84 protein-coding genes, 1 tRNA gene, 2 rRNA genes and 1 other RNA gene (1 of these 88 running past the window's edge) are annotated in these 115,343 nt (G+C 73.0%); 33 read left to right on the top strand and 55 right to left on the bottom strand.

The window, feature by feature from the left end; genetic code table 11:
• Positions 1 to 67, bottom strand: the 5' end (the start) of a protein-coding gene (hppD, locus tag FGW31_RS21435) for a 4-hydroxyphenylpyruvate dioxygenase (protein ID WP_142195084.1). It extends 1,082 nt beyond the left edge of the window; only the first 67 of its 1,149 coding nucleotides appear in the window; the start codon lies at positions 65 to 67; its stop codon lies off the left edge, out of view.
• A 122-nt stretch (positions 68 to 189) separates the two neighbouring features.
• On the opposite strand from hppD, the gene FGW31_RS21430 reads away from it, so the two are divergent.
• Genes FGW31_RS21430 through FGW31_RS21410 form a run of 5 tightly spaced genes read left to right on the top strand, consistent with a single transcriptional unit; the run spans position 190 to position 4,502 of the window.
• A complete protein-coding gene (locus tag FGW31_RS21430) occupies positions 190 to 660 on the top strand; it encodes an Lrp/AsnC family transcriptional regulator (protein WP_006134418.1) in 471 nt (156 codons plus the stop codon).
• A 30-nt stretch (positions 661 to 690) separates the two neighbouring features.
• Positions 691 to 1,338, top strand: a complete 648-nt coding sequence (locus tag FGW31_RS21425) for an ABC transporter permease (RefSeq protein ID WP_142195083.1) — start codon at positions 691 to 693, stop codon at positions 1,336 to 1,338.
• Positions 1,331 to 2,644 (top strand): ABC transporter ATP-binding protein, encoded by a 1,314-nt coding sequence (locus FGW31_RS21420; protein WP_142195082.1) that lies wholly within the window; start codon positions 1,331 to 1,333, stop codon positions 2,642 to 2,644. The genes FGW31_RS21425 and FGW31_RS21420 overlap by 8 nt, the downstream gene beginning before the upstream one ends.
• Positions 2,641 to 3,501 (top strand): ABC transporter permease, encoded by an 861-nt coding sequence (locus FGW31_RS21415; protein ID WP_142195081.1) that lies wholly within the window; start codon positions 2,641 to 2,643, stop codon positions 3,499 to 3,501. The genes FGW31_RS21420 and FGW31_RS21415 overlap by 4 nt, the downstream gene beginning before the upstream one ends.
• On the top strand, positions 3,498 to 4,502 hold the full coding sequence (locus tag FGW31_RS21410) for a glycine betaine ABC transporter substrate-binding protein (RefSeq protein WP_142195080.1): 1,005 nt from the start codon (positions 3,498 to 3,500) through the stop codon (positions 4,500 to 4,502). The genes FGW31_RS21415 and FGW31_RS21410 overlap by 4 nt, the downstream gene beginning before the upstream one ends.
• A 9-nt stretch (positions 4,503 to 4,511) precedes the next feature.
• Here the strand turns inward: FGW31_RS21410 and FGW31_RS21405 are convergent, their stop codons facing one another.
• The 4 genes from FGW31_RS21405 to FGW31_RS21390 all read right to left on the bottom strand — a co-directional run bounded on the left by FGW31_RS21405 (position 4,512) and on the right by FGW31_RS21390 (position 9,865).
• Entirely contained in the window at positions 4,512 to 5,303 is a 792-nt protein-coding gene (locus tag FGW31_RS21405; protein ID WP_142195079.1) for a hypothetical protein, read from the bottom strand.
• A 97-nt stretch (positions 5,304 to 5,400) separates the two neighbouring features.
• Positions 5,401 to 6,042 carry an IclR family transcriptional regulator gene (locus FGW31_RS21400; protein WP_142195078.1) on the bottom strand — a complete coding sequence of 214 codons (642 nt, stop codon included), beginning with the start codon at positions 6,040 to 6,042 and terminating at the stop codon, positions 5,401 to 5,403.
• Positions 6,043 to 6,432: 390 nt separating this feature from the next.
• Positions 6,433 to 8,226 carry a DEAD/DEAH box helicase gene (locus FGW31_RS21395; protein WP_142195077.1) on the bottom strand — a complete coding sequence of 598 codons (1,794 nt, stop codon included), beginning with the start codon at positions 8,224 to 8,226 and terminating at the stop codon, positions 6,433 to 6,435.
• A 181-nt stretch (positions 8,227 to 8,407) separates the two neighbouring features.
• Positions 8,408 to 9,865, bottom strand: a complete 1,458-nt coding sequence (locus FGW31_RS21390) for an MFS transporter (RefSeq protein ID WP_142195076.1) — start codon at positions 9,863 to 9,865, stop codon at positions 8,408 to 8,410.
• 231 nt (positions 9,866 to 10,096) lie between these two features.
• Between FGW31_RS21390 and FGW31_RS21385 the strand changes: the two genes are divergently transcribed.
• Positions 10,097 to 10,172: transfer RNA gene (locus FGW31_RS21385), tRNA-Cys, on the top strand.
• Positions 10,173 to 10,258: 86 nt separating this feature from the next.
• On the opposite strand, the gene FGW31_RS21380 is transcribed toward FGW31_RS21385, so the two are convergent.
• From FGW31_RS21380 to FGW31_RS21330, 11 genes are all read right to left on the bottom strand, one after another.
• Positions 10,259 to 10,666: a hypothetical protein gene (locus FGW31_RS21380; protein ID WP_142195075.1), complete on the bottom strand. Its 408-nt coding sequence runs from the start codon at positions 10,664 to 10,666 to the stop codon at positions 10,259 to 10,261.
• A 116-nt stretch (positions 10,667 to 10,782) separates the two neighbouring features.
• The gene (locus FGW31_RS21375) at positions 10,783 to 11,964 is read right to left on the bottom strand and encodes an SUKH-4 family immunity protein (RefSeq protein ID WP_142195074.1); all 1,182 of its coding nucleotides are present in this window, start codon (positions 11,962 to 11,964) and stop codon (positions 10,783 to 10,785) included.
• Positions 11,965 to 12,506: 542 nt separating this feature from the next.
• Complete coding sequence (locus FGW31_RS21370) at positions 12,507 to 14,822, bottom strand: xanthine dehydrogenase family protein molybdopterin-binding subunit (protein ID WP_142195073.1); 2,316 nt, start codon at positions 14,820 to 14,822, stop codon at positions 12,507 to 12,509.
• Positions 14,819 to 17,137 (bottom strand): 2Fe-2S iron-sulfur cluster-binding protein, encoded by a 2,319-nt coding sequence (locus FGW31_RS21365; protein ID WP_142195072.1) that lies wholly within the window; start codon positions 17,135 to 17,137, stop codon positions 14,819 to 14,821. Before FGW31_RS21365 ends, FGW31_RS21370 begins: the two co-directional genes overlap by 4 nt.
• Entirely contained in the window at positions 17,134 to 18,027 is an 894-nt protein-coding gene (locus FGW31_RS21360) for an FAD binding domain-containing protein (RefSeq protein WP_142195071.1), read from the bottom strand. Before FGW31_RS21360 ends, FGW31_RS21365 begins: the two co-directional genes overlap by 4 nt.
• Positions 18,028 to 18,337: 310 nt before the next feature.
• Positions 18,338 to 20,011, bottom strand: coding sequence for a beta-N-acetylhexosaminidase (locus tag FGW31_RS21355; RefSeq protein ID WP_142195070.1), 1,674 nt, complete (start codon positions 20,009 to 20,011; stop codon positions 18,338 to 18,340).
• 1 nt (position 20,012) lies between these two features.
• Entirely contained in the window at positions 20,013 to 20,858 is an 846-nt protein-coding gene (locus tag FGW31_RS21350; protein ID WP_142195178.1) for a carbohydrate ABC transporter permease, read from the bottom strand.
• Positions 20,859 to 20,887: 29 nt separating this feature from the next.
• Entirely contained in the window at positions 20,888 to 21,865 is a 978-nt protein-coding gene (locus FGW31_RS21345) for a carbohydrate ABC transporter permease (protein WP_142195069.1), read from the bottom strand.
• Positions 21,862 to 23,154, bottom strand: a complete 1,293-nt coding sequence (locus FGW31_RS21340) for an extracellular solute-binding protein (protein WP_142195068.1) — start codon at positions 23,152 to 23,154, stop codon at positions 21,862 to 21,864. Before FGW31_RS21340 ends, FGW31_RS21345 begins: the two co-directional genes overlap by 4 nt.
• A gap of 233 nt (positions 23,155 to 23,387) precedes the next feature.
• On the bottom strand, positions 23,388 to 23,678 hold the full coding sequence (locus FGW31_RS21335) for a DUF3039 domain-containing protein (protein ID WP_142195067.1): 291 nt from the start codon (positions 23,676 to 23,678) through the stop codon (positions 23,388 to 23,390).
• A gap of 30 nt (positions 23,679 to 23,708) precedes the next feature.
• The gene (locus FGW31_RS21330) at positions 23,709 to 24,281 is read right to left on the bottom strand and encodes a YqgE/AlgH family protein (protein ID WP_161175538.1); all 573 of its coding nucleotides are present in this window, start codon (positions 24,279 to 24,281) and stop codon (positions 23,709 to 23,711) included.
• A gap of 312 nt (positions 24,282 to 24,593) precedes the next feature.
• Between FGW31_RS21330 and murA the strand changes: the two genes are divergently transcribed.
• Positions 24,594 to 25,940, top strand: a complete 1,347-nt coding sequence (gene murA / locus FGW31_RS21325) for a UDP-N-acetylglucosamine 1-carboxyvinyltransferase (RefSeq protein WP_142195065.1) — start codon at positions 24,594 to 24,596, stop codon at positions 25,938 to 25,940.
• 106 nt (positions 25,941 to 26,046) lie between these two features.
• Here the strand turns inward: murA and FGW31_RS21320 are convergent, their stop codons facing one another.
• The 13 genes from FGW31_RS21320 to FGW31_RS21255 all read right to left on the bottom strand — a co-directional run bounded on the left by FGW31_RS21320 (position 26,047) and on the right by FGW31_RS21255 (position 43,207).
• On the bottom strand, positions 26,047 to 26,328 hold the full coding sequence (locus FGW31_RS21320; RefSeq protein WP_003990598.1) for an HU family DNA-binding protein: 282 nt from the start codon (positions 26,326 to 26,328) through the stop codon (positions 26,047 to 26,049).
• 394 nt (positions 26,329 to 26,722) lie between these two features.
• Positions 26,723 to 28,141 carry an NAD-dependent malic enzyme gene (locus FGW31_RS21315; RefSeq protein ID WP_142195064.1) on the bottom strand — a complete coding sequence of 473 codons (1,419 nt, stop codon included), beginning with the start codon at positions 28,139 to 28,141 and terminating at the stop codon, positions 26,723 to 26,725.
• 454 nt (positions 28,142 to 28,595) lie between these two features.
• A complete protein-coding gene (locus FGW31_RS21310) occupies positions 28,596 to 30,893 on the bottom strand; it encodes a HelD family protein (protein WP_142195063.1) in 2,298 nt (765 codons plus the stop codon).
• A gap of 60 nt (positions 30,894 to 30,953) precedes the next feature.
• Positions 30,954 to 31,715 carry an anti-sigma factor family protein gene (locus FGW31_RS21305; protein ID WP_310740017.1) on the bottom strand — a complete coding sequence of 254 codons (762 nt, stop codon included), beginning with the start codon at positions 31,713 to 31,715 and terminating at the stop codon, positions 30,954 to 30,956.
• A gap of 65 nt (positions 31,716 to 31,780) precedes the next feature.
• Positions 31,781 to 32,365 (bottom strand): sigma-70 family RNA polymerase sigma factor, encoded by a 585-nt coding sequence (locus tag FGW31_RS21300; RefSeq protein WP_030834383.1) that lies wholly within the window; start codon positions 32,363 to 32,365, stop codon positions 31,781 to 31,783.
• Positions 32,366 to 32,582: 217 nt separating this feature from the next.
• Positions 32,583 to 33,176, bottom strand: a complete 594-nt coding sequence (locus FGW31_RS21295) for a CGNR zinc finger domain-containing protein (protein ID WP_142195062.1) — start codon at positions 33,174 to 33,176, stop codon at positions 32,583 to 32,585.
• A 113-nt stretch (positions 33,177 to 33,289) separates the two neighbouring features.
• Positions 33,290 to 34,441 carry a uroporphyrinogen-III synthase gene (locus FGW31_RS21290; protein WP_142195061.1) on the bottom strand — a complete coding sequence of 384 codons (1,152 nt, stop codon included), beginning with the start codon at positions 34,439 to 34,441 and terminating at the stop codon, positions 33,290 to 33,292.
• A gap of 120 nt (positions 34,442 to 34,561) precedes the next feature.
• On the bottom strand, positions 34,562 to 35,947 hold the full coding sequence (locus tag FGW31_RS21285) for a nitrate/nitrite transporter (protein ID WP_142195060.1): 1,386 nt from the start codon (positions 35,945 to 35,947) through the stop codon (positions 34,562 to 34,564).
• A 267-nt stretch (positions 35,948 to 36,214) separates the two neighbouring features.
• The gene (locus FGW31_RS21280) at positions 36,215 to 37,141 is read right to left on the bottom strand and encodes a hypothetical protein (RefSeq protein WP_142195059.1); all 927 of its coding nucleotides are present in this window, start codon (positions 37,139 to 37,141) and stop codon (positions 36,215 to 36,217) included.
• A gap of 75 nt (positions 37,142 to 37,216) precedes the next feature.
• Positions 37,217 to 38,461 carry an acyltransferase family protein gene (locus FGW31_RS21275; protein ID WP_233452542.1) on the bottom strand — a complete coding sequence of 415 codons (1,245 nt, stop codon included), beginning with the start codon at positions 38,459 to 38,461 and terminating at the stop codon, positions 37,217 to 37,219.
• A 47-nt stretch (positions 38,462 to 38,508) separates the two neighbouring features.
• Complete coding sequence (locus tag FGW31_RS21270) at positions 38,509 to 40,710, bottom strand: polysaccharide deacetylase family protein (protein ID WP_142195058.1); 2,202 nt, start codon at positions 40,708 to 40,710, stop codon at positions 38,509 to 38,511.
• Complete coding sequence (locus FGW31_RS35730; RefSeq protein WP_142195057.1) at positions 40,710 to 41,468, bottom strand: hypothetical protein; 759 nt, start codon at positions 41,466 to 41,468, stop codon at positions 40,710 to 40,712. Before FGW31_RS35730 ends, FGW31_RS21270 begins: the two co-directional genes overlap by 1 nt.
• A 776-nt stretch (positions 41,469 to 42,244) precedes the next feature.
• Complete coding sequence (locus FGW31_RS21255) at positions 42,245 to 43,207, bottom strand: LysR family transcriptional regulator (protein WP_142195056.1); 963 nt, start codon at positions 43,205 to 43,207, stop codon at positions 42,245 to 42,247.
• A gap of 83 nt (positions 43,208 to 43,290) precedes the next feature.
• Between FGW31_RS21255 and FGW31_RS21250 the strand changes: the two genes are divergently transcribed.
• Both FGW31_RS21250 and FGW31_RS21245 read left to right on the top strand, forming a co-directional pair.
• Positions 43,291 to 44,607 carry an MFS transporter gene (locus tag FGW31_RS21250; protein ID WP_142195055.1) on the top strand — a complete coding sequence of 439 codons (1,317 nt, stop codon included), beginning with the start codon at positions 43,291 to 43,293 and terminating at the stop codon, positions 44,605 to 44,607.
• 89 nt (positions 44,608 to 44,696) lie between these two features.
• Positions 44,697 to 45,704, top strand: a complete 1,008-nt coding sequence (locus FGW31_RS21245; protein WP_142195054.1) for a LacI family DNA-binding transcriptional regulator — start codon at positions 44,697 to 44,699, stop codon at positions 45,702 to 45,704.
• Between the two features lie 26 nt (positions 45,705 to 45,730).
• Here FGW31_RS21245 and FGW31_RS21240 read toward each other — a convergent pair whose 3' ends face one another.
• The 6 genes from FGW31_RS21240 to ftsE form a co-directional block, all read right to left on the bottom strand.
• Positions 45,731 to 46,699 carry an extracellular catalytic domain type 1 short-chain-length polyhydroxyalkanoate depolymerase gene (locus FGW31_RS21240; RefSeq protein WP_142195053.1) on the bottom strand — a complete coding sequence of 323 codons (969 nt, stop codon included), beginning with the start codon at positions 46,697 to 46,699 and terminating at the stop codon, positions 45,731 to 45,733.
• A gap of 333 nt (positions 46,700 to 47,032) precedes the next feature.
• Positions 47,033 to 47,436: a transfer-messenger RNA gene (gene ssrA / locus FGW31_RS21235) on the bottom strand.
• A 188-nt stretch (positions 47,437 to 47,624) separates the two neighbouring features.
• Positions 47,625 to 48,104 (bottom strand): SsrA-binding protein SmpB, encoded by a 480-nt coding sequence (gene smpB, locus FGW31_RS21230; RefSeq protein WP_142195052.1) that lies wholly within the window; start codon positions 48,102 to 48,104, stop codon positions 47,625 to 47,627.
• 45 nt (positions 48,105 to 48,149) lie between these two features.
• On the bottom strand, positions 48,150 to 49,334 hold the full coding sequence (locus FGW31_RS21225) for a S41 family peptidase (protein WP_182674770.1): 1,185 nt from the start codon (positions 49,332 to 49,334) through the stop codon (positions 48,150 to 48,152).
• 68 nt (positions 49,335 to 49,402) lie between these two features.
• Complete coding sequence (gene ftsX / locus FGW31_RS21220; RefSeq protein WP_142195051.1) at positions 49,403 to 50,320, bottom strand: permease-like cell division protein FtsX; 918 nt, start codon at positions 50,318 to 50,320, stop codon at positions 49,403 to 49,405.
• 29 nt (positions 50,321 to 50,349) lie between these two features.
• Entirely contained in the window at positions 50,350 to 51,039 is a 690-nt protein-coding gene (gene ftsE, locus FGW31_RS21215; RefSeq protein WP_030224873.1) for a cell division ATP-binding protein FtsE, read from the bottom strand.
• A gap of 307 nt (positions 51,040 to 51,346) precedes the next feature.
• Between ftsE and FGW31_RS21210 the strand changes: the two genes are divergently transcribed.
• Positions 51,347 to 51,538, top strand: coding sequence for a hypothetical protein (locus FGW31_RS21210; RefSeq protein WP_142195050.1), 192 nt, complete (start codon positions 51,347 to 51,349; stop codon positions 51,536 to 51,538).
• A gap of 101 nt (positions 51,539 to 51,639) precedes the next feature.
• On the opposite strand, the gene FGW31_RS21205 is transcribed toward FGW31_RS21210, so the two are convergent.
• From FGW31_RS21205 to FGW31_RS21190, 4 genes are all read right to left on the bottom strand, one after another.
• A complete protein-coding gene (locus FGW31_RS21205; protein WP_142195049.1) occupies positions 51,640 to 52,296 on the bottom strand; it encodes a hypothetical protein in 657 nt (218 codons plus the stop codon).
• 333 nt (positions 52,297 to 52,629) lie between these two features.
• Positions 52,630 to 53,736, bottom strand: a complete 1,107-nt coding sequence (gene prfB, locus FGW31_RS21200) for a peptide chain release factor 2 (protein ID WP_142195048.1) — start codon at positions 53,734 to 53,736, stop codon at positions 52,630 to 52,632.
• A 139-nt stretch (positions 53,737 to 53,875) separates the two neighbouring features.
• On the bottom strand, positions 53,876 to 55,120 hold the full coding sequence (locus tag FGW31_RS21195) for a serine/threonine-protein kinase (RefSeq protein ID WP_142195047.1): 1,245 nt from the start codon (positions 55,118 to 55,120) through the stop codon (positions 53,876 to 53,878).
• Positions 55,121 to 55,229: 109 nt separating this feature from the next.
• Positions 55,230 to 56,900, bottom strand: a complete 1,671-nt coding sequence (locus FGW31_RS21190; protein ID WP_142195046.1) for a serine/threonine-protein kinase — start codon at positions 56,898 to 56,900, stop codon at positions 55,230 to 55,232.
• Positions 56,901 to 57,320: 420 nt separating this feature from the next.
• On the opposite strand from FGW31_RS21190, the gene FGW31_RS21185 reads away from it, so the two are divergent.
• The 9 genes from FGW31_RS21185 to FGW31_RS21145 all read left to right on the top strand — a co-directional run bounded on the left by FGW31_RS21185 (position 57,321) and on the right by FGW31_RS21145 (position 74,672).
• Positions 57,321 to 60,944, top strand: a complete 3,624-nt coding sequence (locus FGW31_RS21185; protein ID WP_142195174.1) for an FHA domain-containing protein — start codon at positions 57,321 to 57,323, stop codon at positions 60,942 to 60,944.
• A gap of 175 nt (positions 60,945 to 61,119) precedes the next feature.
• Positions 61,120 to 62,535 (top strand): ABC transporter substrate-binding protein, encoded by a 1,416-nt coding sequence (locus FGW31_RS21180; protein ID WP_142195045.1) that lies wholly within the window; start codon positions 61,120 to 61,122, stop codon positions 62,533 to 62,535.
• Between the two features lie 36 nt (positions 62,536 to 62,571).
• Positions 62,572 to 63,891 carry a carbohydrate ABC transporter permease gene (locus tag FGW31_RS21175; protein ID WP_142195044.1) on the top strand — a complete coding sequence of 440 codons (1,320 nt, stop codon included), beginning with the start codon at positions 62,572 to 62,574 and terminating at the stop codon, positions 63,889 to 63,891.
• On the top strand, positions 63,888 to 64,802 hold the full coding sequence (locus FGW31_RS21170; RefSeq protein ID WP_142195043.1) for a carbohydrate ABC transporter permease: 915 nt from the start codon (positions 63,888 to 63,890) through the stop codon (positions 64,800 to 64,802). Before FGW31_RS21175 ends, FGW31_RS21170 begins: the two co-directional genes overlap by 4 nt.
• A gap of 147 nt (positions 64,803 to 64,949) precedes the next feature.
• Entirely contained in the window at positions 64,950 to 67,196 is a 2,247-nt protein-coding gene (locus FGW31_RS21165) for a bifunctional glycosyltransferase/CDP-glycerol:glycerophosphate glycerophosphotransferase (RefSeq protein WP_142195042.1), read from the top strand.
• A gap of 152 nt (positions 67,197 to 67,348) precedes the next feature.
• Positions 67,349 to 69,556, top strand: a complete 2,208-nt coding sequence (locus tag FGW31_RS21160) for a bifunctional glycosyltransferase/CDP-glycerol:glycerophosphate glycerophosphotransferase (RefSeq protein WP_142195041.1) — start codon at positions 67,349 to 67,351, stop codon at positions 69,554 to 69,556.
• A 6-nt stretch (positions 69,557 to 69,562) separates the two neighbouring features.
• Entirely contained in the window at positions 69,563 to 71,764 is a 2,202-nt protein-coding gene (locus FGW31_RS21155; protein ID WP_142195040.1) for a bifunctional glycosyltransferase/CDP-glycerol:glycerophosphate glycerophosphotransferase, read from the top strand.
• Positions 71,761 to 73,026 carry a hypothetical protein gene (locus FGW31_RS21150; RefSeq protein WP_142195039.1) on the top strand — a complete coding sequence of 422 codons (1,266 nt, stop codon included), beginning with the start codon at positions 71,761 to 71,763 and terminating at the stop codon, positions 73,024 to 73,026. The genes FGW31_RS21155 and FGW31_RS21150 overlap by 4 nt, the downstream gene beginning before the upstream one ends.
• Positions 73,027 to 73,139: 113 nt before the next feature.
• Positions 73,140 to 74,672 (top strand): hypothetical protein, encoded by a 1,533-nt coding sequence (locus FGW31_RS21145; protein ID WP_142195038.1) that lies wholly within the window; start codon positions 73,140 to 73,142, stop codon positions 74,670 to 74,672.
• Between the two features lie 63 nt (positions 74,673 to 74,735).
• Here the strand turns inward: FGW31_RS21145 and FGW31_RS21140 are convergent, their stop codons facing one another.
• Positions 74,736 to 75,149: an organic hydroperoxide resistance protein gene (locus FGW31_RS21140; protein WP_142195037.1), complete on the bottom strand. Its 414-nt coding sequence runs from the start codon at positions 75,147 to 75,149 to the stop codon at positions 74,736 to 74,738.
• Between the two features lie 129 nt (positions 75,150 to 75,278).
• On the opposite strand from FGW31_RS21140, the gene FGW31_RS21135 reads away from it, so the two are divergent.
• Positions 75,279 to 75,785: a MarR family winged helix-turn-helix transcriptional regulator gene (locus tag FGW31_RS21135; protein WP_142195036.1), complete on the top strand. Its 507-nt coding sequence runs from the start codon at positions 75,279 to 75,281 to the stop codon at positions 75,783 to 75,785.
• 102 nt (positions 75,786 to 75,887) lie between these two features.
• A complete protein-coding gene (locus FGW31_RS21130; protein ID WP_233452541.1) occupies positions 75,888 to 77,489 on the top strand; it encodes a glycosyltransferase family 2 protein in 1,602 nt (533 codons plus the stop codon).
• 97 nt (positions 77,490 to 77,586) lie between these two features.
• On the opposite strand, the gene FGW31_RS21125 is transcribed toward FGW31_RS21130, so the two are convergent.
• Positions 77,587 to 78,213, bottom strand: a complete 627-nt coding sequence (locus tag FGW31_RS21125; RefSeq protein ID WP_142195034.1) for a TetR/AcrR family transcriptional regulator — start codon at positions 78,211 to 78,213, stop codon at positions 77,587 to 77,589.
• Between the two features lie 146 nt (positions 78,214 to 78,359).
• On the opposite strand from FGW31_RS21125, the gene FGW31_RS21120 reads away from it, so the two are divergent.
• The 4 genes from FGW31_RS21120 to FGW31_RS21105 all read left to right on the top strand — a co-directional run bounded on the left by FGW31_RS21120 (position 78,360) and on the right by FGW31_RS21105 (position 84,125).
• Positions 78,360 to 79,283 carry an ABC transporter permease gene (locus FGW31_RS21120; RefSeq protein WP_142195033.1) on the top strand — a complete coding sequence of 308 codons (924 nt, stop codon included), beginning with the start codon at positions 78,360 to 78,362 and terminating at the stop codon, positions 79,281 to 79,283.
• Complete coding sequence (locus tag FGW31_RS21115) at positions 79,276 to 80,124, top strand: ABC transporter ATP-binding protein (protein ID WP_142195032.1); 849 nt, start codon at positions 79,276 to 79,278, stop codon at positions 80,122 to 80,124. Before FGW31_RS21120 ends, FGW31_RS21115 begins: the two co-directional genes overlap by 8 nt.
• 135 nt (positions 80,125 to 80,259) lie before the next feature.
• Complete coding sequence (locus tag FGW31_RS21110) at positions 80,260 to 82,455, top strand: CDP-glycerol glycerophosphotransferase family protein (RefSeq protein WP_142195031.1); 2,196 nt, start codon at positions 80,260 to 80,262, stop codon at positions 82,453 to 82,455.
• Entirely contained in the window at positions 82,452 to 84,125 is a 1,674-nt protein-coding gene (locus FGW31_RS21105; RefSeq protein WP_142195030.1) for a glycosyltransferase family 2 protein, read from the top strand. Before FGW31_RS21110 ends, FGW31_RS21105 begins: the two co-directional genes overlap by 4 nt.
• Before the next feature lie 13 nt (positions 84,126 to 84,138).
• On the opposite strand, the gene FGW31_RS21100 is transcribed toward FGW31_RS21105, so the two are convergent.
• The 4 genes from FGW31_RS21100 to FGW31_RS21085 form a co-directional block, all read right to left on the bottom strand.
• A complete protein-coding gene (locus FGW31_RS21100) occupies positions 84,139 to 85,656 on the bottom strand; it encodes a hypothetical protein (protein WP_142195029.1) in 1,518 nt (505 codons plus the stop codon).
• Between the two features lie 139 nt (positions 85,657 to 85,795).
• Entirely contained in the window at positions 85,796 to 90,724 is a 4,929-nt protein-coding gene (locus tag FGW31_RS21095) for an NAD-glutamate dehydrogenase (RefSeq protein ID WP_142195028.1), read from the bottom strand.
• A gap of 460 nt (positions 90,725 to 91,184) precedes the next feature.
• Positions 91,185 to 91,853 carry an HAD family hydrolase gene (locus FGW31_RS21090; RefSeq protein WP_142195027.1) on the bottom strand — a complete coding sequence of 223 codons (669 nt, stop codon included), beginning with the start codon at positions 91,851 to 91,853 and terminating at the stop codon, positions 91,185 to 91,187.
• A 46-nt stretch (positions 91,854 to 91,899) separates the two neighbouring features.
• A complete protein-coding gene (locus tag FGW31_RS21085; protein WP_142195026.1) occupies positions 91,900 to 92,406 on the bottom strand; it encodes a DUF6912 family protein in 507 nt (168 codons plus the stop codon).
• Positions 92,407 to 92,730: 324 nt separating this feature from the next.
• On the opposite strand from FGW31_RS21085, the gene FGW31_RS21080 reads away from it, so the two are divergent.
• A complete protein-coding gene (locus tag FGW31_RS21080; protein WP_142195025.1) occupies positions 92,731 to 93,459 on the top strand; it encodes an Rv3235 family protein in 729 nt (242 codons plus the stop codon).
• Positions 93,460 to 93,538: 79 nt separating this feature from the next.
• On the opposite strand, the gene secA is transcribed toward FGW31_RS21080, so the two are convergent.
• Positions 93,539 to 96,385, bottom strand: a complete 2,847-nt coding sequence (gene secA, locus FGW31_RS21075; protein ID WP_142195024.1) for a preprotein translocase subunit SecA — start codon at positions 96,383 to 96,385, stop codon at positions 93,539 to 93,541.
• A gap of 279 nt (positions 96,386 to 96,664) precedes the next feature.
• Here secA and FGW31_RS21070 point away from each other — a divergent pair, with 279 nt between their 5' ends.
• The gene (locus tag FGW31_RS21070; protein ID WP_142195023.1) at positions 96,665 to 97,234 is read left to right on the top strand and encodes a GNAT family N-acetyltransferase; all 570 of its coding nucleotides are present in this window, start codon (positions 96,665 to 96,667) and stop codon (positions 97,232 to 97,234) included.
• Between the two features lie 49 nt (positions 97,235 to 97,283).
• The gene (locus FGW31_RS21065; RefSeq protein ID WP_142195022.1) at positions 97,284 to 98,471 is read left to right on the top strand and encodes a winged helix-turn-helix domain-containing protein; all 1,188 of its coding nucleotides are present in this window, start codon (positions 97,284 to 97,286) and stop codon (positions 98,469 to 98,471) included.
• A gap of 238 nt (positions 98,472 to 98,709) precedes the next feature.
• On the opposite strand, the gene FGW31_RS21060 is transcribed toward FGW31_RS21065, so the two are convergent.
• The 7 genes from FGW31_RS21060 to mtnA all read right to left on the bottom strand — a co-directional run bounded on the left by FGW31_RS21060 (position 98,710) and on the right by mtnA (position 108,649).
• On the bottom strand, positions 98,710 to 99,456 hold the full coding sequence (locus FGW31_RS21060; protein ID WP_142195021.1) for a response regulator: 747 nt from the start codon (positions 99,454 to 99,456) through the stop codon (positions 98,710 to 98,712).
• Positions 99,457 to 99,655: 199 nt separating this feature from the next.
• Positions 99,656 to 100,348 (bottom strand): ribosome hibernation-promoting factor, HPF/YfiA family, encoded by a 693-nt coding sequence (hpf, locus tag FGW31_RS21055; protein ID WP_142195020.1) that lies wholly within the window; start codon positions 100,346 to 100,348, stop codon positions 99,656 to 99,658.
• 311 nt (positions 100,349 to 100,659) lie between these two features.
• Positions 100,660 to 101,613, bottom strand: coding sequence for a ComF family protein (locus FGW31_RS21050; RefSeq protein ID WP_142195019.1), 954 nt, complete (start codon positions 101,611 to 101,613; stop codon positions 100,660 to 100,662).
• A gap of 300 nt (positions 101,614 to 101,913) precedes the next feature.
• Positions 101,914 to 103,749, bottom strand: coding sequence for an LpqB family beta-propeller domain-containing protein (locus FGW31_RS21045; RefSeq protein ID WP_142195018.1), 1,836 nt, complete (start codon positions 103,747 to 103,749; stop codon positions 101,914 to 101,916).
• The gene (gene mtrB / locus FGW31_RS21040) at positions 103,739 to 106,294 is read right to left on the bottom strand and encodes an MtrAB system histidine kinase MtrB (RefSeq protein ID WP_233452540.1); all 2,556 of its coding nucleotides are present in this window, start codon (positions 106,292 to 106,294) and stop codon (positions 103,739 to 103,741) included. Before mtrB ends, FGW31_RS21045 begins: the two co-directional genes overlap by 11 nt.
• Before the next feature lies 1 nt (position 106,295).
• A complete protein-coding gene (mtrA, locus tag FGW31_RS21035; RefSeq protein WP_004987303.1) occupies positions 106,296 to 106,985 on the bottom strand; it encodes a two-component system response regulator MtrA in 690 nt (229 codons plus the stop codon).
• A 515-nt stretch (positions 106,986 to 107,500) separates the two neighbouring features.
• Complete coding sequence (mtnA, locus tag FGW31_RS21030) at positions 107,501 to 108,649, bottom strand: S-methyl-5-thioribose-1-phosphate isomerase (protein ID WP_142195017.1); 1,149 nt, start codon at positions 108,647 to 108,649, stop codon at positions 107,501 to 107,503.
• A gap of 140 nt (positions 108,650 to 108,789) precedes the next feature.
• Here mtnA and FGW31_RS21025 point away from each other — a divergent pair, with 140 nt between their 5' ends.
• The 5 genes from FGW31_RS21025 to FGW31_RS21005 are packed head-to-tail and all read left to right on the top strand — an operon-like array spanning position 108,790 to position 114,424.
• The gene (locus tag FGW31_RS21025; protein ID WP_142195016.1) at positions 108,790 to 110,178 is read left to right on the top strand and encodes a DUF7544 domain-containing protein; all 1,389 of its coding nucleotides are present in this window, start codon (positions 108,790 to 108,792) and stop codon (positions 110,176 to 110,178) included.
• Between the two features lie 4 nt (positions 110,179 to 110,182).
• On the top strand, positions 110,183 to 110,932 hold the full coding sequence (locus tag FGW31_RS21020) for a DUF4129 domain-containing protein (RefSeq protein WP_142195015.1): 750 nt from the start codon (positions 110,183 to 110,185) through the stop codon (positions 110,930 to 110,932).
• The gene (locus FGW31_RS21015; RefSeq protein WP_142195014.1) at positions 110,929 to 112,125 is read left to right on the top strand and encodes a DUF4350 domain-containing protein; all 1,197 of its coding nucleotides are present in this window, start codon (positions 110,929 to 110,931) and stop codon (positions 112,123 to 112,125) included. The genes FGW31_RS21020 and FGW31_RS21015 overlap by 4 nt, the downstream gene beginning before the upstream one ends.
• Complete coding sequence (locus tag FGW31_RS21010; protein ID WP_142195013.1) at positions 112,125 to 113,114, top strand: AAA family ATPase; 990 nt, start codon at positions 112,125 to 112,127, stop codon at positions 113,112 to 113,114. The genes FGW31_RS21015 and FGW31_RS21010 overlap by 1 nt, the downstream gene beginning before the upstream one ends.
• Positions 113,114 to 114,424, top strand: coding sequence for a DUF58 domain-containing protein (locus tag FGW31_RS21005; RefSeq protein WP_142195012.1), 1,311 nt, complete (start codon positions 113,114 to 113,116; stop codon positions 114,422 to 114,424). The genes FGW31_RS21010 and FGW31_RS21005 overlap by 1 nt, the downstream gene beginning before the upstream one ends.
• A gap of 99 nt (positions 114,425 to 114,523) precedes the next feature.
• On the opposite strand, the gene rrf is transcribed toward FGW31_RS21005, so the two are convergent.
• Both rrf and FGW31_RS20995 read right to left on the bottom strand, forming a co-directional pair.
• Positions 114,524 to 114,640: ribosomal RNA gene (gene rrf / locus FGW31_RS21000) — 5S ribosomal RNA — on the bottom strand.
• A gap of 84 nt (positions 114,641 to 114,724) precedes the next feature.
• A 23S ribosomal RNA gene (locus tag FGW31_RS20995) occupies positions 114,725 to 115,343 on the bottom strand; the annotation flags it as partial.

Raw genomic sequence — 115,343 nt, 5'->3', positions numbered from 1 at the left:
CCTTGACCGGGAAGGGGTCGGCCTGCCGGGCGGTCGATGCGGGAGTGTGGTGTGTGGTCTGCGTCATAGGTGCAGGGTGGGGCAGCCCTGCAAGGTGCGCAATAGTTTGCCTGTTCACTGGGCAATGTGTTCAGTCGGATGCCCGCTTCGGCGAGCTTTCTGTACAGGATGACCACAGGGGAGGCCGACATGGCGATCGATCATCTGGACGGGCGGATCATCCTGCTGCTGGCGCGGGAGCCACGGATCGGCGTGCTGGAGATGTCCCGGCGGCTCGGCGTGGCGCGCGGCACCGTGCAGGCCCGCCTCGACCGGCTTCAGTCGAACGGAGTCATCCGCGGATTCGGTCCCCAGGTGGATCCCGCGGCCCTCGGCTACCCCGTCACGGCCTTCGCCACGCTGCAGATCCGGCAGGGTCAAGGAGCCGACGTACGGGCCCACTTGGCGACCGTGCCGGAGGTGCTGGAGCTGCACACCACGACCGGCACCGGGGACATGCTGTGCCGGCTGGTGGCGCGTTCCAACGCCGATCTCCAGCGGGTGATCGACCGCGTCGTCGGTTTTGATGGCATCGTCCGGGCCTCCACGGCGATCGTCATGGAGAATCCCGTTCCGCTGCGGATCATCCCGCTGGTGGAGCAGGCAGCGCTCGGCGAGTGATGCGACCTGGCCGAGCTGGGGTGAGCCGATGTGAACTTCTGGGAGTACCTGGGCAACCGCCATCAGCAGCTGCTCGCCGACGCGTTCCAGCACGCCAGCGCCGTCTTCCAGTGCATGGTGGTGGCGACCGTGCTCGGCGTGCTGATCGGGGTCGCCACCTACCGCAGCGAGTGGGCGGGCAACCTCGCCACGACCGCCACCGCGACCCTGCTGACCATTCCCGCGCTGGCCATGATCGGTCTGCTGATCCCGGTCGTGGGCCTCGGGGTGCCGCCGACGGTGATCGCGCTGACCCTGTACGGGCTGCTGCCGATCGTGCGGAACTCGATCGTGGGGCTGCGCGGGGTCGATCCGTCGCTGGTGGACGCGGCCAAGGGGATCGGGATGTCGCGCGTGACCCGGCTGGCGCGGGTCGAGCTGCCGCTGGCCTGGCCGCCGATCCTGACCGGCATCCGGGTCTCCACGCAGATGCTGATGGGCATCGCCGCCATCGCCGCCTACGCCTCCGGGCCTGGCCTGGGCAACCTGATCTTCCGCGGGATCGCCTCGCTGGGCAGCAAGAACGCGCTCAACCAGGTGCTCGCGGGCACGCTCGGGATCATCGTCCTGGCCCTGTTGTTCGACGCCGCGTACGTGCTGATCGGGCGGCTGACCATTCCCAGGGGGATCCGTGGCTGAGACACCCGCGACACCCGGCCCCGGCGCCTTCGGCGCCACCGAGGCGTCCGCCGCGACCGGGACCACCGCGCCGGCGTCCCGGTCGGTCGGCGCGACCATCGAGCTGGAGGGCCTGACCAAGCGCTATCCGGGCAGCGCGCTGCCGGCCGTGGACAACGTCACCATGGACATCAGGGCGGGCGAGACGGTGGTCCTCGTCGGCCCGTCCGGCTGCGGCAAGTCCACCACGCTGAAAATGATCAACCGGCTGATCGAGCCGACGGGCGGCCGCATCCGCATCGGCGGCGAGGACGTCACCCACATGGACCCGGTGCGGCTGCGCCGCAAGATCGGCTACGCGATCCAGGCGAGCGGGCTGTTCCCGCACATGACCGTGGCGCAGAACATCGCGCTGGTGCCGAGGATGCTGCGCTGGCCGGCCGCCCGGGTGCGGGCCCGGGTGGAGGAGATGCTGGACCTGGTCGGCCTGGACCCGGGCGAGTTCCACGGCCGCTATCCGCGTCAGCTGTCCGGCGGCCAGCAGCAGCGGGTGGGCGTGGCGCGGGCGCTCGCGGCGGATCCGCCGGTGCTGCTGATGGACGAGCCGTTCGGCGCGGTCGACCCGATCACCCGCGACCACCTCCAGGACGAGCTGATCCGCCTCCAGCGCGACCTGCACAAGACGATCGTCTTCGTCACCCACGACTTCGACGAGGCGATCAAGATCGGCGACCGGATCGCGGTGCTGCGCGAACGCTCCCACATCGCCCAGTTCGACACCCCGGAGGCGATCCTCACCAACCCCGCCGACGACTTCGTGTCGGGCTTCGTCGGCGCCGGGGCGGCGCTGAAGCGGCTCAACCTGACGCGGGTGCGGGACGTGGAGATCACCGACTATCCGACGGTGACCGTCGACGACCCGCTCCAGCACATCTTCAACCGGCTCCGGGCGGGCGGCACCAACGAGATCCTGCTGCTGGACAAGCAGGGCCGGCCCTACAAGTGGCTCCGGCGCGGCGACCTGATGCGCGCCAAGGGCTCGCTGGCCCGCGCGGGCACGCTGGTGCACGACACGGTGACCCGGGACGCGACGCTGCGGGACGCGCTGGAGGCGGTCCTCACCGACAACACCGGGCGGGTCGCGGTCACCGGGCGGCGCGGCGCGTACGAGGGTGTCGTGGACGTGGAGACGCTGATGAACTCCGTGCACGAACTGCTGGAGGCCGACCGGCTCGAAGCGAGGGAGGCGCAGCACGAGCTGGAGGAGCAGCGGGCCGCGCAGACGCACGCGGCTCAGGAGGGCTTCGGCGGAGAGGCGAAGGCGTGAGGGCCGCGTCCGGGCGGCGGCCCGAGGGCGAGCACGAGGTGAAGGGGCTCGCCTTCCGGGACGAGGGCGCCGGATCCGACGAGCCGGACGCCGCTCCCCCGCCGCCGCGGACGAAACCGTCGCGGGTGACCTGGCAGAAGTTGACGTTCCTGCCGGCGGTGCTGATCGCCGTACTGCTCGCGACGTGGCTGTGGTTCGAGCAGGCCGACCTCGACGCGCTGACCCGCAACGCGCTGTCGGACGGGCAGGTGTCCAAGGCGCTGTGGCAGCACATCCAGCTCACCGCGATCTCGACGTTCTTCGTGCTGATCATCGCGATCCCGCTGGGCATCCTGCTGACCCGCCGCATGTTCCGCAGGGCCGGCCCGGCCGCGATGGCGTTCGCCAACATGGGCCAGGCCACCCCGGCGATCGGTCTGCTGGCGCTGCTGGTCATCTGGCTCGGCATCGGCCGCAGGGCCGCCCTGATCGGCATCATCGCCTACGCCGTCCTGCCGGTGCTGGCCAACACCATCGCCGGTCTGAAGGCCAACGACCCGACGCTGCTGGAGGCGGCGCGCGGCATCGGCATGTCCCCGCTGGGCGTGCTGATGCGGGTGGAACTGCCGCTGGCCGTCCCGCTGATCCTCGCCGGTGTGCGCACGGCACTCGTCCTGAACGTCGGCACGGCGACCCTGGCGACCTTCGGCGGGGGCGGCGGACTGGGCGTGCTGATCACCACCGGGATCACCAGCCAGCGGATGCCGGTGCTGATGGTCGGCTCGATCCTCACCGTCGCCCTGGCGCTGCTGGTGGACTGGCTGGCCTCGCTGGCGGAACTGCTGCTGCGGCCGCGAGGGCTGGAGGCGGGGCCATGACACGACTGACACGACCGGAACGGCCGGCACGGCTGGCACGGCGCGTGTGCGCGCTGCCGGCAGCGGCGCTGCTGACGGCCGCCGCGGGCTGCGGACTGACCAGTGGTTCACCCATGGTGGACGACGTGGAGCCGGGCTCGGTCGGCCGGGGCCGGCCACTGGAGGGCGCCCACCTCACCGTGACGTCCAAGGAGTTCACCGAGCAGCTGATCCTCGGCGCGATCATGGGCATCGCCTTCCAGGCGGCCGGCGCCGAGGTCGTCGACCGGACCGGCATCCAGGGCTCCGTCGGCTCCCGGGAGGCGGTCGTCAAGGGCGAGGCGGACGCCGGGTACGAGTACACGGGCACGGCGTGGATCACGTACCAGGGCAACAGCAGGCCGATCCCCGATCCGCGTGAGCAGTGGGAGGCGGTGCGCGACGCGGACGCCAAGAACGGCGTGGTCTGGCTGGAACCGTCGGCCCTGAACAACACCTACGCCCTCGCCATGAACCAGGCGAACTACGAGAAGTACCGCACGCGCACGCTCTCCGACGTGGCCGCGCTGGCGAAGTCCGACCCGGGCGCGGTGACGCTGTGCGTGGAGGGCGAGTTCGCCAACCGCGCGGACGGACTGCCGGGCATGGAGAAGGCGTACGGCATGGAATTGCCGGCGGGCAACGTCACGCAGATGGACACCGGGATCATCTACACGCAGACCGCGAAGGGCGCCTGCACCTTCGGCGAGGTCTTCACCACCGACGGGCGCATCAAGTCCATGAACCTGGTGGTGTTGGAGGACGACAAGAAGTTCTTCCCCAACTACAACGCGGCGCCGACGGTCAACGCCGACACCTTCGAGAAGTGGCCGGCCATCGCCGACGTCCTCCGCCCGGTCACGGCGAGACTCGACAACGACGTGGCGCAGACCCTCAACGCCAAGGTGGACGTCGACGGGGAGGATCCGCACGAGGTGGCGCTGGACTGGATGGTGCGGGAAGGGTTCGTCAAGGAGAAGTAGGGGCCGCCGTCAGCAGCTGGGGACCTTGCCGGTGCCCTTCTCCAGCGCGACCAGCGCGTCGACGGCGCCCTTCAGCGTGGTGACCGGGATCAGCCGCAGGCCCTCGGGCCGTTCGGCCTGCGCTTCGGCGCACTCGGCCTCGGGCACCAGGAAGACGGTGGCGCCGTCCCGTCCGGCCGCCTGCGTCTTCAGCGGGACGCCGCCGACCGGGCCGACGGTGCCGTCCGCCTCGATGGTGCCGGTGCCGGCGACGACCCGGCCGCCGGTGAGGTCGCCGCCGTCGCCGTCGCCGTCCAGCTTGTCGACGATGCCGAGGGAGAACAGCAGTCCGGCGCTGGGGCCGCCGACGTCGGCGAGTTTCAGCGCGATCTCGATGTCCTCGTCCTCGCGGTTCAGGTAGGTCAGCGCGGCCCGGGTCGCCTCGTCCTGGGACTGCTTCATCTGCTCGCGGTTGTGCTGCTGGATCTCCCGGACGCTGTCGCCGCTGGGGTAGACCGAGTCGCGGGGCATGACCGCCCGGTCGGTGCGGAACCAGCCGTCGATCACGTCCGGGAGGTCGACGCGGGTGTCCGGGGAGGTCGCCACGATGGTCGTCATCCGCAGCTGTCCCTCGGTCCTCCGCACCGGTGCCCCGGAGATCGTGATCACCTGCGCGCCCTTGTCCTTGCCGAGCACGTCGACCGTCGTCCCGGGCTGCGCCACGGAGAACGGCAGCGGCGCGAAGGCGGCCACGGCCAGCAGGGCGACGACGGGAGCGGCGCAGACGGCCAGGGTCCGGGAACGTGTGAGGCGAGAGAGCACGGGGTCAATCTAACGTGACCCGCGCCGGCGCGGTCGGGCCGCCGTCCCCGGGGCCACCTCCGCGGCGTCCGGGACACGGAGGCACGGCGGGGCGCGGTCAGCGCAGCGCCTCCGCGACCTCCCGCGCCGCGTCCATCACCCGCGTACCGACGCGCTCCGGGACGACGTCCGACAGCATGACGACACCCACGCTGCCCTCGACGCCCGTCACGCCCAGCAGCGGCGCCGCCGCACCGCACGCCCCGGCCTCCAACTCCCCGTGCGTCAGCGTGTAGCCGGGGTCGTCCGCCCGCTGCTGCCGGGCGGCGAGGATCGCCTTGCCCGCGGCCCCGCGGTCCAGTGGATGCCGGAAACCTGCCCGGTAGGCCACGTGGTAGTCCGTCCACGACGGCTCCACCACGGCCACCGCCAGCGCCTCCGCGCCGTCGACCAGCGTCAGGTGCGCGGTGGCCCCGATGTCCTCCGCCAGCGACCGCAGCGCCGGCATGGCCGCCTCGCGCACCAGCGGGTGCACCTGCCGGCCCAGCCGCAGCACGCCGAGCCCGACGCGGGCCCGTCCGCCGAGGTCGCGGCGTACCAGCGCGTGCTGCTCCAGCGTGGCGAGCAACCGGTATACGACGGTCCGGTTCACGCCCAGTTTGTGGGAAAGCTCGGTGACGGTCAGCCCATGGTCGGTGTCGGCCAGCAGCTTGAGGACCCGCAGTCCCCTGTCGAGCGTCTGAGAGGTCTCCGCGGTCACGACGCCCACTCCTTAGTGGTGAGGTCGGCGGCCCCTCGCGGCGGATGCGTCACCGAGTCCCGTCGGTCACGCGCTTCAGAGGGCCGCCGATCGGCCGGCGGCCCGGCGGTGTCCCGGGCACAGTCGCTTCACGGCTGCGCTCCGCGGCGGCGCTGCCACGGGGCGTGTGCGTAGCGGGACAGTAGCGAGCCGGTTCGGTCAGCGGAAGGCTCCGTCCAGAATCCGGGCACCATCACGCCAAAGTGGTTCCTTATGTCCCGGTACGTACACCGACCCCGCGCGGCATCGAGCGGCACGGAGGACCCACGGGCCCCAAACGGGCACGGGACACCGGGCACCCGGACCCGTACGGTGCGGCGCTCACCGGCGCGGCGGCCCGCCGCGCCGGCCTCAGCGCATGCGCGTCGCCCACTCCTGCACCTTGGCGATCCGCTGGCGCAGCTGTCCCGCCGTCGCCTCGGCCGAGGGCGGGCCGCCGCAGACCCGGCGCAGCTCGGTGTGGATCACTCCGTGCGGCTTGCCGCTCTGGTGGACGTACGCGCCGACGAGCGTGTTGAGCTTCTTGCGCAGCTCCATCATCTCCTTGTGGGAGACCACGGGCCGCCGCTCGGCGGGCAGTTCGAGGAGGTCGGCCTCGGTGTCGGGCTTCTTGCGGCTGTGCGCGATCTGCCGGGCCTGCCGCTTCTGCAGCAGCAACTGCACCTGGTCGGGCTCCAGCAGGCCCGGGATGCCGAGGTAGTCCTGCTCCTCCTCGCTGCCCGGGTGGGCCTGCATGCCGAACTCGGCGCCGTTGTACATCACCCGGTCGAAGACGGCGTCGGACTCGAGCGCCTCGAAGGGCAGCATGTCCTGCTCGCCGGTGTCCTCGTCCTGCTCCCGGTTCGCCTCCTCCATCTCCTTCTCGGACTCGGCGTACGGGTCCTCCTCGCCGTCCTTCTTCGGCTTGTCGAGGACGTGGTCGCGCTCGCGCTCCATCTCGTTGGCGAAGCCGAGCAGGTCGGGGACGGTCGGCAGGAACACCGACGCGGTCTCGCCGCGCCGCCGGGACCGTACGAAACGGCCGACGGCCTGGGCAAAGAACAGCGGTGTGGAGATGGTGGTGGCGTACACGCCGACCGCGAGGCGCGGCACGTCGACGCCCTCGGACACCATGCGCACGGCGACCATCCAGCGGTCGTCGCTGCCGCTGAAGTCGTCGATCCGTTTCGACGCGCCGGTGTCGTCGGACAGCACCAGGGTGGCCTTGTGGCCGGTGATGTCCCGGATGAGTTTGGCGTAGGCGCGGGCGGAGTCCTGGTCGGAGGCGATGACGAGGGCGCCGGCGTCCGGGATGGCCTTCCTGACCTCGGTGAGCCGCTGGTCGGCGGCGCGCAGCACGGCGGGCATCCACTCGCCGCGCGGGTCGAGCGCGGTGCGCCAGGCCTGGCTGATCGCGTCCTTGGTCATGGGCTCGCCGAGGCGGGCCTCGATCTCGTCGCCTGCCTTGGTGCGCCAGCGCATGTTGCCGCTGTAGGAGAGGAAGATCACAGGGCGGACGACGCCGTCGGCGAGGGCGGAGCCGTAGCCGTACGTGTAGTCGGCGGACGACCGCCGGATCCCGTCGTCGCCCTCCTCGTACGTCACGAACGGGATGGGGTTGGTGTCGGACCGGAACGGCGTACCGGTCAGCGCCAGTCTGCGGGTGGCCGGCTCGAACGCCTCCAGGCAGGCCTCGCCCCAGGACTTGCTGTCACCGGCGTGGTGGATCTCGTCGAGGATGACGAGGGTCTTGCGCTGCTCGACCCGGTTGCGGTGCAGCATGGGGCGCACGCCGACACCTGCGTACGTCACGGCGACGCCGTCGTACTCCTTGCCGAGCGGGCCGGCGCTGTACTCGGGGTCGAGCTTGATGCCTATGCGGGCGGCGGCCTCCGCCCACTGCTTCTTCAGGTGCTCGGTCGGCGCGACCACGGTGACCTGCTGCACGACGTGGTGGTGCAGCAGCCAGGACGCCAGCGTCAGCGCGAACGTCGTCTTACCGGCGCCGGGCGTGGCGACCGCCAGGAAGTCGCGGGGCTGTGCCTGGATGTACTTCTCCATCGCGCCCTGCTGCCAGGCGCGCAGCTTTCCGGCGGTGCCCCAGGGGGCACGTCCGGGAAAGGCCGGGGACAGGTGGTGCGAGGCGGAGCTGGCGGTGGTAGTCACGGTCTCCGTTGGGGGTCGAGCGGCTCGGCTACGTACGACAACCGGGCCACCCTACCGACGGGCCGGTGGTGCCGATGCCGCTACACGGCCCCACCACCCGAGGGTGGGACCGAGGTCACAGTCGACGCGCGAGCGCGGCAGCCGCGCGGCACCCTGCGGTGTCACGCGGCACCCTGCGGTGTCATACGGATGCCGGCCGCACCCGTGTGGCCACCCACGCGCCTGCCAGGGCCACCGCCGCCATCGGCAGGAAGACCACCGCGAAGGCGGCCGGGTGGGAGCCGGTGGCCGCGCTGGCGGTGTGGCTCACCGCGCCGCCGCCGAGGGCCGCGAAGGCGGCGCCGCCGGCCGCGAGCAGGACCACGTTGGACAGGCCGTCGGAGATCTGCAGGGCGGCGGAGTTGGTGCCGGCCTCCTCCGGGGCGGAGAGCTGGAGGAGCAGCACGCTGGTCGAGGAGATCACCAGGCCCATGCCGAAGCAGCCGAAGCCCCAGGCGACCGCCACCGTCCAGGCGGGCACCGCGTCGATCAGCACGCTCGGGGCCGCCGCGATGGCCGCCGCCACCAGCACCATCCCGAGGGTCATCAGCCGCTCCCGGTACGCCTCCAGGCGGGGCCGCGACTGCATCCAGGAGCCCAGCGCCCAGGTCCCGCCGCCGGCCGCGAGCGAGAAACCGGCGAGGGTCGGGCTGAGTCCCCGCTGGGTGACCAGCATCAGCGGCACGAAGGACTCCGCCGCGATGAACGACCCGGCGGCGACGCCGCGCAGCAGGACCACCGAGGGCAGTCCACGGGCCGCCCGGTAGGTGCCGCGCGGGAGCAGGCCCAGCACCGCCGGGACGAGCAGCGCCAGACCGAGTGCGCCGGGCAGCAGGGACATCCAGCGCAGGTCCTGCGCCGCGTACTGGACCAGCGCCGCACCGGCGGAGATCGCCAGGGCGAGGCGGATGCGACGGCCGTCGGAGGAGTCCGGCGCGCCGCCGACCGGGCCGGACGCCAGCCGCCGTATCTGCGGCAGGGCGAGCGCCAGCGGCAGCACCACCAGCGCCGGTATGCCGAGGAACACCCAGCGCCAGCCGAGGTGTTCGGTCACCGCGCCGGAGGCGAGCGGGCCGACGACCGACGGGATCACCCAGCTCGCCGCGAACGCCGCCATGATCGCCGGACGCAGCCGCTCCGGGTAGGCGCGGCCGACGATGACGTAGAGCGCGACGATCACCAGGCCGCCGCCGAGTCCCTGCACCGCCCGGCCCAGGATGAACAGCCACATCGCGCCGGCCGTCCCGGCGAGCAGCAGCCCCGCGGCGAAGGAGGCGATGCCCCAGGTCAGCGGCCCGAGCGGGCCGCGCCGGTCGGCCCACTGGCCGGACAGCACCATGCCGAACAGGCTGGTCGTGAAGTATCCGGAGAACGCGAACGCGTACAGCGACACCCCGTCCAGCTCCCGCGCGGCCACCGGCATCGCCGTCCCGACCGCGGTCGCCTCGAAGGCGATCAGCAGCACCACGGAGACGACGCCGATGCTCAGCGCCCGGTAGGGGCGGCTCAGCACGGTCGTGGCGTCGGGGCCGGGGGGCGGGGCGGCGGGGACGTCGGCGGTCTCGGCGACACCGGTGTCGCGCGGATGCGGGGTGGTCATGCCGGTCAGCGTAAGGGCCACGGCACGGTTTGACCCCTGTCGGGGGGTGGGCCGCGGCCGGGACCTTGGTCGTAGGACCGGGACAGGCCGCCGCCCTCGGTCGGTGCACGGCGTACGTCGGTCGTGTGGGTGCGGCACCGGTAATGCGCTTGAGTGCCGTCCCTCCGACGGCGTACGGTCCGTGCACCGGTCCGGAACGGCGAGGCACCGCACGGCACTTCGTCCCGGCACGGCCGTGTGCCCGAGTGGTCCCAGGGACTCGCCTGCACAGCGAGGTACGCGGGTTCGAATCCCGTCACGGCCTCCAGTGTCCTGATGCCGCGGAACCAAGGGCGGCGCGCCTGCGGGGCGCCGCGTCTCAGCGGTCGCACGCGGCCGGGGGACGGCGGATCGCTAGCCCGCGGAGCAGAGGCCGTCGGCCGGGCAGAACATCACCCAGGTGAAGTTGTAACCGGAGCGGACGGTCACCGGGTTCGGCGTCGGGCCGTCGTTGAGGTAGGACCCGGAGTCCGGTGTGGCGGTGAAGGTGACCGTCGTTCCGACCTCGAAGCTCGCGGTGCAGGTGCCGGTGGGCGCCGGCTGCGGGTCCCCGGTTCCGTACGGGTCCCACGCCGACTGGTGGCAGTTGATCCCGGCGGGTTGGCTGGTGACGGTTCCGCCGCCCCAGCCGTCGCTGACCCACGCGGAGAGCTGAGCGGTGGTGTGTGCCTGAGCCGGGGCGACGGAAGCGATCGCGGCTGCCGTGGCGAGTGCGGTGACGAGTCCCGTCGCGCGCCAGGCGCCTGTTCTGTTCCTTGTCATGGCAGGCTCCTCGGATCGACCGTGTCGACCCCTGCGACCAGCCTATTCGTCCCCGGTGAGGGGTGCCACGAGAGCGGGCCGCGACGCGGCACACCGGCGCCTGCCCGACCGTGCCGTCAGAGCACTCCGCCCGCCTCGTCCTGGAAGAGTTCCGTCCAGTAGTGCCAGTCGGCGTCGGCGGTGGTGCCCGTCGGGTCGATGGAGGCGAGGACCTGGATCATCGTCAGGGCGAGCTGGTCGTAGGTGTCGGAGGTCAGCGCGTGGCCCGACTCCTCGTCGATGGTGTGCTCGCGGTGCAGCAGCCAGAGGGTGAAGGCGAGCGTGGAGACGTCCGTGTTCAGCGGGTGGAGGGCGCCGTCCGTCTCGCTCCAGCTGAGGACCGCGCCCGTGGTGCCGTCGACGACCAGGGCGGTGTCCTCGACCAGCGATCCGAGGCGCACCAGGTGCTCGGCGCGGGCGGGGAGACGGGCGGGAGGGGGCGTGCCGCAGTCCTCGTCGGCGCAGTACTCCGCGAGGGTGCGCAGCGGCAGGTCGGTGTCCAGCTGGAAGAGGAAGCCGTCCTCGGGCAGGCCCGTCTCGCGCAGGAAGCGGCGGGTCGGCTCGTGCGTGAGGGTCGCCGGGAAGTCGACCTCCTCGAAGCGGACCACGCCGCGCCGGCCGAACTCGCCGTCCAGCAGCCGCGGGGGCAGGTCCAGGGCGAGGCCGGAGGCCGTGCCGGGGCCGGCCACCAGGGCGAGCGGGCGGATCAGTGCGGCCATCTTCCAGAACGGCGCCGGTTCGCCGTCCGCGCCGTCCTCGAACAACGTCAGCAGCTGCCGGGAGGCCGCCGCGACCGCCTTGGTGCCCCAGCGGCCCGCGTACTCGGCGAACTGGCCGCGCAAACCCGCCAGTTCGTCCGTCGCCGCGGCGAACCGCACCAGGGTCGGCAGGGACGGGGCGAGCGGCCGGCGGTCCATCAGGTCGGGCCGGCCGGGGAGGAAGTACGCCGTCGAGACCTCGCCGGTCGCCCCGTCGAGCAGCACCGACTCCGTGTCCAGGCCGGCGGGGCCGAGCAGTCCGCCGATGACCAGCTGGTCCCGCAACTCGGCGGAGAGGAGGTCGCCGTGGTCGCCCGCCGCGGTGGCCACCGTGCGCGGGCCGCCGGGCCGGAACAGCTCGGTGAAGCCGAACAGGCCGCTGTCCGAGGGCACTCCGGGTCCGGTGAGCCAGCGGCGCGTGGACGCGTGCGTGATGCAGGGACCGAGGTCGGCGTCGGTGAGAGTGATCACCCTTGTGGCAACGGTGTCGGTGCTGCTCATGATTCCCCCGCGATACGTGTGCTTCGTCCCGGGCCCGCGAACGTCCCGCCCCGGGCAGGACGGTCCGTGCCCTCCGGGCCCGGCAGCCGTCCCCCACCGCTCAGAACATTACGCGCCACCACTGACAACGCCCCCGGACCGCGGGCGGCGACGGACGAGGCCGGCTCCCCTGCCTCCGAAGACGCACGAGCGCCCCCGCGCGTTGCCTGTGCGCGGCGGCCGTCGGCGACGGATTTCAGCCGCCGGTCACCACGACAGCGTGCGAACGGATGTGCCGTCGCCGGTCACCACGACACCCTGCGGACGGACCTACCGCCGCCCGTCACCACGACAACCTGCGGACGGACCTACCGCCACCGGTCACCACGGCAGCGTGCGGACGGACGTACCGCCGTAGTCACCATGACAGCCTGCGGACGGACCTACCGCCGCCCGTCACCACAGCAACCTGCGGACAGACCTACCACCGCCCGTCACCGCGGTCCGCCGACGGATCTCGTCCGCCGCCCGTCACCGCGGTCGTCGATCGCGTCGTCGCGGCCTCAGCCGCCGGTCACCACCGCGGCCTGCGGGCGGATCGGCAGGCGGTTCACCGGGCGGCCCGTGGCGGACCGCACCGCGGAGGCGACGGCCGCCGGCGAGGCCACCACCGGTACGGCGCTGACGGCCTTGGCGCCGAACGGCGCGACCACGTCCCGCTCCTCGACCAGCTTCACGATGTGGATGTCCGGCGCGTCCAGCGCGGTCGGCAGGGAGTATCCGGTCAGGTCGGGGTGGCGGACCAGTCCGCGCGGGGTGCGCAGGTTCTCGGTGAGCGCGGCGCCCACCCCCTGGGTCACGCCCGCCTCGATCCGGGCGGCCAGCTGCGCCGGGTTGAGGACCCGGCCCACGTCCTGGGCGACCGCCAGCTCCACGACCCGGACCGAGCCGAGTTCGATGTCGACGTCGACCACCGCGCGGATCGCGCAGAACGCCATGCCCACGAAGGCGTCGCCCTGCCCGGACTCGTCCAGCGGTTCCGTCGGATGCGGACGGCACTGGGCGGTGGCCCACAGTTCCTTGCCGTCCATCGCCTCCGTGACGGTCGTGGACAGCACGCCGTCGTACGAGGTGATCTTGCCGTCGGTGATCTGCAGCAGCTCGGTGGACATGCCGAACTTGTGGGCCAGCGGCTGGAGGAGCTGGGTGCGGACCATCTTCGCCGCGCGTTCCACCGCGCCGCCCGACACCCAGGTGTGCCGGCCCCGGCAGCCGGCGCCGGCCGGCGGCTGGTCGGTGTCCACGGGCACCACGTGCACCTCGTCGATGCCGAGGGTCTCCTGCACGATCTGCCGGGCCAGCGTGGAGAAGCCCTGGCCGGTCTCCACGGCCGCGCACAGCACCGTCGCCACGCCGCCCTGCACCCGCACGGTGGCCGTGGACACCTCGTCGGCGCCCTCCGCACCGAGCATGTGCACCATGCCCAGGCCGTAGCCCACGCCGCGGCGCACCGCGCCCGGTTCGCCCGCGCCCTCGGGTCCGCCGGGCAGCAGCCACTCGTCCTCGGGGGTGTCCTTGGGCAGCGGCGGCAGCGGGAAGTCCCGTACCGCCTCCAGCAGTTCGGCGACCGGGGCCGGGCAGGTCACGGTCTGGCCGGTGGGCAGGACGTCGCCGGTGGCCATGACGTTGCGCAGGCGCAGCTCCGCCGGGTCGACGCCGAGCTTCTTGGCGAGCTTGTCCATCTGCGCCTCGTAGGCGGCGCACACCTGCATCGCGCCCTCGCCGCGCACATGGCCGGAGGGCGGGTTGTTGGTGCGTACGGCCCAGCCCTCGATGAACGCGTTCGGCACGACGTACGGGCCGCAGGCGAAGGCGACGGCGGCGGCCAGGGCGTCGGAGGAGGTGTCGGCGTAGGCGCCCGCGTCGAGCAGGATCTGCGCCTCGACCTTGACCAGCCTGCCCTCGGCGTCGGCGTGGTGGCGGTAGCGCAGCAGGGTGGGGTGCCGGTGGGTGTGGCCGAGGAAGGACTCCTCGCGCGTGGCGGCGAGTTTGACCGGGCAGCCGGTCCGCAGCGCGAGCAGGCCGAGCGGCAGCTGGAAGCTCTGGTCCTCGCGGTCGGCGGTGGCGCCGGGCACGCCGGTGACGACGACCTTCACCCGTTCGGGTGCCAGGCCGAACGCGGCGGCGGCGGTGTCGCGGTCGCCGTGCGGGTCGGTGGAGGCCAGGTACAGCTCGACGCCGCCGTCCGGGCGGGGCACGGCGAGGCCGGCCTCGGCGCCGATGGGCGCGGGATCCTGGCGGCCGATGCGGTACAGGCCCTCGACGATGACGTCGCCGGCCGCCTCGGGGTCGCCGTGGCGCAGCGGGATGTGCCGGATCAGATTGCCGTCGGGGTGCAGCGGCTCGGCCTCGAAGGCCTGTTCGGGGTCGGTCACTGGGTCGAGCACCTCGTACTCGACGATGACGGCGGCGGCGGCCATCCGCGCGGTGTCCGGGTGGTCGGCAGCGACGGCGGCGATGGGCTCGCCGTGGTGGCGCACCACCTCGGAGGCGAAGACCGGGCGGTCGGCCTTGCCGCGGCCGAGCACCGGGGTGCCGGGGACGTCCTCGTGGGTGACGACCGCGCGGACACCGGGCATCTCCCGCGCGTGCGTGGTGTCGATGGACACGATGCGCGCGTGCGGGTGCGGTGAGCGCAACACGGCCGCCCACAGCAGGCCCTCGGCCCACAGGTCGGCGGCGTACGGGAAGGTGCCCTCGGTCTTGGCGCGGGCGTCGGCGGCCGGCAGGGAGACGCCGAGTCCGTGCGGTGCCGGGTCCGGTTCGGGGGCGGCCTCCGCGGCCTGTGCGGCCTGCGCGGTGGCTGCTTCATTGCTCACGCCTGGCCTCCGTCCTGGCCGTAGGACTGGTCATGGGGCTGATCGTGCGAGGGGTCGTGCGGCGGGTCGTGCGGCTGCCCGAGGGACGGGTCGTGCGGGGGGTCGCCGAACGCCGAGGGGTTGACGCCGCCGGCGCCGGGGCCCGCCTGGTGCGGGATGCGGGGCGTCTCCGCCACGCCGTCCCCGTCGGGGGACTCGGTGTGCGCCTCGCGTTCGGCGACGACCTCCTGGACGGCCCGGACGACACCCCGGTAGCCGGAGCAGCGGCACAGGTTGCCGCACAGGGCCTGGCGGGTCTCCAGCTCGGTGGGGGCCGGGTTGCCCTCCAGCAGGTCGTGCACGGTCATCGCCATGCCGGGCACGCAGAAGCCGCACTGCACGGCGCCGCACCGGGCGAGGGCCCGCTGCACGTCCGAGGGCCGGCCGTCCTGGGCCAGGCCCTCGACGGTGCGGACCTCGCTGCCGGCCGCGGTGACGGCCGGGACCAGGCAGGACGCCACGAGCCGGCCGTCGACCTGCACGTTGCACGCGCCGCACTCGCCCTGCGAGCAGCCGTCCTTGGCGCCGGCCAGGCCGAGCCGCTCGCGCAGCACGTAGAGCAGCGACTCCCCGATCCAGGCGTCGGTGACGGGCCGGTCGGTGCCGTTGACGCGCAGCACGTAGGTGGCCAGGGGGTGGTCGTCGTGCGGGGCGACGGGGTGCGGGGACTCCGGGGCGGCGGTCTGGGGGTGACTCGATTCGTCCGATGCGTCCGCTGTTTCCGGTGCATCCGATACGCCGGATGTGTCCGATGCGTCCGACGATTCCGGTTCGCCTGAAGCGTCGGCCTCGGCCGCGGTGTTGGCGTCGTCGGCGGTGTCGGCGGTGGCGGCGGCGTCCGGGGACTCGGGGCCGGCCGGCGGCCCGGCGACCTCGGCGGCACCGTCCTCGGCCGCCTCGGCCGCCTCGGAGGCGGCGGACGCCGGCTCGGCGGGTACGGCCTCGACGGGGTCCTGCTCGACGGACGCGGGCTCGGCGGACGCGGGCTCGACGGATGCGGGGTCGGCGGGTGCGGGCTCGACGGATGCGGGGTCGGCGGGTGCGGGCTCGGCGGCCGGGTGCTCGGCCGGTCCCGGATCGGCGGCTTCCGCGTCCACGGCGGGGGCTCCGGGAGCCTCGGGAGCCGCGGCGGGTGCTGCCGGGCCCTCGGCCGCCTCAGGAGCCCCGTCCGCGGCCTCGACGGCCTCGGGGGCCGCGGGGGCCCCGTGAGCGGCGTCCGGGGCGTCCTGGCCGCCGTGGTGCGGGTGTTCACGCAGACCGGCCGGGACGCCGTCGGCGGCGGTCTCCGCCCCGGGCTGCCACTGCGGCTCCGCGTAGTTCTCGGCGGCGAACGGCTGGGGCACCCCGGTCGACCGGGGCCCGTCGTGCGCGGGCTGCTCGGGTCCGGGCGCCTGCTGGGCGTGCGGCTGCCCGGCGTACGCCTCCGGCGCGGACGGCTGCCCGAGGTCCGGGCCCACACCGGGCGCGGGCCCGCCGTACGGCAGCGGTTCGGCGTCGTGGTGCTCCGGAACCGCGCCGGGCACGTGCCCGGCACCGCCCGGCTGCCCGTACGCGTCCGCCAGTGCCTCGCCCGGCACGGGTCCGCCGTGCTGCAGCGGCTGGGCGCCGTACTGCTCCGGGGCGGGGCCGTGCTCGCCGCCGTGCGGGTCCTGGCCCTGCTCCTGCGGGACACCCGGCACGCCCGGACCCCACGGCTCACCGATGGCCTGCGTGGCCCAGGGGGCCGGGGCGCCGCCCGGCAGCGTGGCGGGCGGGGTGCTGCCCCACTGCTCGACCAGGGAGGACGTGGTGAACTCGCCCGACTCGTCCGGCAGGTCGCCGCCGGCGACGGGGATCGACCACTGGCCGGTGACGTCGTGGCCCGGCGCGAGGTGCGCCGCGTCGTTCTCCGCGGCGTTCTCGTCGTAGGCCCACTGCCCGCCGGCGCCGGGGTCGTACGTGAACCGGTCCGCCGGCGCCGCGCCCGTACCGGCGGCCTGCGGGTCGTGCCACTGGGCGCCGTCGACGGGCGCGCCGGGCGCCGCCCAGGAGCCGGTGGCCGCCGGGTCGGTGCCCGCGGTGGTCGCCGGGGTGACCGTTATCTGCGGCGGCACGTAGCCGTGACCGGGCGCGGCGAGCGGGCTCTCCATGGAGTCCAGCAGGGCGTCTATGCCGCCCTCGGGGAGGTTCACGAAGGCCGTGGCGCCGTCGTCGTAGTCGCCCTGCGGCAGCGGGTCCCAGCGGCCGCCGCCCTGCGGCGTGCCCTCTCCGTGCCGGTCGTGCTGGTCGTCGGTCACGACAGCGCCCTCCCCAGTGCTCGTCGGGCCAGCGCGGCGACGGTGCGCCGCAGGTGCAGTACCGCGGGCGGGAGCGGTGGGACGGTGCCGTCCTCGCCGGGTGCGGCGTCGGGGATGCAGGCCGCGGCGACGTACTCCCCGAACGCGTTCAGTGCGTCGGGTACGAGCGCGCGGTTGTTGTCCCAGTCGATGAGCTGCGCGACCCACTGCTCGGCCTCCAGGGGCCGCAGCGGCATCGGCGCTATGGCGCCCACCGCGCAGCGCACGCCGCGGCGGGCCGGGTCGAGCACCAGGGCGACGGAGGCGACCGCGCGGCCGGGACCGGTGCGGCCGGTCGCCTTCAGGAAGACCTGGGGCGCGTGCAGCAGCGGTACGCGCACGAAGCCGATCAGTTCGCCCGGGCGCAGCAGGTCCATGCCGGCCAGCAGGTGCGACACCGGGACCTCGCGGCGGGCACCGCCCGGGCCGGCGACGATCAGCGTCGCCTCCAGCGCGGCCAGCACCGGCAGCGCGTCCCCGGTGGGAGCGGCGGAGGCGATGTTGCCGCCGAGGGTGCCGGCGTTGCGGATGTGCGGCGGTCCGGCGGCGCGCGCGGAGGCGGCGAGCGCCGGGATGAGCGCGGCGAAGTCGGGGCGGCCCATGCGCGCGTGCGTGAGGCCGGCGCCGAGCAGGGCGTGGCCGTCCAGGTACTGCCAGCCGCGGATCTCGCTGATCCGGCCGAGGCCGACCAGTGCGGCGGGTCTGAGCTGTCCGGAGTTGACGGCGGCCATCAGGTCGGTGCCGCCCGCGACGGGCACGGCGGCGGGCATGGCCGTGAGGGCCGCCACCGCCTCGTCCAGGGTTGTCGGCAGCGTCACGGCCTGCGCCGCCTGCGGTGCGTGCGTGCTCAAAACCGGCTGCCCCTTCCCGCTGCCCCACCTGGTGCCCCCTGTGCTGCCGTACGGTACGTGCTGACAGGGCGGACGTGGCAACTCTGGCACATCTTGGCAGGCGCCGAAGACGGGGGTCCGCTAGGAGGCGTTCGCCCACCTCACCCCGGAGACAGCCGATTTCGACCGGCATCGCCGGTGTGTTCCACCATGACACTCTCCAGTGACGCCTGTACCCGTATTGCCCGATCTGTTCGAATGGTGGAGTTGGACGCGCGGGGTCGCCCCGGGGGTCCCGTGCGGCGGCGTGCCGCCGGGAGCCCGGGCGGGGCTACCGGTTCGGGGGCGGGCCGTCGATCGGGCGTCCCGGCACGCCCGGACGCCGCTGCCAGGGCCGCGGTCCGGTGGGCGGCCGGTAGTCGACGCCGAGGGCGTCCAGGCGCCGGTAGTGGGCGGTCATCCGCCGTTCGAAGCCGGCGACGTCGCGTTCCGCCGGGGCGGGCAGCGCGCTCCAGGCGACCTCGGCGAACGCGGCGAGCCGCGGGAACGTCTGGTAGTCGACGCGCCGTTGGTCCTCCATCACCTCGGTCCACACGTTGGCCTGGGTGCCGAGGATCCGCTCGGCCTCACCGGGCGTCAGCTCGGCGGGCACGGGCTCGAACCGGTAGACGTCCTCCAGGGTGCGGACGTAGCCGATCGGCACCGGCTCGTCGGGGCCCGCGTCCTGCCGGTGGTCCAGGTACACCTGCTGCTCGGGGCACATGACCACGTCGTGACCAGCGCGGGCCGCGGTCACCCCGCCCGCGTAACCGCGCCAGGAGGACACCGCGGCACCCGGCGCGAGACCGCCCTGGAGGATCTCGTCCCAGCCGATCAGCCGGCGCCCGCGCGCGGTCAGCCAGCTGTCGAAGTGCGCGACGAACCAGGCCTGGAGCGCGTCCTCGTCGGCCAGCCCGAAGTTTCGGATCTGCTTCTGCGCGGTCTCCGACGCACGCCACTGGTCCTTGACGCATTCGTCGCCGCCGATGTGCACGAACGACGAGAACGGGCCGGCGTCCGCCGGGAACAGTTCCAGGACTTCCTCCAACACCCCTTCGTAGAAGCGCAGGGTGTGGTCGGTGGGGGCGAGGACGTTCGGATTGATGCCCCAGGTGTCCCAGACGGTCAGGGCGGCGGTGTCGACGACATCGGTGTTGCCGAGTTCCGGATAGGCGGCGATGGCGGCCTGCGAGTGGCCGGGTACGTCGATTTCCGGGACGACGCCGATATGGCGTTCGGCGGCGTAGGCGACGATCTCGCGGATGTCGTCCTGGGTGTAGTGGCCGCCGTGCGGCCGGTCGTCCCACAGCGGTGAGGCCCGGTGCCCGATTTTCGTCCGGGCGCGCCAGGAGCCGGTCCCGGTGAGCTTCGGATAGCGCTTGATCTCGATGCGCCAGCCCTGGTCGTCCGTCAGGTGCAGGTGGAGCACATTGAGTTTGTGCGCCGCCATCAGATCGAGATAACGCAGCACGCCTTCCTTGGGCATGAAGTGCCGGGCGACGTCGAGCATGAGACCGCGCCAGCGGAAGCGCGGGCCGTCCTCGACGGTGACGTGCGGCACCGTCCACGCCCGGTCGCGGTCGAGCGGGGCCCGGCGGAAGGCGTCCGGGCCGAGGAGCTGGCGCAGTGTCTGCGCGCCGTGCAGGACACCGGCCGCGCTGCCGCCCTCGACCAGGACACCGCCGCGGTCGCTGACGAGGCGGTACTCCTCGGGGCCGAGCCCGGGGCCGATCCGCAGCGTGATGCCGTCACCGTCCGCGCCGTCGCCTGCCGCGCCGCCGCCGTCCGCGCCCTCGGGCTCCCGTCCCTCGCACAGCGGCAGACCGGTGGCCTGCCACAGGACGGTGCGCAGCCACCGGCCGACGCCCTCCGTCGCGGGACCGGCGTACAGCCGGGAGTGCTCCGTCAGCCGCACCTCGCCGGAACCGGCCACGACGGTGCGGGGAGCTGGAATCAGTTCGGTCACGTCAGTCCTTTACCGCGCCGCCCAGTCCGGAGACCAGCCGCCGCTGCACGAGTACGAAGAAGACCAGTACCGGAATCGTCATCACCGTGGACGCCGCCATGACGCCGCCCCAGTCCGGCTCGTCGGGTTTGTAGAACACCAGCAGCGCCATCGGCAGCGTCGACTGGGAGATGTCGCTGATGATGAAGGACTTGGCGAACAGGAAGTCGTTCCAGGTGGAGATGAAGGAAAACACGCTGGTCGCCACCAACCCCGGCAGGACGAGCGGGAAAAGGATCTGCCAGAGAAAGCGCGCGCGGCTCGCGCCGTCGATGTACGCGGCCTCCTCCAGGGCCTCCGGAACGGCCTTCACGAACCCCCTGAGCATCCAGATCGCGAACGGCAGGGAGAACGCGATGTGGGGCAGGATCAGCGACCACAGCGTGTTCAGCTGACCGAAGTCCCGCATCATGAAGAACAAGGGGATCGTCAGCGCTTCCACGGGCACCATCTGGGCCACCAGAAACATGATCAACAAGGTGGTCCGCATACGGAACCGGAATCGCGTCACGGCCGTCGCGGCGAGAAAGGCGATCAACGCCGAGGCGATCACCACGGCCACCGCGACGACCACGCTGTTGAGGAAGTACCGGCCGAATTCCTGCTGTCCGAAGACCCGCCGGAAGGAGTCCAGCGTCGGTGCCAGCGTCCACGGCCGCGGCTCGGACGACTCGATCTCGCCGGCCGGTTTGAAGGCGCTCAGCACCATCCAGTACAGCGGGAAGGCCACCACGGCCGCGGTCAGCAGCGCCGCCGCCTCGGCCGCGAGCCGTCCCGGCCGCCGGACGAACCGGCGCACAAGATTCACCCGGGGTTCCCCGGCCTGGCCCACGAGCATCACAGTTCCTCCCCCTGGCGGCGCAGCAGCCGCAGATACACCAGCGTCACGGCGAGCAGGATCAGCAGCATCACCACGCCGATCGCCGCGCCGAGGCTGTACTGCGAGGACGCGAACGCCTGCTGGTAGGCGTAGACGTTCAGGACCAGGTTCTGGCCGGCGATGCCGCCGCCGTTCGTCATGACGTAGATCTGCGTGAAGACCTTGAAGTCCCAGATGACGGACTGGATGGTGACCACCACGAGGATCGGCCGGAGCATCGGGGCGAGGACCGAGCGCCAGATCCGCCACTGCGAGGCGCCGTCCAGGGCGGCGGCCTCCAGCACCTCGGCGGGCACGGCGCGGATGCCCGCGTAGACCGTCACCATCACGAACGGGAAGGAGCACCAGACCACTTCGAGCAGCACCAGGAAGAACGCGCTGAACCGCCCGTACGTCCACGAGTGGTCGCCGAGTCCCAGCACCCGGTTGACCGGGCCGAAGTCGGCGTCGAAGAGGAACAGCCAGACCGTGGAGCCGGTGATCGCCGGGGTGGCCCAGGCGCCCAGCGCGGCCAGCATCAGCGCGAGCCGCGGCACGGCGCGCACCCGCGTGAGGAGCACGGCGAGCGCGCAGCCCACGGCCAGCGTGCACACCACGCAGGCCGCCGCGAACAGCACGGTGGCCAGCAGCACCTGCCAGAACTGCTCGTCGGCGAAGAGCCCGGCGTAGTTGCCGAACCCTTCGAACGTGGTCGGCTCCCCGCCGCTGACCTGCGCCTGCGTGTAGTGGAAGAGCGAGATCAGCCCGAGCTGGTAGATGGGGTAGGCGAGCAGGCCGCCGAGGACGACGAGTGCCGGCGCGAGATAGAGCCACGGGGTGCGGGAACCCGCCCGGCGGCGCGGGGCCGTGCCGCGGCCGCCGTCCGGGCGCGACGGGCCGCGGACCGCCCGCACGCGCCGGCGGTCCACGGCCTGGGGGCTTGCGGGCGCCGTCATCCGAGGGACCCGAACGCCTCGTTCATCTTCTTCGCCGCGTCACCGGAGGCGGTCGCGACGTCCTTCTTGCCGCTCACGATCTCCTGGAACATCGTCGGCAGCACCAGCGAGGAGTCGATCTGCGCCCACGCCGGCGAGGCCGGCACGAACTTCGTGTCCGCGGCGAGCGTCTCGACGAACGGCTTCACGAAGGGCTCCTTCGCGGCCACCTGCCGGCGTACGTCGGAGAAGGTCGGCAGGAAGCCCATCGCGTCGAACAGTTCGCTCTGCGCCTTCTTCGACGCGAGCCGCTTCATCAGGTCGACGGCGAGGGTGCGGTGCGAGGTGGACTTGAGCACGCCGAGGTTGTTGCCGCCGGCGAACGCGGGCGCGATCGAGCCGGGTTCGACGCCGGGCAGCGGCACCACCGCGTAATTGCCCTTCACCTTCCCGGCCTCCACGGCCGCGTGGCTGAAGTCGCCGCCGATCGCCATGGCCGCCTTGCCCGAGGCGAAGGCGGTCACCGTGTCGTTGCCGCCCATCCCGGCGCACTTGGCGGCCGGGCAGTTGTCGTCGCCGAACAGCGAGGTGTACGCCTCGATGCCCTTGCGGGCGGCGGCGCTGTCGATGGCGGAGGCGTACGAGCCGCTCTTGCCGGTGGCGAGTTCTCCGCCGTGCGCCCAGATGAACGGCATCGCGCCGTAGGTGTAGGCGCCGCCGACCGCGATGCCGTACATCCCGGGCTCGGCGGCGCGGATCTCCTTGGCGGTGGAGATCAGTTCGGCCTGGGTCCTCGGGACGTCCAGGCCCAGCTCGTCGAAGACGTCGGTGCGGTAGTACAGGGCGCGGACGCCGACGAAGTACGGGGCGCCGTAGACCTTGCCGTCGACGGTGACCGACTGCCGGGCGGTCGGGTCGGTCTGCTCGGCCTCGTCCCAGGCCGCGAACTCCTTGCTGACGTCGGCGAGTCCGCCGTCCTTCACGTAGCCCGCGGTGTCGGTGTTGCCGTACTCGATGAGGTCGGGCGCGGAGGCGGGGTCGTTGAAGGCGGCCTTGATGCGCTGGGCGCGGGTCTCGACGGGGATGTACTCGACGGTGACCTCGGTGCCCTCGTGCGCCTTCTCGAACGCGTCGAGGACGGAGTCGACGGCCTGTTCCTTGGGCTTGTTGTTGACCTCCTGGAAGAGCCAGACGCGCAGGGTGCCGGTCTTCTCGTCCTTGTCGGAGGAGGACGTTGTGGAGGTCTGGGGCGCACAGGCGGCCGTGGCGAGGACGGCCGCGACGGCGACCAGGCGGGCGGACAGCTTCATGGAGTTGCTCCTCCGATGGCACGTTGCAACATACGCAATGGCGGTTTCGCTGTGCACAACACACCGGAGGCTAGGTACTGGGTGAACCGCGCCACAAGAGGTCTCCACCACTCTGTGACCGGCGGACGCACACCATGCAACGCCGAGGCAGCACAAAGGCCCCCAAGGCGCGCGAAACGCACCCCGGGGGCCTTCGAACGGTCCGGCGGTCCTACGGAAGGAGGAAGGGGGTCCTACTTGTCGCCCTTGCCGCCCTTGCCGCCCTTGTCGTCACCGGCGCCCATGGACTCGTAGATCTCCTTGCACATGGGGCACACCGGGTACTTCTTCGGGTCGCGGCCGGGCACCCACACCTTGCCGCACAGCGCCACGACGGGAGTCCCGTCGAGGGCGCTCGCCATGATCTTGTCCTTCTGGACGTAGTGGGCGAAGCGCTCGTGGTCACCGTCGCCGTGGGAGGTCTGCGGCGTCGGCTCGACGAGGGTCCCCGTACCAGTCCCGCGCTCGGGCTCAAGAGTGCTCATAACAGCCAAGGGTACTGAAGCTCACAGCGGTCAGTTGAGCGACGGGTCGTCCGGATACGTGGCCACCATCGCCAGCTCGTTGCGCTGGCGGCGCAGCACCTCGCGCCAGAGCCGCTCGGGCGCCGGCGAGGACACGTCGCCGGGCTCCGACTCCACGACGTACCACGCGCCGTCCACCAGCTCGTCCTCCAGCTGGCCGGGACCCCAGCCGGCGTACCCGGCGAAGATGCGCAGGGAGCCGAGGACGGAGGCGAGCAGCTCCGGCGGGGCCTCCAGGTCGACCAGCCCGATCGCGCCGTGCACCCGGCGCCAGCCCAGCGGCGCGGTCTCCCCGTCCGCCCCGCCGGGCACGACGGCGACGCCGAGGGCCGAGTCCAGCGAGACCGGGCCGCCCTGGAAGACGACACCGGGCTCCCCGGCCAGATCCGCCCAGCCCTCCAGGATGTCGCCCACGTCCACCGGGGTGGGGCGGTTGAGGACGACACCGAGTGAGCCCTCCTCGTCGTGGTCGAGGAGGAGCACCACCGCGCGGTCGAAGTTCGGGTCCGCCAGGGCGGGCGTGGCCACGAGCAGCCGCCCTGTGAGCGAGGACACCTCGGTCATGCCAGACATGATCCCGCATCCGCCACCCGCATGGGGAGGCAATGGGGGTACGGGAGTGAAGACGGCCGGCGGGCGTGCGGGAGCGGCCTGGTGAGGACACCGTCCGGCGGTGGTGGAGGGACACGGGCGGGCGGACGGGAGCACGCCCGGCGCGCAGGGGGCGCGGTGACCGCGCGTGGCCGCCGCGGAACGGTTCGTGTTGTGACGAACCCATGACGTCCCGCAGCCCTCCGCGGGCTTACAGAACAAGGGTGCGGGGCGATTACCCTTTCCCTTCTGGCCCCTGCCCCATCCCCACGGAACGCGAGATTCATGACCGTCAACGACGTCGATGACGTACTGCTTGTCCACGGCGGAACCCCGCTGGAGGGCGAGATCCGGGTCCGCGGTGCGAAGAACCTCGTACCGAAGGCCATGGTCGCCGCGCTGCTGGGCAGCGCTCCGAGCCGTCTGCGCAACGTTCCGGACATCCGTGACGTCCGGGTCGTCCGGGGTCTGCTGCAACTGCACGGCGTGACGGTCCGTCCGGGTGAGGAACCCGGCGAACTGGTGCTCGACCCCACCTACGTGGAGAGCGCCAACGTCGCTGACATCGATGCCCACGCGGGTTCCTCGCGCATCCCGATCCTGTTCTGCGGCCCGCTGCTGCACCGGCTCGGGCACGCGTTCATCCCGGGTCTGGGCGGCTGCGACATCGGCGGCCGGCCCATCGACTTCCACTTCGACGTGCTGCGGCAGTTCGGCGCGACGATCGAGAAGCGGGCCGACGGCCAGTACCTGGAGGCGCCGCAGCGGCTGCGCGGCACCAAGATCCGGCTGCCGTACCCGTCCGTCGGCGCGACCGAGCAGGTGCTGCTGACGGCGGTGCTCGCGGAGGGCGTCACCGAGCTGTCCAACGCGGCGGTGGAACCGGAGATCGAGGACCTCATCTGCGTCCTGCAGAAGATGGGCGCGATCATCGCGATGGACACCGACCGCACGATCCGCATCACCGGTGTGGACAAGCTCGGCGGCTACACCCACCGCGCCCTCCCGGACCGTCTGGAGGCCGCCTCCTGGGCGTCCGCCGCGCTGGCGACCGAGGGCAACATCTACGTCCGCGGCGCGCAGCAGCGGTCGATGATGACGTTCCTGAACACCTACCGGAAGGTCGGCGGCGCCTTCGAGATCGACGACGAGGGCATCCGCTTCTGGCACCCCGGCGGGCAGTTGAAGTCGATCGCGCTGGAGACGGACGTCCACCCGGGCTTCCAGACCGACTGGCAGCAGCCGCTGGTGGTCGCGCTGACCCAGGCCACGGGCCTGTCCATCATCCACGAGACGGTCTACGAGTCCCGGCTCGGCTTCACCTCCGCGCTCAACCAGATGGGCGCCCACATCCAGCTGTACCGCGAGTGCCTGGGCGGCTCCGACTGCCGCTTCGGCCAGCGCAACTTCCTGCACTCGGCGGTCGTCTCGGGACCGACCCGGCTGCAGGGCTCCGACCTGGTCATCCCCGACCTGCGCGGCGGCTTCTCCTACCTGATCGCCGCCCTCGCCGCCCAGGGCACCTCCCGGGTGCACGGCATCGGCCTGATCAACCGCGGCTACGAGAACTTCATGGAGAAGCTCCAGGAGCTCGGCGCGAAGGTCGAGCTGCCGGGCAAGGCCCTGGCCTGACGGCCGGCGCGCGGACGCCGAAAGGGGCGGCCACCCTCACCGGGTGGCCGCCCCTTTCCATGTCATCGTGCCTCGTACGCCGTCCCGGGACGCACGAAGTGCAGGATCACTTGCCCTTGGCGGCTTCCTTGAGCTTGGAGCCCGCGGAGACCTTGACGCTGTAGCCGGCCGGGATCTGGATCGGCTCACCGGTCTGCGGGTTGCGCGCGGTGCGAGCGGCACGGTGGGTGCGCTCGAAGGTCAGGAAGCCGGGGATGGTGACCTTCTCGTCGCCCTTGGAGACGATGTCGCCGACGACGTCGGCGAACGCGGCCAGCACGGCGTCGGCGTCCTTGCGGGTCACCTCGGCGCGGTCGGCCAGCGCGGCCACCAGCTCACTGCGGTTCATGTTGTTACTCCCGTGTTCTTCTTGCCGTTGAGGCGTGCCACGCGGCGGAGCCGCATGTCGGGCACGGCGAAGCCGATGCTGCCAGGTTCCTCGGTGAGTACCCGGACCCGGGTCCGTCGTCAGACCCTCGCGCCCAGGGACGCATCCTGCCTCTACCTGCGGCGGTAAAGCCAATCCGGCACCCGCAGGAGTCGTGAGAACACCCGAGGGAGCCACACGAGGAGCGCCACGGCCGCCGTGCGGTGACGCTCCGTCCGCTTCCGGCAGCGGACAGCAGGGGCCTGGGCCCGAGCCTGGCCGCCACCATAGAGGCGGCCAGGACCTACGGGTTCCGCGACGCGCCGGTTGCACACCGGCCGTGGTGATGCTCACAGCCCCCGGGACGTCCGGGTGGCTACGGAGCGGTGGCGCCCGCCGCCTTCGCCGCGTCCCGCACCGCGCCCGCGACCGCGCCCGCGACCTTGTCGTTGAACACGCTCGGGACGATGTAGTTCGGGTTCAGCTCGTCCTCGGTCACGACGTCGGCCAGCGCCTGCGCGGCGGCCAGCATCATCTCGGTGTTGACGGTGCGGGACTGCGCGTCCAGCAGGCCGCGGAAGACGCCCGGGAACACCAGCACGTTGTTGATCTGGTTGGGGAAGTCGGAACGGCCGGTGGCCACAACGGCCGCCGTCTGCCGGGCGATTGCCGGGTCGACCTCCGGGTCCGGGTTCGCGAGCGCGAAGACGATCGCGCCCTCGGCCATCGCGGCCACGTCGTCGCCGTCGAGGACGTTGGGCGCGGAGACGCCGATGAAGACGTCCGCGCCGCGCACGGCCTCCTTCAGGGTGCCGGTGAGGTTCTCGGGGTTGGTGTTGTCGGCGATCCACCGCAGCGCCGACTCCGGGGCGGCGTTCACCAGGTCCTCGCGGCCGGCGTGCACCACGCCGTGGATGTCGGCCACCACGGCGTTCTTCACACCGGCGGCGAGCAGCAGCTTCAGGATGGCGGTGCCCGCCGCTCCGGCGCCGGACATGACCACCCGGATGTTCTCGATCGCCTTGCCGGTGACCCGCAGCGCGTTGGTGAGCGCGGCGAGGACCACGATCGCGGTGCCGTGCTGGTCGTCGTGGAAGACGGGGATGTCGAGGGCCTCGCGCAGCCGGGCCTCGATCTCGAAGCAGCGCGGCGCGGAGATGTCCTCCAGGTTGATGCCGGCGAAGCCCGGGGCGATCGCCTTGACGATCTCCACGATCGCGTCGGTGTCCTGGGTGTCCAGGCAGATCGGCCAGGCGTCGATGCCGGCGAACCGCTTGAACAGGGCCGCCTTGCCCTCCATCACCGGCAGCGCGGCCTTGGGGCCGATGTTGCCCAGGCCCAGCACGGCGGAGCCGTCCGTCACGACCGCAACGGAGTTGCGCTTGATGGTCAGGCGGCGGGCGTCCTCGGGGTTCTCCGCGATCGCCATGCAGACCCGGGCCACGCCCGGGGTGTAGACCATGGAGAGGTCGTCACGGTTGCGGATGGGGTGCTTGGACTGCATCTCGATCTTGCCGCCGAGGTGCATCAGGAACGTACGGTCGGAGACCTTGCCCAGGGTGACGCCCTCGATGCCGCGCAGCTGCTCGACGATCTCCTCGGCGTGCGCGGTGGAGGTGGCGGCGATGGTGACGTCGATCCGGAGCTTCTCGTGGCCGGACGCCGTGACGTCGAGGCCCGTCACCGAGCCTCCGTGGGACTCGACAGCCCCGGTGAGCTGGGAGACCGCGGTTCCGCTCGCGGGCACCTCCAGCCGGATGGTCATCGAGTAGGAGACGCTGGGCGCCGTTGCCATGGCCGACTTCCTCTGCTTTCACCGTGTCGCTGCGCCGCTGTGTGTCACAGCGTTGTGCCGTCCGATCGTCGCACCTACCCCTGAGTACGTGGTAGCCGCCCCGGATTGAGAACGTTTTGTTCGCGCGCCGGACGGGTATCGGCGGGCATCAGCGGCGCATTGTGGAATTTCGTTTCCACCATACGAGAGATGGTCGGGCGTGGGGAAGAGGAGCCGACAGCGAAAGAGGCCCACGTCACTTCTCGTGACGTGGGCCTCTCACACGCTTATGACACCGACCCGCCATGCTCGCCTCGCGGCAAGTGGTCGCTCGTAGCGACGAAGGTTGGGCCCGGGGGCTTGGATCGGGCCGGTGCCACGTCCAGGCTAACAAACGGATCCCGTAAGGCCATTCCCCGGCGCAAGCGGTTTTTTCCGCACCGTCCGCACCGGGTGGGTCCCGCACCGCACCGGGTCAGTCCCGCAGCAGATCCGGCACCCCTGCCGCGTCCGGCTCGTCGCGCTCCGCCGAGACCACCGTCAGCTGCTGCGTGGCCCGGGTCAGGGCGACGTACAGGACGCGCAGGCCGGCCGGGGACTCGTCGGCGATCTCCGCCGGGGAGACGACGATCGTCGCGTCGTACTCCAGGCCCTTGGCCTCCAGGCTGCCCAGCGCCACCACCCGGTCCCCGAGCCCGTCGAGCCAGCGCCGCGCCTCCTCGCGGCGCTGCATGGCGACGACCACGCCGACCGTCCCGTCCACCCGGTCCAGCAGCCGTGCCGCCTCCGCGCGCACGGTCGCGCCCAGCGACTCCGCCACGACCGAGAAGCGCGGCTCCACGCCGGTGGAGCGCACCGCCCGCGGGGACACCGAGCCGGGCATGGCCAGGGCCAGCACCTTCGACGCCAGCTCGGCGATCTCCGCGGGGTTGCGGTAGTTCACCGTGAGCTCGAAGCGGCGGCGGGGACGGGTGCCGAGGGCCTCGTCGCGGGCCTGGGCCGCCTCGTCCGGGTCGGACCAGGAGGACTGGGCCGGGTCGCCGACGACCGTCCAGGTGGCGTGCCGTCCGCGCCGGCCGACCATGCGCCACTGCATCGGGGTGAGGTCCTGTGCCTCGTCGACGATGACGTGGGCGTACTCGACGCGCTCCTGGGCCAGCCGCTCGGCCCGCTCCCGCTGGGTCTCCTCACGCACCGGCATCAGCTCCTCCAGGCCGGTGAGCTGGTCCAGCGGGTCGATCACGCGCGGCCTGCGGGGGCGCGCGGGAGCGCCCAGCAGCGCCTGCAGTTCGTCCAGCATCGCCACGTCGTGCACGGAGCGGCCGTCCCGCTTCAGCGAGCGGGCGACCTTGCGGACCTCGCCCGGGTTGAGGACGCGGCGGGCCCAGCGGCCCAGGCGCTTCTCGTCGGCCATGGCGTCCAGCACGGCGGCCGGGGTCAGCTCGGGCCACCAGGCGTCGAGGAAGGCGATGAAGTCGTCCTCGGTGGTGACGTCCTCGTCGAAGGAGGAGCGCAGCTCGGCGGCCAGCTCCGGGTCGCTGTGCCGGCCGGCGGCTCCGGAGCGCTCCCACAGGGCGTCGAGGAGCAGCTTGCGGGCGCGCGGGCGCAGCAGGTTGACCGGGGCGGTGCCGCCGAGGGCGGAGCGGCGGACGGCGGCCAGGTCCTCCGCCTCCAGCTCCAGGCGCCGCCCGAAGGCGACGACCCGCAGCCGGGTCGGCGCGTCGCTGCGCTCCAGCGCCCCGCGCGCCGCCTTCCGCAGCACCTTGAGCATGCGGTACGAGCCCTTGGCGCGGGCCACCGACGGGCTGTCGTACAGGGTGGCCTCGACGCCGTCGACCAGCGAGCCGATGGCCCGCACGGCGACCTGGCCCTCCTCGCCCAGCGACGGCAGCACGCCCTCGGTGTAGGCGACCAGGAGCGGCGTGGGCGAGACGATCAGGATGCCGCCCGCGTACCGGCGCCGGTCCTGGTAGAGCAGGTAGGCCGCGCGGTGCAGGGCGACGGCGGTCTTGCCGGTGCCGGGGCCGCCCTCGACGTAGGTGACGGAGGCGGCGGGGGCGCGGATCACCAGGTCCTGCTCGGCCTGGATGGAGGCGACGATGTCCCGCATGGTGTGCGTACGGGCCCGGCCGAGCGCGGCCATCAGGGCGCCGTCGCCGATCACGGCCAGCTCGTGGCCGTCGAGGGGGGCCGTCAGCTCGGGCCGCATCAGGTCGTCCTCGACGCCGAGCACCCGGCGGCCCTTGGAGCGGATGACGCGGCGCCGCACGACCCGGCCGGGGTCGACCGGCGTGGACCGGTAGAAGGGGGCGGCCGCCGGGGCCCGCCAGTCGATGACCAGCGGCGCGTAGTCCTCGTCGAGGACGCCCATCCGGCCGATGTGCAGTGTCTCGGCGATGTCGGCGGTGTTGTCGGGGCGCACGGCCCCGTCGGCGGGCTCGACGGCGGTGTACGCGCCGTCGGGGCCCTTCTTGCCGTCCTTGCCGAGCAGCAGGTCGACACGGCCGAAGAGGAAGTCCTCGTACTCGTTGTGCAGCCGGTTGAGGTGGACGCCGGCGCGGAAGACCTGGGCGTCCCGTTCGGCGAGGGCGCCGGGGGTGCCGACCTGGCCGCGCCGGGCGGCGTCGGCCATGAGGAACTCCGCCTCGTGGATCTTCTCCTCGAGTCGCCGGTACACCCGGTCCAGGTGTTCCTGTTCCACGCGGATCTCCCGGTCGCGAACGGAGTCGTGAACCGGGTCGACCGCGGATTCCTGTTGAGCCTGAGCGGCCACCGGGCCCCCTTCTGACGTGCTGGGCAGCCGTCAACCGTACGCGAAGGGGGCCCTGTGAAGCTACGCGTCGACCTCGACGAGCAGCTTGCCGTCGAAGGTCATAACCTGGAAGTGGTCGATCTCGTTCGGTTCGAAGGCGGCGCCGCCCTGGATGTACAGCGGCTGCCGGGCCTTGTCCGTCTTGGCGTCGGGCAGGCCGTAGCCCCGGTCCGGGACGGACCAGGAGGTGACGGTCTCCCGCTCGCCGTTCTTGCCGACGGCGATCAGCGAGCACTTCTGCGGGCCGGTGACGTTCCTCAGTTCCAGAACCGTCCCCGTGCCCCAGGTCTTCTCCTCCAGCGCCACGGTCGCGGAGACCTTGGTGCCGGGGTCGGTGGCCGAAATCTTGTCGGAGGTGCTGTCGAAGGCGGCCTTGGCCGGGTTCGCCGCGAGCGTCCGGCCGGTACCGCTCCCACCGCCGCCCTCGTCGCCGCCGCCGCTCGCCGCCACGGCGACGAACGGGCCGCTGACGATCAGCGCGCCCGCCGCGGCCACCATGTAGAAGTTGCGGCGGCGCTTGCGCGCGCGGCGCTCGGCGACCTCGTCGACCAGCTTCTCCACCACGCGCGGCGAGGGCTTGGCGGACAGCGACTCGCCCACCGCGGGCGTCCCGGCGCCGGGCAGGTCCGCCAGCGCGGCCAGCATCGGTTCCATGCCGGCGAGTTCGTCGAGCTGCTGGGCGCACCATTCGCAGGACGCCAAGTGCGCCTCGAAAGCGGTTGCTTCGGCGTCGTCGAGGATGCCGAGGGCGTAGGCGCCGACGGTCTCGTGTTCGTTCGGCACCGGTGATCCCTGCATGGGACCAGACATACCCGTACCGCCTCCTCCGAATCCCCCGTACCCGCTCATCACGCCGTCACCCCCCGCTCCTCCAGAGCCAGCTTCATCGACCGCAGGGCGTAGAACACCCGGGAGCGGACGGTGCCGCTCGGTATGCCGAGTGTCTGTGCCGCCTCGTTGACGGTACGCCCCTTGAAGTACGTCTCGACGAGGACCTCCCGGTGGGCCGGGGTCAGGTCGTCGAGCGCGTCCGACAGCGTCATCAGCCACAGCGCCTTGTCGATCTCGTCCTCCGCGGGGATGACCTCCAGCGGCGACGGATCGACCTCCTGCGGCCGGGCCTGCCGGCTGCGGTGGCCGTCGATGACGATGCGCCGGGCGACCGTCACCAGCCAGGGGCGTACCGAACCGGTCGCCCGATTGAGCTGACCGGCGTTCTTCCAGGCACGGATGAGCGTCTCCTGCACGACGTCCTCCGCGCGCTGCCGGTCTCCGGCGACCAGCCTGAGGACGTAGGCCAGGAGAGGTCCGGCGTGCTCCCGGTACAGGGCACGCATCAGTTCCTCGTCGGGTTCCGAGGGCTGTGAGGACATGCGATGTCGGGCCCTCGCTCCGCGTTCCCTGGCCACGGCCGCATCCTTGCGCACGCCCACCTCCGGTGTCCGGGGGATCCCCCAGTCGGTCGCTCGACAACCGGTACGGACGGCGGTGGCCGGGTGTTCAAAAAGCCGGCACGGTTTTCTGTGGTCGGCGTGACGACCGGGGCATGAATCCCTCATTCCCTCTCCATTCCTCCACGTTGTGGACACGAGAGGAAGCGGGTCCTGCGCAAGCGTCGTGCACGGGAGGGGAGTTGGGGGTGGCGGGCGCTCAGGCGCGGGCGAGGGCGGCGCGGCGGCGGTGGCGGGCCACGCGTTCGCGGTTGCCGCAGACCTCGCTGGAGCACCAGCGCCGCCTGCGCCCGCGGGAGGTGTCGACGTACACGATGGGGCAGTTGTCGCCCGCGCACTGGCGCAGGCTCGCCCGGGCGACGGGGTCGGTGAGCAGGTCCACCGCGTCCCGCGCGATCACCGCGAGCAGCGCGGCCCGGCCGGGCGGGCCGTCCAGCGCGCGCACCAGGGTGCCGTCCGCGCCGGGCACCGCGCGGGGCGCCGGGGGCGCGGCGCGGGCGAGTTCGTTGATCCGGGCGAGCGCGACGTCGTACGCGGGGACACCGGGCGCCGCGCGGCCGCGCACCAACGCGGCGAGCCGGCCGCGCAGTTCGCGGAACGCCACCAGCCAGGAGGCGTCGGCGTGGGCCAGCGCGGTGTCCGCGGGCACTAGCCCGGAGCCGGCGATCCAGGCGCGCAGCACCTCCACGGAGTCGAGCCGTTCGCCGGGATGGGTGGTCGCCAGCAGGTCCAGGCAGACCCGACCGGTGTCGAACCGCAGCTCGTGGGGGGCCGTGACCGTACCCAGTGCCATGTCCTGCCACCGCCTAGGTTGGCCCCGCGCGTGGGGCCGGTGCGCGATCCGGGAAGGGGTTCCGCTTCCACAGTGCCCGTCCGCACCGGACCCCGGAACCCCTCGCGCCGCGCTCAGCCGTCCGCGTACTTGGACTCCGCCACCGGGTCCAGGGCGAGGCGGTAGCCGCGTTTGACGACCGTCTGGATCAGCTTCGGCGCGCCGAGCGCGGAGCGCAGGCGCGCCATGGCGGTCTCCACCGCGTGCTCGTCGCGGCCCGCGCCGGGAAGGGCGCGCAGCAGTTCCGCGCGGGCGACGACCCAGCCGGGCCGCCGGGCCAGCGCCCGCAGCAGCGACATCCCGGCCGGCGGTACGGGCCGGAGCACGCCGTCGACCAGGACCGCGTGCCCCCGGATCTCCACCCGGTGCCCGGCCACGGGCAACGAGCGGGAGCGGGCGGGCAGTTCCTGGCAGAGCAGCTGGACGAGCGGGCCGAGCCGGAAGCGTTCGGGCTGGACGGTGTCGAGGCCGCGCGCCTGCAGCGGCAGCGCGGTGACCGGGCCCACGCAGGCGGGCAGCACGTCGTGGCGGAGCGCGGCGAGCGCCTCGTCGAGCAGCCCGCGCTCCTCGGCGCGGGACAGCAGGGAGGCGGCGGCGGGCGCGCTGGTGAAGGTGACGGCGTCCAGGGTGCGGGCGACGACCGCGTCGAGGAGGCGGTCGACGGGACCGAGGTCCTCCGGCGGCAGCCACCGGTACACCGGCACGCCCACCACCTCCGCTCCCCCGGCCCGGAGCGACTCCACGAACCCGGGCAGCGGTTCGCCGTGCAGCTGGACGGCGATGCGCAGCCCGTCGACGCCCTCCTCCAGGAGCCGGTCGAGCACCTCGGCCAGCGACTCCGACGCCGGTGACCACTCCTCGGTCAGTCCGGCGGCCCGGATCGCGCCCTTCACCTTGGGCCCGCGGGCCAGGATCCGCACCTCGCGCAGCCGTGCCAGCAGGTCCTCGCCGAGCCCCCAGCCGTCGGCGGCCTCCACCCAGCCCCGGAACCCGATGGCGGTGGTGGCGACCGCGATGTCCGGCGTCCGCCCGATGATGTCCTTGGTGGCGGCCAGCAGCTCGCTGTCGTCGGCGAGCGGCACGATCCGCAGGGCCGGGGCGTGCTGCACGACGGCTCCGCGCCGTTCCAGCAGCGCGCCCAGCTCGTCGGCGCGGCGGGCCGCGGTCACGCCCACGGTGAATCCCGCGAGCGGCCCGTGGTCGGGTCGCTGTTCTTCGTCGTCCATGGCTCTCGTCCCGCACTCGAGTCGGCGTACTGCACGGAGGTGCGGCTCCACCTCCCTGCCGGTCGAGCCTGTCAACGATGCGTGACAGGCTCGGATCGGCATCATGTCACCAGTGTTACGTCACACCTTGGCGTAGTTGAGCTGCGACTTCTCCTCCGGGACGGCGCTGGTGGCGCTCGGCGCGGCCGCCGGACGGCGAAGGTATACCGCCCAGGTGACCGCGAAACAGACCGCGTAGCAGGCGAGGAAGGCGACGAACGCTCCGGTGCCGGAGCCGTGGGAGAGGAAGGACTGGCGGAAGGCCAGGTTGATGCCGACGCCGCCGAGCGCGCCCACCGCGCCGATCAGCCCCATGGAGGCGCCGGACAGCCGCCGCCCGTACGCGGCCGCCTCCTCCCCGTCGAGCCCCTTGGCCAGGGCCTTCGCCTGGAAGATGCCGGGGATCATCTTGTACGTCGAACCGTTGCCGAGGCCCGTCAGCACGAACAGCACGACGAAGGCGACGGTGAACAGCACCGGCGACTCCCGCATCGAGGCGACGATCAGCACGCCGGTGGCCGCGCCCATGCCGACGAAGTTCCACAGCGTGATCAGCGCGCCGCCGTACCGGTCGGCGAGCCGGCCGCCCACCGGGCGGATCAGGGAGCCGAGCAGCGGGCCGATGAAGGTGACGTACGCGGCTTCGAGCGGTGTGCGGTCGAACTGGTTCTGGAGCACCTGTCCGAAGGCGAAGCTGTAGCCGATGAACGAGCCGAAGGTGCCGATGTAGAGGAACGCCATGATCCAGGTGTGCGCGTCCCGCGCGGCGTCCTTGGCGGCGCCGGTGTCGTTCCGCACCGAGGCCAGGTTGTCCATGTACCGCGCGGCGAGCACGGCGGCGAGGACGATCAGCGGGATGTAGATGCCGAGCAGCACCCGCGGTCCGCCGCCCGCGCCGATGATGGCGAGGGCGGCGAGCTGGATGACCGGGACGCCGATGTTGCCGCCGCCGGCGTTGAGTCCGAGCGCCCAGCCCTTCTTCCGCAGCGGGAAGAAGGCGTTGATGTTGGTCATGGAGGAGGCGAAGTTGCCGCCGCCGATACCGGCCAGCAGGCCGACCAGTAGGAAGGTGGAGAAGGAGGTGCCCGGCTCCATCACGGCGAACGCGGCGACGGTGGGCACGAGCAGCAGACCGGCGGAGACGATCGTCCAGTTCCGTCCGCCGAAGACCGCGACGGCGAAGGTGTACGGGACCCGCACCACGGCGCCGACCAGCGTGACCACCGAGGTCAGCAGGAACTTGTCGGCCGGGGTGAGCCCGTACTCCGGGCCCATGAAGAGCACCAGCACGGACCACATCGTCCAGATGGAGAACCCGATGTGCTCGGACAGCACGGAGAAGAGGAGGTTGCGGCGGGCGACCTTCTCACCGGTGGTGTTCCAGAAGGTCTCGTCCTCCGGATCCCACTGCTGGATCCATCGGCCGCCCCGGGTCGGGGTCGCGGGCGGCGGGCTAGGGGCTGTCATGGCGCCTCCACTGTTCTCCGGGGTGCGGACGGTGCCGCGAGGGGCTGGTCCCGAAGGTAGGGAGGGAGCGTTTCCGGTCTGTGGCACGCGGTGACCGGCAGGGAACGTTGCTCTCACCCCCGGCGGATGCGGGGTGAGAGGTGTCCGGCGGCGGCGGGGCGCGGAGGCGTGAGGTGACGACCCCGACGGCCCCCGTCCAGGGCCTGTCGTTCGGATCGGCCCGGAAGGTACCGCACCTCCCAGCCGGGATGATCCGAACGACAGCCCCTAGCGCTGCGGGGGCTGCCAGTGGGGGTTCTGCTGCGGGTAGGGCGGCTGGGCGGGCTGCCCGTACGGGGGCTGCTGCGGGGCGTAGGGGCCGGGCGCCGGGGCCGGGGGCTGGGGCGGGGTGCCGTACGGGGCGGGCGCGGGCGGGGTGCCGTAGGCGGCCGGGGCGTGGGGGGCGTACGGGGTCGGGGCCTGGGGGGCGTACGGGGTCGGGGCCTGGGGGGGGTACGGCATCGGGGGCTGGTGGGGCTGGTGGGGCCGGCCGGGGCCGGGAGTCGCGGCGGGGGCGCCGCCGTACGGGCCGTCGGCGAACGGGTTGCCGTGGCCCGGCAGCAGGCCGCCCGGGGGCAGGTGGCGGACCCGGCCGGTCTCGTCCGTCACCGGGGCGAACCCGGCGGCCTGCAACCGGGCCGCGAACGTGGCGTTGCGCTTGCGGTTGACGACGAAGCCGACACCGAGGATGGCCATGAGGCCGAGCCACACCGCGCCCGCGACGACGAAGTCCGAGGACCGGCCGCCCGCCTGGTACGCCATGACGACGCAGCCGACGGAGACACCGATCGCGCCGTAACCCATCCGCTTCTCGGCGCTCTTGCCGGTGAGGTCGAAGTTGATGCGGGCCTTGAGCAGTTCGAAGGCGTCCGGCACGAGCGGCGGCAGGGAGACGCCGTCCGACGCGTTCGGGTACTGGGCCCAGTTCTGCGCGGCGCGGGCGCGGGCCTGCGGACTCGGGTCGGGCACGATCAGCATCTTCAGCTGGCTGTTGTTGGCGCCGCCCTGCCGGACGTCGGCGTACTCGTAGCCGAACTGCTGGGCGATGAAGGCGAGTTTGGCGAGCTTCTTCACGGACGCCATCGGGCTGGCGACCTCGACCGGCTCCCCGCTCGCCATCAACCGCAGCATCTTCTGCGTCTGCCGCCTGCTCATCCGCGCCCGCTCCCCACCCCGTCACCGGCCACCCGGTTCACTGTCGCAACCGGGGCAGTCTCGCACGCGCGTGCGTCAACGCGGTACCGGACCGTCCGGCCACAGCCGGGGCCTGCGTCGGGCCGCCAGGTCCTCCGCCCAGCCGAAGGCGACCACGCAGCCGGCGATCAGGATCCACGTGAGCGCCAGCACCGGCCAGGAACTCTCCAGCAGCCAGGGCACGTGCAGCTCCAGCGTCTCGAAGCCCCACAGCCGGTCGTAGAGCGTCGCGGCGACCAGGATGCACACGTTGTGCCACAGGTAGACCGTCACCGCGCGGGAGTTGAGCAGGGTGATCAGCCGGTCCCAGCGGCGCAGCCGGCGCGGCCACTCGGCCCACGAGGGGCTGAGGTGCAGGAGCAGCAGCACCGTCCCGAAGGACCACAGGGCCTGGGCGAAGGGCAGCGAGTCGAGGTCGTGGCCGGTCCCGAAGTCCTGGCGCAGGGCGTACCAGAGGCCGAGGCCGGCGACGACGGCCGCGAGGCACGGCACGGCGTACCGCGGGATGCGGCGCAGCAGGCCCTGCTGGTGGGCCATGCCGAGGATCCAGCAGGCGCCGAAGGTGCCGAAGTCGGTGACGGCCGAGTCGATCCGCTCACCGGGCAGCGTGAGCAGGCCGAACTCCAGGGCGGCGGACAGGGCGAGCGGTGCGGCGACCGTCGCCCACGGCACCGCGCGCAGCGACTTCAGCAGGAACGGCGACAGCAGCACGAACCAGAGGTAGGCGCGGACGTACCAGAGCGGTCCGGCGAGTTCGGCGGCCCAGTCCTCGCCGAGCACGCCCGGAATGCCGGCGACGCCTTCGGCGTGGGGCGGGTCGCTCAGCGGCAGCACCCAGAAGCCGAGGTGGAGGAACCACCAGCCGGGGTGTCCGTCGTCGTCCGGGCTCCAGCCCTGGGCCAGCATGCCCGTCACGCCGATCGCGCCGAGCAGCCACAGCGGCGGCAGCAGCCGGCGCATCCGGCCCCGGAGGACCTGCACGGCGGGCCGCTTCAGGGAGCGGGCCATGAGGTGGCCGGCGAGGGCGAACATCACGCCCATCGACGGGAAGACGACGGGCAGCCAGGCCCAGCCCATCAGGTGGTAGAGGACCACCCGGAACAGGGCCACCGCCCGCAGCAGGTCGAAGTAGCGGTCCCGGCCGCCCGCACGGCCCGGCTGTTTCCCCGGCGGGGCGGGCGGCCCGTCGGGGTCCGTCCCGGTGGCCGGAGTGGTGGGACGGTGGGTGGCGGGCGCGTGCGGGGCGCTGCGGGGTGCGGGCGTGGCAGGCATGGTGTCCATTGCGGTGGTTCCCGGCGGTGTTCGGGCCGGCTCGGCGGGCGGGGTGCTCAACCGGCCGGCCTCGCGCCCACGGCGTTCGGCTGCCGTGCGGCAGGGCCGTCCCCGCCGGGCGGAGCCGACACCCCGCCCGTGCGCCGCAGCTTCTGCCAGCGCAGGCGGCCGCCGGTGAGCGCGGTGATCCAGGACTGGAGGAGCACGACGTACATGAGCTGGCGGTAGAGGATCTGCTGCAGGGGCAGCGAGACGAGGTGGGTCATGGGCTCGCGGTCCAGGTGGAAGGCGTACGCCGCGCAGACCGCCTGGACGGCCAGGACGCCCAGCCACGCGAGGATCGTCTCGCGGGTCGGGCCGAACACGAGGCCGTACAGCAGGAAGACGTCGATCAGCGGCGCCAGCAGAGGGGCCAGGACCATGAACAGGGAGACGAACGGCAGGCCGACGCGGCCGAAACGGCCCGAGGGGCCCTTCTCGACGACCGCGCGGCGGTGCTTCCAGATGGCCTGCATGGTGCCGTACGACCAGCGGTAGCGCTGGGACCACAGCTGCTGGACGGTCTCCGGGGCCTCGGTCCAGGCGCGGGCGTTCTCGGCGTAGACCACGCGCCAGCCGGCGCGGTGCAGCGCCATGGTGACGTCGGTGTCCTCGGCGAGGGTGTCGTCGCTCATGCCGCCGATGGGCTCCAGCGCGGAGCGGCGGAAGGCGCCGACCGCGCCGGGGATGGTCGGCATGCAGCCGAGGATGTCGTACATGCGGCGGTCCAGGTTGAAGCCCATCACGTACTCGATGTGCTGCCAGGCGCCGATGAGGCTGTCCTTGTTGCCGACCTTGGCGTTGCCCGCCACGGCGCCGACCCGCGGGTCGCCGAACGGCTGGACGAGTTCGCGGACGGTGGACGGCTCGAAGACGGTGTCGCCGTCCATCATCACGACGATGTCGTACCGGGCGTTCGCCAGGCCCCGGTTGAGCGCGGCGGGTTTGCCCGCGTTGAGCTGGCGGATCACCCGGACGTTCGGCAGGCCCATCGCCTCGACGATGCGGGCGGTGCCGTCGGTGGAGCCGTCGTCGACGACGAGCACCTCGATCGGGTGGTCGCTCGCCGTCAGGGAACGGACGGTGTTCTCGATGCACTTGGCCTCGTTGTACGCCGGGACCAGCACCGTCACCGGTTCGGTGACCGGCGGGCCCCAGCGGAAGTTCCTGCGGCGGACCCGGCGGGCGTGGGCGCCGGAGAGGAGCAGCATCAGCACGAAGCGGCCGATGACCAGGGTGCCGACGATCGCCAGGCCGGCCACGAGGACGTCGGTGATCCCCTCCGAGGCCTGGACCAGGAAGATCCACGCCTTGCCCTTCCACAGGTCGACACCGGTGACCGGGCTGTGCGCGCTGGGCGCGTCCAGGGCCTCGGTCAGGTTGCCGAACTCGTAGCCCTTCTCCTTCAAATCGGGCAGGAACCTGTCGAGGGCCGCGACGGTCTGGCTGCGGTCGCCGCCGGAGTCGTGCATCAGCACGATGGCGCCCTCGCCGCCCTCGGGCGTGGCGCGGCGGATGATCTCGTCGACGCCGGGCCGCTTCCAGTCCTCGCTGTCGGTGTTGTTGACGACGGTGAGGTAGCCGCGGCTGCCGATGTACCGGGTGACCGGCCAGGTCTCGTTGTCCATGGCATCGGCGAAGGAGGAGTACGGCGGGCGGAACAGCGAGGTGCGGATGCCGGCGGCGCCGGTGATCGCCAGCTGGTTCTGCGACAGCTCCCAGTCGATGCGCTGCGTGGACTGCAGGGCCAGGTCGGGGTGGTTGAAGGTGTGCAGGCCGATCTCGTGGCCCTCGTCGACCATGCGCCGGACGAGGTCCGGGTGGCGGGAGGCCATGGTGCCGGTGACGAAGAAGACGGCGTGCGCGTCGTGCTTCTTCAGCACGTCGAGCACCTTCGGCGTCCAGGTGGGGTCCGGGCCGTCGTCGAAGGTGAGGACGAGGTGGTGGTCGGGCACGCTCAGGCTCTTGGCGTTGCCTGCGCGGGCGTCGATGACCGGGCCGCCCTCGAGGATCTCCTCGGGCACCCGGGTGGTGGGGGCGGGGCTCTGGACGCGGTGGTCGGCGAGGATCTCGCTGTGCACGTAGCCGCGCAGCATGAGCATCGCGGCCAGGGCGACGAGGACGAGCAGCGGAAGCAGCAGGCGCAGCGGGACGCGCCGGCGCCGGGAGGCGGCACGGACGGGGCGGGCGGCCCGCCGGCGGTGGGTGCCAGATGCCATCAGAGGACGTTCCCCGGGGAAGGTGCGGCGGGGTCCTCGACCGCGACGGCCCGCGGGGCGGCGGCGCGGTCGTCGGTGCCGGCGGCGTCACCGCCGCCGGTGGGTGCGGTGGTGAGGGGGTCCGGGCCGACGGAGCGGGTGGTCGCGATCGTGTCCGGGGTCGTGGAGGTGGTCCCGTCGCCTCCGGTGACCGGCCGGGTCTCGCTCCGGGCCGGCGTGGTTGCCGGGCCGGCGGCGTCCGGGTCGCCGGTCGCTTCGGTCGCGCCGGTCGCGCCGGTCGCGGGGACGGTGGCTCCGGACGCGGGGAGCGCGGGGGCCGTGGTGGTCGGGGTGGCATCGGGCGCGAGGGTGGCGCCGGGGACGGTGTCCGTCCGCGCCGGCTGCGGCGTCGGCTCGACCTGACCGGCGGGCTTCTGTTCCTGGCCCGGTACGGGCATCCACGGGGCGTCGGAGTTGCCGGACAGCAGCGTGGCGACCATGACGGCCGCGTATCCGGCGCAGGCGAGGCCGACGGCTATGCCGATACGGCGGTAGAGCTGGATGCGGCGCCCGGACTCGTCGACGAACACCGGCCCGCCGCCGGAGCCGTCCGGCCCGGCACCGCCCGGCCCGCCCGGCGATCGGCGCAGCACACCGCCGTCGCCTATGCACACGGCGTCGAGCTGCACGGTCACCTCGTGCGGGTCGTGCGTCGCCACGACGTCCTCCGCGTCCGTACGAGCCGCCACGACGTCCTCCGCGTCCGTACGAGTCGCCATGACGTCCTCCGCGTCCGCCTCCCGCCAGGGATCACGAACGGGGACGCGAACGTCCGCCGGGGAGGGGGAGGTGGGGGCGTAGGACGTGGGGGCGTAGGACGTGGGGAAGGGGGGCGTGGGCGAAGGGGGCGTGGGCAGAGGGGACGTCGGGGCGGAAGCCGCGGGGAAGCGGTCCGCGGGGGCGGAAGCCGCGGGGAAGCGGTTCGTCGGGGCGGAGGCCGTGGGGAAGCGGTCCGTCGGGAAGCGGTTCGCGGTACGGGGCGCCGGCGCCGGGGTGCCGGGGGCTCCGGGGTGGGCCGCGGCGGCCCAGGGCGTGCGGTTCGGGGAGCCGACCGGCCCGGGGTGGCCTCCGGCGGCACCGCGCGCGCCGTCCTCGGCGGCGGGGCCGGGCGCACCGGTGCCCGGGAGTCCGGTGCGTGGACGGGGAATGCGCAGGGCCGTGGTGCGTTCGGCGTCCCAAGGATCGTCGGCCGGGCTCCCGGACCGTTCCGCGCGATCCCGCGGTACGGCCGGGTGGGAGGCGTTCTGCGGGAACCACCCGTCGAGCTCAGCGGACTCGGGCCGTTCTGGTTGGGCGTCTTCTCGCCACTTTTCCACGCGCACGCACTTCCCCCCACGGGACCGTTCCGGGTGCGCGTTCGACCTGAGCACCCGCCGACGGAGCGGACCCCCACCCGCTCCGAGCGCCCCGTTCATCGCACTGTGCTCGGGCGACGAATGTAGCGCATGCGAAGGTCATGTGCGGGCGCTGTGCCCATCTGCTCGGTGGCCGGACCTCACCGGCACTCCATCGCCCTCGCATCGCTGGCCGGAATCCATCCCCCGTGCGGTGCCCGCAGCCACCCGTCCTCCTCCGCGACGTCCGCCGCGGCCCTGCGCAGGGCGTCCAGGGCGGGATGGACCAGGCCCTTGCGCCACACCAACGACACCGGCGACAGCGGCACCGGATCCACCAGCGGCCGCAGCACCGTCGAGGGCAGCGGCGGGAAGTCCACCACGGCGAGGATCGGGTGCCGCGTCCTTGCCATGATCCGCTGGAACTCCTCATCGCCGACGGCCAGCGGCGCTGGCGGCGCGAGCGCGATGCCGCGCCCGTCGAACAACTGCCGCGCCAGGTCCGTCCACTCCGGCGTCCGCGGATTGCCGGCCCCGGCGTAGACGGTCTCGCCGGCCAGCGCGGCCAGCGGCACCTCGACCCGTGCCGCCAGTGGGTGGTCCTCGGGCAGCACGATCGCCATCGGCTCCAGGCGCACCGGCTGGTGGCCGAGCCCGGCGCGCAGGGCGGGGGCCAGCCCGGCGAACCGCCCGAACGACGCGTCGAGCCGTCCCGCGAGCAACTCCCCGACCGCCCAGGTCAGTCCGCTCTCGTAGCGGGCCATCAGCTCGTGTCCGGGCGTGAGTTCACGGGCCCGGTACAGCACCCGGCGCGGGGTCTTCAGGCCCGGGGAGTTGAGGTCCACCAGCAGCGGCCGCGCCTGCCCGGCGGCGGCGAGCAGGTCGTCCTGCGCCTGGAGCACGGCGCGGGCGTACGGCAGCAGGCGTTCGCCGTCGGCGGTGAGCGTCACCTGGCGGGTGGTGCGGACGAACAGTTCGCTGCCCAGTTCCCGCTCCAGCCGGCGCACGTCCCGGCTGAGCGCCTGCTGGGCGACGTACAGGCGCATGGCGGCGCGGGTGAAGTGCAGTTCCTCGGCGACGGTCACGAAGGCGCGCAGCAGCCGGGGTTCCATGGAGGCGGGCATCCCGCGAACTTACAACACAGGTGCGTGAATGGGTGCCGGGAAGGTGTTGGACGATCCGCCCGGCCCGCGACGACGGTGGACGCATGCCTCAGCCCACCTCCCGGGACACTCCCCTGTTCACGGTCACCGCCGACACCCTGGTCGCCGTCGACTTCGCTCCGCGCACCCGGCGCGACTCCCGCCCGAAGGGCCCCTACCGCCGTCTCTTCGCGCTGCCCGGCACCCGCGCGTTCACCGCCGGGAACCTCATCGCACGACTGCCGATGGGCATGTTCAGCGTGAGCGCGGTCGTGATGATCGCCGGGACCCGCGGTTCGTACGCGCTCGCCGGTGCCGTCACCGCGACCGGTCTGGCGGCGTCGGCGGTGGTCGCGCCGTGGATCGCGCGCCTGGTCGACCGCCACGGGCAGGCCCGCGTGGCGCTGCCGGCCACCGTGCTCGCCGTGCTCGGCTCGCTGTCGCTGCTGCTCTGCGTCCGTCACGGCGCCCCCGACTGGACCCTGTTCGCCTCCTACGCCGCCACCGCCACCACACCCAACACCGGCGGGATGTCCCGGGCCCGCTGGGCGCACCTGCTGAAGGGCGACGCCGAGGCACTGCACACCGCGAACTCCTTCGAACAGGCCGCGGACGAGTTGTGCTTCATGCTCGGCCCGGTCCTCGCGGCCTTCCTGTGCGGGACGTTCTTCCCGGAGGCGGGCACCCTGGTGGGGGCCGTACTGCTGCTGACGGGTGTGGTGCTGTTCACGGCCCAGCGGTCGACCGAGCCGCCGGCCGGGCACCGGCAGGCCGGACGGGCCCCGCTGCGGGCGCCCGGGATGCGTCCGCTGCTGGCCGTCTGTCTCGCGACGGGCGCGGTGTTCGGCTCGATGGAGGTCGTGACCATCGCGTTCGCGGACGCGCAGGGGCACCGCACGGCGGCCGGGGCGGTGCTCGCGCTGCAGGCGGCCGGCTCCTGCGCGGCGGGCCTGCTGTACGGGGCGATGCGCCCGGCGGGGTCCGCGCGGACCCGGCTGCCGTGGTGCCTGGCGGCGATGACCGCGCTGATGGCGCTGCCGCTGCTCGCGGCGGCGCTCACCGGTTCGCTCCTGGTGCTGGCGGGGGCACTGCTGCTCGCCGGTATGGCGACCGCGCCGACCATGGTCACCACCATGACCCTGGTCCAGCGCCGCACCCCCGCGGGCCGGCTGAACGAGGGCATGACGCTCGCGGTGACCGGCCTGCTCGGCGGGATCGCCTGCGGCAGCGCGGCCGGCGGCTGGACCGTGGAACGCCTCTCGCCGACGGCCGGGTACGGCGTGCCCGTCGCGGCGGCCGCGACCGCGCTCCTCGTCTCGCTGACCGTCCTCGTCCTGTTCGGGCGGTCGAACCGCTTCACCGATTCCCGCGCACCCCATTGACGGCCCCACGCCCCGCACATACCTTCACCGGTCGAAGCGCTTCGAAACCGCTTTCTAACCCCACGGACAGTGCCAGACGAGGACGCCCGATGGTGAAGATCACGGATGTGGCCCGGCGCGCCGGCGTCTCCCCCAGCACGGTCTCGTACGCGCTCAGCGGCAAGCGTCCGATCTCCGACGCGACCCGGCGCCGCGTCCAGGCGGCCGTGCGCGAGCTGGGCTACCGCGCGGGGCCGGCCGGCCGGCCCGCGTCCGGGCGCAGGTCGAAGGTGCTGGCCCTGGCGGTTCCGATGCGTTCGGGCATCCATGTGCCGGTGGTGACGGAGTTCGCGGTGTCGGTGGTCACCGCCGCCCGCGCCCACGACCACGACGTGCTGCTGCTCACCCAGGGGGAGGGCGAGGAGGGGATCGGACGGGTCGCGGAGACGGGGCTGGCGGATGCGGTGATCGTGACGGACGTCCAACTGCACGATCCCCGGCTGCCGTTGCTGCGTTCGCGGTCCTTACCGTCCGTGCTGGTCGGTGTGCCCGCCGAGCCGGACGGCCTGACCTGCGTCGACCTGGACTTCCGGGCGGCCGGTGAGCTGTGCGTGGACCATCTGGCGCGGCTCGGGCACCGGGTGGTGGCGCTGGTCGGCTCGCCGCCGGAGGTGTACGTGCGGCGGACCGCGTTCGCGCGGCGGCTGGTGGAGGGCTTCACGGCGGCCGCCGACCGGCACGGTCTCGCATCCGCCGTGCACCCGTGTGGCACCGGCCGGGACGCGGCCCGCGCGATCGCCGAGCGGCTGCTGCGCGAACTGCCCGCGCTGACCGGGGTGGTGGTCCACAACGAACCGCTCGTCGAGCCGCTGATCGAGGCCTTCGAGCACCTCGGGCTGCGGGTCCCCGGTGACCTGTCGCTCACCGCCGTCTGCCCGGCCCCGGTCGCCGCCTCGGCCCGGGTCCCGGTCACCTCGGTGTCCGTGCCGTCCGCGGAACTGGGCACCCGCGCGGTGCACCTGCTGGTGCGGAAGCTGGCGGGGGCCGCCGTACCGCAGCGCACCCTGCTGCCGCCCCGCCTGACGGAGCGGGCCAGCACGGCACCGCGCGGGGCGTGACGCGCCGGCCGCGGACGGCCGCCGGTTCAGCCCAGTCGCCAGGCCGTGCCCAGCCGGTACGCGGCACACAGGTCGACGTCCAGGTAGTACGCCCCGGCCGTCCCGCACTGCGCCGGCCCGCTGCCGGGGTCGACGGGCTGGCCGTGCCCCATGCCGGTGAGGCTGTACGTCTCGACGACCGCGCCGCCTCCGGGGCCCCGGTAGACCTGGTGCGGGTGGCCGGCGACCGTGTCGGTGACGTCGGCGGCCGTGTCGGCGCCGTGCACATCGGTCCACTGCTCCACCAGGTCCGTCATGTTGACCGGCTTCACGGTGTAGTCGGCGGTGCCGTGCAGCACGGTGAGGACGGGCCAGGGACCGGTGTGGCCGGGCCGCGCGGCCCGCACCCGGTCGCCCCACTGCCTCGGGGTCTGGGTGGCGCCGACGTACATGCACACGTACGGCGATCCGGCGGCCTGCGCGCATCCGTAGGGCAGTCCGGCGACGACGCCGCCCGCGGCGAACTTCTCCGGGTAGGTCGCCATCATCACGGCGGTCATTCCGCCGCCGGCGGACAGGCCGGTGACGTACACGCGCGAGGCGTCGCCGGAGACGTCGGCGAGCTGCCGGTCGACCATCTGGGCGACGGAGGCGGCCTCGCCCCGGCCGCGCTCGATGTCGGCGCTCTGGAACCAGTTGAAGCACTGGCTGGGGTTGTTGCCGCTCTGCTGCTGCGGCAGGACGACGGAGAAGCCCCAGCGGTCGGCGAGGGCCGTCCAGCCGGTACCGGCGGCGTATCCGGCGGCGTTCTGGGTGCAGCCGTGCAGGGCGACCACGACGGGCCGGCCGGCGGGCAGCCCGTCGGGGACGTACCGGTACATCCGCAGGGCTCCGGGGTTGCTGCCGAAGCCGGTGACCTCCTGGAGGGAGGCCGCGGCGGCCGGGGTCGGGGTGAGCAGCACGGAGAGCAGTGCTGCGAGGACGGTGAGGAGGGTCGCGGCTCTGGTCTGTGTCATGGGGAGGGAAAGTAGAAGCGCGAACCACCTGTCGATATGGGTGCGGGCCCCACATCGCAAGGCCGGGACCATGTGGCACGGCATGACAAAAGCCCCGTCGCTCGAGGCGACGAGGCCTGTGCCCACAGGGAGGTGCGGGTGGCGGAGCCCCCGCTCGCGCGGCGCAGCCGCGCAGTGACGACGAAGGCGACGTGGCCCGCGTTGTCCGCGGACACACCTGCACTCACATCGGGGGTGCGGGTGGCGGAGCCTCCGCACGCGCGGCGCAGCCGCGCAGTGACGACGAAGGCGACGCGGCCCGCGTTGTCCGCGGGCACACGTCGCCTGTCGCCTTCGTGGAGATGGCGGGAATCGAACCCGCGTCCAACGGTGCGGAACCAGGGCTTCTCCGTGTGCAGTCGGCTGTGCTTTTCTCGGCCCCGGAGATCACGCCGACAAGTCTCCGACGGGCTCAGTCACTGTGTGTTTTCCCTCTTCACCCCGTGACCGGGATCAAGGTTTAGTTCCCTAGATGATGCCAGGATCCGGGTCGGGAACACCCCCGGGCTGACACTCCCTTAAGTAGGGGAGCCGCTGCTCGCTACCTGAAGATCAGGCAGCGAGGGCGAGCTCGCCCTGGGAGATGGATCGCTTGGAATTGGCGATTATTTTTTTCGGCCTGTGGTTTACGAGATCATGGCCGCTTCCTCGACACGCTTCCCCTGCTTCGACAGCCGCTGTCGAAACCGATCATCCCCATGTTGATTTTTCAACCCCCCGGAGGGGGCCTGCACCCGCTACGAGGTGCTGTGCCATCGTACGTGACCAACGCCCGACGATGCCACCGTATTCCCGGCGGTCATCCCGCCGTGGCACCCGGTTCAACGCGGGCCGGTGCCGGAGTGTTCCCGGCCGGTGCCGCCGTGTTCCCGCGGCCCCGCACAACCTACGCCCGCTGCTTCCTGCGCACCGCGGAGATCGCCCGCTCGGTCTCGCGGCGGTCCTGCTTCTCCCGCAGCGTCTGCCGCTTGTCGTACTCCTTCTTGCCCTTGGCCAGCGCGATCTCGACCTTCGCGCGGCCGTCCTTGAAGTAGAGGGCGAGCGGCACGATGGTGTGTCCGGTCTCCTGGGACTTGGACTCCAGCTTGTCGATCTCCGACCGGTGCAGCAGCAGCTTGCGCTTGCGCCGGGCGCTGTGGTTGGTCCAGGTGCCCTGGCTGTACTCCGGGACGTGCACGTTGTGCAGCCACGCCTCGTGGCCGTCCAGCTGGACGAAGCCGTCCACCAGCGACGCCCGGCCCTGGCGCAGGGACTTCACCTCGGTGCCGGTGAGGACCAGGCCGGCCTCGTAGGTGTCGATGATGAGGTAGTCGTGCCGCGCCTTCTTGTTCTGCGCGATCAGCTTGCGTCCTTTTTCCTTAGCCATAGTGCCGCCATTTTCGCACTACGGAGGGGGTCGGCGGGAAGCCGATTATCGCCCGGGCGCGGCCGTGGGGCTCTGGCCGCCGAGTCCGCTCAGGACCGTCTCGGCCCGCCGGAGCGCCTCTTCGCCGGCCTCCAGGTCGGGGGTGAGGCCGTGACCGTCGACGCCTCGGCCGGACGGGGTGCGGTAGTGGCCGACGGTGAGTTCGGCGACGGAGCCGTCGGGCAGCGTGGTCGGCATCTGGACCGATCCCTTGCCGAAGGTGCGGGAGCCCACGACGACCGCCCGTCCGCGGTCCTGGAGGGCGCCGGTGAGCAGTTCGGCCGCGCTCATCGTGCCGCCGTCGACGAGCGCGACCAGGGGTCTGGTGGTGTCGCCGCCGGGCTCGGCGTGCAGGGCGCGCTGCTCGCCGTCGACGTCGTAGGTGGCGACCAGGCCGCCGTCGAGGAAGGCGGAGGCCGCGGTGACCGCCTCGGCGACCAGCCCGCCCGGGTTGCCGCGCAGGTCGAGGACGATGCCGGAGCCGGCCGGGGTCCGCCGCACGGCGGTGCGGACCTGCTCGCCGGAGCCCTTGGTGAAGGCGCCGACCTTGATCACCGAGACGCGGGGGGCGAGTGCGCGGACGGTGACGGTGTCCCGCGACAGCCGGGCGCGGCGCAGCGTCTCGCTCCACGCGCGCGTGCCGCGTTCCAGGCCGAGGCGGACGGTGGTGCCGGCCGGCTCGCCGGTGGAGTCGCCGCGCAGCAGGGAGACGACCTCGGTCACGGGCCGTCCGTCGACCCGCTCGCCGTCGACGCTGCGCAGCCGGTCCCCCGGGCGGATCCCGGCGTCGGCGGCGGGCGTGCCGCGGCCCACCTTCGTCACCTCGATACGGCCGTCCCGCTCCCGGGCCCACAGGCCCACGCCCGTGTAGCGGCCGTCCAGGGCGTCCTCCAACTCCTGGTACTCGCCCGGCGAGTAGACGGCCGCCCAGCGGTCCCCGCTGCGGCTGACGGCGCGTCGGGCGGCCTCCAGGGGCGACTTGCCGTCGGCGGCGGCCTCCTCGGCGGCGCGGGCCACGTCGGCGTGGCGGCCGACGGGAGCGGCGCGGGTCCCGTCCGCCGTGGCCTCGCCGTCCGCCCCGGGGAGGCTGCCGGTGGCGGCACCGGCGACGAGCACGCTCGCGAACACCAAGGTCAGGGCGGCCCCGTGACGGATCCGGCGGGGCTGACAGAACGGGTCACGACCTGACATGCCGGTGAGTCTAGGACAACGCGAAGGGGCGTACGGCCGGTTGGCCGTACGCCCCTCCTTGGCAAGAGTCACACCTTCAGATACTTGCGCAGCGCGAAGAAAGCGGCCAGCGCGGGCATCAGCAGGCTCGTCGCGAGGATCAGCGGCAGCTTCGTCAGCACCGCGTCCCAGCCGATGAAGTTGATCAGGTTCAGCTTCTCGGACAGGGCCAGTCCGTGGTCGATGATGAAGTACCGCCCGACCAACAGGAATCCGCACGCGAGCGTGCCGCCGATGAGTCCGGCGACGGCGGCCTCCATGATGAACGGCGCCTGGATGTAGAAGCCGGAGGCGCCGACCAGCCGCATGATGCCGGTCTCGCGCCGGCGGCTGAACGCGGAGACGCGCACGGTGTTCACGATCAGCATCAGGGCCACCACCAGCATCAGCGCCATCACCGCGCGGGCCGCCCAGTTCATGCCGTTCAGCAGTTCGAAGAGGTTGTCCAGGATGCCCTTCTGGTCCTGCACCGACTGCACGCCGTCCCGCCCGTCGAAGGCGGTCGCGATGACCTGGTACTTCTCCGGGTCCTTCAGCTTGATGCGGTACGACTCCTGCATCTGGTCCGGCGTGAGGGAGCTGGCCAGCGGCGAGTCGCCGAACTGCTCCTTGTAGTGCTTGTACGCCTCGTCCTGCGACTCGTACGTCACCGTGTCGACGACCGACATCTTCTCCAGGTCGGCCTTGATCTGGCCCTTCTGGTCGTCGGTCACCGCGCCCTTGGCGCAGTTGGGGTCGGACTCGGCGTCACTCTTGTTGCACAGGAAGATGGAGACGTTGACCTTGTCGTACCAGTAGCCCTTCATGCTGCTGACCTGGTCGCTCATCAGGAGCGACCCGCCGAACAGGGCGAGCGACAGGGCGACGGAGACGATGACGGCGAAGGTCATCGTCAGGTTGCGGCGGAGACCGACGCCGATCTCCGACAGGACGAACTGGGCGCGCATGGCGTCTGATCAAGCCTTTCCGTGGAGCGTCAGTGCTGGTAGCCGTAGACGCCGCGTGCCTGGTCGCGGACGAGACGGCCCTTCTCCAGCTCGATGACGCGCTTGCGCATCTGGTCCACGATGTTCTGGTCGTGCGTCGCCATCACCACGGTGGTGCCCGTCCGGTTGATGCGGTCGAGCAGCTTCATGATGCCGACGGAGGTCTGCGGGTCGAGGTTGCCGGTGGGCTCGTCGCAGATGAGCAGCTTGGGCCGGTTGACGAAGGCCCGCGCGATGGCGACGCGCTGCTGCTCACCGCCGGAGAGCTCACCGGGCATGCGGTCCTCCTTGCCGCCGAGCCCGACGAGGTCGAGCACCTGCGGCACGGACTTGCGGATCTCGCCGCGCGACTTGCCGATGACCTCCTGCGCGAAGGCGACGTTCTCGGCGACCGTCTTGTTCGGCAGCAGGCGGAAGTCCTGGAAGACCGTCCCCAGCTGGCGCCGGATCTGCGGCACCTTCCAGTTGGAGACGCGGGCGAGATCCTTGCCCAGCACGTGCACCTGCCCGTGGCTGGCCCGCTCCTCGCGGAGGATCAGCCGCAGGAAGGTGGACTTGCCGGAGCCGGAGGACCCCACGAGGAACACGAACTCGCCCTTTTCCACTTCCAGGGAGACATCCCTGAGTGCGGGACGGTTCTGCTTGGGGTAGGCCTTGGACACGTTGTCGAATCGGATCACGGGTGCACCACGGGTAGCCGGGGGTAGATGAGCGTGACCATACGCGAAGCCGGAGGACGACCGCAGTCACCGTCGGGGGTTGCGCGGTACTTGCGCCCTATGTGACGGATGTACGGCGCCTTCCGGTGGGCCGGTCCGGCCGGCGGCCGGGGCGGGACGGGGGCGGGACCGGGCAGGATACGGGGGCGGGACGGGGCAGGATAAGGGGGGCCGCGCCGATGGCCGCGGAACCTGGCACAGTGGAGGGGAACGTTCACGTGGTCGTGGGCGTTGTCCGTACGGGAACCGGTGTGAGGAGGGCGAGCGCATGACGTACGACCGGCTGGTGTGCGCGAACTGCGCCGCGCCCGTGAGCGAGGGCCGGTGCCCGGTGTGCCGTGCGAACCGCGAGCGGCTGCAGCAGGAGAACTTCTTCGCGGGGCTGAACCCCATGACGCTGATCGCGCTGCTTGCGGTGCTGGTGGCGGCGGTGGCGCTGCTCGCCCACCAGACCGCCTGACGGCGGACAGACACCAGGACGACGGCGAAGGGCCCGGAGCGCGGTGCGCTCCGGGCCCTTCGTTCACGTCACGCGTACGGTGCGTACGCGCGCCGCCACCGTCAGGCGGCGGCGCCGCGGCCGGTCATCAGGCGCGGCAGCACCCGGAAGCCGATACCGCCGGCGATCATCGTGGCGGCGCCGATCACCAGGAAGGTGGTCTCGGCGGCACCGGTCTCGGCGAGCTCCTTGCCGTTGCCCTGGGCCGAGGTGGCGGGGGCTTCCTCGCCGGTGTCGGTGAGCGACGAGGAGCCCTGCTCCTGCGTCGAGGCGCCACCGTCGGGGTCGGCGGCGTTGCCGCCACCGTTGCCGCCGCCGTTGCCGTTGCCGTTGCCCGGGGCGGTCTCGGAGGGCTCCTCGGAGGGCTCCTCCGGCTCGGTCGGCTCCTCGGTCGGGGGCTCCTCGGTGGGAGGCTCCTCGGTCGGGGGCTCCTCGGTCGGAGGCTCCTCGGTGGGAGGCTCCTCGGTCGGAGGCTCCTCAGTGGGAGGCTCCTCGGTCGGAGGCTCCTCGGGGCACTCGGGGCCGGTGCCGACGTCGCAACCCGGGTCCTCGTCACCGAGGCCCAAGCCGACACCCAGGCCGAGGCCGTCTTCGCTCGCCTCGGCGCTGACGCCGATGTCGAGTGCGGAGGCCGCGCCGGCCGCCGTCAGCGAGGCACCGGCCGCGATCACGGCGCCCGCCGCGATCCGAGCGACACGGATCCGCGTCTTCTTGGTCATCTGGTTGCTACCCCCAGTAGCTCATCGTCAATGAGGCGGCGCTCGGGGGCCGTGATCAACGGAGGAGGTGGCTGTGCATCAGACGCTCCCCCGGTTCACATGCGCCCCAGAGATACGCATGCCACGCTTCACCCTTCCCATTTTTCAAATGAACGTCAAGGCCGTTGCGACCGCGATGTCCACCCACGCGCGCTTTGCGGGCAATTGGAGCTGTGAGTGTGATGTAGAACCCAGACATCACCGGCACGACAAAAGGCAACCGCCGCCTCGGGGGCGGCAGTTGCCTTGTCGACAAAGCGCTGTCGGACCAACTGGGCGCCGACGGAGCGGGAGTTACTTCTCCTGCTGCTTGCGCCAGCGAATTCCGGCCTCCAGGAAGCCGTCGATCTCGCCGTTGAACACGGACTCGGGGTTGCCGACCTCGTGCTCCGTGCGCAGGTCCTTGACCATCTGGTACGGGTGCAGCACGTAGGAACGCATCTGGTTGCCCCAGGAGTTGCCGCCGTCGCCCTTGAGGGCGTCCATCTTGGCCTGCTCCTCCTGGCGGCGCCGCTCCAGCAGCTTGGCCTGGAGGACGTTCATCGCGGTGGCCCGGTTCTGGATCTGCGAGCGCTCGTTCTGGCAGGAGACCACGATGCCGGTGGGCAGGTGCGTGATGCGCACCGCGGAGTCGGTCGTGTTGACGCCCTGGCCGCCGGGGCCGGAGGAACGGTAGACGTCGATGCGCAGCTCCGACTCGTCGATCTCGACGTGGTCGGACTGCTCGACGACGGGAAGCACCTCGACGCCCGCGAAGGAGGTCTGGCGGCGGCCCTGGTTGTCGAACGGCGAGATGCGCACCAGGCGGTGCGTGCCCTGCTCGACGGAGAGGGTGCCGTAGGCGTAGGGCGCCTGGACGGCGAAGGTGGTCGACTTGATGCCGGCCTCTTCGGCGTACGACGTCTCGATGAGCTCCGTCTTGTAGCCCTTCTGCTCCGCCCAGCGCAGGTACATCCGCTGCAGCTTCTCGGCGAAGTCGGCGGCGTCGACGCCACCGGCCTCGGCGCGGATGTTGACGAGCGCCTCACGGGCGTCGTACTCGCCGCTGAGCAGCGTCCGGACCTCCATCTCGTCCAGCGCTTTCTTGACCTCGACGAGTTCGGACTCGGCCTCCGCGCGGGTGTCCGGGTCGTCCTCCTCCTCGGCCATCTCGAAGAGCACGGCGAGATCGTCGATCCGGCCGCGCAGCGCCTCGGCCTTCCGCACCTCGGCCTGGAGGTGGGAGAGCTTGCTGGTGATCTTCTGCGCCTCGTCCGGGTTGTCCCACAGGGACGGCGCGGCCGCCTGCTCCTCGAGCACGGCGATGTCTGCCCTCAGCTTGTCGAGGTCCAGAACGGCCTCGATCGACTCCATGGTCGAGGAGAGGGACTTGAGCTCTTCGGATACATCGACGACTGCCACGCCCTCCAGCGTAACGGCTCCACCGACCGACCCACGCCGGACGTGCGCCACGGACGCGGCGACCGCGCCCGCCCGGGCCGCCCGGCGGGAGGCGGTCCGGGACCGCCCGCGCCCGCGGTGGTCCCGGGGGCCGGGGCGGTCAGGGGGCGGCCGGGGCCGAGTTCTTCGAGTCCTGCGGCGGCGCGGGGTCGTCGTCGGCGGTGGCGAGCCAGGTGCCCACGCCCGCCGCCGCCAGGACCACCGTCGCCACGGCGAGGGCCAGCCGGCGCCGGCGGGTGATCGCGCGGTTGCGGGCCGAGCCGGGGCGGGGGGCACCGGCCGCGCGGGGCGCGCGGGCCGTGCCGCGGGCGCCACCGGCGAGCTCGTCGGGCGCGGGCACCCTCATCGACGTATGGGTGTCGCGGTTGGAGTCGGCGGGCCTGGCGCCCGGCACCAGCGGGACCGCGCCGCGGCGCCGCGCCGGTGTCCCGGCGGCCGCGGGCGCGGCGGCGGGCTCGGGGTCCTCGCCCGGCTCCTCGGCGGGCTCGGTGTCCGGCTCGTCGACGTCCAGCGGGGGCATGCCCGCCAGCAGCGGCAGCAGCTCCCGCAGGCGCGCGCCCAGCTCGGAGGCGCGCAGCCGGGACGCCGGGGCCTTCGCCAGGCACTGCACCAGCAGCTGCCACAGCTCGTCCGGGATGCCCGGCAGCGGGACGACCGTCTCGGTGACGTGGCGGCGCAGGACCGCGCCGGGGTGGCCGCCGCCGAACGGGGTGAAGCCGGCGAGCAGCTCGTACAGGACGGTGGCCAGTGCGTAGATGTCGACCGACGCGCGCGGCGGCAGGCCCTCCACGATCTCCGGGGCCAGGTAGTCCGGCGTTCCGATGATCTTGGTGGCCCGGGTGCGGCGCGGGGTGTCGATGAGTTTGGCCACACCGAAGTCGGTGAGCAGGGCGCGGTGCGAGCCGCCGGGGCCGAGCGGGCCCTGCATGTCGAGGAGGACGTTCTCCGGCTTCACGTCCCGGTGCACGACGCCCGCCGCGTGGGCCGCCGCCAGCCCGTCCGCGACGTCGGCGACGATCGCGACCGCGGCCTCCGGCGCGAGCCTGCGGTCCCGGTCGAGGCGGGTGCGCAGGTCCGTGCCCCGGACGAGGTCCATGACCAGCGCGAGGTCGTTGCCGTCGACCACCAGGTCGCGCACGGAGACGACGTGCGGGTGTTCGAGACCGAGCAGCGCCGTCCGCTCCTGCACGAAGCGGCCGACGAGCTCCTGGTCCGAGGAGAGATCCTCACGCAGCAGCTTGATGGCGACGGGCCCGTCGGGGCCCTCGCCCAGCCACACCGTGCCGGCGCTGCCCCGCCCGAGGATCTGATGGGCGGTGTACCGGCTGCCGATTCTCCGTGCCAAGACTGCTCCTACCGACGCGTGTTGTCGCCAAAGCTACGCGTCCGAGAGGCCGGCCTTCACCGCGGATCCGGAAATCCGCCCTCAGATGTCGACAAATCCGCAAACAGGCTCAGTTCGTCCCGGAGGGTGCGGAGGGCTCCGACGGGCCGCCCAGATCCTCGATCCAGCCGGTCACCGTCCCGAACCAGTCGGTGAGCTGGTCCCAGTAGCCCTTGCCGGTGCCGATCCAGTCCTGCAGCGGGCTCAGCTCCCAGATCAGCCATCCCGCGACGAACAGGATGACGATCGTGAACAGGCAGCCCTTGAGGCAGCCGAGGCCCGGGATGCGCATCGGGTTGGCGCTGCGCTGCCGGGGCGCGCGGGCCGGGGCCTGCGGCTCGGGCGGCGGCGCGTACCGCTGGGGCTGCGGCTGCTGGGGCCGCTGCGGCGGGGGCGGAGGCGGGGCGTACTGCTGCGGCTGGTGCTGCTGCGGCTGGGCGTATCCGGGGCCCGGGCCGGGCTGGGGGCGCCGCTGCGGCGGCTGCTGCTGCTGAGGGCGGGCGACCTGCCGCTGGGGGCGGCGGCGCAGCGGGTCCTGGCTCGGGTCGAGGTACTGGACCTGCGTCTGCTCGTTGCGGTCGCGGGCCGCGCGCAGCTGGTTCTGCCAGGGGTGCGGGTCGTCGGGGCCGGGCCCGCCCGGCTGCCCCGGCTGCCCGGGCGGGACGGGCGGCAGGACGGCGGTGGGGTCGGCGGCGCCGGACGGGCCGCCGGTCTGCGGCAGGACGCTGGTGGCGCCGTTGGGGTCGTAGGCGCCGGCGCCGCCCTGCGGCAGGACCTGCGTCGGGTCGGCGTCACCGGTCGCGGCCGGGGTTCCGGGCACCGGGGCGGGGGCCGGGTCGGGGACGAGGAGCACGCCGACGTTCTCGGCGGCGGCGATCTGCGCCGAGTTCGCGTGCACGCCGATGCCCTCGGCGACCACGCGCAGGCCGCGCGCGAGGTTCTCGGCGCTGGGCCGCTCGTCGGGGTTCTTGCGCAGGCAGCGCTCGATGACCGTCCACAGCGGGTCGGGGACCGTGGAGGGGCGGCGCGGTTCGGCGCTCAGGTGCTGGTGCAGCACCTCCAGCGCGGAGCCGCCGGAGAACGGCGGACGGCCGGTGACCAGCTCGTACAGCAGGATGCCGGCGCCGTAGATGTCGACGGCGGAGGTCTGCGGGCGGCCCTCGGCGGACTCGGGCGCGATGTACGCGGGCGTGCCGACGAACTCGTGCGTGCGGGTCAGGCCCGGGGAGTCGGCGAGGCGGGCGATGCCGAAGTCGGTCAGCATCGGGTGCATCTCGCCGCCCTCCTGCTGGAGCAGGACGTTGGCCGGCTTCAGGTCGCGGTGCACCACGCCGTCGGCGTGGCTGGCGGCGAGCGCGTCGGCGATCTGGGCGGTCAGCAGCGCGGCGGCCACCGGGGTGAAGGGGCCGTTCTCGCGCAGGTGGCGGTGCAGGTCGGGACCGTCGACGAGGTCCATGACCAGGGCCAGCAGATCGCCCTCGACCACCAGGTCGCGGACCCGGACGATGTTGGGGTGGGTCAGCCGCAGCAGCACGGACCGCTCGCGCAGGAACCGCATCACGACGTCGGCGTCGTTGGCGAGCTCCTCCTTGAGGACCTTGATCGCGACGGTCTCGCCGGGCTGTCCCGGTACGGCCGCCTCGGCGCCCGCGGTCTCGCGCTGGCGGGCTCGCCAGACGGTGCCCGTGGCGCCGCGTCCGAGCGGCTCCTCGAGCAGGTACTTGCTGCCGACTGGCCGCACGTCACGCACTCCCTGCTGATTGCTTGGCGTACACCGTGGTTCACCGTGCTACGGAAATGTTCCGACCCACTGTAGTGCCGCCGCGCGGGATACCGGCCGGTCGACGGAGGGATCGGACGTTCGCAGGAAAGACGTCGGCCCCGGTCCGTTGGTTGCCGCCGGCCGGACGTGACCGATCTCAAGTAGTCGCGGAACGATCACCGGCACGTCAGCGGTCAGGCATTTTTACGGGCAGAGCCGACCAATCAAGATCATTTGATGCGGGAGGGCGGGCGCGTTGTCGGCGACAGGTGCGAGGATGCCTCCCAGTACTGGCCGTACGTGCGCGTGTGGCGGTGGGGGAAGTCCGCGGTTGGGGGACCGCGGTGCGGCTTCGTCCCCGTGTCGCGGGCGCCCGCGCAGAAGGGACCGCTGACGGCGATGCAGATCCGGCTGACCGTCGTAGACCCCCTCGGCCCCTCCTCCCCCACCCGGGAGCGGGCCGCGAGCTGCGACGTGCTGGTCACGGCACCCGCGGGCACGGCACTGGCCGCGGTCGCCTCCGCGCTGGCCTCCGCGGTCTCCGGCGCCGACGGCACCTCCGGCTCCTCCGGCACTCCGGTGCTGTACGCCGGTGACCAGCGGCTGGACGCCCAGCGGTGCACGCTCGGCGAGCCGCCGCTGATCGACGGCGCGGTGCTGGCCGTGGGCGCCCCGGGCGAACCCGAGCCGCATCCCGAACTGGACGACGCCCCGACCCGGCTGCACGTGGTCGCCGGTCCCGACGCGGGCGGCGTGCACCTGCTGCACGGCGGGGAGATCCGCATAGGCCGGTCCGCCGACGCCGACGTGCCGCTCGACGACCCGGACGTCTCGCGGCTGCACTGCGCGGTGACGGTCGGCGCCGACGGCCGCGTCTCGGTCGCGGACCTCGGTTCCACCAACGGCACGACACTCGACGGCAGGCGGGTCGGCCCCCGCCCGGTCCCGCTGCCGCCGGGCGCGCTGCTGCGCATCGGCGAGTCGGCCCTGCGACTGACCCCGGCCGCGGGCTCCCGGGCGCGGGCGGCCACGACGCCGGACGGCGAGGGACACGTCCGGGTGCCGGGACCGCGCCCCGCACCGGGTGCCGGCGAGGACGTCCACGCGCCCGCACCCGCGGCACCGACGGCACCCATGGCACCGACTCACCACGCCCTCGGCTCGGCCGCCTGGGCGGCGCCGGTGCGGGACGGGCAACCGGACTCGCGGGACATCGGGGCCCCGCGCAACGCCCAGGACGCACAGGACACACAGCACACAAGCGAACGCCAGGAGGATCGGGGCGTCGGCGGGAGTCGGGAGCCGCAGGTGCCGGGGCAGGCCGGCGCGCCCGGCATCGAGCGTGGCGGCGGCGCCGGAGGGCGCGTGGTGCACACGGTCACCCGGGGCGACGTTCCGCGCTTCCCCGGCGGCCACCACGTCCCGCAGCCACCGGCCGCCGACCGCCCGACGCACCCGGGCCGCCCCGGAGCGATCCCGCGCCAGGCGGAACCCGACGACGGTGACCACCGCACCACCCCCGCGCCGGACCGGACCGCGAACACCGCACAGGACCGGACCGCGCACACCACAGGGGATCACCCCGGCACGCCCACGCCGGACCGCTTCGGCGCCCCCGCCCGCACTCCCGCCCCTGACCGTCTCACCGGTGCCACCACCGGCCCCGCCACCGGTCACATGGCCGGCGGCGCGCAGGCCGGCCCGTACGACGCGGAACACGCCGCCGTCTCCCGGCCCGGCACCCGCAAGGGCACCCCGGTGCGCGGCACCGAGCTGCCGCAGATGCCGGCCGGACGCAAGCGGGGCGGGCTCACCGCCTGGGCGCGGCGGCTGACCGGCGGACGGCAGGAACCGCAGGCCGCTGCGGCCGTCGACGGCACGGCGGACCCGGCCGCCGCGCCCGGCACCGCCGCGACCGCGACCGCCGCGCCGGAGACCTGGCCGGACCCGGCCGCACTGCTGCTGACCGCGCTGGGCCCCGGCCCCCGGCTGTGGGAGCGCGGCCCCGGCCACCCGGAGGCGCTGGCGGTGCGCCTCGGCACGGCGGACCGGCCCGCGCCGGACGGCTCGGGTCTGCTGCCCGCCGTCCCCGTGACCTCGGGGCTGCGGGAGGTCGGTGCGCTGGGGCTGGCCGGGCCGCGCGAGCGGCTCACCGGACTGGCCCGCTCGGTCCTCGCGCAGCTCGCCGCGCTGCACTCCCCCGACGCCCTGGAGATCGTCCTGATCGCCGCGGACCCCGCCCGTCCGCCGGCGGAGCGCACCGCCGAGTGGTCCTGGCTGGGCTGGCTGCCGCATGTGCGCCCCGGCCACGGCCAGGACTGCCGTCTGCTCCTCGCCCACGACACCGAGCAGGCCACGGCCCGCGCCGAGGAACTGCTGCGCCGGCTGGCGGACCACGACCACGCGGCCGCGTCCGGCCCGCCCGCCTCCACGGGGCCGGCGGCGCACGACGGGCCGTTCACCGTGGTCGTCGTGGACGGCGATCCCGGGAGCACCGAGGTGCGCGACGCGGTGACGCGGCTGGCCGTGGACGGCCCCCGGGCCGGCATCCACCTGCTGTGCCTCGCCGAGACGGCCGCCGCCTCCCCCGCCTCCCCGGTGACGCAGACGTACGAGGCGGCCTGCGCGGTGACGCCGGGGTTCCGCCGGTGCGGGGCCGTGGCCCTGCTCAGCGGTGACGTGGCGACGGCGCTGCGGCTGCTGCGGGTGGCCGCGACCGGCTCCGGGACGCGCCCCGGCCCCGTCGGGCACGGCACCCTCGCCACCGTCGACGCCGTGTCCGCCGCCTGGGCCGAGCGGTTCGCCCGCGCACTTGCGCCGCTGCGCACCGACGGCCCCGGCGCCGAACGGCACCCGCGCGTGTCGGCTCCGCTGCCGCAGTCGGCGCGGCTGCTGGACGAGCTGGGCCTGGCCCGGGCCACCCCGGCGTCCCTGATGGCCCGCTGGGCGGACGCGGCCGACGACACGGCCGCCCTCGGCGGACGCGTCACCGCGATACTGGGCGCCGGACCGCGCGGCCCCGTCACCGCCGACCTCGCCGCCGACGGACCGCACCTGCTCGTCGAGGGGCCGTCCGGCAGCGGCCGTACCGAACTGCTGCGGGCCGTCGTCGCCTCCCTGGCCGCCGCCGAGCGCCCCGACCGGCTGGGCATCGTGCTGGTCGACGGCCGCGGCGCGCCCGCGACGGGCGGCGGCGAGGGCCTGCGGGCGTGTACGGACGTACCGCACGTCACCACGCACCTCAGCGCCAACGACCCGGTGCGCATGCGGGAGTTCGCCCAGTCGCTGAGCGCCGAACTGAAACGGCGGGCGGAACTCCTCGGCCGGTCGGACTTCGCCGAGTGGCACACCGGCCGGGAACTGTCGGACCGCATGGTCGCCCAGCGCACCGCCGCGTCCCGCGCGGCGGGCGCCGGCGAGCACAACGGCGACCTCGACACCCCGCCCAGTTCGACGCTGCGGCTGCGGCCGGGAGCGGACCGGCGCAAGACGGTGGCGGCGCCGCCGCTGCCCCGGCTGGTGGTGGTCGTCGACGACCTGGACGCGCTGGTCTCCCCGGCGCTCGGCTCGCCCGGGCGGCCCGCCGCCGGGTCGGTGATGCGGGCGCTGGAGGCCGTGGCGCGCGACGGCGAGCGGCTGGGCGTGCACCTGGTGGCCGCCACCGGCCCCTGCGCCCGGACGGCGGCGACCGAACCGGCGCGGCAGGCCTCGCTGCGCGTCACGCTCGACGCGCCCGTGCCGGGCGGCGGCCCGGACGAACCCGCTCCGGGCCGCGGCCGGCTGGCCGGGCCCGACGGCCGGGTGACGGCGTTCCAGGGCGGCCGGGTCACCGGCCGCATCCCCCGGACGGCGACCCTGCGGCCGACGGTCGTGCCCCTGGAGTGGCACCGCATGGGCGATCCCCCGGCCCGCCGCCAGGTCCGCGAACTCGGCAACGGCCCCACCGACCTGGCCCTCCTCGCCAGCGCGTTGGAGCGGGCGGCCCGCCAGGTCTCGGCGGCGGAGGTGCCGTCCCTGCTGTAACGCGCGTACCCGGCCGCCCTGTTGGCCGTCCGCTGCCCACTCCGGGGAGTCACGACGCGGTCACGATCCCGGACTTGACGCGGGACGCGCTCTTGCCACCCCCATCGCCCGGGCGTACACCAGAGCGCACGGGACAGTGCTCAACGTTCGACGAGGTGCGAAGAACGGGGCAGTGATGCGCAGGACTGGCAGGATCATCCGGAAACGCAGGTCGCCCGACAACCACGTGACAACTCCCCGCTCCCGCCCGGCCGTACGGGCTGCCGCGGCGCTCGCCGCGGGAGCGCTCGCCCTCTCGCTCACCGCGTGCGGGGGCGGCGACGACGGCGACGACGACAAGGGCGGCGGGACCGGCGGCACGGAAAACACCGTCACCCTGCCCGAGCTGGACGGCGCGAGCCTCGAGGTGGCCGCCGTGTGGACCGGTGCGGAACAGGCCAACTTCAAGAAGGTCCTCGCGGAGTTCGAGAAGCGCACCGGCGCGAAGGTGACCTTCGTCCCCGCCCAGGACCCGATCATCAACTTCCTCGGCTCGAAGATCGCGGGCGGCGCCCCGCCGGACGTGGCGATGCTGCCGCAGCCGGGCGCCGTCAGGCAGGCCGTGGAGAAGAACTGGGCCAAGCCGCTCGGCGCGAAGGCGCGGGCCGAGCTCGCCGAGAACTACTCGCCGGGCTGGCAGGACATCGGCACGGTCGACGGCAAGCAGTACGGCGTCTACTACAAGGCCGCCAACAAGTCGCTGATCTGGTACAACGCCCAGGTCTTCGAGAACGCCGGCGCGAGCGAGCCGAAGACGTGGGACGAACTGCTCACCGCCGCGCAGACCGTGTACGACTCCGGCGTCACCCCGTTCTCGGTCGGCGGTGCCGAGGGCTGGACGCTGACCGACTGGTTCGAGAACGTCTACCTGTCCCAGGCCGGCCCGGAGAAGTACGACCAGCTGGCCAGGCACGAGATCAAGTGGACGGATCCGTCCGTCACGGAGGCGCTGGCCACGCTCGCCGAGATCTGGGGCAGGAAGGACTACGTCGCGGGCGGCGCGTCCGGCGCGCTGCAGACCGACTTCCCGGCGTCCGTGACGCAGACCTTCACCGGCGGCGACCAGCCCAAGGCCGGCATGGTCTACGAGGGCGACTTCGTGCAGGTCAACATCGGCGAGACCGAGGCGGAGGTGGGCATGGACGCCAAGGTGTTCCCGTTCCCGGCGGTCGGTGACGCCCCGCCCGTGGTGTCCGGCGGCGACGCGGCGGTGATCCTGGAGGACTCCGAGGCGGCGCAGGCGCTGGTGACGTTCCTGGCCTCGCCGGACGCGGCGCGCATCCACGCCGGCCTGGGCGGCTACCTCTCGCCGAACAGGAACGTGCCGGCCTCGGCGTACCCCAACGACGTGCAGCGCAAGATGGCGAAGGCGCTGATCGACGCCGGTGACGACTTCCGCTTCGACATGTCCGACCAGGCCCCGCAGGCCTTCGGCGGCACGCCCGGCAAGGGCGAGTGGAAGGCGCTGCAGGACTTCCTGAAGAACCCGCGGGACATCGCGGGGACGCAGGCGAGGCTGGAGGCCGACGCGGCCGCGGCGTACGGGAACTGATCCGGCGTGGCACCGGACACGGCGGCGGGGCCACCCATGCCGGCCCCCGCCCCTCCCACGTCGCGCAGGAGCGTCACCGGCACCCGCAGGACCGTGGCGGCGCTGTTCCTGCTGCCCGCGCTCGTCCTGCTCGGTGCGCTCGTGGTCTACCCGATCGGGTACTCCGTCGTCCGCAGCTTCTACGACCAGTCCGGTGACGGCTTCGCCGGATTCGACAACTACCGGGCCCTGTTCACCGACGACGGCATCCGCACCGCCCTGAGGAACAACGTCGTCTGGGTGGTCTTCGCGCCGACCGTCGCCACCGCGCTCGGCCTGGTCTTCGCCGTGCTGACCGAACGGGTGCGCTGGGGAACGGCGTTCAAGCTGGTCGTCTTCATGCCGATGGCGATCTCCATGCTGGCGGCCGGCATCATCTTCCGCCTCGTCTACGACCAGGACCCGGACAAGGGCGTGGCCAACGCCGTGTGGGTGGGCGTGCACGACACCTTCGCGCAGTCCTCGGCGTTCCCGAAGGCGCACCCGGGCCGCGAGTCGCCGCTGGAGCCGGCCGGCGGCGGCGCGTTCGTCACCAGGGCGACGGTGGGCGTCGGCGACACGGTCGCGCTGCCGCTCGTCGGCGTCGCCCCGGACGTGATGCCGGACGACGCCCGGCCGGCCGCGGCGGCGAGGCCGCAGGGCGACCGGATCACCGGCACCGCCTGGCAGGACTTCACCCGCGGCAAGGGCGTCGGCGCGCTGAACGCCGTCGACGCCTCCGAACTCGGCTACGCGGGCATGACGATCGAGGCCGTCAAGGACGGCGAGGTGGTGGAGACGGCCACCGCCGCGCCCGACGGCACCTTCTCCCTGTCGGCCGCGGCGGACGGCGCTCACCTTCGGCTTCCGGCGAGCAACTTCAGGGAGCCGTACAACGGGCTCGACTGGCTCGGCCCGTCCCTGGTCACGCCCGCGATCATCGGCTCGTACATCTGGATGTGGGCGGGCTTCGCGATGGTGCTGATCGCGGCCGGGCTCGCGGGCATGCCGCGGGAGCTGCTGGAGGCCGCCCGGGTGGACGGCGCGAACGAGTGGCAGGTGTTCCGGAGGGTCACGGTGCCGCTGCTGGCGCCCGTCCTCGCGGTCGTCACCGTCACGCTGATGATCAATGTGCTGAAGGTGTTCGACCTGGTCTTCATCATCGCGCCGGGCTCGACCCAGGACGACGCCAACGTCCTCGCGCTGGAGCTGTACCGCAAGGGCTTCTCCGAGGACCAGCCGGGCGTCGCCAGCGCGATCGCGGTGTTCCTGCTGCTGCTGGTGATCCCGGTGATGTGGTTCAACATCAGGCGGCTGAGGCGGGAGGTGCGGCGATGAGCGCGGACACCGGCAGGGTCGGCACGGCGGGCGGCTCCGCGCCCGCCGCCGTCACGGCGCAGCAGTCGCTCGGCGCGCGGCTCGGCGGCTGGGTGAGCGGCGGCGCGGTGCGCGTCTTCCTGATCGTCGTCGGCCTGTTCTGGCTGGTCCCGACGGTCGGTCTGCTGCTGGCCAGTCTGCGCTCGCCGCGGGACATGGCCGCCGACGGCTGGTGGCAGGTGTTCACCGAGCCGTCGCAGCTCACCTTCGGCGCCTACGAGACGCTGCTGGAGAATGAGGACATCACCGGCTCGCTGCTGAACACGGCGTACATCACCGTCCCGGCGACCGTGCTGGTCGTGGTGATCGGCTCACTGGCCGGATACGCCTTCGCCTGGATGGAGTTCCCCGGCCGGGACTGGTGGTTCCTGGCCGTGGTCGGACTGCTGGTGGTGCCGGTGCAGGTGGCGCTGATCCCGATCGCCGAACTCTTCGGCGCCCTGGGCATCTTCGGCTCGGTGACCGGCGTGGTCCTCTTCCACGTCGGGTTCGGGCTGCCGTTCGCGGTGTTCCTGCTGCGGAACTTCTTCGCGGAGATCCCGAGGGAGCTGCTGGAGGCGGCCCGGCTGGACGGAGCGGGCGAACTGCGGCTGTTCGTGCGGGTGGTGATGCCGCTGGCCGGGCCGGCGATCGCCGCGCTCGGCATCTTCCAGTTCCTGTGGGTGTGGAACGACATGCTGGTCGCGCTGATCTTCACCGACTCCGGCAGCCAGCCGATCACGGTCGCCCTGCAGACGCAGGTACGGCAGTTCGGCAACAACGTCGACGTGCTGGCGCCCGGCGCGTTCATCTCGATGGTGGTCCCGCTGGTGGTGTTCTTCGCGTTCCAGCGGCAGTTCGTCTCCGGCGTGATGGCGGGTGCGGTGAAGTAGACGGTGCTCAAGCCGTGTTGAGGGGCGGACCGGTACAGGTCCGCCCCTTCGGGTGACGAGGTTCCCCCGGATGCCGCAGCGGGCGTAACCAAGTCGGCCCAGCGGCCGTTGCCGGGCAGAACGCCCGCACCGACCGTTGGATTCCCCTTGCCCAGGTTCAGTGTCATTGTCCCCGCGTACCAGGTTCAGGCGTATCTCCACGAGTGCCTGGAATCGGTGCTGTCCCAGTCGTATCCCGATCTGGAACTGATCGCGGTGGACGACTGCTCGCCGGACGACTGCGGCGCGGTGATCGACGCGTTCGCGGCCCGCGACCCGCGGGTGCGGGCCGTGCACCTGCCGGAGAACGCCGGGCTGGGGCCCGCCCGCAACGCCGGGATGGACCGGGCGACCGGCGACTACCTGGTGTTCCTGGACGGCGACGACACCCTCACCCCGGACGCGCTCCTCGCCCTCGCCGACCGGCTGAAGGAGACGGACGAGCCGGACGTGCTGGTGTACGACTACGCGCGCACCTACGGCTCGGGCGAGACCGTGCGCAACCGGGCCGCCGCCGAACTCGCCGAGCGCGGCCCGGCACCCTTCCGGCTGGCCGACCGGCCCGGGCTGCTGAACCTGCTGATGGTCGCCTGGAACAAGGCCTACCGGCGGGAGTTCGTCCGCGCGACGGGCCTCACCTTCCCGCCCGGCTACTACGAGGACACCCCGTGGACGTACCCGGTGCTGATGACGGCCGGGTCGATCGCCACCCTGGACCGGGTGTGCGTGCACTACCGGCAGCGGCGGACCGGCGGCATCCTGCGCACCACCAGCATCCGGCACTTCGAGGTCTTCGACCAGTACGACCGGGTCTTCGCGTTCCTCGACGAGCGGCCCGAACTGGCCCGCTGGCGGCCCGTGCTGTTCCGCCGCATGCTCGACCACCTGGTCACCGTGTACGGGCGGCCGGAGCGGCTGCCGCACGACGCGCGGGCCGCGTTCCTGCGCCGGGCCCGCGCCCACTGCCGGCGTCACCGCGCGCCCGGCACGCCCGTCCCCGTGCGGGTCCGGGTCCATCACACGCTGGTCCGCCTCGGGCTGCACCGCACCTACCGGGCCCTGCGGCTGGCGGCGGCCGCGCACCGCGCGACGGCCCGGCTCGCCCGGGGCCTGCTGCGCGCCCTGCGCCGCGCCGCCCTGCGGGCGCACTACCGCCTCCAGCGGCTGCTGCCGCTGCGCACCGACCGCGCCGTCTTCACCGCGCACGGGCACCGCGGCCACGGCGGCGACCCGGGCGCGCTGGAGTCCGCGCTGCGCGCGACGGTCCCGTGGATGCGCACCGCCTGGGTGGCCCGTCCCGAGCACCACCACACCGTCCCGCCCGGCACCCGCCGCCTCACCCCCGGCACCGCCGCCCACTGGAGCGCGCTCGCCCGGTCCGCGTACCTGGTGACCGACACCGACGTCGAGCCCGGGCTGGTCAAGCGGAAGGGGCAGGTCGTCGTCCGGACGCAGTCCGGCACTCCGCTCGGGCACACCGGCCCGGGCCTGCCGGGCCACCCCTCCCGGGACACCGGTGCCGCGCCGCTCCGCGACGGCGCCGACCGGTGGGACTACGTCGTCTCCGCCGACCGGCACTCCACGCTGGCCTGGGAGCGGGCGCACCCCGGCCGGTACACCACTCTGGAGTACGGCCGGCCGCGCACCGACCGGTTCCGCACGGCGACCGGCGCGGAGGTCGCCGCGCTGCGGGCGTCGCTGGGCGTCCCGGAGGGCTCGGTGGCCGTGCTGTACGCGCCGGTCCACCGCGGCCACCGCCTGCTCGACCCGGAGCGGGTGGCGCGCCGCCTCGGTTCCCGGTTCGTGGTGCTGGCGCTCGCCCGGCCGTCGCACGGCGGGCCGCTGGAGGCGGCCTCCGACCGGGTCGTGGACGTCACCGGCCATCCGGACACCACCGCGCTGTGCCTGGCCTCGGACGCGCTGGTCACCGACTGCTCCCCGCTGGTGTTCGACTGCGCGGCCCTGGACCGTCCGATCGTGCTGCACACCGACGACCGGCAGGCCTGCGAGGCGGCCCGGTGCCTCTCCTTCGATCCGTGCGCCTTCCCGCCGGGCGCGGTCGCGCACAGCGAGGACGAGCTGATCGGCCTGTTCACCGACGGCGCGTGGTGCGGCACCCGCTCCGCCGCGCTGCGGGCCCGCTTCCGGGCCCGCTTCTGCCCGTACGACGACGGCCGGGCCGCGGAGCGGGTCGTCCGCCGGGTCGTGCTCGGCGAGGACGCCGCACTGCCGCCCCTCGGCCCGGACGGGCTCGTTCCGGAGCTGCCGGAGGCCGGTGGAGCCGCCGCGCGGGCGCTCGCGGCGGTGCCGGGCCGGCAGCCCGGCGCCCTGGTGACCGTCACCGACCGGCCGTGAGCGCCGTTGTCCTGACGGGAGTTCCCATGCCCCGCGGCTCGTCGCGGCCGACCCCGACCCGGCCGTCGACCCGGCGACCGACGGGGCGGCCCGGCCGGCGCCCCGCCCGCTGAGACGGCGGGCGCCACGACATCCTCTACGGAAAGAGCAGTATGCCCCGCTTCAGCATCATCGTCCCGTCCCATGGGGTCGCAGGTCGGCTGGGCCAGGCGCTGGACTCGGTCCTCGCCCAGTCCTTCGGCGACTTCGAGCTGATCCCGGTCTGTGACGCGCCGGGGTCGGCGGCGGCGGACGTCGCCGACCGGCACTCCGAGCGGGATTCCCGGGTGGCGCCGGTGCACGCGCCGCCGTCGGCCGGGCTGGCGGGGGCGCGCAACGCGGGGATGCGGGCGGCGACCGGGACGTACCTGCTGTTCCTCGACGGCGACGACGTGCTGGTGCCGGGGGCGCTGGCGGCGCTGGACGCACGGCTCGCGGAGACCGGGCCGGTGGACGTGCTGCACTGTGAACACGAGCGGGTGCCCTGGTGGGAGGGCGAGCCCGGCAACCCGGCCGCGCCGCTGCTGGCCCGAGCCCCGGACGGCGTCTTCGCCCCCGAGCGCGCCCCGCACCTGACCGGCGTGAGCCTCCCGGCGTGGAGCGCGGCCTGGCGGCGCGCCTTCGTCGCCGAACACCATCTCGCCTTCCCGGCGGGCCACTTCACGGACGTCGGCTGGGGCGGGCAGGCGCTGCTGGGCGCGGAACGGACGGCGGTGCTGCGGTCGGTCGTCGTACGGCACCAGGTGCGCCGGCAGGGCAGCCGGCTGAACCTGCCCGGCGAGCACCACGCCGAACTGCTGGACCAGGTCGAGCTGGTGCTCGGCCTGGCCGCCGAACAGGGGCTGCCCGCCGAACGGTCGGGGCCGCTGTTCGACCAGCTCTTCGCCGCCGTACTGAAGACGGCCGCGCACCCGCGGCGGCTGCCGTCGGGCGGCCGGCGCGCCTTCTTCCGCCGGGCGAGCGTCCTGTACCGCCGCCACCGCCCGGACGGGCACCGCACCCCGGGCGGCAGCCTCGGCGTGCAGCACCGGCTGCTGGCGGCCGGCTCCTACCCGGCCTTCCGCGCCCTGCGCGGCGCCAACCGCGCGGGAGCCCGGACGGTGGCGGCGCTGCCCCGGCCGCGGGGCCTGCGCACCCGGCTGCGCTACCGGATGCAGCTGCGCCGCCCGCTGGATCCGAACCTCGCGGTGTACTGCGCGTACTGGGGGCGCGGCTACGCCTGCAACCCGGCCGCGATCCACGCCAAGGCCCGCGAACTCGCCCCGCACATCCGCTCGGTGTTCCTGGTGGAGGCCGGGCAGGAGCACACCGTGCCGGACGGCGTCGAGTACGCGGTCATCGGCAGCCACCGCGCCTGGGAGGTCCTGGCCCGCGCCACGTACCTGATCAACAACGCCAACTTCGCGGAGGGCGTGGTCAAGCGGCCCGGCAGCGTCCACCTCCAGACGCAGCACGGCACACCGCTGAAGACCATGGGCATCGACCAGTCGACGTACCCGGTGGTGGCCGCCGCGACGGGCAGCTTCACCAAGCTGCTCGGCCGGGTCGACCGCTGGGACTACAACCTGTCCTCCAACCCGCACTCCACCCGCGTGTGGGAGCGCGCCTTCCCCGGCTCCTACGAGCAGCTGGAGTACGGCTATCCGCGCAACGACGTGTACTGCACGGCCACCGCCGACGACGTCGCCCGGATCCGTGCGGAGCTCGGCGTGCCCGAGGGCAGCACCGCCGTGCTGTACGCGCCCACCCACCGCGACCACCACACCGGCTTCGACCCGGGCCTCGACCTGGAGGCGTTCTGCGCGGCGGCCGGCGAGGACGTCGTGGTCCTGCTGCGCGCCCACTACTTCTACGACCGGGGCGGCCCGCGCACCGGCGGCCGGGTCATCGACGTCACCGCGCACCGCTCCTCGGAGGACGTGTGCCTGGCCGCCGACGCGCTGATCACCGACTACTCGTCCATCATGTTCGACTACGCCAACCTGGACCGGCCGATCGTGATCCACGCCGCCGACTGGGACGTCTACCGGGAGACCCGGGGCGTCTGCTTCGACCTGATGGCCGAGCCGCCCGGACCGGTGACCCGCACGCCCGACGAACTGGCCCGCGTGTTCCGCGACGGCTCCTGTGCGGGCCCGGAGTCGGCCGCGCTGCGCGCCCGCTTCCGGGAGCGGTTCTGCGCCTTCGACGACGGCCGGGCCGCGGAGCGTGTGGTGCGCCGGGTGCTGCTCGGCGAACCGCCCGAGGCCCTGCCGCCCGTGATCCCGCTCGCGGAGCGCGTCCCCGCCCCCGCGGCCGCCACCACCCTGGTGAGGAGCTGACCAGCAGTGCCCCGCTTCAGCATCATCGTCCCCGTCTTCAAGGTGCAGGGCTATCTGCACGCGTGCCTGGACTCGGTGCTCGGCCAGTCCTACCGCGACATCGAGGTGATCGCCGTCGACGACCGCTCGCCCGACGGCTGCGGAGAGATCCTCGACGCGTACGCGGCCCGCGACGACCGCGTCCGGGTGCTGCACCTGCCGGAGAACGTGGGCCTCGGCCGGGCCCGCAACGCGGGTCTGGCGCACGCCACGGGCGACTACCTGTTCTTCCTCGACAGCGACGACACCCTTACCCCGGGAGCGCTGCGCGCACTGGCCGACCGCCTGGAGGAGACCGGCGATCCGGACGTGCTGGTCTTCGACTACGCCCGCACCCATTGGTGGGGCGGCACCCGCCGCAACGTGCTGGCCCACGTGCTGGCCACCGAGGACGTCTTCACGGCCGCCGAACGGCCGGAGATCCTCGACCTGCTGATGGTGGTGTGGAACAAGGTGTACCGCCGCGACTTCGTCGAGCGGGAGGGCTTCACCTTCCCGCCGGGCTACTACGAGGACACGCCGTGGACCTTCCCGGTGATGCTCAGCGCGGAGCGCATCGCCACCCTGGACCGGATCTGCCTGTACTACCGGCAGCGCCGCCAGGGCAGCATCCTGTCCACCACCAGCCGCAAGCACTTCGACGTGCACGAGCAGTACGCGCGGGTGTTCCGGTTCGTCGACGCCCGCCCGGCGCTGGCCCACTGGCGGCCCTTCCTGCACGCCAAGATGGGCGAGCACTGCCTCGACATCCTCTCCAAGCCGGACCGCCTGCCGCCGTCCGACAAGGGCGAGTTCTTCCGCCGCACGGCCGAGATGTTCCGCGCGCACCGGCCGGAGGGCGTGCGCGTCCCCGCCGGGCTGCGGGTCCTCGAGGGCGGCTACGCCGGTTACCTCGCGCGGCGGCAGGCCGGGCGGGCGGGCCGGGAGCTGGGGCGGCGGGCCCGGCAGGCGCGGGGCGCGGCGGCGGCCCGGGTGGCCCGGGGCCGGTCCGCGCTGAACCTGCACCGGCCGCTGGATGCGGACCTCGCGGTGTACTCGGCGTTCTCGCACCGGGGTGTGCTCGGCGACCCGGCGGCGATCCACCGCGCGGCGCGCGAACTCGCCCCGCACCTGAGGAACGTGTGGGTGCTGGCCGGTGAGGAGCAGGCCGCCGGCCTGCCGCCGGACACCGAGTACGTACTCCTGGACTCGCCGGACTACCGCCGGGTGACCGAGCGGGCCACGTACTTCGTCAACAACGTCAACTGGCCGGGAGCGCTGGTCAAACGGCCCGGCAGCGTGCACGTCCACACCCATCAGGGCACCCCGCTGAAGTACATGGGCGCCGATCTGCTGGGCAGGCCCGGCGCCCGGCTCGGCGTCGACGTGCCGCGGATGCTGCGCCGGGCCGACCGCTGGGACTACAGCCTGGTCGCCAACCGGCACTCCGAGCTGGTGTGGGAGCGGGCCTTCCCGTGCCACTTCACCTCGCTGCGCACCGGCAGCCCCCGCAACGACGTCCTGGTCGGCGCGGGCCCGGACGACGTCCGTGCGGCCAGGGAGCGGCTCGGCGTCCCGGACGGCGACACGGTGGTGCTGTACGCGCCGACCCGCCGCGACTACCGCCGGGGCGGACTGGTGGAGCGGATCGACCCGGCCCGGTTCGCCGCCGACCTCGGCGACGGCCACACCCTCGTGGTCCGGCTGCACCCCTCGCTCGCCGACGGACCGGCGCGCGGGCTGGGCCTGGCGGAGCTGCACCGGCGGGGCGTGGTGGTCGACGCGACGGACGAGCCGCTGCAGGACGTGCTGCTCGCCGCCGACGTCCTGGTCACCGACTACTCGTCGATCATGTTCGACTACGCCAACCTGGACCGGCCGATCGTGATCCACGCCGACGACTGGGACGCCTTCCGGGCGAGCCGGGGCGCGTACGTCGACATCACGGCCGAGGCGCCGGGCCACGTGTCGCGTTCCTACCGGGAACTGGCCTGGCTGTTCGACTCCGGGACGTGGCGGGACGAGGAGTCGGCGCGGCTGCGCTCCGCCTTCCGGGCCCGGTACTGCGAGTTCGACGACGGCCGGGCCGCCGAGCGGGTGGTGCGCACGCTGATGCTGGGCGAGGCGCCGTCCGGGGCGGCCCGGCTGCCGTCCCAGGCGACGAGCCCCGACCTGCTGATCCCGTCGTGAGACCGCGCACCTGGGTGCTGCTGCTGACCGCGGTGTTCGCGGCGCTGCAACTCGCGAACGTCACCGGCCGCGCCACTCCCGACAGCAAGAACTACGTGTCGTACGCGCTCACTCTGAGCGGTGCGGACAAGCGGGAGGCGGCGGCCGCCACCATCGACTGGGTCTGCGCGGGCCGGGCGTCGATCGCGCACCGCGCGCAGAACGTGGACGTGGTGCGCTTCCACGCCCCGGACCCCGCGCCGCGGGTCCTGGCGGAGTGCCGGGAGCAGGAGTGGCGGCAGGTGGAGGCACGGCTGGCGGCCGGGCAGAGCGGCGGCCGCACCGTGCCGTTCATGCCGGAGCGGTTCATGCGGATCTTCGAGGCGCGGCCCGGCTATCCGGTGTTCCTGGTGCCGTTCGTGACGCTGTTCGGGGTGACCTGGGGCGTGTGGGCGGCGAGCGTGGTGGTCGCGTGCGCGGGCGGGGTGCTCGCCTTCCTGGTGCTGCGCGCGCTGTCGGTGCCGGTGCCGCTCGCGCTGACCGGGCAGGCGCTGTTCCTGGTCCTGCCGTGCGGGACGACCGCGATGCGCCCGATGACCGAGGGCCTGCTGCTCGCCCTCACGCTGGCCGCGCTGTGGGGGTGTGCGCTGGTACTGGAGGAGCGGCGGACCCGGGCGGGCGTGGCGGTGGTGGCGGTCGCGCTGGCGGCGCTGTTCACCGTCAAGCACTCGCAGGCCCTGTTCCTCGGGCTGTGCCTGGCGGCGGCGGGCGCGGTGCTCGCCGTGCGGCGGCGGTGGCGGGCAGTGCCGCCGGAGCCGGGGGTGGCGGCGCTCGCCGCGGCGGGCTGCGCGGGCCTGCTGGGGACGGTGCTGCTGGCCGGGCTGCTGCGCCATCCGTCGGTGTCGGAGAGCGTGCAGGACCTGCTCACCGATCACTTCGCGCGGCCCGACCGGGAGCGTCCGTGGGAGGAGTTCCTCCAGCTCCAGGGGAACTTCTGGATGGAGTGGCTGCGGCGGCAGCTATGGGAGCCGCTGTTCGTGGCGGCGCTGGCGGCCGGGGCGCTGGGAGCGCGGCGGCGGCCGGCGTTCGGCGCGTTCCTGGTCGCCGCCGCCTGCACGGGGATCCTCAACCAGGCCGGGCACCCGGACATCAACATCTGGGGCGACCGCCTGATCACGCTGGCCTGGCTGCTGCCGGTGCTGGGCGTGCCGCTGCTGCTGGAGCCGGTGGCGCGGCGGGTCGTGGTGCCGGTGCAGGCGACTGCGGTGGGCGTGCCGAGCTGAGCACGCGGCCGAGGGTGGTCGTGATCACTCGATGAGGTGACGGGAGGTCAAGCCGTCGAGGCCGCCGGGAACATACGGCAAATGCCTCAGAAGCTTTCATTTCTCCTCACCCGATGAGCGCCGGTGTTCTCGTCCGGCGGCCCGTGCGCGGTGCCACGGCGCTGCGTGGCGGCGGCTCCTGGCGTCCGACGCCGTACCAGGTCTTCGGCTTCCTGTTCTGGCTGGTGATGTCGCTGGCGTACTGGAGGGTGCCGCTGTGCTGCGACGCCGGGCAGCACGCGGCGGTGGTCGAACGCCTCAAGGACGATCTGCTGCGGCCCCGGCACCCGATGGCGGACCTGCCGGGCGCGGGCAGCCCCTACTACTCGCCGTTCGCGGTGGCGCAGGGCGTGTTCGCCCGGCTGACCGGGCTGGCGGGCTGGGAGGTGCTGAAGCTCGCCGGGCCGCTGAACCTGCTGGTGCTGCTCACCGGGGCCGGCCGGTTCGTCCGCGTGCTGTCCCCGCGCCCGTGGGCTCCGGTCCTGGCGCTCGTCGCGATGATGCTGCTGTGGGGCGTGGAGCGGGCCTGGTGGAGCGGCTACACCAACCTGATGGCGCTGACCGGCAACCTGGCCTATCCGTCGGCGTTCGCGATCGGGCTGACCTTCTGGGCCTGGGCGCTGACGGGAACGCGGCTCCGGGACGCGGGAGCGCGCGGGCCGGCCGGGTACGCGGCGCTGGGCGTGCTGTACGGGCTGATCCTGCTGGTGCATCCGATCACGGCGGTGGCGGCGGCGGTGGGCGCGGTGGCGCTGGTCGCCGGGTGGCAGCGGCACTGGCGGCCGGCGGTGGCCGGGCGGTGGGCGCTGACGGGGGCGGTGGCGCTGCTGTGCGGCGCGTGCTGGCCGTACTTCGACGTGTTCGCGCTGGCCGGGGACGGCAGTGTGGACGCGATGCACCGGCGGCTGTACCTGGATCTGCCGGAACGGTTCGGGCTGGCGCTGCTCGGGCTTCCGGCGCTGTGGCTGCGGGCGCGGCGCACCTCGTGGCGGGATCCGCTGGTGCTGATGTTCGCGCTGGACTGCCTGCTGGTGGCGTACGGCTGGGTCAGCGGCCACTACACCTACGGCCGGAGCCTCGGGCTGACGCTGGTGCCGCTGCAGTCGGCGCTCGCGGTGGAGCTGGCCGCGCCGCGGCCCTGGCCGGTGTGGCGGCGGCTGCTGGGCGGGGCCGCCGCGGCGGGTGTCTGCGCGGGGTTCCTGACCGTGCACGCGGGAGCGGTGGTGCCGCGGTCGCTGGACCCGGTGGGCTTCGACCGGCCGCCCGACTGGCCGGAGTACGGGTGGGCGGCGCGGTACATCGGCCGGGGCGAGGTGGTGATCACCGACGGCTACCACGCCGTCCACGCGATCGCCGGGTACGGCCCGAACCTCGCGGCGCCGGCCTGGCCGGACGCCTCGCTGGACGAGCGGGAGCGGCTGCGGCGGGCGGCGGACGTACGGGCGTATCTCGACCCCGCGTCGACCCGCGCCGAGCGCTCCGTGATCGTCCGCCGGTACGGGGCGCGCTGGCTGCTGCTGACGCCACGGCAGCGGGTGCCCGAGGAGGCGGTGGTGGTGGCGTGGAGCCGGCGCACCGGGGAGGTGCTGGCGCGGGTCGGGGGGTGAGCCGCGGGCGGCCGCCCGGGAGAGGGGCGGGCCCGGTGTCGAGCGGCGGGGTGCCGCCCGGGGTTACTCGATGACGAGGTCGACGGGGATGTTGCCGCGGGTGGCGTTGGAGTAGGGGCAGACCTGGTGGGCCTGCTCGACCAGCTTGCGGCCGGTCGCCTCGTCCAGTCCGTCGGGCAGTTCGACGCGGAGCGTCACGGCGAGCGCGAAGCCCTCGCCCTGCTTGCCGAGGACGACCTCGGCGGTCACCGCGGCGTCGCTGACGTCGACCTTGGCCGCCCGGCCGACCACGCCGAGGGCGCTGCCGAAGCAGGCGGCGTAACCGGCGGCGAACAGCTGCTCGGGGTTGGTGCCCTGGCCGTTGCCGCCCAGCTCCACCGGGGCGCTCAGGCCGAGGTCCAGCTTGCCGTCGGAGGTGACGGCGCGGCCCTCGCGGCCGTGGGTGGCGGTGGCGACAGCGGTGTAGAGCGCGTCCATGGGAAGACCTTCCCTCTCGATTCATGGCTCGGCCGGGACCGGTGGTGGTCCCGGCGTCGTGCAGCCATAAGTAGAGCACACAATTCAATTGCCCACAACTGGATAGCCTTCAAGAGCTACCCTGGAGGCATGACAGCGACGCCGACCCCGCCCACCGCGAGCCCCGCGCCCGCCGCACCGCCGGAGGCCGCGGACGACTGGCTCCGCCTCGACCAGCAGATCTGCTTCACCCTCAACGCCGCCTCCCGCGCCTTCAACGGCGTCTACCGGGTCGTCCTCAAGGACCTCGGGATCACCTATCCGCAGTACCTGGTGATGCTGGTGCTGTGGGAGCACGGCGCCCTGCCCGTGAAGAAGCTCGGCGAGCACCTGCGGCTGGACTCCGGCACGCTGTCGCCGCTGCTCAAGCGGCTGGAGACGGCCGGCCTGGTGCGCCGGGAGCGCAGCGTGCGCGACGAGCGGTCGGTGGAGGTGCGGCCGACCGAGGAGGGCATCGCGCTGCGGCAGCGGGCGCTGGCGGTGCCGCGCCGGATCGTCGCCGCGACCGGTTTCGAGATCGACGAGATCCGCGACCTCAGCGGCCGCCTGCACCGCCTCACCGCGGCCCTGGACAAGGCGGCGGACGAGGGCGCCTGACGGCCGACCCCCGAATGCGCGGCGGTCACGGAGCAGCGGGTACGGAACGCCTCCGAACGGGCAAAGGGGATGAAAACCCCGATTCCGCCTCCCGAGGACGCCATGCTCCCCCACCGCCCCCACGTGGCCGTCGTCGTCATCGGCCACGACGACGCCGCCCATGTCACCGACGCCGTGCGCTCGGCGCTCGGCCAGGGGCCGGCCGTGGGCGAGGTGATCGCCGTCGACGACTGCTCGACGGACGGCAGCGCCGGCCTGCTGGACCGGCTGGCGCAGGACGAGCCGCGGCTGCGGGTGATCCGCCGCCCCGTCAACAGCGGCGGCTGCGGCACCCCGCGCAACACCGGTCTCGCCGCGGTGACCTCGCCGTACGTGATGTTCCTGGACAGCGACGACGTGCTGCCGCCCGGCGCGGTGGACGCCCTGCTCACGGCCGCGACCGGGGCGGACGCGGAGGTCGCGGCCGGGCTGTGCGTGCGCCGCGAACTGCCGTCGGGGCGCGAGGTGCCGTGGGAGCCGGGCCTGTACGCCGCGCCCGCCGTGCTCGCCCGCCCGGCGCACCGACCACGCCTGCTGCACGACACCCTCTGCGTGAACAAGCTCTACGCCACGGCGTTCCTGCGCGCGCACGGCATCCGCTTCCCCGACGGCTGCTTCCCCTACGAGGACGTCGTCTTCACCGCGCGCGTGTGGGCCGCCGCGCCGCGCGTCGCCCTGGTCCCGGACCGGGTGTACGTCTGGCACGTCCGCCGGTCCGCACGGCGGCTGTCGATCTCACTGGACCGCGCGGGCATCGACAACTGGCGGGCCCGCACCCACGCCTGCCGCACCGCGTACGACGTCCTGCTGGGCGCCGGCCAGAAGCGACTGGCGCGCCGGGCCCGGGCCAAGTTCCTCGACCGCGAGCTGCGCATGTACGTCCGCGAACTGCCCCTGCGCGACGAGGAGTACCGGCGCCTGTGGTGGACGCACACCCGGGAGTTCCTCGCCGGGTACGACGCCGCCGACTGGACCCGCGACCCCCTCGCGCCGGGCCGGCTGATCGGGCGGGTGGTGCTGGCCTCGCCCGAACCGCGCGACCTGCCGCGCCTGCGGGAGCTGGCGGCCCGCCCGGCCCGGCTGTGCCCGCCGTACGCCCGCACGGCGGACGGCACCCCGTGCTGGTCGGACGACCTGCCCGAGGTCGGCCTGGAGGCGCTGCCGGCCCGTCCGGTGCCGTTCCTGCCGCTCGCCGTGGACGCGGAACTGCGGCCGCGCGGACGCGGTCTGCGCCTGCGGCTGCGCCTGCACGAGCTGTACGGCCGGGTCGCGCAGGCCGGGCCGGAGACGGCGGAGGTGGAGTGGCGTCACCGGGACCGGGACGGGACGGCCGTCCGCTGCACGGTGCCGCTGCGGGCGTCGGGCGACGGCACCTGGGCCGCGGAGACGACGGTGCGGGCGGACCGACTGGCCGCGCTCGGCGGCGGCGCCTGGGACCTGTGGCTGCGGCTGCGCTTCCGGGACGGCTCGGGCCGTCACGTCACCGCCCACGCGCTCACCGGGCCGGGCCTGCTGCGCCGCCGCGCCCTCCCGAGCCCCCGGCACGGCCTGGTCCTGGTGCACCCGTACGCCACGCACTCCGGCTCGCTGGCCCTGCGGGTGGCGCCGGGTGTGCGCGGAGTCGTGCGGGTGCTGCGCGACAGGCTCCGGCGCCTGTCCCGCTGAGAGCGCGGGCACACGGCCACGAGGCGGCGATCGCACGGCGGCGTTCCGGCGCTTGTCCTCGGGCGGCGGGCGGGACCGGCAGGGCGGGCCGCGGGCCTCACAGCGCCTTCAGCGCCTCCGTCGTGGCCCGGGTCAGCGCCTCCAGGTATCCCTTGGGGAGCTTCGGGTTGCGGATGACGACCGAGCGCCAGTACAGGGGGCCCGAGATCAGGTCCAGCGCCAGGGCGTGATCGGCGCCGGGGCGCAGTTCGCCGCGGGACTCCGCGGCCGCGACGATGCCCTTGGCGACACCGTCCTGGCCCTCGCGCAGCGCCTTCTGCACGGCCTCGGCGATCTCGGGGTTGCGGGCCGCCTCGGCCTGGAGGTCGGGGAGGATCTGCGAGGCGACGGGGTGGCGCAGGGCGCGGGCGGTGACCTCGTACAGCAGGCGGAGATCGCCCTCCAGCGAGCCGGTGTCGGGTGCGGGCAGGCCCTGGACGGCGATCGCGGACACCAGGTCGAGGACCAGGTGCAGCTTGGAGCGCCAGCGCCGGTACACCGCGGTCTTGCCGACGCCCGCGCGGCGCGCGATGCCCTCGATGGACATCCGCGCGTAGCCGACGGCGGCGAGCTCCTCGAAGACGGCCGCCCGGATCGCCTCCGTCACGTCCGCCCGCAGCACGGCGGCCCCGGCGGGGGCCCGGCGGCGCGGACGCTGCTGGGGCTCGTCGGCGTTCGTCGTCATGCGGACAGCATAGGCAGCCGCCACCGTGACGACGAAACGGTTGCGTTCCGACGCTCGTTCGGCCTACGCTCCCGTTGCGACGATACGGTCCCGTTCCGACGTGAAGAACCGTTGCCACCCCCCTTCTCCTAGCGAAAGCAGCGGATGTGAGTCAGGTCCTCCACACACCGCCCCCCGCGCCGACCGCACCCGGCGAGGACGATCTCGCCGCCCTCGCCGCCCGCCACGGCCTCACCGTCAGCGGCGCCCGGCCGTCCCTGACGGAGTACGTCCGTCAGCTCTGGGGACGGCGGCACTTCATCCTCGCCTTCTCGCAGGCGAAGCTGACCGCCCAGTACAGCCAGGCCAAGCTCGGCCAGCTGTGGCAGGTGGCGACACCGCTGCTCAACGCGGCCGTGTACTTCTTCATCTTCGGCCTGCTGCTCGGCGCCCGCCGCGGCATCCCGCACGACGTCTACGTGCCGTTCCTGGTCACCGGCGTGTTCGTGTTCACCTTCACGCAGAGCTCGGTGCTGGCCGGCGTGCGCGCCATCTCGGGCAACCTCGGCCTGGTGCGGGCGCTGCACTTCCCGCGGGCCTCGCTGCCGGTCTCCTTCGCGCTCCAGCAGCGCCAGCAGCTGCTCTTCTCGATGCTGGTGCTGGTCGTCGTCGTGATGGCGTTCGGCAGCTTCCCCGCGCTGTCGTGGCTGCTGGTGGTGCCGGCACTGCTGCTGCAGGTCGTCTTCAACACCGGGCTGGCGCTGATTTTCGCGCGGATGGGCGCCAAGACGCCGGACCTGGCGCAGCTGATGCCGTTCGTGCTGCGCACCTGGATGTACGCCTCCGGCGTGATGTTCAGCATCCCGGCGATGCTGGCCGACAAGGACGTGCCGCCCTGGCTGGCGGACGTCCTGCAGTGGAACCCGGCCGCGGGCTACATGGACCTGGTCCGCTTCGCGATGATCGACGGCTACGGCTCCTCCTACCTGCCCCCGCACGTGTGGGCGGGCGCCCTCGGCTGGGCCCTGCTGGCCGGCGCGGCCGGCTTCGGCTACTTCTGGAAGGCTGAGGAGAGGGACGGCCGTGGCTGAGCACACCGACGAGAAGATCCCCACCGTCATCGCCGACGGCGTCGACATCGTCTACCGGGTCAACGGCACCGGCGCCGGACGCGGCTCCGCCACCGCCGCCCTCAACCGCATGCTGCGCCGCAAGCAGACCGAGAAGGCCTCCGGCGTGCGCCGGGTGCACGCCGTGCGCAACGTGTCGTTCGTGGCGTACCGGGGCGAGGCGATCGGGCTGATCGGCACCAACGGCTCCGGCAAGTCGACCCTGCTCAAGGCCGTCGCCGGCCTGCTCCCCGTGGAGAACGGCCGCATCTACACCGACGGCCAGCCCTCCCTGCTCGGCGTCAACGCCGCGCTGATGCGCGACCTGACCGGCGAGCGCAACGTCCACCTCGGCGGCCTGGCCATGGGCATGTCCCGCGAGGAGATCAAGTCCCGCTACCAGGAGATCGTCGACTTCTCCGGCATCAACGACAAGGGCGACTTCATCACCCTGCCGATGCGCACCTACTCCTCCGGCATGGCCGCCCGGCTGCGCTTCTCCATCGCCGCCGCCAAGGACCACGACGTCCTGCTCGTCGACGAGGCGCTGGCCACCGGCGACCGCTCCTTCCAGAAGCGCTCCGAGGCCCGCATCCGGGAGCTGCGCAAGCGGGCCGGCACGGTCTTCCTGGTCAGCCACAACAACAAGTCCATCCGCGACACCTGCGACCGCGTGCTGTGGCTGGAGCGCGGCGAACTGCGCATGGACGGGCCGACCGAAGAGGTGCTCCAGGAGTACGAGAAGTTCACCGGCGGCACGGACAAGGCCGCCAAGGCCGCCAAGCCCGCCAAACCGGCCCCGAAACCGAAGGCGCACGCCTGAGCGAAGGATGCGGGGGTTCCGTTCCTCCGCGAGGCCCACGCCCGCGCGTCCCCGCGGCCGCTTCGTCGTATTGGTGCCAATATGACCGAAGAGGTTTCACCCGAAGCGGCGACGAGAAGGTGAGGGAGCCCCGCGATGCCCGAGCTCAGCGTCATCGTCCACGGGCCGAACACCCAGGACCATCTGACCGGTCTCCTCGACTCCATGGCCGCCCGGCCGCTGCCGGACGTCGAGATCGTCGTCGCCGCCGTCGGCGACTGGGCCCGCCGCACCGCGGAGCGCCACTCCCCCTACGTCCAGGTGGTTCCCCTGCCCGACGGCACCGGCGACGCGGCGGCCCGGGCGGCCGGCGCGGAGCGGGCCGCCGGCCGCTGGCTGCACTTCGTCCACGCCAAGGACGGCCTGCCGGCCGCCGGCCCGCACACGGTCGCCGAACGTCTCGCCGCGCTGCCGGACCCGGTCGACGTCCTGCTCGTCGACCACGTCCGCAGCACCTGGCGCAGCGCGGGCCTGCCCTCGCCGGACGGCCCGCTGCTCGCCCGCGCGGGCCGGGCCGACCTCGCGCTCGACGACAGCGCCCGTCTGCTGCGCCTGACCCCGCTGCTCGGCACGCGCGTCCTGCGCGCCGCCTTCTGGCGGGCCCACCGCGCCCGGCTCGGCTCCGACGACGAGGCGCACGCGGCGCTCGCCGCCCTGCTGCTCGCCGACCGCGTCGCCTGCCTGCCGCACGTCGCCCTGGAGGACCGGCGGCTGCGGTCCGCGGCCCTCCCGCCGGTCACCGCCGAACAGCGGTACGCCCTGATCGACCGCTACGAGAGCCTCCTCGACCTGGCCCGCGAACGGCCCGCCGTCCACACCGTGCTCTACGAGATCATGGTCCGCGACTGCCTGCGCACCTTCGCCCGCGGCGGCATGCCCGACGCCGTGGCCCGGGAGTTCTTCCACCGCGCCTCGACCGCCGCCCTGCGCCGCCGCCCCGACGGCTACCGGCGTCCGGCCGGCCCCGAAGGCGTCCGCCGCGCCCTCCTCGAAGAGGGCGCCTACACCAGGTACCGCGCCTTCCAGCACGCCAACCACGCCCGCCGCGCCGTGCGTTCCACGGTGCGCACCGGCCGGCACCGGCTCGCCGCCCGGGTCCGCGACCAGCAGTACCGCCTGGCCCTGCACCGCCCGGTCGACCCGCAGCTGGCGGTGTTCGCCGCCTACTGGAACCGCGGTGTCGCCTGCAACCCGGCCGCGATCGCCGCGAAGCTCGCCGAACTCGCCCCGGACATCCACCCGGTGTGGGTGGTGACCGCCGAGAACGTGGCCCTGCTGCCGCCCGGCACCGACCACGTCGTCCCCGGCACCCGCCGCTACGCGGAGGTGATCGCCACCGCGAAATACCTGGTCAACAACGTCAACTTCCCGAACGCGGTGGTCAAACGGCCCGACGCAGTCCACCTCCAGACCCACCACGGCACCCCGCTCAAGCGCATGGGCCTGGACCAGCTGGCACACCCGGCCGCCGCCCAGGGGCTGGACTTCGCCGCGCTGCTGGACCGCGTCGACAAGTGGGACTACAGCATCTCCGCCAACAGCCACACCACCCGCATGTGGCAGCGGGCCTACCCGTCCCGCTACGTCTCGCTCGACCACGGCTATCCGCGCAACGACGTCTACTACACGGCCGGCGCCGAGGACGTCCGCGCGATCCGCGCACGCCTCGGCATCCCGCCCGGCCGGCGCGCCGTGCTGTACGCGCCCACGCACCGCGACTACGAGGCCGGCTGGACGCCGCGCCTGGACCTGGCCGCGCTCGCCGACCGGCTCGGCGAGGACACCGTCCTGCTGGTGCGCGGCCACTACTTCTACGACGGCGGCGGCCCGCCGGCCGGCCTGCGCCGCTCCGGCCGCGTCCTGGACGTCTCCTCCTACGACCCGGTCGAGGAGCTGTGCCTGGCCGCGGACGCCCTGGTCACCGACTACTCGTCGATCATGTTCGACTACGCGAACCTCGACCGGCCGCTGATCATCCACGCCGACGACTGGGAGACGTACCGCATCACGCGCGGCGTCTACTTCGACCTGATGGCCGAGGCGCCCGGCCCGGTGGCCCGCACCCAGGAGGAGCTCACCGAGATCCTCACCACCGACGCCTGGCGCGACGACCGCGCGGCGAAGGCGCGGGCCGCCTTCCGGCGCCGGTTCTGCGAGTACGACGACGGCCGCGCCGCCGAACGCGTCGTCCGCAGGGTCTTCCTCGGCCAGGACGAGGCGTCGCTGCCCCCCGTACTGCCGGTCGAGCAGCGCACCCCGGCGCCGAGCCCCGAGGAGGCGTGCCCGTCATGACCACCGCCGCCACCCCCGACGTCACCGTCACCGTGATCGTCTACAACGACGCCGGACGGCTGCCCCGCGCCGTCGAGTCCGTCCGCCGCCAGACCCACCGGAACCTGGAGATCGTCATCAGCGACGACCACTCCACGGACGACACGCCCCGGGTGGCGCGGCACCTGGCCGCCCGCGACCCGCGGATCCGCTACCTGCGGCTGCCGGAGAACAGCGGCGGGTGCAGCGCGCCGCGCAACCGCGCCCTGGAGATCGCGCGGGCGCCGTACCTGATGTTCCTCGACAGCGACGACGAACTGCCCGCCGACGCGGTGGAACTGCTGCTGGCCGCGCACCGCGAACGCGAGATCGACTTCGCGATGGGCGCGGTGCGGCGGATCCGGGTCGACACCGGCCGGCGCTCCACCTGGATGCCGCACCTGGTGCGCGAGCGCCGCACCCTGGACGGCATCGAGGACGACCCCCGGCTGTTCTTCGAGCACCTGTCGACCAGCAAGATGTACGCCCGTGCCTTCCTCGACCGCTACGACCTGCGCTTCCCCGAGGGCATCCACTACGAGGACCAGCTGTTCTCGGCGCAGGCGTACTGCCTGGCCAAGCGGTTCACCGTCGTACCGGAGCCGGTGTACCTCTGGTACGTCGCCCCGTACGCGTCCTCCGGCGCGGCGTCCATCTCCAACCAGCGGCATCTGCTGACCAACGTCCGCGACCGGATCCACGTCCAGCGCCTGATCGACGCCTTCCTGGTGGAGAGCGGGCACGCGGCGCTGCGCGAGGACAAGGACCACAAGTTCCTCAAGCACGACTTCCGGATGTACGCGGGCGACCTGCCCTACCGGGACGACGAGTGGCTGGACACCTTCGCGGACCTGGTCAACCCGTACCTGGCGACCCTGTCGCCCGGCGCGTACGCCCGGCTGCCGCGCACCGAACGGGTCGTGCTCCAGCTCGTCCGCGACCGGCGGCCGGCCGAGGCGCGGCTGGCCGCCCGGGGACTCGGGCACGCCGTCGCCCCGCGGCAGGTCGCCACGGACGCGGACGGCCGCGTCTACTGGGGCGGGCGCGTGCCCGAGTCCGCCGACGCCCGCCGAGAGCTGGACCTGTCCGAACTGGACCTGGACACCGTCCCGTTCTTCGCCGCCCGGTTCCGCCACGAGATCACCACGATCGGCCGCGGCCCCGGTGCCTGCCTCGACCTGACCGTGCGCACCTACGACCCGGCCCTGCGCCTCCCGGTCGGCCCGCAGCGCGCGAGCCTTATCGTCTCGCCCGGCCGGCGCCGGCTCACCGTCCCCTTCCGGCTCTCCCCCGTCTCCCCGGGCGTCTTCGAAGGCACGGTCCGCCTCGACGCGGCGGCGGCCCGGCTGCCGCTGCACGGCTTCGCGGGGGTGCGCCATCCGGTGGTCCGCCTCACCTGCGGGGGCCGGGTCAACCAGGGGGTCCTGCTGGCGCCGCTCGACTTCCCGCCGCTGACCGCCCGCATCCCCTACCGCTCGGGAACCTGTCCGCACCGGCTCACCGTCGAGCCGGAGGGCCACATCCCGGGCCGGCTCCAGCTGCGCTGGGAACCGGTGGGCGCCACCGGCGCCGTGGTGCGCCCGGTGGTGCGCCGGCTGGCCCGGCCGCGGGTGCGCAGGGCGGCCCGCCTGGTGGCGAGCGCGCTGCGGTGACGGCGGGCGCGGCTCACGGCACCCGGTAGAGCACCTGGCCGTCCGGGCCGCGCGCCACCGCCCGCAGCCCCGTGTCGTCCAGGGCGCCGGTCCGGTCCACCACCCACCGCACCCCGTACTCCCGCTCCATCCGCCGCCGCTCGGACGGCGGTGTCCGCTCCGCGAAGTACCGCCCGGTGACCGCCGTGCGCCGCCGCTCGTCCGGGAGGAAGAAGTCCGGGTAGCCGGGCGCGACCGTGTAGGGGCCGTACGCCGGGATCTGCCGGGCCGGGCGGCCCTCGGCCATGACGACGTCGCCGTAGTGCACGTACGGCGTGATCCAGCGGTAGCCCGGCCACGGCGGCCGGTACCTGTCCTCCAGCACCTGCGGCAGGGCGGAGCGCGGCACCACGTATCCGACCGCTCCCGCCTGCGCCCAACCGCCGAGCAGCAGGGCCGCGGTGAGCAGGGCCGCCCAGCAGGCCCGCGACCGGCGCCGCACCGCCGCGAACGCCTCCAGTGCCACCGCGAGCTGGGCGGGGATCACCGCCGCGGACAGCGCCCGTCCCCAGGTGTAGTGGCCGCTCAGCCAGCCCGCCGAGACCAGCAGCGTCCCCAGGACGAAGAAGACCACCAGCGGGTCGCGGTGGTCGCGCCGCCACCGCGGGACCAGCGCGGCCACGCCGAGCAGCACCAGCCCGTACCGTGCCACCGGGTGCCCGTACAGCACCCGGTGTATCGACTCCAGGCCGTCGCCCGCGCCGGTCAGCGCGAAGAAGTCGTAGTAGGGCCACGCCCACAGCACCGCGACCGCCGCCGGCAGAGCGGTGGCGGCCCGCAGCAGCACCGCACGCCCGGGCCGGGCCCCGACGAACGCGGCGGCCGCGCCCACCGTGGCCACCGCCCCGGAGAACTGGTGGCAGAGCAGGATCACCGCCCACAGCACCCCCAGCGCCGGCCACACCCCCCATCCGGCGGCACCGCGCAGCGCCCGCGTCAGCCACGCCCAGAAGTGGAAGGCAAGCCCGAGGGTGAAGGTGCTCGGGTAGGCAACCGTCAGGGCGAGCGAGTGCAGTCCGAGGAATCCGCTCCACAGGAACGGTGTCGTGCCCCACAGCAGCAGCAGGCTCAGCAGGGCGAGCGCGGGCGCTGCCCGGTGCGCGCTCAGTGTCCGCACGTACCGCCACACGCCCGTCACCAGCAGCACCAGTGCGGCCGCGGCGGCCAGGCGCAGCACCGCGAACACCGGCAGTCCGGTGAGCCGGGCGACCGTGCCGAGCAGCAGCGTCCACGGCGAGTAGTAGGGGCTGGGCGTGTCGGCGTCGACCAGGGGGTTGCCGGGGTCGAGCGGGCTGTGCCGCAGACGCTGCACGGTCGCCGCGTGCATGCCCAGGTCACCGGCCCAGGGCAGCCGTACGACGGTCAGGGCGAGCAGGACGAGGACGAGTCCGGCGACGGCCGGGGCCAGGAACCCGCCGAGGGCGGGACGGGCGGCGGCGCGGCCCTCGGGGGTCCTCCCGGGCACCACGGGCGACGAGAATCGGACAGTCACATGAGAGGGGTAACCGTGGACGGGGCGCCCCCACCGGTTCCCCGCCGAGGCCCACCTGAAGGCACCACAACGCCGCGAGGGGCGCCCCGGACCTCGACGGTCCCGGGCGCCCCTCGTCCGCGTGCCGCGGACCGGCGGACTACGAGTGCGCCCTCAGCAGGGTCCGCATCGTCCGCATCGCCACCGACAGGTTGGCCAGATCGAACGCGTCGGAGCTGTGGATCTCCTCCAGCGTGGTCCGGGCCCGGCCCAGCAGCGCGGCGTTCTTCTGCTCCCACGCCGTGAACCGCTGCTGCGGCGTCGACGAGCCGTTGCCCTCCGCCAGGACGTCCGCGGTCACCGCGGCGTGCGCCGCGTACAGGTCCTCGCGGATGGCGGCGCGGGCCATGGACTGCCAGCGGTCGGCGCGCGGCAGATCGATGATGCGGTCCATCAGCTGGGTGATGCGCAGCCGGTCGGCGAGGTCGTAGTACACCTCGGCGACGTCCAGCGGCTCCTTGCCCATCCGGTCGGCCACCGACACGATGTCGAGCGTCGGGAAGGCGGAGGAGAACCCGGCGACCCGGGTGGCCGGCTCGTCCGGCACACCGGCGGCGCTGAGCTCGTCGTAGATCTTCTGGTACCAGTCGAGGTCCGCGCCGCGCAGCAGCTTCGGCAGCTGCGTCCACACCTGCTCGACCCGCTCGGCGAAGAAGTCCACCGTCTCCTTCAGCTGGAGCGGCTGCGGCCGGTTGTTGAGCAGCCAGCGCGTGCCGCGCTCCACCAGCCGGCGCGAGTGCAGCCGGATCCGGGTCTGGGTCTCCGCGTCGACCTTGTTGTCGAGCGCCTCGACGCTGTCCCACACCACCGAGGAGCGGAAGATCGCGCGGGCCGCGGTCTGCGCCCGGACGATCTCCTCCAGCGACGCGCCGGTCTCCTCGCGCAGCCGGTGCAGGTACGTCGTACCGCCCGTGTTGACCGTGTCGTTGACCAGGACGGTCGTGGTGATCTCGCGGCGCAGCGGGTGGTTGTCGATGTGGTCGGGGAACTGCTCGCGCAGCGCCGTCGGGAAGTAGGCGTGCAGCAGCACCTTCAGGTACGGGTCGTCGGGCAGCGAGGTGTGCAGCAGCTCCTCGGCGACCGTGATCTTCGTGTACGCCAGCAGCACGGCCGTCTCCGGACCGGTCAGGCCCTGCCCGGAGGCGAGCCGCTCGCGGATCTGGCGGTCGGTCGGCAGGAACTCCAGCGCCCGGTCGAGGTGGCCCTCGCGCACCAGGTGCTTCAGGAAGCGCTGCTGGGCGTGGAGCATGTCCTTGGACTGGGCCAGCGCGTTGGCGATGGCGGTGTTCTGCGCGTAGTTGTTGCGCAGCACCAGACGGCCGACCTCGTCGGTCATCTCGGCGAGCAGCTTGTTGCGCTGCTTGACCGTCATGTCGCCGTCCGCGACCAGGCCGTTCAGCAGGATCTTGATGTTCACCTCGTGGTCGGAGGTGTCCACGCCCGCGCTGTTGTCGATGGCGTCGGTGTTGATCCGGCCGCCCTGCAGCGCGAACTCGATCCGGCCGAGCTGGGTCAGACCCAGGTTGCCGCCCTCGCCGACGACCTTGACGCGCAGGTCCTTGCCGTCGACGCGGATGGCGTCGTTGGCCTTGTCGCCGACGTCGGCGTTGGACTCGCCGGACGCCTTGACGTACGTGCCGATGCCGCCGTTCCACAGCAGGTCCACCGGCGCCTGGAGGATCGCCTTCATCAGGTCGGCCGGGGTCACCTTGGTGACGCCGGGCTCGATGCCGAGCGCCTCGCGGATCTGGGAGTTGACCGGGATCGCCTTGGCGCTGCGCGGGAAGATCCCGCCGCCCGCCGACAGCAGCTCGGTGTTGTAGTCGGCCCAGGAGCTGCGCGGCAGCTCGAACAGGCGGCGGCGCTCGGCGTAGGAGACGGCCGCGTCCGGGTTCGGGTCGATGAAGATGTGCCGGTGGTCGAAGGCGGCGACCAGGCGGATGTGCTCGCTGAGCAGCATGCCGTTGCCGAACACGTCACCGGACATGTCGCCGATGCCGACGACCGTGAAGTCCTGGGTCTGGGTGTCCACGCCCAGCTCCCGGAAGTGCCGCTTGACGGACTCCCAGGCGCCGCGGGCGGTGATGCCCATGCCCTTGTGGTCGTAGCCGGCGCTGCCGCCGGAGGCGAACGCGTCGCCGAGCCAGAAGTTGTAGCTCTCGGCGACCTCGTTGGCGATGTCGGAGAAGGTCGCGGTGCCCTTGTCGGCGGCGACGACGAGGTAGGTGTCGTCCTCGTCGTGCCGGACGACGTCCGCCGGGGGCACGACCTCGCCGGCCACCATGTTGTCGGTGATGTCGAGCAGCGCCGAGATGAACGTCTTGTAGGAGGCGATGCCCTCCGCCATCCACGCGTCGCGGTCCACGGACGGGTCGGGCAGCTGCTTGGCGACGAAGCCGCCCTTGGCGCCGACCGGCACGATGACGGTGTTCTTCACCATCTGCGCCTTGACCAGGCCGAGGATCTCGGTGCGGAAGTCCTCGCGGCGGTCCGACCAGCGCAGGCCACCGCGCGCGACCTTGCCGAACCGCAGGTGCACGCCCTCGACGCGCGGCGAGTACACCCAGATCTCGAACGCCGGGCGCGGCGCCGGGAGGTCGGGGATGGCCTGCGGGTCGAACTTCATGGAGACGTAGTCGTGCGGCGTGCCGTCGCCCGCCTCCTGGAAGAAGTTGGTGCGCAGCGTCGCCTTGATGACGGTGAGGAAGGAACGCAGGATGCGGTCCTCGTCCAGCGAGGCCACCTGGTCCAGGGCGGCGTCGACCTCCTCCAGCAGCGCGTCGACCAGTTCGTAGCCGGCGCGCTGCCGGTCCGGCGACATCCGCGCCTCGAACAGGGAGACGAGCAGCCGTGTGGTGTGGACGTTGGTGCGGAGGGTGTCCTCCATGTAGTCCTGGCTGAAGGTGGAACCGGCCTGGCGCAGGTACTTGGCGTACGCGCGCAGCACCATGGCCTGGCGCCAGGTGAGCCCGGCGCCCAGCACCAGGGCGTTGAAGCCGTCGTTCTCCGCCTTGCCGGTCCAGGTCGCCGCGAAGGCGTCCTGGAACCGCTCACGGGCGTCGTCGCCGAGGTAGTCGGTCCCGCCGGCCGCCCTGGGCATGCGCAGGCCGAAGTCGTAGATCCAGGCGACGCTGCGGTCGGAGCAGCGCAGCTCGTAGGGCCGCTCGTCGACGACCTCGACGCCGAGCCGCTGGAGGACCGGCAGCACCGCGGAGAGCGAGACGGCCTCGCCCTTGCGGTAGATCTTGAAGCGGCGCTCCTCGGGGCCGGCGCCCACCGGCTCGTACAGGCTGAGCGCGAAGTCCCGCTCCTGGTCCAGCTCTTCGAGGCGGCCCAGGTCGGCGACGGCGCTGCGCGGGGAGTGGTCGGCCTTGTAGCCCTCGGTGAAGGCGCCGGAGTAGCGGCGCAGCAGCTCGGCGGCGCGCTCCTCGCCGAACTCGGCGTTCAGCGCCTCGGCGAAGCCGTCGGCCCAGGAGCGGGCGGCCTCGACGAGCCGGGCCTCGATGCGCTCCTTGTCGGCGTCGGACAGCTCGGGCAGTTCGGTGCCCTGCGGGACGCGGACCACGAAGTGCAGCCGGGAGAGGACCGACTCGGTGTTCCAGGCGGTGAAGTCGACGCTGGTACCGCCGAGTTCCTCCTTGAGGATGTCGATGATCCGCAGCCGGACACCGGTGGTGTAGCGGTCGCGCGGCAGGTAGACGAGGGCCGAGTAGTAGCGCCCGTACTCGTCCTGGCGCAGGTAGAGCCGCAGCCGGCGGCGCTCCTGGAGGTAGAGCACCGAGGTGACGATGGGCTGGAGTTCGCCGACCGGGGTCTGGAACAGCTCGTCGCGCGGGTAGGTCTCCAGGATCTGGAGCAGGTCGCGGCCGTCGTGGCTGTGCGGCGAGAAGCCGGCGCGCTCCAGGACCTCCTCGACCTTGCGCCGGATCACCGGCACCCGGCGCACGGACTCGGTGTAGGCGGCGGACGAGAACAGGCCGAGGAAGCGCCGCTCACCGACGACGTTGCCGTCCGCGTCGAACTTCTTGACGCCGATGTAGTCCAGGTACGACGGCCGGTGCACGGTGGCCCGGCTGTTGGCCTTGGTCAGCACCAGCAGCTTGTGCTCGCGCGCCTTCGCGCGGGCGTCGGCGGGCAGCCGCTCGAAGGACGGGCTGACCGGGTGGCCCTCGTCGGTGGCGTGGTGCGGGTCGGAGCGCAGGATGCCCAGGCCGGTACCGGGGACGGCGCCCAGCGAGTCGTCCTCGCGCAGCTCGTACTCGCGGTAGCCGAGGAAGGTGAAGTGGTCGTCGGCGAGCCAGCGCAGCAGCTCGCGGGCCTCCTCGACCTGCGGCGCGGGCAGGTCGGCGGGCACCGGCTCATCGGGCAGCGCCTCGGCCAGCCGGGTGGCGGCCTGGCGCATCTTGCCCCAGTCCTCGACGGCCTCGCGGACGTCGGACAGGATCCGCAGCAGGTCGGCGGTGATCTGCTTGAGGTCGCCGCGGTCGGTCTCGCGGTCGATCTCCACGTGGATCCAGGACTCGACGTGCGCGTCGTGCGGCAGGTCGCCGCCGGCCGGGGCGGCGAGCACCTCGATCAGCTTGCCGGTGACGTCCCGGCGGACCACGAACTGCGGGTGCACGACGACGTGGATGCCGCGGCCCTGGCGGGTCAGCTCATTGGTGACGGAGTCGACCAGGAACGGCATGTCGTCGGTGACGACCTCGACGACGGAGTGGCTGCACGTCCAGCCGTTCTCCTCGACGGTCGGGGTGTGCACGCGGACGTTGGCGGTGCCCTGGGGACGGCTCTCGGCGAGCCGGTGGTGCGAGACGGCGGCTCCGAAGATGTCGACCGGGTCGCGGTCGGCGAGGTCCTCCGGGGCGGTGTGCAGGTAGTAGCGCTGGAGGAACGCGAGCACGGCTTCCCGGTCGGGTGCGCCCTCGTCCGTCGTCCCAGTCGGTAGTTTCCCCCCGGCCGGGCTGTTCTCAGCTACCCGGGCGGCCCTGTCGAGCAGCTCGGCCTTGGCTTCGTCCAGCTTGGTCTGCATGGTCCTCTGGCTCCTGTCGCGCGCCATTGCGTGACGTAGAAGGAAGTACGGTCTCTGACCCTGTGGTGCGGTGATACGACGCGGGGTGTCCGGTCCGTGCCGACGTTATGCCGCAAGGTGAGATGAGCGGGGGCTTCTCGGCCGATTCCGACGCGTCCGAGGGGTGTGACACTGCTCTCCACGACGCCTGCCCCGCTGGGGTGCGCCGCCTCCCGTGCCGCCCGCGCGGATCAGCGACCGCCACCCGGTCACGGATGTCGTCCGTGCACGCCGGGCGCACAGCGGGGACGCCGAGGCCCCCGCGAGCTATCGCGCTGATCACGCCACCAAGGCTATCGCTCCTTGCCGGGGGCCCGTCATGAGCCGTATGTGTACAAAACCGGGGTCGGAAGTTTGACGTTCTGCACAGTGCGCCGCGTTCTTCCGGATGCCGGGTGCCGTGTGCCCCGGACCGCCGGGGTCATGCCGCGGCCAGGCGCTCCGCCTCGGCCACGGCCTCCCGCAGGGTGTCCACCACCGGGACCCCGACCGCCTCCAGGGCGGCCCGGCCGTGGGAGCCGCCCGTGTACAGCACGGCCCGCGCCCCCGCGTACCGGGCGGCGAGCGCGTCGTCCGCGGCGTCGCCGATCACCACCGTGCGCGTCGGGTCGACGCCGGCCAGCGCGCGCAGGTGGCGCACCATGTGCTCCGCCTTGCTGCCGCCGGAAGGTCCGGTCCGCCCGTCGACCCGTATGAAGTGCGCCTCGATGCCGAAGCCTCGCACCAGCGGGACCAGGTCCTCGTGGCCGTACATGCTGAGGATGGACTGGCTGCGCCCGGCCGAGGTCCAGTCGGCGAGCAGGTCCACCACGCCGTCGGCGAGCCCGCACCGCACCCGGTGCTCGGTGTAGTGGCGGTGGAAGGTGGTGTCCATCAGCTCCCACTCGGCCTCGGTGGGCAGCCGCCCCATCAGGCGCTCGTAGAACTTCGGCACCGGGACGCAGTACAGCTCCCGGTACCGCTCCAGCGTGATCGGTTCCAGTCCCAGCTCGGCGAAGGCCGCGTTCGTCGCCCCGATGACCGCGTCGACGTCGTGGAACAGCGTGCCGTTCCAGTCCCAGACGATGTGCGCGTCGGTGTGCATCCCCATGCCGGAAAACGTACCCGGCCCCACTGACATCCGGGACCGGGGCATCTCAGCCGATCAGGTTGGGGATCTCCTGGGTGGCGTACCACAGCAGCTCGTGGTCCTCCGCGCCGTCCACCACGAACTGGGCGTCGTCGTCGCCGGAGTCGGCCGCGGGCAGCGCCTCGGCGGCGGCCGCCACGTCCGCCTCCGCGTCCGCCGCGTCCAGGTGCACCGCGGCCGCCTTGGCCAGCCGTACGGGTCCGGTGACCCGCACCTCGCCGAGCGCGGCCGGGTCCAGGCCGCGGTCCGGGTCGGCCGAGGCGGCGCCGTCGGACACGTCCACGGCGACCACGACCCGGCGCCGCGGCGCCGAGGGGTCCGCCGCCAGCAGCCGCAGCGAGGCCAGGGCGGCACGGTTCAGCGCGGCGTACTCCAGCTCCTCGATGTCGTCGGAGAGGTACCACTCGCGCAGCGCGGGCGTCACGGCGTAGGCGAGGAACGACCCGCCGCCCAGCTCACCCGTCTTGTGCGCCTCGGCGAGCCCGGGGAGGGTCAGGGGGACGTAGACGCGCATGTCGGCCGCTTTCGTGGGGGTCCGGAAGGGTCTCCAGGATACGTGCGGGGACAGGCGCGGGCGTCCCCCATCGGGTTGCTGCCCGCACCCCGGAGACCGTCAACGTCCGTCCGTGGATTCACCCGGCCCCGCCGCTTTCCCGCGCGCCGGAGCGGCCGCCGGTCACCCGGATAAGTGAATCCTCGGGCCCTCCGCCCGAGCCGCCGTCCTCCTTGCCGCCGCCACCCGCCGCCCCGTACAAGATCCCCAACCACGAAGTTACCGCCCGGTATCACTCCGGCTTCCGAGCCGGTGGCGACTCCGGGCCCGTCGAACGGGGTTCCCGTGCACAAGGTCATGACCAGGGCGCAGCACCGTCCCGGCACCCGTCCCCCCGCCCGCCGCGACCCACGCCGCCCGGGCGCCACGACATCCACCCGACCGGCCGCCCGACCTGCCGTCCGACCTGCCGTCCGACCTGCCGGGAGCAGGCCCGCCGCCGGGCCGCCGCTGCCGCGGGCGGAGAGGACCACGGCGCCCCGCCGCCCCGAGGCGGGCCACCCGTCGGCCACCGCGGCCCGCGCCGCCACCACCCCGCCGCCCCGTGTGCCCGCCGCCGGTGCGGTGGCCGCCGCCTCCCCGGGCGGCGGCCGTCCGACCGCCCTCACGGCGCCCGCCCGGCCCGCCGACAACCGTCCGCCCGCGCCGGGCCACGCGGCCCGGCGGCCCGTCGTCCCGCGGCTCCGTCCCACCGACCGCTTCGCCGAACTCCTCGTCGCCGTCCTCAGCGGCCGGCGCCCCGTGCACGCCATGCTGGGCCACACCGCCGGCCGGGCCTACGACGAACTGGTCCACCTCGCCGAACGCGGCCCCCTGCGCACCCGCGGCGCCCGCCCGGTCGTCCGCGACATCGGCTGGTGCGAGCCCCGGGAGGGCGCCATCGAGGCGTTCGCCCGGATCGGCGCCGGGGACAGGCTGCGCGCCATGGCGTTCCGGCTGGAACTCGGCAGGGACCTGCGCTGGCGGTGCACCGCCGTGGAACTGGGCGTACCCCGCCCGCACCGCGCCGGCTGAACAACGGCCGGGGGCCGGGCACCCTCCGGTGCCCGGCCCCCGGCCGGCTCGCAGCCGCTCCCGACGGAGCGGCGCCCGCTCACTTCTTGCGGCGACGCCCGCCCTTGGCCTGCTTGCGCCGCTCCGCGCGCGTGAGGCCGTCGGCCTCCGAGCGCACCGGCTCCTCGTCGGTGGCGAGCTCGCCCTCGATGGTGCCGCCCTCGCCGTCCACGGTCGGCGCGGAGAAGTGCAGGTTCCGTCGCTGCGGGGCGTCGAGGCCCTTGGCGCGGATCTCCGGGCGGGGGCCCGCCTGCGCGGGCACCGCGTCCTGCTTCTCCAGGTCGGCCACCGGCTTGGCCTCCTCGACCGGGACCTCCTCCACCTGCTGCTCGACCTGGACCTCCAGGTTGAACAGGTAGCCGACGGACTCCTCCTTGATGCCGTCCATCATGGCCTGGAACATGTCGAAGCCCTCGCGCTGGTACTCGACCAGCGGGTCCTTCTGCGCCATGGCGCGCAGGCCGATGCCCTCCTGGAGGTAGTCCATCTCGTAGAGGTGCTCGCGCCACTTGCGGTCCAGGACCGACAGCACGACCCGGCGCTCAAGCTCCCGCATGATCTCGGAGCCGAGCTGCGCCTCGCGCGCCTCGTACTGGGCGCGGATGTCGTCCTTGATGGACTCGGAGATGAACTCGGCCGTCAGGCCGGCCCGGTCGCCGGCCGCCTCCTCCAGCTCCTCGATGGTGACGCTCACCGGGTAGAGCTGCTTGAACGCGCCCCACAGCCGGTCCAGGTCCCAGTCCTCGGGGAAGCCCTCGGCGGTCTCCGCCTGCACATAGGCGTCGATGGTGTCGTCCATGAAGTGCTGGATCTGCTCGTGCAGGTCCTCGCCCTCCAGCACGCGGCGGCGCTCGCCGTAGATGACCTCGCGCTGCCGGTTCATGACCTCGTCGTACTTCAGGACGTTCTTGCGCGTCTCGAAGTTCTGGGTCTCCACCTGCGACTGCGCGGAGGCGATCGCGCGGGTGACCATCTTGTTCTCGATCGGCACGTCGTCCGGCACGTTGGCCATGGACATCACGCGCTCGACCATCTGGGCCTTGAACAGACGCATCAGATCGTCGCCGAGCGAGAGGTAGAACCGGGACTCGCCGGGGTCGCCCTGACGGCCGGAACGACCGCGCAGCTGGTTGTCGATGCGCCGCGACTCGTGCCGCTCGGTGCCGAGGACGTAGAGGCCGCCGATCTTCTCGACCTCCTCCTTCTCGGCCTTGACCGCCTGCTCGGCCCGCGCGAGCGCCTCGGGCAGGGCGTGCGCCCACTCCTCGATGTGCTCCTCGGGGTCGAGGCCGCGCTGGCGCAGCTCCGCCTCGGCGAGGTCCTCGGGGTTGCCGCCGAGCTTGATGTCCGTACCGCGGCCGGCCATGTTGGTGGCGACCGTGACGCTGCCCTTGCGGCCCGCCTGCGCGACGATCTGCGCCTCGCGCTCGTGGTGCTTGGCGTTCAGCACCTCGTGCTGGATGCCGCGCTTGCTGAGCTGCTGCGACAGGTACTCGGACTTCTCCACCGAGGTGGTGCCGACGAGGATCGGCTGGCCCTTGCGGTGCTTCTCCTCGATGTCGTCGACGACCGCCTCGAACTTGGCGACCTCGGTGCGGTAGATCAGGTCCGACTGGTCCTTGCGGATCATCGGGCGGTTGGTCGGGATGGGCACCACGCCGAGCTTGTAGATCTGGTGGAACTCGGCGGCCTCGGTCATCGCCGTACCGGTCATGCCGGACAGGCCCGGGATCTCCTTGCCGGCGTGGTCGTGACGCTTGTAGAGGCGGAAGAAGTTCTGCAGCGTGATCGTGGCGAGCGTCTGGTTCTCGTCCTTGATCGGCACGCCTTCCTTGGCCTCGATGGCCTGGTGCATGCCCTCGTTGTACCGGCGGCCGGCGAGGATACGTCCGGTGTGCTCGTCGACGATCATGACTTCGTCGTCGATGATGACGTAGTCCTTGTCGCGCTTGAAGAGCTCCTTGGCCTTGATGGCGTTGTTCAGGTAGCCCACGAGCGGGGTGTTCACCGACTCGTACAGGTTGTCGATGCCCAGCCAGTCCTCGACCTTGGCGACACCGGACTCGTGGATGGCGACCGTGCGCTTCTTCTCGTCGACGTCGTAGTCGCCGGTCTCCTCGACGCCCTTGAGCGGGTTGCCGGGCTCGCCGCGCTTGAGGCGCTTGACCAGCTTGGCGAAGTCGCCGTACCACTTGGTGGCCTGGTCGGCCGGGCCGGAGATGATCAGCGGCGTACGGGCCTCGTCGATGAGGATGGAGTCGACCTCGTCGACGATGGCGAAGTTGTGGCCGCGCTGGACGAGCTCGTCCTTGGACCACGCCATGTTGTCGCGCAGGTAGTCGAAGCCGAACTCGTTGTTGGTGCCGTAGGTGATGTCGCAGGCGTACTGCTCGCGGCGCTGGGCCGGCGTCATGTTGGCGAGGATGCAGCCGACGCTCAGGCCGAGGAAGCGGTGGACGCGGCCCATCATCTCGGAGTCGCGCTCGGCCAGGTAGTCGTTGACCGTGATGATGTGGACGCCCTCGCCGGACAGGGCGTTGAGGTACGCGGGCAGGGTGCCGACGAGGGTCTTGCCCTCACCGGTCTTCATCTCGGCCACGTATCCCATGTGGAGCGCGGCGCCGCCCATGAGCTGGACGTCGTAGTGCCGCTGGCCGAGGACGCGCTTGGCGGCCTCGCGGACGGTGGCGAAGGCCTCGGGGAGCAGGTCGTCCAGGCTCTCACCGTCGGCGTACCGCTGCTTGTACTCATCGGTGAGGGCCCGCAGCTCGGCGTCGGAGAGGCCTTCGAAGTCCTCTTCGATGGAGTTGACCTGGTCCGCGATGCGGTGCAGCTTGCGCAGGATTTTGCCTTCGCCTGCACGCATGATCTTCGAGAGGACGGACACGGGGGTTGGTCTCCTTGCCGGTCGGGCCTGGGACGGTCGGTTTCCGTTTCACTGACTGAGCAACGGCCATCGTATGCGAGGACCCCGCCACGCCGGGAGGCCCGCCGTGGGGGTGACCGTCGGCTGCTTCCTATCCGTTTCACGGCTGCTTCACAAGGACAACGTCCGGGGCCGTCGGATGGTGCCGCGTCACCCGGCGAATTGTGCGAAGGGTGATCGTCGCCTCACCCACGGCGAAAGCGATGGCGCCGTTCACCGCCGCGTGAGCAGAATCGGCCGATGGAACCCGTCACGCTCACCACCGACCGACTCCTGCTGCGCACGGTCGGCCCGCAGGAGACAGACGCCGTGTACGCCGTCTGCCAGGACCCGGACATCCAGCGCTGGACCACGATCCCGTCCCCGTACCTGCCGGAGCACGCGCGGGGCTTCACGGAGCAGATGGTGCCGGACGGCTGGGCGAACGGCTCGATGTTCACCTTCGGCGTCTTCCTGCCCACCGGTCAGCTGGTGGGCATGCTCAGCATCACCATGCGGTCCCTCGGCACGGGCGAGATCGGCTTCTGGGGCGCGAAGGAGCACCGCGGCAACGGCTACATCACCGAGGCCGCGCTGGCCGCCTCCCGGTGGGCGTTCACCCGGCTGTCGGTCGACCGCGTGGAGTGGCGCGCGGAGGTGGGCAACACGGCCTCCCGCGCGGTGGCCGAACGCGCGGGCTTCACCGTCGAGGGCGTGCTGCGCTCCTCGCTCAACAACAAGGGGGTGCTGCGGGACTGCTGGGTGGGCTCGCTCCTCCCGTCCGACCTGGGGCTCGCGTCCACGGCGCCGTACGTGCCGGGCCGCGGATGAGTCCGGAACCCGCCGCTGTTGTCAGTGCCGCCCTCTATCGTGCGGACGTATGACGACCCTCCCGCGTCCGACGACGGACATCTCGGCGGCCGAGGCCCGCCGCATCGCCCTGCGGGCCCAGGGCTTCCTCGGCGCCCCCGACCGCCGCGCCGGCGTCCGGGGCGTCCTGCGTCATCTGGGCGCGGTGCAGCTCGACACCATCTCCGTCCTCGCCCGCTCCCACGAGCTCGTTCCGTACGCCCGCCTGGGCGCCGTGGGCCGCCGGACCGTCGAGGACGCCTACTGGAAGAAGGGCTCCGAGCCGCCGCGCGCGTTCGAGTACTGGTCGCACGCGGCGTGCATCCTGCCCGTCGAGGAGTGGCCGCACTTCGCCTTCCGCCGCCGCGCCTACCGCGCCCGTCCGCACTGGAACCACGAGCTGCCCGACGGGGTCTACGACCAGGTCGTCAAGCAGCTCCGCGCGGAAGGCCCGCTGACGGCCACGGAGTTGGGCGGCGCCAAGCGCACCAGCGAGTGGTGGGACTGGTCCGGCACCAAGGTCGCCGTCGAGCGCGCCCTGATGTACGGCGAGGTGGTGTGCGTCGAGCGCCGCGGCTGGAAGCGCGTCTACGACCTGGCCGAGCGCGCGATCCCGGCGGCCCTGCTGCACGACGAGCTGGACGACGCCGAGTGCCTGCGCCGCCTGGTCGCCCTGGCGGGCGCCTCGCTCGGTGTCGGTACGCGCGCGGACATCGCCGACTACCACCGCCTCAAGGCCGAGCAGGTCGACGCCGTCATCGCCGACTCGGGTCTGGTCCCGGTCACGGTGGAGGGCTGGTCCAAGCCGGCCTGGGCCGACCCGGCGGCCCTGGCGTCCCCGCCGCGCGGCCGGCACCGTACGACGCTGCTGTCGCCGTTCGACTCGCTGGTCTGGGAGCGGGCGCGCACGGAGCGGATCTTCGGCTTCACCCATCGCCTGGAGGCGTACGTGCCCAAGCCGAAGCGGGTGCACGGCTATTTCGCGATGCCGGTGCTCGCGGGCGGCCGGCTCGTCGGCCGGGTCGACCCGGCGCGCGAGGGCCGCACCCTGGTGGCCCGACAGGTCACGCTGGACGGCGGCAAGGCGGTTCCCGCGGTGGCGCAGGCCCTGGTGGAGGCGGCCGGCTGGGTGGACTGCACCAACGTCCGCGTGGAGCGGGTCGACGCGCCCGAGCTGCGTGAGCCCCTCGTCCTGGAGCTCGCCCGGGCCCTGGCCTGACGTTCCGGGTGCCCGCGGCCTGGCGTTGCGGGTGCCCGCGGCGGCCTGACGTTCCGGGCCCTGGTCCGGCGTTCCGGGCCCTGGTCCGGCGTTCCGGGCCCTGGTCCGGCGTTGGGCCCGGGGTCCGGCGTTCCGGGTGCCCGCGGCCTGGCGTTGCGGGCCTTGGCCTGGCGTTCCGGGCCCTGGTTCGGCGTTGGGCCCGGGGCTGTCCGCGTTCTGTGTCCGGCGGGGCGCGGGCTCAGCGGATCTCGAGGATCTTCTCCCGCATCGCGTAGACCACGGCCTCCATCCTGGAGTGCAGCTGAAGCTTCTCCAGGATGTTGCGCACGTGGTTCTTCACCGTGTTCTCGGAGATGAACAGCGCCTTGGCGATGTCACGGTTGTTCATGCCCGTGGCGACGAGCTTGAGGACCTCAAGCTCACGGTCCGTCAGCCGGGGCGCGGGTACGAGCCGGCGCTCGTCGGTGCGCTGGATCATCGACTTGAACTCGGTGAGGAGTTTCGACGCCATGGACGGGCTGATCTGAGACTGCCCGTCGGCGACCGCGCGGATGGCGGTGGCCACCTCGTCCGTGGAGATCTCCTTGAGGAGGTAACCGGTCGCGCCCGCCTTGATGGCGTCGTACAGATCGGCTTCCTCGTCGCTGATGGTCAGCATGATGATCTTGGCGCTCGGGGCGACCTCCTTGATGGAAGTGCACGCCTCGATCCCGCCCCGCTTGGGCATCCGCACGTCCATCAGGACGATGTCCGGCAGCAGGTCGGCCGCCTTCTCCACGGCCTCCGCGCCGTCTCCCGCCTCGCCGACGACCTGGATGTCCTCCTCGGCGGCGAGCACGATCTCCAGTCCGCGACGGAACAGCGCGTGGTCGTCCACCACAAGGACTCTGATCGGCTCCTTGCGTGGAGTGCCCGCGTCTCGGCCCGTGCCGACGACGCCGTCGTCGGCGTCCCCGTCGTGCATCGGTCCGAAGCTGTCCGCCATCGTTCCTCCCCCTGAGGCTGTGGCCTGTGGTCATGAGCCATCGCCAACCCAAGGCAACGGCCCACCTGTTGAGCCGTTGCCGCCATGATTCCATGCCCGGAGGACACCGAGGTGCCGGTGCGTGCGCCCAGTGGTCGCACACCGGTGCCCCTGGGGGCGCACACGCGCACCAGGGGCACCGGCTCCGTCGTCCGGCAGGTCAGCCGCCGAGTGTTCCGCCCGCCTCGGGGGAGTTGGTCGCGGTGACCATCGTGTCGGCGCTGAGGTGGATCACGCCGTAGTCGTAGGCGTGCCGTCGGTAGACGACACTGGGCTCCTTGGTCTCGGAGTCGATGAAGAGATAGAAGTCGTGCCCGACCAGTTCCATCTCGTAGAGCGCCTGGTCGAGGGTCATGGGCGCGGCCACGTGGGTCTTCTCGCGGACGATCAGGGGTCCGTCACCCTGGACCTCCAGCGAGCCGATCTTCTTCGTGGGGACGACCTCCCGCTCCTCCTCCACGAAGCCCGCGCCGGTTCCGTTGAGTGTCGCCGCGCCGGGGACGTGGTCGGGGACCTCGGCGGCCGAGATCCTGCGCGCACCGCGCCGGGAGAAACGCTTGTCGTGCTGCTTGCGCAGTCGGGCGTCCAGCTTTTCCGCCGCCAGGTCGAGCGCCGCGTACGGGTCGCTCGCCGCTGCCTCCGCCCGGATCACCGGACCGCGGGAGCGGAGCGTGATCTCCACCCGGTCACAGCGGTCGGCCTGTCGGGGGTTGGGCTCCTTGGACACCTCGACGTCGAGGCTGATCACCTTGCCATCGAGCTTCTGGATCTTTTCCAGGTTCAGCTTCTCGGCCACGTGCTTCCGGAACCGCTCGGGCACCTCGGTCTTGCGGCCCTTGACGACGATGTCCACGCAGAACTCCGTTCCCGGATGACTCCGCTTCGTTGCGGAGCGTCTCCCTTTTTGCACCAGGCTCCGGTGAAGTCCGGAACCTCGGACTCGGTGACTTCCACCTCCTCCCCCATGGGCGAGATCTCCAGTCCACCGGCGCGGGTGATTGCCAAAACCCGCTGCACGGCAATCGGATTCGAGAGGTGTGGCCTGCGGCTTTCCCTCACAACCGAACATATCTCGCCCGGACGGATGTCGTCACCCTCTACCGCGCCGTACCTCCATTCAGGTGAATTGGCCCTCTCATTACCTGCAACGACGCACGTTCTCGATCAGTTCCGGTGCATTCCAAAAGCGTCCGGTGATGCCGCGACGACGGCCGCGCACATCACGTCGATGATCCCGTCGGCACGGCCCGGACCGACCGCACCGGTCGGCCGTCCGGACCGCCGACCCATCCTTCGTCGAGCCGGTCCGTTCCACTGTTCTCCTCTCCTTTCCCAGGACTCACCCAGGTACACGAACGCGGCCCCCGAAATACTCGATCCGGCTCCCGAATCCGCTCTCGCGCCGGATACCGGACCGGGTTCCGCTTCGGGCCGCGCGGGCCCCGGCTCGACCCGCGGCGTCCGCACCGCGCGCGCCGCCTCGGCCAGTGACGCCCCGGTCGTCATCAGGTCGTCGACCAGCACCACCCGGCCGCCGGCGAGCAGGCGGCCGCACCCGGGAGCCACCGTCAGCGCGCCGTCCAGATTGGCCAGCCGCTGGCGGGAGTTGAGCCCGGACTGATCGGCCACGTGCCGCCGCTGCCGCAGTGCGGGCAGCACCCGTGCGGGTACCCCTGCCCGGCGCAGCTCACCCGCCGCCGCGTACGCGATCCGCCGGGCGGGATCGTGCCCGCGGGCCCGCACCGCCCGCCGCGCGGACGGCACGGGGACCAGGAACAGAGGGCCGCCGGGGGCGTCCTGGGGCCCGGCCCGGCTCCCGGGCGCCGACGCCAGCCCGGCCCGTACCGCTTTCGCCAGGGCCGCGCCGAGTGGTCCGGCGAGGGACAGGACCCCTCGCTCCTTGTGGGCCAGGAGCGCGGCACGCACCTCGTCCGCGTACCGGGCCGCCGCGTGCACCGACGGCAGTCCCGGCGGCTCGGGCACCGGCCGCACCCGGCGCGGCGCGGCTCCGCTCAACGCCGTGCGGCACCGCGCGCACAGCACCGTACGAGGTCTCCCGCAGCCGCCGCACTCGGCCGGGAGCACCAGGTCGTTGAGGTCCCGCCACCAGTCCCGCATGGGCTCACTGTGCCAACGCCCGCCGACCCCGGCCACCCCTGTGGACAACGCACACGGACCGGACGACTCCGTTCACCCAGGACGGCTCCACTCCGCGCCGGACGGCCCCATTCCCACGAGGACGGCGGCCTTCCCCCGGGGACGGCGCCCGAGCCCACAGCACGGCGGCCTGTGCCCAGCACGGCACCCTGCGCCCGGCACCGCGGCCGTCGCCCGGCACCGCTCGGCGGCGGACGGCCGCGGCGCGGACCGGCTCACCCCGGACAAACCGGCACGCTCACCCCGGACATACCGGCACGCTCACCCCGGATAGACGGGCGCGGTTCCCTCCGTCACCTTCTGCCACTGGGCCCCGGACGGCAGCCGCACGATGCCGTCCACGGAGTACGCCACCAGCGGCGCCCGTTCGTCCTCGGAGGCCGTGACGTTCTTGACGCCGGTCAGGGCGGCGGGCGGCGGCACGTCCGGCGTGGAGCCGTCGACCGCGACGTACTTCATCTGCTCGACGCCGCCCTGTTCGCGCCCGACCACCACGAGCCGGCTGTCCCCGGCCCAGGACATGGCCGTGACCTGCTCCAGTTCCGGCGTCGCGGAGCGGAGTCCCAGCACGGTGACGGCCGGCCGGTCGCCGGTCCCGTCCTCCGGTGCGCTCCGTTCGATCCGCCCGACCAGCAGGGACCGCCGGTCGCCCTGTTCCACGACAAGCGCGATCCGCACCCCGTCGGCGGCGACCCGCACCGCCCGCACCCGGCCGTCAAGGCCCGGAGTGCTCACCTCCAGCGGTTCGCCGGTGCCCTCCTCCAGCAGGTACAGCCGCGGGTCGGCGGGGTCGCGGTCGGCCACCCACAGCCCGCCCTGCGCGTCCCAGCTGGGCGTGGTCAGCCGGTCCGCCTCGGTCTTGCCGCGGCTGTGCAGCACGGGCTCCCCGAGGGAGTCGCCGGTCACCAGCGAGCCGACGAACAGCGACCGGCCGTCGAGCCCGACCCCGGCCGCGGTGCGTTCGTCCCGCGCGACGGCCACCGAGCGCAGCGCCTGCTCGCCCTCGCCGAGCGCCCCCGGCACCGGCTCCGGCTCGGTGTCGCTGCTGCCCGCGGCGATCCGCACGAGGCGGTGCTCCTCGTCGAGGAAGTACAGGTAGTCCGGCTGGTGCAGCGCGCCCCGGGTGGTGACGGTCTCCGCGCCGTCCTGGGTGAGGGAGCACAGCCGGCCGCCGCCGGCCCGCAGCTCGATCTCCTCCACAGCGGGGCTGAGGTTGCGCAGGGTGAACAGCAGTTGGGCCGCCATCTCCTCGCACCGGGCGGTGCCGACCTCGGCCGCCCTGTCGTTGAGCGGCACGGTGAGCGTGCCGCGGTCGTCCGGCGTCAGCGGGCCGGCGCCCTTGCGCAGCGCGGTGCCCTCCGGGAAGCTCGACCGGACGACGGGGTCCAGCCAGGTCGTGGGCCCGCCGATGAGGGAACGCACCATCTGGGTCGTCGGGTCGACATGGCTGCGCACGTAGACGGGATCGGCGACCGCGACCGGCGGCGTCCCGGCCGCGGCCGCCTCGCCGCTCGAGGCGAAGTAGTACTTGTTGACGGACATGTAGTTGCGCTCGAAGTCCGACTCGCCCATGACGACGCCCTGCGGCACCCCGTCGATGCGCCACTGCCCGTCGTCGTCCCTGGTGAGGCGCACCAGCTTGCTGTACGGCCCGGACGCGGGCGCGAACGACTGCTGCGCGTCCACGGTGGCGACCCGGGTTCCGGTCAGCGTGTACGACAGGGAACCGGTGTCCTGCCGGTCCTGGGGGTCGGCCTGGGCGGCCGGACCGTCCGACAGCACGGTCGTGGACAGTCCGGGCTGCCAGGTCTTCGCCGCCTCGGGGGTCAGATACTGCCGCGCGGTCTTGTAGTCCGGGTCGTCGCTGGTCAGCGCCTCCAGGAAGCCCTGCACGATCTGCGTGGGGGTGGCGTCCTCGCTGGGCGGCATGGCGAACACCCGCACCTGGGTGTCCTGCCGCGGCGTGGACTCGACGCCCCGCAGGTCCCCGCTGTCGGGCATCGAGGCGCACCCGGCCAGCAGGACGACTCCGCCGGCGGCCCACGCCACCGTCCGCACCGACGACCCCCGGCCGCGCCCGACGCGTTCACCGCCCACGCGAAGCCTCCCCGTCCTTCCACGCACCCGTACCGCCGCCCGGCCCTTCGCCGCCGGCGCCACCCCCGGCACGCACGTCCGCTCCCTGTCCTCCCGCGCCCCTGCCGCCGCCGTCCGGCGTCCGCCGCCCGGTGCCGCCGTCCGGCCGTCCCACGGTCCCGTCGGGGCCCGCCCACGCCCGGCCGGCGCCTGTGGCCTGCACGGCACCGGAACGTCCCGCGTACTCGGCCTCGGACCGTCCCACGTCCTCGCCACCGGAACGTCCCGCCTGTTCGGCACCGGAACGGCCCACGTGCTCGGCCTCGGACCGTCCCACGTGTTCGGCCTCGGAACGTCCCAGGTGCTCGCCACCGGAACGTCCCACGTGTTCGCCACCGTCACGCTCCACGCCACCGGAACGCCCCACGTGCTCGGTTTCGGACTGTCCCGCGTGCTCGCCACCGGACCGTCCCACGTGCACGCCACCGTCACGCTCCACGGCACCGGCGTCCGCGTCCCGCGCCGCGCCGTCACCGCCGCGCGCCGACGGGGTTCCGCCCGCGGCGCCGCCGTCCGGCGCGCCGGGCGTGCCGTTGGCCGCTCCGGGACGGGCCACCACGCGCGCGCCGTTGCCCGGCAGCGCGGCGGGGTCGGCCGTGGGGGTCGCGCCGGTGGGCCGCAGCGCCAGCGGGTCGCGGGCCGCCCGGGCGCAGCCGTCGGCGCCGGCCGGCTGCGCCGGCACGGTGGCGCGCTTCTCGTCGTTCCGGCCGCCGCGCGGCAGGCCGGCGTCGTCCAGTCCGCGGTTGCGCCGTGAGTCCTTGGGTTCGAGGGGGATGGGGGAGCCCCTGAGCGGCTCGTCCGCCGTCCTCGGCAGCGTCAGCCGGAACTGCGAGCCGCCGCCCGGCTCACCCCACGCCTGGAGCCAGCCGCCGTGCAGCCGCGCGTCCTCCAGGGCGATGGACAGCCCCAGTCCCGTACCGCCTGTGGTGCGTGCGCGGGCCGGGTCGGCCCGCCAGAAGCGGCTGAAGACGCGGGTCGCCTCGCCGGGCTTGAGTCCGACGCCGTAGTCGCGCACCGCGACCGCGACCGCCCCGCCGGCCGCGGCCAGCTTGACGACGACGTCCTTGCCTTCGCCGTGCTCCACGGCGTTGACGACGAGGTTGCGCAGCACCCGCTCCACGCGCCGGGCGTCCGCCTCGGCGACGACGGGCTGCTGGTCGCCGACGATCCTGATCCGGGTGCCCTTGCGCTCGGCGAGCGGCTCCGCCCCGCTGACCACGCGCCGCACGACGTCGCGCAGGTCGATCGGCTCGGCCTCCAGCGCCGCCGCGCCCGCGTCGAAGCGGCTGATCTCCAGCAGGTCCGCGAGCAGCGACTCGAACCGGTCGAGCTGGTCGGCGAGGAGTTCGGCCGACCGTGCGGTCACCGGGTCGAAGTCCTCGCGGGCCTCGTGGATGACGTCCGCGGCCATCCGCACCGTCGTCAGAGGTGTCCGCAGCTCGTGCGACACGTCCGACACGAACCGGCGCTGCATCCGCGACAGGTCCTCCAGCTGGTTGATCTTCAACTGGAGGTTCTGCGCCATCTTGTTGAAGGCCTCGCCGAGTCGCGCGATGTCGTCCTCGCCGGTGACCTTCATCCGCTCCTGGAGCCGCCCGGCGGACAGCCGCTCGGCGATCCCGGCCGCCATCCGCACCGGCGTGACCACCTGGCGCACCACGAGCCAGGCGATCGCCCCGAGGAGTACGACGACGAACAGACCGGCCGTCGCCAGGGTGCCCTTGACCAGGCTGAGCGACTTCTCCTCCTGGGTGAGCGGGAAGAGGTAGTACAGCTGGTACGGGTCGCTGTTGGGGTCGTTGACCTGCTTGCCGATGACCAGGCCGGGCTGGGAGGGCTTGTTGGTGTCGTAGACGATGCGTGTGTAGCTCTGGGCCGCAGACGTGCTGCTGTCGATGCGTTCGCGCAGTTCCGCGGGCACACTCGCGGTCGGGTTGACCTCACCGGAGGCGCGCGGTCCGCGCCCGCTGCCGCTCGCGTCGCCGGCAGGCAGGGTCACCACGTCGAAGGCGCCCTGACCGCCGCTGGACAGCGACTCCACGAGGTCGCTCATCCACTGGATGACGCTCTGCGAGGGACGGCCGTCCGCGGCGGTGCCGCCGTCCACGCCGGTGACGCTCACGGCCTCCTCGGCCTGTTGCTTGGCCACCGCGAATCCGCCGGTGGCCTGGCTCTGCGAGGCCTTCACCTTGGCGTCGAGCAGACCGTTGCGCACCTGGCCGATGACGACGAAGCCCAGCAGCAGGACCACGCCCAGCGACATCAGCAGCGTCGTGACGACGACCTTGAGCTGGATGTTGCGGCGCCACAGCCGCATGACGGGCAGCAGCGGCCGGCGCACCCAGCGCACGAACAGCCGGATGACCGGGCTGCCCTGCACTCCGCCCTGCAGCAGCCCGCCCTCCAGCAGGCGTCCCCAGCGGGTGCCGGGCGTCTTCCGGCCGACAGGCCGCCCCGGACGGCCCCCGGACCGGCCGGGCGCCGAAGCGGCACTGTCACCGGACATGTCAGCTCGGTCCTGCCTTGTACCCGACACCACGGACGGTCACCACGATCTCCGGCTTCTCCGGGTCCTTCTCGACCTTGGAGCGCAGCCGCTGGACATGCACATTCACCAGGCGCGTGTCCGCCGCGTGGCGGTAGCCCCAGACCTGCTCCAGCAGCACCTCACGCGTGAACACCTGCCACGGCTTGCGGGCGAGCGCGACCAGCAGGTCGAACTCCAGCGGCGTCAGCGCGATGGACTGCCCGTCCCGCTTCACCGAGTGACCGGCCACGTCGATCACCAGGTCGCCGATGGCGAGCTGCTCCGGCGCCGGCTCCTCCGACCTGCGCAGCCGCGCCCGGATGCGGGCGACCAGCTCCTTCGGCTTGAACGGCTTCACGATGTAGTCGTCGGCGCCGGACTCCAGGCCCACCACGACATCGACGGTGTCGCTCTTCGCCGTGAGCATCACGATCGGCACCCCGGACTCCGCCCTGATCAGGCGGCACACCTCGATGCCGTCCCGGCCGGGCAGCATCAGGTCCAGGAGCACCAGATCGGGCTTGGTCTCACGGAAAGCGGCCAGCGCCTTGTCGCCGTCAGCGACGAACGACGGCTCAAAACCCTCACCACGCAGCACGATGCCGAGCATCTCGGCCAGTGCGCTGTCGTCGTCGACGACAAGGACTCGTCCCTTCATAAACGACATCATCCCATTCTCATAACGGCGGCGAAGGCGCAGGTGAGGCACGTCACTGCCTGGTGACCATAGTCGTACGAGGGTGTCACTGTCTGCCCTCGCCCGCCGATCGCGATGTCGCAAGCGGCATCGGCTCACGGCCGGCCACCCGTCCTCCACCGCCCCGGCCCGCTCCCCTCGCCTCCGGGACGCACCGCGCGCCTCCGGGACGCACCGCGCGCCTCCGGGACGCACCGCGCGCCTTGGGTACCGGCCCGCCGAACCCGGACGCACCGGCTGTACACGGCCGTCGGATGCCACGGAGGCCTTGTATCTGCGCTACGTCGACGATCTTGGCAGGCGCACCGTGGCCAAGCTGATGGACATCGCCGTTGACGGAGACTCCACGGCCCTCCGCGCCCCGGGTCCGCACCCGCGCCCGGGCCTGCGTGCAGCAGACCCGGACGCGGACGCGGGGACCGTTCCGTCGGCCGACGCCACGACGTCGTCGGTCAGCCGGTCGTCGTCGGTCAGCCGGTCGTCGTCGGTCAGCCGGTCGCCGGCCGGTGGGACTTCGCGCACAGCGCGGCCAGGGCCTCGGTCGTCACGGGCGACACGGCGCCTTCCTCGGTGACGATCGCCGTCACCAGCTCCGGCGGTGTCACGTCGAACGCCGGGTTGTACGCCTGCGTCCCCAGCGGCGCCACCGGGATCCCACCCCCGGCCTCCGTCCCCGCCGTCGGTACCTGCGGCGCCGCGATCTCGGTCACCTCGTGGCCGGGCCGCTGCTCGACCTCGATCGACGCCCCGTCCGGCGTCGCCGGATCCACCGTCGTCACCGGCGCCACCACGATGAACGGCACGTGGTGGTAGCGCGCGAGCACCGCGAGGGGATAGCTCCCCACCTTGTTCGCCACCGATCCGTCGGCCGCAATGCGGTCCGCCCCGATGAGCACCGCGTCCACCTCGCCCGCCGCGAACAGCGATCCCGCCGCATTGTCGGTGAGCAGGGTGTACGCCATGCCGCTGCGGGCCGCCTCGTACGCCGTCAGGCGGGCGCCCTGCAGCAGCGGACGCGTCTCGTCCACCCACAGCCGCCTGAGCCGCCCCACGCGGTGCGCCGCCAGTGCCACCGCGAACGCCGTGCCCTCGCCGCCCGACACCAGCGAACCGGTGTTGCAGTGCGTGAGGATCCGGTGCCCGCCCCCGGGCAGCAGCTCGTCCAGCAGGGCCAGCCCGTGCTCGGCCATCCGCACGCTGGCCTCGGCGTCCTCCCGGTGCAGCTGCCGCGCGGCGGCCAGCGCCGCCCCGGCGGCCTGCCTCGGATCGCCGCCCCGGGCGAGCGCGTCCTGGTGCGCGGCGTACGCCCGGCGCACGCCGACGGCGAGGTTCACCGCGGTGGGCCGGGCGCTCTCCAGCGCCGCCGCCGCGTCGTCCACGTCGTAGCCGCGTACGGCGGCGAGCGCGACACCGTACGCCCCCGCGATGCCCAGCAGGGGTGCGCCGCGCACGGCGAGCGAGCGGATCGCCTCCACCAGCGCGGGAGCGTCCGTGCAGACGAGTTCGACCTCCTCGGCCGGCAGCCTCGTCTGGTCGAGCAGGACCAGGACGGGGCCTTCGGGTGGCTCTTCCCAGCGCAGTGCCGGGATCTCGGTCGGCCGCTTGTTGTCGCCGCTGTGTGCGTACTGATCAGCCATGCGGCCAGTCTGCCCGCTGCGGCACCGACTATTGAAGGTGCACAGCCCCGACCTCGCCCGGTCCGCCGATGACCACCCCATGGCACGATGGCTGCCAAGCTGCCGCCGCGACCGCGGACGGGCACCGTGAAGGAGCGACGATGAACGACACTCCGGGCTGGGCCTCGCCCGGATCCGCCCCGTCCGAAGGGCAGGAACCCGGTGCGTCCGGACCTGCCGAGCCCGCAGGCCGTCCGCATCGGTCCGAGCCGCCGGCCGACCGGACCCAGCAGCCCGGCCAGGGCCCTCAGGAGCCCGGCGAAGGTCCGCAGGGCCCCGGCCAGGGCCCGCGGGAGTCCGGCGTGAAGTGGTCCAAGGAGCAGCCGCCGCCCGGCCAGTGGTCCGCACCCACCGGCCGTCCCGGCCCCGGTGAACCGTCCCGCACTCCCCCGCCTCCGCCGCCCGGCCCTGGCTGGGGTGCACCGCCCGGCGGCGGCCACGGCGGCCCGGGCGGTCCCGGAGGACACGGTTCCTGGGGAGCCGGTTGGGGCGGCGGCTGGGGCGGCCCTCCGCCCGCGGCGAAGCCCGGTGTGATCCCGCTCCGCCCGCTCGGCGTCGGTGAGATCCTCGACGGCGCCGTCTCCACCATGCGCACCTACTGGCGCACCGTCCTCGGCATCTCGCTGACCGTCGCCGTCTTCACGGAGATCGTCGTCGTCCTGCTGCAGGGCCTGGTGCTCGACAGCACCAGCACCGCCGCCCTCGACGACCCCAGCGCCACCCTCGGCGAGCTGACCGACGCCATGGGCGACGCCCTGCTCAACTCCAGTGTGGTCTTCCTGGTCACCCTGGTCGGCACCGTCGCCGCGACCGCCCTGCTCACGACCGTCACCAGTCGCGCCGTACTCGGCCGGCCGGTCACCATCGGCGAGGCCTGGCGCGACGCCCGGCCGCAGGTGGTGAAGCTGTTCGGCCTGATCTGCCTGCTGCTGCTCATCACCGCGGGCATCGTCACCGTGGGCGCGCTGCCCGGCTTCCTCGTCACGCTCGCCGCGGGCGGCGAGGTGGGCATCGGGCTCACCGTCCTCGGCCTGATCGGCGCCGGCGTCCTCGCCCTGTGGCTGATGATCCGCTTCTCGCTCGCCTCGCCCACGCTGATGCTGGAGAAGCAGGGCATCCTGAAGGCGATGAGCCGCTCCGCCAAGCTGGTGCGCGGTTCCTGGTGGCGGGTCTTCGGCATCCAGCTGCTCGCGACGATCATCGCGAACGTCGTCGCGTCGATCATCATCATCCCCTTCACCTTCCTCGCCGCCGCACTGAGCGGCGACGGCGTCTCCGGCTTCCTCAACACCGCCGGAGGGGACATCAGCTGGACGTTCCTCGTCGTCAGCGGCATCGGCTCGGTCATCGGCGCCATGATCACGTTCCCGATCACGGCCGGTGTCACCGTGCTGCTCTACATCGACCAGCGCATCCGCCGCGAGGCCCTCGACCTCGAACTCGCCCGCGCCGCAGGCGTCCAGGGCGACGGCACCACCCCGGGGAGCTGATGCGGTGAGCACCACGGGGGGAGTTCTCACAGCCGTACAGGCCCTGCCCGCGGCCGCGGACACGGCGGTGCGGCTGCTGCTGCGCGACGACGAGCCGCCCGTCACCGTCCCGCGCGATCCGGCGCGGGAGGCGGCCCGCCGCGAGCTGTCCAAGCGCATGTACCACGAGAACGACCCCGGTTGGTTCCAGCGGGCCCTCGACGCCTTCTGGGAGTGGGTGGGCAAACTGTTCGACGCCGCCGCCACCGCGTCACCGGGCGGCACGCTCGGCCTGGTCGTCATCGTCGCGGCCGTGGTCGCCGTCCTGGGCGCGCTGTGGTGGCGCCTGGGCACCCCGCGCCGTCCGCCGACCCCGGCGCCGGCCCTCTTCGACGACCGTCCCCGCAGCGCCGCCGAACACCGCGCGGCCGCCGAGGCGCACGCCGCCCAGGGCCACTGGAACCAGGCCGTCCAGGAAGGCATGCGGGCCATCGTCCGCTCTCTGGAGGAACGCGCCCTGCTCGACGTCCGTCCCGGCCGCACCGCCGACGAGGCCGCCGCGGAAGCCGCCGGCGCCCTGCCCGCCCACAGCGACGGACTGCACTCCGCCGCCCGCTCCTTCGACGACGTGACGTACGGCGGCCGGGCCGCCACCGAGGAGTCGTACCGGCGGATCGCCGAACTCGACCGCGCCCTGGAGCGCTCCAAGCCCCGGCTCGCGAACAGCGGCGCCGGCGGCACGGGCACGGCCGCACAACGGGGAGCCGCCGGATGACGACCGAGGCCACACGCCCGTCCACCTCGGCCTCGCCCACCGCCCGCCAGGTGTGGACCCGCACGCGGGGCGTCGTCCTCGCGCTGGTGCTGCTGACCGTGGCGGCCGTCGCGATCGCCGTCATCCGCTCCGACGCCCGGCACGGCCGGCTCGACCCGCGCTCCGCCGACCCCTACGGCAGCCGTGCCGTCGCCCAGTTGCTGGCCGACCGGGGCGTGGACACGCGTGTCGTCACCACGCTCGACGAGGCTGCCGCGGCCGCCGCCCCCGACACCACCCTCCTGGTCGCCGTCCCCGACCTGCTGACCCCCAGCCAGCAGACCCGGCTGCACTCCGCCTTCATCGGCTCCCGCGGCCGCACCGTCCTGATCTCCTCCGGCAGCGCCTCCGTGGAACGCCTCGCCCCCGGCGTCACCGCCGACCCGGCCACCAGCTTCGACTCCACGCTGTCCCCCGACTGCGATCTGCCCGCCGCCCGCCGCGCGGGCAGCGCCGACACCGGCGGCATCCGCTACAGCACCACCCATCTGACCGCCGACGAGTGCTACCCGAGCCAGCGCCTGTCCACCCTGCTGCGCATCCCGGCACCCTCCGGCGACGGCGACACCGTTCTCCTCGGCTCGCCCGACATCCTCCTCAACGACCGCCTCGACGAGCACGGCAACGCCTCGCTCGCCCTCCAACTCCTCGGCTCGCGCACCCATCTGGTCTGGTACCTCCCCTCGCCCGCCGACGCCCCCACCGCCTCCGGGGACGGCGAGCGCGACCTGTTCGACCTGCTGCCCTCCGGCTGGCTGTGGGGCACCCTGCAACTCTTCGTCGCCGCAGCCCTGGCGGCCCTGTGGCGGGCACGCCGGCTCGGCCCTCTGGTGCTGGAGAACCTTCCCGTGGCGATCCGCGCCTCCGAAACCGTCGAAGGCCGCGCCCGCCTCTACCGCAAGGCGAACGCCCGCGACCGCGCCGCCGCCGCTCTTCGCTCCACCACGCGCACCCGCCTCGCCCCCCTCGTCGGCGTCCCCGTCTCCCAGGCGCACGCGCCCGAGGCCCTGCTCCCCGCACTGTCCGCCCGCCTCCACGGCGACGGACAGTTGCTGCACGCTCTCCTCTTCGGCCCGCCGCCCGGCGACGACGCGGCACTCATCCGGCTCGCCGACCAACTCGACGCCCTCGAAAGAGAGGTACGCCGTCCATGATGGACCCGACCACTGACAACGCCGCGCACACCGGGGACCCGGCCGCCGCCCGGGCCTCCCTGGAGGCCCTGCGCGCCGAGATCGCCAAGGCCGTGGTCGGCCAGGACCCCGCGGTGACCGGTCTCGTCGTCGCCCTCCTCTGCCGCGGTCACGTCCTCCTGGAAGGCGTGCCCGGCGTCGCCAAGACCCTCCTCGTCCGTGCTCTCGCCGCCGCTCTGGAACTCGACACCAAGCGCGTGCAGTTCACCCCGGACCTGATGCCGAGCGACGTCACCGGCTCCCTGGTCTACGACGCCCGCACCGCCGAGTTCTCCTTCCAGCCCGGACCGGTCTTCACCAACCTCCTCCTGGCGGACGAGATCAACCGCACGCCTCCGAAGACCCAGTCATCCCTCCTGGAGGCCATGGAGGAACGCCAGGTCACGGTCGACGGCACGCCCCGGCCCCTCCCGGACCCCTTCCTGGTCGCCGCGACCCAGAACCCGGTCGAGTACGAGGGCACCTACCCCCTCCCCGAGGCGCAGCTGGACCGCTTCCTCCTCAAGCTGACCATCCCGCTCCCTTCCCGCCAGGACGAGATCGACGTCCTCACCCGCCACGCCGACGGCTTCGACCCGCGCGACCTGCGCGCCGCCGGCGTACGCCCCGTCGCGAACGCCGCGGACCTGGAGGCGGCACGCCGCGCGGTCGCCGCCACGACCGTCTCTCCCGAGATCACCGCGTACGTCGTGGACATCTGCCGCGCCACCCGCGAGTCGCCGTCCCTCACGCTCGGCGTGTCCCCGCGCGGGGCGACCGCCCTGCTGGCCACCGCACGCGCGTGGGCCTGGCTGACGGGCCGTGACTACGTCATTCCGGACGACGTGAAGGCCCTGGCTCTGCCGACGCTGCGCCACCGTGTCCAGCTGCGCCCGGAGGCCGAGATGGAGGGCGTGACGGCCGACTCGGTCATCAACGCGATCCTCGCCCACGTCCCCGTGCCCCGCTGATGGCTTTCACCGGACGCGCCGCGCTGCTCGCGGCTCTCGGCTCTCTCCCCGTCGGCATCTGGGAACCCGGCTGGACGGGCGTCCTCGCCGTCAACGCTCCTCTCGCCGTGGCCTGTGCCTGCGACTTCGCCCTGGCCGCCCCCGTGCGCCGCCTGGGTCTGACCCGCTCCGGCGACGCCTCGGTGCGTCTGGGCGACGCCGCCGACGTCACGCTGACCGTGACGAACCCGTCGCGGCGGCCCTTGCGTGCCCGCGTCCGCGATGCCTGGCCCCCGAGCAGTTGGCAGCCCGGCACGGAGTCGGCGGCGTCCCGCCACACCGTGCGGGTTCCTCCGGGTGAGCGCCGGCGCCTCACGACGCGTCTGCGTCCCACGCGCCGCGGCGACCGCCGGGCCGACCGCGTCACCGTCCGCTCCTACGGCCCTCTCGGTCTCTTCGCCCGCCAGGGCACGCACGAGGTGCCGTGGACGGTACGCGTCCTGCCGCCTTTCACCAGCCGGAAGCACCTGCCGTCGAAGCTGGCCCGCCTGCGCGAGCTGGACGGCCGCACCAGTGTGCTGACCCGAGGCGAGGGAACGGAGTTCGACAGCCTGCGCGAGTACGTCCCGGGTGACGACACCCGTTCCATCGACTGGCGTGCCACAGCCCGTCAGTCCGCGGTCGCGGTACGCACGTGGCGTCCCGAGCGCGACCGTCACATCCTTCTGGTCCTCGACACGGGCCGTACCTCCGCGGGCCGCGTCGGCGACGTCCCTCGTCTGGATGCCTCGATGGACGCGGCCCTGCTCCTCGCCGCCCTGGCGTCCCGCGCCGGCGACCGTGTGGCTCTTATGGCCTACGACCGCCGTGTGCGCGCCCTTGTCCAGGGCCGCAGCGCCGGGGATGTCCTGCCGTCCCTCGTCAACGCCATGGCCACGCTGGAGCCCGAGCTCGTCGAGACGGACGCCCGTGGTCTGACGGCCGCGGCACTCCGTACGACGCCCCGCCGGTCCCTGATCGTGCTGCTCACGGCACTGGACGCGGCCCCTATCGAGGAGGGCCTGCTGCCCGTTCTGACGGGCCTGACCCAGCGGCACACGGTTCTCGTGGCCTCGGTGGCCGACCCGCACATCGCCGGGATGGCCACAGCCCGCGGCAGTGCCGATGCCGTCTATGAGGCCGCCGCGGCCGCCCAGGCACAGACGGAGCGCGACCGCACGGCGGATCAACTGCGTCGGCACGGCGTCACGGTCGTGGACGCGACCCCGGACGAGCTCGCGCCGGCTCTCGCGGACGCCTATCTCGCCTTGAAGGCAGCAGGACGCCTGTAAGAAAACGAAGACCACTTGCGGGGAAGGAGCGGGGCAGGCTTCGCTCCCTGAACGCAGAAAACCCCGCACCGGCCCGGTGCGGGGTTTTCCACAAAAATTGTTCGGCGGCGTCCTACTCTCCCACAGGGTCCCCCCTGCAGTACCATCGGCGCTGTAAGGCTTAGCTTCCGGGTTCGGAATGTAACCGGGCGTTTCCCCTACGCTATGACCACCGAAACACTATGAAACTGACAACCGCACCATGCATGACACATGGGGTTGTTCGTGGTTTCAGAACCAACACAGTGGACGCGAGCAACTGAGGACAAGCCCTCGGCCTATTAGTACCGGTCAACTCCACACGTTACCGTGCTTCCATATCCGGCCTATCAACCCAGTCGTCTACTGGGAGCCTTACCCCATCAAGTGGGTGGGAGTCCTCATCTCGAAGCAGGCTTCCCGCTTAGATGCTTTCAGCGGTTATCCCTCCCGAACGTAGCCAACCAGCCATGCCCTTGGCAGAACAACTGGCACACCAGAGGTTCGTCCGTCCCGGTCCTCTCGTACTAGGGACAGCCCTTCTCAAGACTCCTACGCGCACAGCGGATAGGGACCGAACTGTCTCACGACGTTCTAAACCCAGCTCGCGTACCGCTTTAATGGGCGAACAGCCCAACCCTTGGGACCGACTCCAGCCCCAGGATGCGACGAGCCGACATCGAGGTGCCAAACCATCCCGTCGATATGGACTCTTGGGGAAGATCAGCCTGTTATCCCCGGGGTACCTTTTATCCGTTGAGCGACGGCGCTTCCACAAGCCACCGCCGGATCACTAGTCCCGACTTTCGTCCCTGCTCGACCCGTCGGTCTCACAGTCAAGCTCCCTTGTGCACTTACACTCAACACCTGATTGCCAACCAGGCTGAGGGAACCTTTGGGC

The organism is Streptomyces calvus (genome assembly GCF_006782915.1).
GTDB classification, from domain to species: Bacteria; Actinomycetota; Actinomycetes; order Streptomycetales; family Streptomycetaceae; genus Streptomyces; species Streptomyces calvus.
Note: the sequence above shows the minus strand (reverse complement) of the source record. Positions and strands in the feature narration are given on the sequence as shown.

Excerpts from the sequence above, each read along its gene's own strand:
- FGW31_RS21430 (WP_006134418.1), top strand. The coding sequence starts at position 190 with ATGGCGATCGATCATCTGGACGGGCGGATCATCCTGCTGCTGGCGCGG.
- FGW31_RS21410 (WP_142195080.1), top strand. The coding sequence starts at position 3,498 with ATGACACGACTGACACGACCGGAACGGCCGGCACGGCTGGCACGGCGC.
- FGW31_RS21390 (WP_142195076.1), bottom strand. The coding sequence starts at position 9,865 with ATGACCACCCCGCATCCGCGCGACACCGGTGTCGCCGAGACCGCCGAC.
- FGW31_RS21380 (WP_142195075.1), bottom strand. The coding sequence starts at position 10,666 with ATGACAAGGAACAGAACAGGCGCCTGGCGCGCGACGGGACTCGTCACC.
- FGW31_RS21375 (WP_142195074.1), bottom strand. The coding sequence starts at position 11,964 with ATGAGCAGCACCGACACCGTTGCCACAAGGGTGATCACTCTCACCGAC.
- FGW31_RS21345 (WP_142195069.1), bottom strand. The coding sequence starts at position 21,865 with ATGACGGCGCCCGCAAGCCCCCAGGCCGTGGACCGCCGGCGCGTGCGG.
- FGW31_RS21340 (WP_142195068.1), bottom strand. The coding sequence starts at position 23,154 with ATGAAGCTGTCCGCCCGCCTGGTCGCCGTCGCGGCCGTCCTCGCCACG.
- FGW31_RS21335 (WP_142195067.1), bottom strand. The coding sequence starts at position 23,678 with ATGAGCACTCTTGAGCCCGAGCGCGGGACTGGTACGGGGACCCTCGTC.
- FGW31_RS21330 (WP_161175538.1), bottom strand. The coding sequence starts at position 24,281 with ATGACCGAGGTGTCCTCGCTCACAGGGCGGCTGCTCGTGGCCACGCCC.
- murA (WP_142195065.1), top strand. The coding sequence starts at position 24,594 with ATGACCGTCAACGACGTCGATGACGTACTGCTTGTCCACGGCGGAACC.
- FGW31_RS21320 (WP_003990598.1), bottom strand. The coding sequence starts at position 26,328 with ATGAACCGCAGTGAGCTGGTGGCCGCGCTGGCCGACCGCGCCGAGGTG.
- FGW31_RS21315 (WP_142195064.1), bottom strand. The coding sequence starts at position 28,141 with ATGGCAACGGCGCCCAGCGTCTCCTACTCGATGACCATCCGGCTGGAG.
- FGW31_RS21295 (WP_142195062.1), bottom strand. The coding sequence starts at position 33,176 with ATGGCACTGGGTACGGTCACGGCCCCCCACGAGCTGCGGTTCGACACC.
- FGW31_RS21290 (WP_142195061.1), bottom strand. The coding sequence starts at position 34,441 with ATGGACGACGAAGAACAGCGACCCGACCACGGGCCGCTCGCGGGATTC.
- FGW31_RS21285 (WP_142195060.1), bottom strand. The coding sequence starts at position 35,947 with ATGACAGCCCCTAGCCCGCCGCCCGCGACCCCGACCCGGGGCGGCCGA.
- FGW31_RS21280 (WP_142195059.1), bottom strand. The coding sequence starts at position 37,141 with ATGAGCAGGCGGCAGACGCAGAAGATGCTGCGGTTGATGGCGAGCGGG.
- FGW31_RS21275 (WP_233452542.1), bottom strand. The coding sequence starts at position 38,461 with ATGGACACCATGCCTGCCACGCCCGCACCCCGCAGCGCCCCGCACGCG.
- FGW31_RS21270 (WP_142195058.1), bottom strand. The coding sequence starts at position 40,710 with ATGGCATCTGGCACCCACCGCCGGCGGGCCGCCCGCCCCGTCCGTGCC.
- FGW31_RS35730 (WP_142195057.1), bottom strand. The coding sequence starts at position 41,468 with ATGGCGACTCGTACGGACGCGGAGGACGTCGTGGCGGCTCGTACGGAC.
- FGW31_RS21255 (WP_142195056.1), bottom strand. The coding sequence starts at position 43,207 with ATGCCCGCCTCCATGGAACCCCGGCTGCTGCGCGCCTTCGTGACCGTC.
- FGW31_RS21250 (WP_142195055.1), top strand. The coding sequence starts at position 43,291 with ATGCCTCAGCCCACCTCCCGGGACACTCCCCTGTTCACGGTCACCGCC.
- FGW31_RS21245 (WP_142195054.1), top strand. The coding sequence starts at position 44,697 with ATGGTGAAGATCACGGATGTGGCCCGGCGCGCCGGCGTCTCCCCCAGC.
- FGW31_RS21240 (WP_142195053.1), bottom strand. The coding sequence starts at position 46,699 with ATGACACAGACCAGAGCCGCGACCCTCCTCACCGTCCTCGCAGCACTG.
- smpB (WP_142195052.1), bottom strand. The coding sequence starts at position 48,104 with ATGGCTAAGGAAAAAGGACGCAAGCTGATCGCGCAGAACAAGAAGGCG.
- FGW31_RS21225 (WP_182674770.1), bottom strand. The coding sequence starts at position 49,334 with ATGTCAGGTCGTGACCCGTTCTGTCAGCCCCGCCGGATCCGTCACGGG.
- ftsX (WP_142195051.1), bottom strand. The coding sequence starts at position 50,320 with ATGCGCGCCCAGTTCGTCCTGTCGGAGATCGGCGTCGGTCTCCGCCGC.
- FGW31_RS21210 (WP_142195050.1), top strand. The coding sequence starts at position 51,347 with ATGACGTACGACCGGCTGGTGTGCGCGAACTGCGCCGCGCCCGTGAGC.
- FGW31_RS21205 (WP_142195049.1), bottom strand. The coding sequence starts at position 52,296 with ATGACCAAGAAGACGCGGATCCGTGTCGCTCGGATCGCGGCGGGCGCC.
- FGW31_RS21185 (WP_142195174.1), top strand. The coding sequence starts at position 57,321 with ATGCAGATCCGGCTGACCGTCGTAGACCCCCTCGGCCCCTCCTCCCCC.
- FGW31_RS21180 (WP_142195045.1), top strand. The coding sequence starts at position 61,120 with ATGCGCAGGACTGGCAGGATCATCCGGAAACGCAGGTCGCCCGACAAC.
- FGW31_RS21175 (WP_142195044.1), top strand. The coding sequence starts at position 62,572 with ATGCCGGCCCCCGCCCCTCCCACGTCGCGCAGGAGCGTCACCGGCACC.
- FGW31_RS21170 (WP_142195043.1), top strand. The coding sequence starts at position 63,888 with ATGAGCGCGGACACCGGCAGGGTCGGCACGGCGGGCGGCTCCGCGCCC.
- FGW31_RS21160 (WP_142195041.1), top strand. The coding sequence starts at position 67,349 with ATGCCCCGCTTCAGCATCATCGTCCCGTCCCATGGGGTCGCAGGTCGG.
- FGW31_RS21145 (WP_142195038.1), top strand. The coding sequence starts at position 73,140 with ATGAGCGCCGGTGTTCTCGTCCGGCGGCCCGTGCGCGGTGCCACGGCG.
- FGW31_RS21140 (WP_142195037.1), bottom strand. The coding sequence starts at position 75,149 with ATGGACGCGCTCTACACCGCTGTCGCCACCGCCACCCACGGCCGCGAG.
- FGW31_RS21135 (WP_142195036.1), top strand. The coding sequence starts at position 75,279 with ATGACAGCGACGCCGACCCCGCCCACCGCGAGCCCCGCGCCCGCCGCA.
- FGW31_RS21130 (WP_233452541.1), top strand. The coding sequence starts at position 75,888 with ATGCTCCCCCACCGCCCCCACGTGGCCGTCGTCGTCATCGGCCACGAC.
- FGW31_RS21125 (WP_142195034.1), bottom strand. The coding sequence starts at position 78,213 with ATGACGACGAACGCCGACGAGCCCCAGCAGCGTCCGCGCCGCCGGGCC.
- FGW31_RS21110 (WP_142195031.1), top strand. The coding sequence starts at position 80,260 with ATGCCCGAGCTCAGCGTCATCGTCCACGGGCCGAACACCCAGGACCAT.
- FGW31_RS21105 (WP_142195030.1), top strand. The coding sequence starts at position 82,452 with ATGACCACCGCCGCCACCCCCGACGTCACCGTCACCGTGATCGTCTAC.
- FGW31_RS21095 (WP_142195028.1), bottom strand. The coding sequence starts at position 90,724 with ATGCAGACCAAGCTGGACGAAGCCAAGGCCGAGCTGCTCGACAGGGCC.
- FGW31_RS21090 (WP_142195027.1), bottom strand. The coding sequence starts at position 91,853 with ATGGGGATGCACACCGACGCGCACATCGTCTGGGACTGGAACGGCACG.
- FGW31_RS21085 (WP_142195026.1), bottom strand. The coding sequence starts at position 92,406 with ATGCGCGTCTACGTCCCCCTGACCCTCCCCGGGCTCGCCGAGGCGCAC.
- FGW31_RS21070 (WP_142195023.1), top strand. The coding sequence starts at position 96,665 with ATGGAACCCGTCACGCTCACCACCGACCGACTCCTGCTGCGCACGGTC.
- FGW31_RS21065 (WP_142195022.1), top strand. The coding sequence starts at position 97,284 with ATGACGACCCTCCCGCGTCCGACGACGGACATCTCGGCGGCCGAGGCC.
- FGW31_RS21060 (WP_142195021.1), bottom strand. The coding sequence starts at position 99,456 with ATGGCGGACAGCTTCGGACCGATGCACGACGGGGACGCCGACGACGGC.
- FGW31_RS21050 (WP_142195019.1), bottom strand. The coding sequence starts at position 101,613 with ATGCGGGACTGGTGGCGGGACCTCAACGACCTGGTGCTCCCGGCCGAG.
- mtrB (WP_233452540.1), bottom strand. The coding sequence starts at position 106,294 with ATGTCCGGTGACAGTGCCGCTTCGGCGCCCGGCCGGTCCGGGGGCCGT.
- mtrA (WP_004987303.1), bottom strand. The coding sequence starts at position 106,985 with ATGATGTCGTTTATGAAGGGACGAGTCCTTGTCGTCGACGACGACAGC.
- mtnA (WP_142195017.1), bottom strand. The coding sequence starts at position 108,649 with ATGGCTGATCAGTACGCACACAGCGGCGACAACAAGCGGCCGACCGAG.
- FGW31_RS21025 (WP_142195016.1), top strand. The coding sequence starts at position 108,790 with ATGAACGACACTCCGGGCTGGGCCTCGCCCGGATCCGCCCCGTCCGAA.
- FGW31_RS21015 (WP_142195014.1), top strand. The coding sequence starts at position 110,929 with ATGACGACCGAGGCCACACGCCCGTCCACCTCGGCCTCGCCCACCGCC.
- FGW31_RS21010 (WP_142195013.1), top strand. The coding sequence starts at position 112,125 with ATGGACCCGACCACTGACAACGCCGCGCACACCGGGGACCCGGCCGCC.
- FGW31_RS21005 (WP_142195012.1), top strand. The coding sequence starts at position 113,114 with ATGGCTTTCACCGGACGCGCCGCGCTGCTCGCGGCTCTCGGCTCTCTC.